Here is a 109,345-nt window from a genome sequence, read left to right on the forward strand (position 1 = left end):
GTCCGCCGCCAGATACCGAACAGCCGACCCCGAGAACCGGTCATCCGTCTCATCGGACGGCTACCGAAGAAAACAGGCTGACGAAAGGAGTGGTTGTTACCTGTTACGGCGACTCCACGCGAGTCGACTCGTTATCGGAACAGTTCGAGGATCGTCAGCGTCTCGAAGGGGAACGACTCGTCGGCGACGGCTGCCGCGCTGAACCCTTCTTCGCCCGCTCGCTCGACGACCGTCTCGACGCCGGTGAGACTGCTCACCAGCAGGAACACCACCCCGTCCGGTGTGAGTACGCGGCCGACCGTCTCGAGGAACGGCTCGATCACCGCTCGCCCGTCCTCGCCGCCCGAGAGCGCGCGCTCCATCCAGTCGTCCCACTCGTGATCCGGATCCGTCGGCAGGTACGGCGGGTTGAAGACGACGACGTCGAAGCTCTCGTCGGCGAACGGCGAGACGAGGTCCGCGCGGACCGCCTCGAGGCCGCGCTCCCTGGCCTGGGCCACCGCGTGCGGGTTGACGTCGGCGGCGACGACGCGGGCGGCTGTCTCGGAGGCCATTCGCTCCGCGACGTAGCCCGATCCGGTACCGACCTCGAGGACGGTTTCGGGCTGGGAGAGCCGGTCACAGGCGGTGTCGGCGAGCAGCCGGGAGTCTTCGGCGGGCTGGTAGACGTCGGTTTCCAGCCCGCGGCGGTCTGCGAGATCCATCTACTCGTCCTCCGGCGTCGCTTCGGACATTTCCCTGTCGGTTTCGCTCGAGTCGGCCGACTCCGTTTCGCTCGAGTCGATCGTTTCCGAGTCGGCATTCGACGCCCCGCCGTCGCGGATCCGGAGGCCGTCGGTCTCCGCCCTGCCCGAGAGTTCGCGCTGGGGATAGGGAATCTTGATCGCCGAATCGTCGAAGGCGGCCTTGATCTCCCGGATCGCCGCAGTCCGGGCCTTCGTCCGGCGACGAGCACTCGGTTTGTCGATCCAGAACCGCACGCCCAGCAGGATGGCGGAGTCGCCGAACTCCTTGGTCACGGTCTGTGGCGACGGAACGGACATCACCTCCTCGAGGTCTTCGACGCACTCGAGTGCGAGCGCCGACGCCGCCTCGAGATCCGTCTCGTAGTCGACCCCGACGTCGATCTCGACGCGCAGTCGCCCCTTCCGCGAGCGGTTGGTGACGACACTCGAGCCGACGACGTCGTTCGGGATCACGATGTACTCCCCGTCGAACGACTGAACCCGGGTGTTGAACACCGAGATGTCGGTAACGATCCCCTCCTCCTCTTCGACTTCGATCCAGTCGCCGATCTCGAACGGCCGGGAGAACATCAGGACGAAACCGGCGAGTATCGCACCCAGCGTCTGTCTGGCGGCCATCCCCAGGACGATCCCGAGGAAGCCGGCCCCGACGAGCAGCCCGCCGAGGTCGTCGATCCAGACGCCGAGAATGACGAACAGGGCGACGAACCAGATCAGCACCTGCGAGAGTCGGTGGGAGATCTCGCGCTGGTGGTCGGTTACCGCGGAGGCGGAACTCAGTACGTCGTGGAGCACCCGTTGGACGACCCGGGTAACGATGTACGTGCTCAGGAGGATGACGAACGAGAATATCGCTCGAGCGACGACTTCCCCGCCGAGGTCGTAGTCGGCGTACAGCGACCGTATCTCGCCCGTCTGCCCCCAGACGCCGAGGATAACCGCGAGGGAGAAAAACGCCGTCGTGAGCAGTCCGATCGTCGTCACGAGATCGGCGTATAGCGGGCGCGTGCGTTCGTTGAGCCAGCGCTGTGCGTCCCGGTAGGAAAGCGCCGCGAGCAACAGTATGCCGACGGCCGCGATCGTGATCGCCAGTCGCTGGTTCGTCGTCGGGAACTGCTCGGCCAGCCAGTCGAGCCCCGTCAGTGCCTCGTACATCGGAATCGGTTTCGTTCGTCAGTGACTCTCGACTCGAGCACCCTGTACTTCTCGGTCTCTGGCCGTCGTCCACACGGACCGAGTCCGGTCTCGAGGCGGAAACGGTCCGTCTCAGACGTCTGCCGGTCGACCGACCTCGGCAGCCAACTGCGCCAGCGCGGCGAACTCCGCCGGGGTGACGGCGCCGGCCCGTCGTCGAAGCAGGTCCTCGTCAGCCGCCTCGACGACGGCGTCCGGTTCCTCGAGCCCCGAGATGTGGGCCGTGTTTCGGATCGCGTTGCGCATCGTCTTCCGACGCTGGGTGAACAGCGCCTTGACGAACCGGAGGAAGAACGCCTCGTCATCGACCTCGTAGTCGGGTTCTCGCGGGACGGCCCGGACGACCGCACTCCGGACCGCCGGCGGCGGCGAGAACGCCTCCTTCGGGATCGACTCGACGATCTCGACCTCCGCGTAGTGCTGGGTCGACACCGAGAGCCGGCCGTACTCTGAGGTGCCCGCTTGGGCGACCATTCGATCCGCGAACTCCTGTTGAAACATCAACACGAGCGGGCGCTTTTCGGGAAGCAAGCGAAAGGTGATCTCGCTCGAGACGCCGTAGGGAAGGTTCGAGACGGAGGCCGTAAAGTCGGGGAGGTCGACCTCGAGGGCGTCCCCTTCGGTCACCGTCAGCCGACCGTCGCGGATCTCCTCGGCGAACTCCTCGCGGAGGAAGTCGGCGAGAACGGGATCTCGCTCGACGACCGTGACGTGCTCGCCGACCGCGAGCAGCCGGTCGGTCAGCGCGCCCGTTCCGCCGCCGATCTCGAGCAGGTGGCTCGTGTCGGCGTCGATCTCTTCCAGGTACGTCGGGAGCCGGTCGAGCACCCGATCGTCGACCAGAAAGTGTTGATCGCGGTCCGGATCGCCCCGCACGCCGGCGCGGGCGATCAGTCCGTCTGGATCTCTCATTGGGGCGGGTTCGTCCGCGAGGGGTGTAAACGCACCGTCTCTGTACGCTCGACGACCTCGGTCGACCCGGCGCTACGCCTGCTGGCTCTGTCGGCCGACGAAGGTCCGGTACTTCAGGTCGTCGTCCCGAAGCTCCTCCAGAATTCGCTTGACGAGCACCTCGTCGGGGTCGTGCAGCCCCGAAACGCGCTCTTCGAGTTCCTCGAAGCTCTCGAAGGGCTTGCGTTTCCGCTCGTCGAGGATGCCGTTTCGGAGCTTCTTGCCGATCCCCGGCAACAGATTGAGCTGATGCAGCCGAAGCGTGATCGGCTGGGCCTCGTTGTAGAAGTCGACGAAGCGCTCCTCGTCCTCTTCGACCAGGTCGCTGACGACGTACTCGAGTTCCGACTGCGCGCCCGAGGTGAGGTCCTCGTACTCGACGGTGTGACAGTCGTCGACGACGTCCCACTCGGAGGCGGGTTCGACGACGACGCGGTTGCCGATCGTGACGCGCTCGTCGGGATCGAAGGCGACCTCGTAGAGCTGGAAGTCCTCGAGACCGAGGGCGTAGCCGGCAGGGGATTTCTGATACTGCGGTCGGCCGTCGTCCGACAGCCCGTGGGGCAAGTAATCCAGCACGACCGCGCGGCGAACAGTCGTCTCGTTGTCGGCGTCGCTCATTGTTTCTGGGTACGACCACGGCGTACTTAAAGAGTCGGCCCGCTCTCAGACGTACTGCGAGATAACGTTCAGGATCTCGTCGAGTTCGTCGCCCGACAGCGTGTAGCGCTGCTGGGCGTACACCGATCGAAGTTCGTCACGGTCCTGGGGGAGGAGGTTCGCGATCTTGTACGCCGTGGGTTCGTCGACCTTCTCGAGCTCCTGAAGGTCGTCGACGAGCTGCTGTGCGTCCTCCGGGGGAAGGACGGTAAACCGGTTGACGTGCTCGATCGCACGGGCGAGTTCGTAACGCAGCTCGCGCTCTTCGTCGACTGCGCGTTCTGCCTCGATGTCGGCGAGCAGCTCCTTCGTCTCCGAGACCGTCAGGAACTCCTCGTCGACGATCTCTTTGAAGATCGTCATCCTACTGGTCCAGGTTCGATTTCTCGTTCTGGCCGCGCAGGTGGGCTGCGGTCACGATCAGCGTCTTCTCCTTGCCGCGGTCGCTGATCTGGACTTTGAACGCGTCACCCTGCTTCCCGACGACTTCGCCGGTCTGGCCGTCGAATCGCGGGTGGTAGCGCCCCTTCGGAACGCTCGGGTCGATCTTGAGGTGAACTTTCTGTCCGACGTTGTACTCCTGAATCGCGCGCTGCGGTGGGGAAGTCCCGCGGTCTCGAGGGCTGTTCGCGAGCTTTCTGCGGGTTCCCTGGCGAGGTCCGTTCGAGTTCGGCATAGTCGTACGACGCAGTTGTTCGGTGACGGTTATAAAACGCACGTCTTGTGTCTCCGAACGCTCGTCACTGCAGCCGTGCTTTCGACGGCGAAAGAAGACAAACATAACCTACCTCCACACCATCGCCCCACGTATGGACGACCCAGACCGCGAGCACCGGATCGAGACCCGCTCGATCCACGCCGGCCAGGAACCCGACGAGGAGACGGGCGCGCTGATGACCCCCATCCACGCCAACTCGACCTACGAGCAGGACGCCCCTGGCGAGCACCGGGGCTACGAGTACTCGAGGACCGGCAACCCCACCCGGACCGATCTCGAGGCGAACCTCGCCTCCCTCGAGAACGCGGAGTACGGCCGCTGTTTCTCGAGCGGGATGGGGTCGATCAACACCGTCTGTAACCTGCTCGAGTCCGGCGACCACGTCGTCACGGGCAACGACGTCTACGGCGGCACCCACCGCATCTTCACCCAGGTGTACGAGCAGTACGAGATCGAGTTCACGTTCGTCGATATGACCGACCTCGGGGCGATCGAGGCGGCGTTCCAGGAGAACACGGAACTGCTCTGGCTCGAGACGCCCACCAACCCGCTCATGTCGATCGTCGACATCGAGGGTGCAGCGGAGATCGCGCACGCGAACGACGCGATCTGCGCCATCGACAACACCTTCGCGACGCCGTACCTCCAGCGACCGCTGGATCTCGGTGCCGACGTCGTGAGCCACTCGCTCACCAAGTACCTCGGCGGCCACTCCGACGTGGTCGGCGGCGCCCTGCTGACCAACGACGAGGAACTGGACGAGCGCTTCGGCTTCTACCAGAACGCCGTGGGCGCGACGCCGGGCCCCTTCGACAGCTTCCTCGTCCTTCGGGGAACCAAGACCCTTCCCGTCCGAATGGATCGCCACTGCGAGAACGCCCGCACGATCGCGGCCTGGCTCGAGGACCACCCCGACGTCGAGCGGGTGTACTACCCCGGCCTCGAGTCCCACCCCGGCCACGAGATCGCGGCCGAGCAGATGGACGACTTCGGCGGGATGCTCAGCTTCGAACTCGACGGCACGCTCGAGCAGGCGAGCGACGTCGTCTCGAACACCGAGGTGTTCACCTTAGCGGAGAGTCTGGGCGGCGTCGAGAGCCTGATCGAACAGCCTGCGCCGATGACCCACGCCGCGATCCCCCGCGAGGAGCGCATCGAGGCGGGGCTCACGGACAGCCTCATTCGGGTGAGCGTCGGCATCGAACACCAGGAGGATCTGATCGGCGACCTCGAGCGGGCGATCGACGCGGCGCTCTCGTAATTCGGTCGATCTTTTTCGGACTCCGTCGATATCCAGTGAGAACTGCACGAGAGCCGACACCCGTAGCTACGTGATGAGTGAACGTCGTGAAAACTGTCGACGGTTTAGATCCGGCCGACGTTCTCGACGCCGACGCTTTCGACGCCCTCGACCTCCGAAAACGTCTCTTCGACGCCCTCCGTTCCGCCGGAGCCGTCGGGAACGATCACGGTCGGGTAGAGTGCGACGAGGCCGAACGCGACGTCCTCGCGCTCGACGCCGTTGATCTTCGCTCCCTCAGGCAGGGAGCTCTCGAGGCGTTCCTGAAGTTCGTCGAGGTCGACTTCGGGACTCTGCGGCATGACCTTGATTTTGGCGGCTACTTTTCCCATGGTTATGGACCGGTGAATCCGCAGTCGGGACACTCGTAGAGGTTGCTCTGCTTGCGGCATTTCGCACAGCGGTAGATCTGCTTGCCACACTCCGGGCACTTGAACGCGGCCGCGTTCGTCCCTGCGATGTTGATCCCACAGGAGACGCAGGAACGCGCGTCGTGGTCGTCCGTCGTACTCATACACCCACGTTCCGCCCGGGCGCTTTTAACCGTTGTCTTTCCACAGTCGCCAGTGAGTGGGTCTCGCACACTCCCTCCCGCCGAGTGTTTCGTTCGGCCACAGACCGACGGCGGCTGATCGTGAGCGACCGCTCGAGGCGTTACTCGTCGATCAGCGACGGTCGTCGTCGAGATCGATCCCCCGCTCCTCGGCGAGTTCGTTCGCTCGCTCCTCGATCCGGTCGAGTGCTCGGCTCTGTCCGGGCTGGCCGTATACCTCGTCGAGGATCGGTTCTCCGGTACCCGACACCCGCTCTGCTTCCGACTCCGATGCTGGCGAACTGCACTCCGACGGATCGCTCGAGCCCTCGGCCGATGCTCTCCGGCCGGTCAGTCGCCCGAGTAGTCGTCGAATGCGTGTGATCATCCGTGGCAGGTGGGTATCGTGTCGATTCTTGCATAAATTTTGTCATTATCTAGTTACATGAGCATCAGTGGACCGATCAGTACGCCCATCAGATGGACCCGGCGAGCGCGCAATCGGACGGGGACCATTCCGATGGCGGCGGCGACGGCGAAGACGCCGATCCCGACGGGACCGGTGAACAGGTACGAGAGGACGAACAGGAGTCCCAGAACGACGGCCGAAATCTTCCAGTAGGCCATCCCCCCGACGAGTTCGAGATAACGGTCACCGACGACGATCACGAGCACGAAGCCGAGAATTCCGGCGAGCACGACGCTCGAGACGAGAATCGGTAGCTCGAGGGGGGCGTTCGCGCTCTCGAAGGCGACCATCACGCCGGTTCTGGGCTGGCCGATGGCGACGAGCGCGAACAACGCGAAGATCGTATTAGCCGTGTCGACCCCGCTCGTGGCCACGATGTAGCTCCGGTCGGAGGGACCGAGGGAGCCGGTCGGGATGAACACCAGCACGGCGACGGCGGCGATCGCCGCCGAGATACCGGGAATGTAGCCGACGACGGCGCCCGCGAGTGCTCCCGCGATCGCCGTCGCCGCCAGCAGCGGTCGGGACATCCTGATCGCACCGCCTTTCTGGGGCGGGACGCCGCCGCCGCGGATGGCGTCGATCAGCACGGGTGCACCGAACAGGCCCGCGAACAGCGGCGCGAGCATCCCCCCGGCCTCGAGCGGCGCGTCGGGGTCGAGATCGAGCGTGAGAAAGCCGAGGGCGGCGGCGAGACAAAACGAGAGGAAGCCAGCGAACCGGCGCTCCCAGGTGTACTCCGAGACCACCAGCCCGAGCACGACCAGCGCCAGGACGAGCGGGAGGTTCGATCTGATCGTCGGGTAGACCGCCGTCACGCCCCACGTAATAGGGATCGCCAGGGGGACCGCCGCGAGGACGGCGAGGATGCTCCCCAGCGCCGAGAGACGGAGCGCTTCGTGGCCACGACCCTCGAGCACCATCCGGTGGCCCGGCAGCGCGGTGACGGCCATCTCGGCGTCGGGGACTCCCAGCGCCATCGCCGGGACGGCGTTCAGAAAGGTGTGGACGACGCCCGCCGAGAGCATCGCGATCCCGACGAACAGCGGCGGCCCGGGAACCGCGGGGGCGACACCCGCGAGCAGGAAGGCGAAGTTGTTCGCGTGGAGCCCGGGGATCAACCCGCTGAACGAGCCGAGGGCCGCTCCGGCGAGCACCCACGCGAGAAGCTGCAGGGAAAACGCGGGGTCGGCGACGACCTCGAGGGCGGAGACGACCATCGAGGGGTCTGGCCGCCCCATCCGACTTCAACGTCCGCACGACGAGCGAGCCCCGACCGAGAAAACGCGGTCGCTCCGGGGACAGCGCCAAAAGAACGGAAGATGTGTCGAAATCGTCGCGTCGCGACTCAGCCGAAGAGTTCGCCGAGGCCCTCGCCGCCGGCGTCGTCGTCCTCGTCCTCTTCGTCGTCGTCCGTCGTGTCCGGGACGTCGCTGGTTTCTTCGGCTTCCTCGCCCTCGTCGTCACCGCCCGCGGCTGCACCGCCAGCGGCTGCACCGCCAGCGGCGGGGACGGCGGCGGCCTCGGAGACTGCCTCGTCGATGTCGACGTCCTCGAGTGCGGCGACGAGCGCCTTCACACGTGACTCTTCGACGTCGACACCGGCGGCCTCGAGGACGCCGGTCAGGTTGTCTTCGTTGATCTCTTCGTCCGTCTCGTTCAGGATGAGTGCTGCGTAAACGTATTCCATTGTTGTGTACCTCGATTATCCGAACATCGCACCGAGACCGTCCGCGCCGGCGTCCTCGTCGTCATCGTCGTCGTCATCATCGGCTGCGTCGGCTGCGTCGGCGTCGTCGGCCTCGTCTTCGTCAGTCGATTCGTCCGCGTCGGGCTCGGCTGCGGGGGCAGCGGGGGCCTCGACGCCCTGGAGTTCCTCCGGGAGTGCCTCCTCGTCGTCGATCTGGGCGGCGAGCGCGCGAAGCTGCGCGTCGGCCCTGCTGACGAGGTCGGGCATGAGCTCTTCGTCTTCGATGGCGGCCTGCAGGCCGAGGCTCTTGGCCTCGCCCGTGGCCTTCGCGATGAGCGTCGGCATCGTCGCCGCGGTCGGGAAGCTCGCGTTGACGGCGAGGTTCCGGGCGCGGGCGGCGGCCGTCGCCACGTCGCTCTCGTAGGCCTCGACGTCGATGTCGAGGTCCTCGGGGTCGAAGAGGACGCCCTCGGAGTACACCGCGCGAAGGTCGAGTCCGACCTCCTTGGGCTCGATTCCGAGTTCGTTGAGGACGTTCGCCAGATCCTGGGAGACTTCCTCGCCGGCGTCTAACACCTGCGAGTCCTCCATGACCTGAATCGAGCCGTCCTCGATCCGGGCGTTGGCACCGACCTGCTGGAGTTCGCCGACGAACGGCCCCGGATCGACGCCCGTGTCCCCTTCCGGGATCACGATGTCGTTGGGGGCGATCTCGCCCGCACCGATCGGAGCCGGCGTCTTCGACGCCTCGAGCTCCTTGTACAGCGCGAACGGGTTGTCGTTCGTGGCGATGATGCCGACCTGTCCGGCGACCTCGTCGACGAGGTCGTCGAGGCCGGCGTCCTCGAGCGCACGAACCTGCAGCGTGTTGCGGCTCACGCGCAGGCGAGCGATGTCGTGAAGCTCGCGGCGCATGTCCTGGAGCTGCTTGCTCGGGATGCCGGTGATGCCGACGATGCCGATGCTCTCGTACTCCTCGATGAGAGTTTCGAGCTCGTCGACCTCCTCTTTCTTCCACTGGGGAAGGTTCTCGGTCTTGCGTTCGGCTTCGGCGCTCATCTCAGGCCACCTCCACGGACGGGCCCATCGTCGTCTTCACGTAGACGGAGTCGATGTTCTGTGGCCCTTTTTCCAGGTCCGCGTGCAGGCGACGAAGGATGACGTCGATGTTGTCGGAGATCTCCTCCGCGCTCATGTCCTCGGCGCCGACGCGCGTGTGGAACGTACGCCGGTCGCGCGAGCGGACCTGCACGGTGTTTTTGAGTCGATTGACAGTCTCGACGACGTCGTCGTCGGGACTGAGGGGGTCCGGCATCTTCCCCCGGGGACCGAGTATGGTACCCAGGTGCCGGGCGATATCTTGCATCATCGCCTCCTCAGCGATGAAGAAGTCCGTCTCGTCTGCGAGGTCTTTGGCCTCGTCGTCGTCCAGATCGGCCACGTCACTGCTCGAGAGAACCTGGTCCGCGACCTCTTCGGCGCGAACTCCGGTTTCTCCCTCCGCAATGACGACAATCTGTGTCTCCTGGCCGGTTCCGGACGGCAGGACGACGGACTCGTCGACACGGTTCGACGGTTCGTTGAGGTCTAGATCGCGCAGGTTGATCGCGAGGTCCACCGTCTCGGTAAAGTTCCGTTCGGGTGCGTCCTCGAGTGCGCGAGTGACCGCTGTTTCGATTTCCGAATCTGCCATCGTTCACCTCCGTAGTACGCAGGTAGCGCCGGGCGACGTCACCTGATCCGATCGAGTACGATCGGGGTTCCGTTCGTCCGACGGAAGCTCCTACGGGTTAGTGAAACAGGCATCCGCCTGTCTCCTTTGAACGGAGTGTCATGGCGAACTTAAACCCGTCGAAGCCGTCGCTCGTGTGCGAGTCCGTTCCTCGGTCGGACTGTCGCAGTTCGGAGCGAGTCAGTGCCGGGCCTCCGATAGTAGTTGTTGAAACGGTTTACACCCGGTCACAGCTGAGCGGCCAGCCTCGTCGCGGAGGCCGAGGCTGGCCGCTGATGATCGTGGCCGGGTGTGCAATGACTTTCAACGCCTACTATAGTCGTCACTCCGTTCGCAGGAACATTCCCCTGGATGCGGGAGCGACCGGCTCGAATCCCCACCGTTCGTAAAAGCCGTCGACGTCGGCGATCAGGTTAACGTACGCACCCGGAGGCGCGTCGCGCTCGATGAACGCCATGAGTCGGTCCATGATCTCGCTGCCGAGCCCCCGCCCCTGGTGGGTCGATTCTACGACCATGTCCCCGATCTGGTAGACGCAGCCCCCATCGCCGATGACCCGTCCCATGCCGACCGTCTCGCCGTCTCGAGTGACGGTGATCGCGTACAGCGAGCCCTCGAGGCCGCGTTCGACTGCCCGTCGGCCCCGCGGCTCCATCCCGGCGGCCGCACGGAGCGCGAGAAACTCGTCGGCGGTTGGCACCCGCTCGTGGAACTCGTAGTCGGTCGGGTCGGTCACAGAACGGTCTTTCGCGGCTACCGTCTCAGCAGTTACGGTTCACGTCGAGAGAGCCACTCGCGGGCGCGACGAACGTTACCGCTCGGGCAGCGGTTCCTCGTCGTCGCCGCGCATCCATTCGAGTTCGAACTCGATGCTTCGCTCGACGCCGTCGTCCTCCGGCTCGTCTTCGATTTCGACCTCAAACTCGACCGTTCCCGGTGGGTTGACGACGACGGTATCCCCGCCGACGTCGAATTCGATCTCGTCGTCGCCACGGAGGTTTTCGGCGAACGCCTCGAGGTGGTCTGCAATCTCGTCTCGGCTCAGGTCCTGTTCGTACTCGAGTTCGGTTTCCTCGGAGTCTTCGGACATGCGCTCGACCGTACACCGTACGGTTCCCTAAAGCTATACCCGGAAACAGACGGTCCATTCCGTCCGCCAACCACCGAGTCCGTTAGAATAACCGAACGCGATTCCTGACCGAAATATACTTTTAGGAGAAGTTCTATTGTTCCATCATGCGGCCAATAGAGTTATATCAGATGGTTTCGGGTCCGGCGCATCCGCCGACGACCCCCGAGGGGATGCTCGAGAGCTATCAGGGTCTGTCAACCCCCGAAACGATGGTCGTCCACGCCCTCGTGACGCTTGTACTCGGCACGCTCGTCCTCGGGTTGGTTCCCGGATACGGGACCCGGACGCTCGAAACCGCTCGCCGGAGTCCGATCATTTCACTGTGCGTCGGCGTCCCCGGGGCCGTCGTTCTCACCGGACTGTTCGCCACGGGACTGATGATCAGCGGGACGAACCTCGGGGTCTTCTTCGGGATGCCGCTCGTCGTGATTACGGTGACGCTATTGCCCGCCTGGACCGCACTCGGCTACGTCACAGTCGGTGCGGTACTCGCACAGCGCCTCGGAGCGGACGCGCTCTGGGCGTGGGTTCTCGTCGGCGCACTCCTCTGTGGCCTTCTCACGGCAATTCCCGCACTGCTGACCGCGGTTAGCGCCCTCGCAGCCGCGATCGGCGTCGGTGCCGGTGCTCGCGTCCTGGTCAGTCACGGCGGGGTCGGCCACCGCGAGGAGCGGGTCGTCCCGCCCGCAGAGAAAGTCTGATCGGACCCTCATCCCCGCTGCAACGCAGGACGACGGACCGAAGCCTATGTTGGCTGCACAACTGCTTTACCGCGGTCCGTCGATGAACGGTGTATGACCGCGTTCGGGCGACGACTCGAGACCTCGTCACTGACGCCGCTTCACTGGGTGGCAATCGGACTCGCGCTGCTGAGTGCGGCGATCCACCTCGTTCTCGGAGTCGGGTTCCTCCCGCATCCGATGGGTGTCGGGTTTCTCCTCGCGACCGCCGGGTTCCTCGGCGGCGTCGCGCTCGTCCTGTTCGACGTTCGTCGCCGTCTGCTGTACCTGCTCGGAATCCCGTTCACCGGCGGCCAGATCGTTCTCTGGTATCTGCTGGCTCGCCCCGCGTCACTCGCCGACGTGTCGGTCGCGGCGGGCACCGACAAGATCGCACAGGTGTTGCTGATCGTCGCGCTCGGCGTCCTCTATCGTCGTGACTCGTAGCGGACCCGGTCGCCTGCCCGCCGCCAACGCTCCGTTGCAGCCGAGCTCGCTAACCCGCGCCCGCGGTGCACTCGTCGCGTGGGGACAGCGACGGCTCGGCGGGCCGGTCAGACGACGGGTGCCGATAGACCGCTGTCGTCGCCTCCACCGCCTGCGACGACGGCTCGCCCCGCACAGATACACCGACGCCGACCCCTTTACCGTCGTCGCCGTCGACCCGACCGCCATCGATCGGAGCATCCTCGAGACGGTGCCCTGGTATCCCCAGTGGGGGCGCGTTCAGGGCGGGGACTGGGATCGACGGAGCGAGTCGTTCGCCGATCGCCCCGTCCCACGGGCGATCAGGGCCCACTACGAGGACGACGTTCCCTGGACTGAGACGCCGCTCCCGGCACACTTCACCGAACAGCTCCGACGCTTCGGTGCGGCCTGGGGGCACACCTCGTTCGACGGCTTCGAGCGTCGATGCACCCGGATCGAGGAGTTGTACCGTTCGATACGACGCCACGGTTACCGACGCCAGTCGGAACTCGCGGCTCTCGGAGATTCCACCGCCGTTCCGATCTTCGACGAGATCACCGTCGACGTCGCCCGCGACGGAACGCTGTGCTGGCGTTCCTACGGCCAGCACCGCCTGGCCATCGCGCGCGTTCTCGGCCTCGAGCGGGTGCCTGTCGTGATCCAGCGGCGCCACCGGCGGTGGCAAAGGGTTCGGGATGCCGTGGGCCGGAGCGGCCGCGTGTCGCGGCCGGTTTCCGCCCAGGTCGCGTGGGAACCGCCGGAGACACACCCGGATCTCCGGGAGCTACTCGAGGGTAACACCGGTGAGCGGCGGTGAACTCCGGGGACGGCGGATCGACGGAGTCATCAGCCGTCTCGGAGTCGTCGTCCGCGATGGTCGCCGAACGAGCCCACCACGGGTACGCCGACGCCGGGACGGAGGGGGCCGAGCGGAGTCGGTGGCAGCGATGGCTCGCTGCATCGGTACCCGTAATCGCCGTCGCCGGCGGCGCCGTGGCGCTCGGACCGATGCGATCCGGAACTCTCGAGTCAGGATTTGCCATCGTAGTCTGTGGTCTTCTGGTGGTACAGTTGGGCTGGGTTCGGTGGCAACTTGCGATCGCCGACCGGAACGCGGGCTATCAGCCGCTGACCGCCGCCACGATCACGACGCTCTGTCGAGCCGGCCTGCTGGCGGTACTCGGGGGATTTCTCGTCCTCGAGCGACCCACGGGAAGTGCCGCCTGGCTTCCGCCCGCCCTCTTCGCCGGCGTCGCCGCCCTCGACGCGGTCGACGGTGCTCTCGCGCGTGCGCGGACATCGGTCACCCGCCTCGGGGCGCGCCTCGACGTCGGCGTCGACTCGATCGCCGTGTTCGTCGGCGCTGCGCTCGCGGTGAGCTACGGTACCGCGCCGGCGTTCTACCTGACCGTCGGACTCGCACGTCCGCTGTTCGTTCTCGGCATCTGGGTTCGCAAACGGCGCCAGCGCCCGGTTCGGCCGCTCGACGACAGTCGAATTCGTCGACCGGCCGGGGCGCTCCAGTTGGTCGTGATCCCCCTCGCGCTGGCACCGCTTCTCGAGCCTGCTCACTACCGCCTCCTGCTATCCATCGCGATGGTACCGCTCGTGGCGAGTTTCGTCCGCGATTGGCTGGTTGCCAGTGACCGATGGTGACAGACGTTCGTGAGTGTGTGACAAATACTCAAGTACGTCGCTGTGGTCGAACTCACCAGTGAGGCTTCAAGCCACGCACCCGTTCGCGCGATCGTCCAGCCACTCGGCCAGGGGAAATCGCCGCTGCTGTTCGACTCGCACACCCCCTACGACACCGGCAGTGAGGCGGACGAAAACGGCCTCGAGAGTCCCCAGTCCTCCCGAGAGACGATGAAACGCTCGCTGTACTTCACCGGGCCGGCGGACGTCGAGATCAGATCCGAACCGCGACCGACGCCGGCGGCCGACGAGGTCGCCGTCGAGTCGACGGTTTCGGCGATCAGCGCAGGGACCGAAGGGCTGCTCTATCGCGGCGACGCTCCTGGCACGTTACCCGCAGACGAGACGATCGACGCCCTCGAGGGTGATCTCACCTACCCCCTGCAGTACGGCTACGCCACGGTCGGCCGGGTGACGGATATCGGCGGCGATGTCGACGCCCGATGGCTGGATCGTCGGGTGTTCGCCTACGTTCCCCACCAGAGTTTTTTCGTCACGAACCCGACGACGCTTCATCCGGTTCCGGAGGACTGCGACGTGTCGACGGCTGCGCTGCTCGCGACCGCCGAAACCGCTGTTACGCTGGTGCTCGACGGCTCACCGACGATCGGCGCCCGCGTCGTCGTCTTCGGCCAGGGGATCGTCGGGTTACTCACCACCGCGTTGCTCGCCGACTTCCCCCTCGAGTCGCTGCACACGGTCGATCGCTACGAGCGCCGTCGCCGCTGTTCGGAGCGTCTCGGGGCGGATCGCGCTCTCGACCCGGGAACCGGGGACGACGAACGCGGACTCGCGGCCGAGCCGAATGCGGATCTCACCTACGAGCTGTCGGGCAATCCGGTTGCGCTCGACGACGCGATAGCGGCGACCGGCTACGACGGTCAGGTCGTCGTCGGCTCGTGGTACGGAACGAAACGGGCGGACGTCGACCTCGGCGGCCGCTTTCACCGCGACCGGATTTCGATCGAGAGTTCACAGGTGAGCACGATCGCTCCCGAACATCGGGGCCGATGGTCCCGAAAACGCCGCCATCGGCTCGCCTGGGAGCTGCTTACGGATCTCGACTGCTCGTCACTCCTCACTCACGAACTGCCCATCGACCGCGCCGCAGACGCCTACGAACTACTCGAGAAACGACCCGACGAAGCGATCCAGGTGCTCTTGCGGTACGACTGAGCACCCGGTCTTCGCCGGTAATAGCGCTTTCAGCCGACCAACAGAAACACCAGCTATGTACGCAGTCTCCGTTACCCGAACGTTCGTCGCCCAGCACACCCTCACAGTCCCCGACCCCGGACCGGAGGGCGAACTCCACTCCCACCAGTTCACGGTCACCGTCACGTTTCGCGGGCCCGAACTCGGGGCGTACGGCTACCTCGTCGACATCGACGCCGTCACCGACGCCCTCGAGGCGACAGTCGCGGCGTTTCGCGACGAGACGCTGAACGACCTGCCCCCGTTCGAGGGAATTAACCCCAGCGTCGAGCGCCTCGCCGTCGCCGTCGGCGACCGCCTGCTCGACCGCCTCGACCCCGAGACGGCGACGGCACTCGAGGTCGCCATCGACGAGGACGACACCGCCCGCGTGAGCCACGAGCGGGTACTGTGAGATGCGGATCGGGTTCGTCGTCTACGGGAGTCTCGAGGAGGTCTCGGGCGGGTTCCGGTACGACCGGAAGCTCGTCGAACACCTCCGGGAGGCGGGCGACACCGTCGAAGTGATCGCGTTGCCGTGGCCGAAAGACGACGGTCGGTCGGTGGCTGCAGCGTCCGCGGCGGGTGGAACCCGACTCGAGCGTCCCGTCGACGTACTGCTCCAGGACGAACTCTGTCACCCCACGCTGTGGCGGCAGAATCCTCGTCTCGAGCGGCCGGGAAAAATCGTCTCGCTGGTTCACATGCTTCGAACTGACCCCCAGTGGAATCCGGGTGTAGGGGAGCGAGCGGCCAGGATTGAGCGCCAGTATCTCGACTCCGTCGACGCGGTGGTCTGTACCAGCGAGGACACTCGTCACCGCGTCGGACAACTGCTGGAGACGCCGAAACCCGCCGTGGTCGCAGCGCCCGCGGGTCGCCACGAGGGACCGCGGTTCGGGCCGGACGACGTTACGGCTCGTGCACGAGAGGGGGCGCTTCGACTGGTGTTCGTCGGCAGCGTCGTTCCCCGAAAGGGGCTCCACACGCTTCTGGAGGCGCTCGGTACTTTCGAAAACGGAGAGGAGAGTGGAGACGCCGACCTCGAGTGGCGCCTGACCGTCCTCGGGACGCTCACGGCGGACCGGTCGTATGCCGAGCGAGTGCGAGAGCGAGCGGACGAAGTCGGAATCGACGATCGAATCGAGTTCGCGGGACAGGTTCCCGACTCGGACCTGCGCGCGACGCTCGAGCGAGCACACGTCCTCGCGGTTCCCTCGCGCTACGAGAGCTTCGGGATGGCGTATCTCGAGGCGATGGAGTGCGGCGTGGTGCCGATCGCGACGACGGTGGGCGGCCCGCGAGAGTTCATCAATCACGGGAACGACGGGGTGCTCGTCTCGCCCGGAGATCGAGACGCGCTGGCTCGAGCCGTCGAAACGCTCGCGACCGACCGCGACCGACTCGCGGCGATGGGGCGGGCCGCACTCGAGGCGTCCACCGCACACCCCGACTGGGAAACGTCGATGGCCCGTGTTCGTCACTTTCTCCGGGCGGTCGTCGACGATCGATCACTTGAAGCGTTCGGGACGACGGAGACGACGGGAGATGCGGGCGGGGTCGAACACGACGGCGGAGCAGGACACGACGACGGAGTGGGTGAGTCGCTACGATGATCGACTCGTTCCAGTCGTACCTGCTGGCGAAGCGGTCAGTCGACGACCGGGCGCTGAACCGGCGCGTCCTCTCTCGGTTCGAGGCGGCGCTCGCGGACGCGAGCGAGAGCGGAGACTCGAGGGACGACCCGGCGCAGCTTCTCGAAGTCGGAGCCGGCGTCGGGACGATGATCCCGCGACTCGCCGACCAGGGGTGTCTGCCACCGGGGACGGTCTACCGGGCCGTCGACATCGCCGAGCACAATATCGAATGCGCGGCCGGTTCGGTACCGGACTGGCTCGAGGAGGCGGGGTTTTCGGTCGACCGCGACGGTGATCGGATCGTCGCGATCGACCGCATCGAGGGGCGAAATCGGACTGACGGACGGTCGCGCCGTCTCGAGGTCGTCCTCGAGGTCGGCGATGCGCTAGCACTCGAGCCAGCGGAAGGATCGTCAGATGGAGTCCCATCACAAAGAGTGGATGCCGTGATCGCCGCCGCGTTTCTGGATCTCATGGAGCTTGTTCCGGCACTCGAGTCGCTACGGACGCTGCTGCGGCCGGGCGGAGTGCTGTACGCGCCGCTCACTTACGACGGGATCACGTCGTTCACGCCGGCACACCCCCTCGACACTCGGGTCGAGTCGCTGTACAACGGCCACATGGACGACGTTCGCGACCGGCCCGGAAGCAGCCGCGCCGGGCGCGACCTCCTGGCGGCGCTTCCGGGTGCCGGCTACGAACCCCTCGCGGCGGGCGGGGCCGACTGGGTGGTTCTCCCCCGGGACCGATCGTATCGCCACCAAGAGGACGTCTTTCTCGAGTACGTACTCGAGACCATTGCGGGTGCGCTCGCCGACTACGAACTGGCGTCCGACGATCCGGTGTACACCGACTGGCTCGAGACGAGACGCGGCCAGCACGCCGCGGGCGAACTGGGGTTCGTCGGGCACCATCTCGACGTGCTCGCGAGACGGACCGGCGAGGATCGGTGTCCCGGTAGCGGGGAGCTGTAGGTGGCGATCGCTGCATCGACGTGCTGCCGGCTCGGTCGATGAAGGAAGAGTCGATACGAACGGTCTGCCGACTACGAGCGGAGTTCGAAGAGAATCCCCTCAGAGATCGCTCGGCGGTTATTCTGCGAGTGCGTCGTCGTACTCGCCGGCGTCGACCTTCGCCTTGAACTCCCGGGCGTCGACACCCTCGATGGTGACGCCCATCGATGCGCAGGTGCCAACGACCTCTTTGGCGGCGTTCTGGGTGTCGTAGGCGAGCAGGTCGGGGTGTTTCTGCTCGGCGATTTTCTTCACCTGGTCGATCGAGAGGTCGGCGACGAACTCCTTCTGGGGTTCGCCGCTACCGGTGTCGAAGCCGGCTTCGTCTTTGACCAGCGCCGCTGTTGGGGGAACGCCGACGTCGATGGTGTAGGAGCCGTCGTCGTCGTAGTCGACGGTAACGGGGACTTCGGTGCCGTCGAATGCGGCGGTCTGGTCGTTGATGTCGGAGACGACCGCCTGGACGTCGACGGGAGTCGGGCCAAGCTCGGGGCCAAGCGGCGGGCCGGGGTTGGCCTGGCCGCCGGGGACGAGCACTTCGATAGTTCCAGCCATATCTCACAGAACCCGCGCGCGAGTTTTAAGGGTTGCTTTTTCGGGCAGTCGGACGTTTCGAGGGGTGCAACCCTCGGACGTTACGAGACGTTCGCATCCCGCCACTCCGCGAACGACTCGAGGACGTGATCCTCGTCGAACCGTTCGATACACGGAACGTCGTGCGGATGGATCTCCCGGACACGGTCGACGAGGTCGGGGTACGTCTCGGCGGTCGTCTTCGCGAGGAGAAGCGCTTCCTCGTCGCGGTGAATCTCGCCCTCCCACCGGTAGACCGACTTCGTCGGGAGCCGGTTGACGCAGGCGGCGAGTCGTTCCTCGAGAAGCGCTTCCGCGATGTCGGCGGCGGCCTCGGGTGGTGTCGTGATGTACGCTGTGGGCATGGCTCGAGCGGGAGTAAGTGGTCGCGGCTCAAAGTATCCTCGACCGCGACAACTGCTCTGGCGGTCGTACCGCGGTCGGGTCGCTGGATCTGCTCCCCCACCCCACTGTGTCGAGTGTTTCTGTTTGGGAGAGGGGTGGGGAACGAATCGGTTTGTGATGCGGGGAGCAACGACTGGTTCGGGGTGTCCCACCCCACTGTGTCGAGTGTTTCTGCGATACACGGTGGTGTCCGTAGCGGGACCGGATATGACGCAGCGCGAACGGGGTATTCGAGTTGCAGAATCGAATACCAGGTTCACCTAACGGCAATCAAACGGTAGGTCTGCCATCGAACGGCAGGTTTTCCGTGTGAACTCACCTCGAGCGGTCGTGTCGACGGTCGCCTCGAGCGGTTGTGTAGCCGAGCGGTTGTGTAGCGGTGATAGGGAAGATTATGTAGCGGTAATGGGGAACAATATCGTCACCGCTCGGGGTCTCGTTTCGAAGGTCCGCCAGAATCCGATCAGTGGAGGCCGCGCTGCTTCGCCGCCCTGACCGCTTCAACCGAGAGATCGACGTCGTCGAGGTCGTCGACCACGTCCAGCGCCAACTCGAGCGTGACGTCGAGGTCGTACTCGTAGTACTGTCCGCCCGATCGGCCGTGGTTGCGGGTGTGTCGCTTCAGAATCCCTTGCATCGCGAGATCGGCGAGATGATCGTGCATCCGCCGCCGGACCAGCGGTTTGGTTCCGAACCGTTCTGCGATATCGGAGTACTGCGGGTAGATCTCACGGACTCGAGCCGGCGTTTCGTCCTCGATCGCGAGGCTGAGCGCCGCGGCGAGCGAGAGGTGGCCGTGACGGGTGAGTTCCATCATCCCCTGTCGGATCTGGCCGCGTTCTAAGGCCTGTTGGGCGTCTCGAACGTGCGTTTCGGTAATCGTCGTTTCGTCGACCGATCGGGTGATGTCGCCAGCCTTGTAGAGGAGGTCGAGCGCCTGGCGCGCGCTGCCGGTGTCCTGGGCGGCGAGGGCTGCACACAGCGAGAGAACGTTGACCCCGTAGGCCGCATCGTACAGCGCGTTGCCCGCTCGTTGCTCGAGAATCGCCTGGAGTTCACCCGCGGTGTACGGCGGGAAGTGAACCTCCTCCTCGCAGAGCGTGTCTTTGACCTTCGGAGAAAGACTGTCGTGAAAACTGAGATCGTTGCTGATGCCGATGATGCCGGGCTTGACGTCCGAGAGGTAGCCGTTCGCTCGCGCCCGCGGGAGCTCATAGAGGATGCCGTCGTCGTTACCGATGTGGTCGATCTCGTCGAGAACGATGAGAACCGTGCCGCCGATCGACTCGAGTTCGTCGTACAGCATGTCGAAGATCGTCTGCCGGGGGTAGCCCGTGGTGCTGATCTGCTTGCCCGGTGGTCGGAGTTCGTTGACCAGATTCGCTGCGACCTGGTAGGATGAGGAGAGATTGTTGCAGTTCAGCCAGACGACAGTGAGTTCGACGTCGTCGTAGGCGTCGACGTCACGCTCGAGGTGAGAGAGAAGATACCGTGTGACAGCGGTTTTTCCAACACCAGCTTTCCCGTACAAAAAAAGGTTCCGTGGCTGTGCACCGTTGATTACGGGCTGGAGAGTGGCCATGTAGGCGTCGATCTCCTCGTCACGCTCCTGGATGGACTCGGGCTGGTAGTCCTCTCGCAGGACGTCCTCGTCGGAGAAGATCGACGTGTCCCGGTCGAAGAGCGGCATGTACTACACTCGTACGTCAGCAATATATAAAACCACCGTGTCTTGTGTGTCGTGTGTTCCGATATGTTCGGTGTACACCACCCCACTGTGTCGAGTGTAACTGCCGACCGAACTACCGTTCGAGGAAGTCCCCACCCTGTGCGTAATGGTGTTTCGGTTTGAGACCGACCGTAACTAATGGTGACTTACAACGGATTTCGAGTCTTTCCTGATATTATTGACTATCAGAATATGATGGATGCGTGGGATACCTGAGATGGACGGGAGGAGACGGATAGAAAAAGATGGCCGACGGGACCGCTCATCGGACAACAGTTGCTAGATCGGTGCACAGCAGATGTTCGGCTGCAGAACCACCGCTTTCCAGCCACAGAATAATAAGTTCGCGGCCACAGAACGATGGTTAGGATCGTCACTGGATGTCCATATCCAATTGATGAACGGGAATCGGTCCAGTTCAATCGTCACCGCCCGTACCAGTCGGCTCACCCGTATCCGAGACGATGTGTCTTCGCGCGCATCCAGGACGATCCGGTGCCAACCGCTCGAGACGGCGTGAACGGGGGACGCCCTACAAACCTAGCGGCTCCCGATTAACCAGACTGTACATTCTCCCCGAACACTCGACACAGTGGGGTGGGAGGGTCCATCGTTCCCCCATCGCTTCGGCGTAACAACACTCGACACAGTGGGGTGGGTTGGTCCGCATACCGAAACCCGGAACCGACGGCTGAACACTCGACACCGTGGGGTGGGACGGATTCGAAAAAAACACGCACCGATCTACGGTTGGCACAATCGCCCGATGGCGAACGGTTCGAGTTATTCTGATTTATCGAGTGGGTTGAACGTCCCGTTGATATCCCACTCGTGTATGCAGTGCGGGTTTCCGGTCTGGCGCTCGCCGCCCTCTCGAGCGAGTTGCCACGCGTCGAGGCTATCGTCCCACTGTTCGGTTCGTCCACATCGTTCGCAGATCCGGGTAGTTGGTTTGTGAAGTCGAACGCTCATTGCCGGGTATGTGAACCACACACATATAATGGTGTTCCCGACCGGCAAACACTGCCACGTCGGCCGGCATTGAACCGCCTCAGTACCGATACGGGGCGATCGAAACCGCTGTCGTCGTACCGGAAACCGCTGCCGTCGGATCGGTGTCGATCAGTAGACGGCGTCTCGGATCTCCGGGTCGAGTCGGTCGAACGACTCGAGATACTCACGCCGTTCCCGTCGGAGTACTGTGGCCGCCTCGTCGTAGTCGTCGACGTGATCGGGAACCGCGTACTCCTCGATGTCCAGTCCGGGGACGGACGCGGGGACCGTCAGCCCTGTCTGCTCATCGTCGGTCCACTCGATGGTCCCTCGGGCGGTTTCGGTCAGGATCGTCACGGACTCTCTGACGCCGATATCCTTCGACTCGTTGCCGAGGTAGCCGGTGTTGATGACGTAACAGTCGACGTCGAGCGTCGAGATCAGGTCGCGAAACGCGTTCCCCTCTTCGCCTTCCGACCCGACGATGAACGGGTTCGTCCCGACGACGCGGATCGACTCGCCGGCGCGTTCGGGGTCGCCGGCGCTCGTTTCGATCGACTCGCCGAGCATGAACGCGACGGCGGCCTGTTCGTCGTCGAGTCGCGCTACCGGTGGCATCAGCGGATTCCGGGTGATAAAGAAGACCTGATCGACCCGGTCCAGGTCGATCTCGCGGTCCGCACTCTTGAGTTGGTCGCGCTGGATGATCGCCCGGGAGTTGGCGGTGTGGCGGTCCGAATCGAAGTCGACGGTCCCGTCGTCGGCGACGTCGACGTTCTCGAGGATCGCCGAGTCGTCGGTCGCCGCGCGGTAGAGACCGGGCTGTTCGTCCTCGTCGAGACCGATCGTCTTGATGAACAACCCTTGTCCCTCGCTGCCGGCGACGGAGCCGTCTGGCAGCAGCGCACAGACGTCGTCCTGGAGCATCACCGCGTCCTCGGGCTCCTCGAGCCAGCAGCCGTGAGAGGTAAGCGTCGATTTCCCCGTCGCGGAGAGACCCATGAATAGCTGGCCGACGATCCGCATCTCGTCGTCACCGTCGCGGACGCGGACGCGTTTGCTACCGGCGTGTAGTCCGAGACCGCCTCGCTCTTTGATCCGGTACATGAACAGTCGGAGGAACGACTTCTTCGCCTCGCCGGTGTAGTCGCTACCGAGGACGGCGGTGAAGCCGTCGTCGGGGAGGATGCGAATCGCGGTTTCGTCGGCACCGGGAAGCTGGACCGTATACAGGTCCGGTTCCCGTCCGTCGGTCGGCTCGAACAGGTTCGCCCACGCGAGGGCGATCCGGGCGTACTCGACTGGGACGAACAGCCGACAGCAGAACGTCGCATCGGGATGGCGCCCCATCAGCCGGTCGACGCAGATCAGTTCCCGCTCGAGGGTCGCATCGACTGCCTCGTCAACGACTGTATAATCGTCGGGACCGAACATGTCGTCGACGTCGTTTTTCGTCCGATCGGCGCTGCGCGACCGAAACTCGCTCGTGTACGAGGGCGATCCGAACTCGGTTTCGGTTTCGTCGGGGGCCGCGAGCGCGCGCAGTTCCTCGAGGGAGGGATTGTATCTGACGTTCGATGCGCTCTCTGGATCGGGAAGCCGGCGGACCGGTGAGGGGGGCTCCGTCCCGGTTTCGGACATATGGTGAATCCACCACCACCCTGATACATAAACCCAAATGATCCTGTCCAAGGCGTGTGCCGGCTTAGCCTCTGCCCTACCGATGTATGGTGGTTCGTAAACGATTCGGTGCCACTCCTTAACGGATAAACCGGCCGAAATAGAGTACTCGGATCGTAGATAATTAGAGATGTTTACTCGAGGAAGAGCGAAGATTTACCCACTGCTCGGATCAGGTTTACGTACAGGCACATCACCGCACCCAGGCAAGTATTGCCAACCGACAGAGCAAAGGGTCGGCCCACAGACCCCACGGACGAGCCATGATCAAGTTCGTTAACGTACTGGTCCGGGAAGAGGGGATGAGCCACGAGGAGTTCGTCGAGCGCTGGACGGGTGACCATGCCGACCTGGCAGCGGAGCTTCCGAACCTCCGGAAATACACGACGTCGGTACCTGTTGATCCCAACAAATCGAACCACGACGGCATCGTGGAACTGTATTTCGAGGACATGGCCGACCTCGGCGCTGCGTTCGAATCCGAAGCCGGTCAGGCCGTCCAGGACGACGCCGCCGAGTTCGTCGACATGGAACGCAGCGAACAGCTGATCGTTGAAGAGACGGTGCAGTTGGACGAAACGGCATGAGCGACGAACACGACGCACCTGAGCAGCGGGACGCGACCACCGATGGTGCACAGAGAGACGACCGGACGACGGCCGACCGCATCCTCGAGAGCATCGAATCCCTCGGGGTCGAGTACATCTTCGGCTATCCGGGCGGTCGTGCGATCGAACTGTTCGAGTCCGTCGGCCACGGCGACACCGACGTTTCCGTCGTCCGTCCGCGCGACGAACGGGAGGCGAGCGTGATGGCCGAAGCGTACGGTCGGATGACCGGTTCACCGGCAGTGCTCGCGGGTCAGGGGCCCTGGATCGGTAGCCTCGGCGCGATCGGACAGATGGAGGCGCGGCTGGGCTCTTCACCCATGGTCGTCCTCACCGAGGCCTCCGAGCGCGGGGATTACTCGACGCTCGCGCCCTACCAGCAGTCTCGCGGGGATTACGGCGGGCTGTCGCTCCCGAAGATCCTCGACGGGATCACCAAGGAGTGGTGGTTCCCCCGCTCGCCGACCGAAACGGTTCGCAGCGTCCAGCTGGCGTTCAAGCACGCGACCGCCGGCCGCAACGGCCCGTGTGCGGTGATCCTCGACGGGGACGCCGTCACCGATCCGTTCCCCGAAGAGTCGACCCCGGCAGTCTGGGACGACGAGCGCCAGGTTCGAAACTGGGAATCGAGGCCCACGGAGCGCGACCTCGAGACCGCCCACGATGCCCTCGTCAGCGCCGACCGTCCCGTGATTCTCGCGGGCAACGGCGTTCACGCCGCCGAGGCCTACGACGAACTCGAGGCGGTCGCCGCCGCCTACGACGCGGTCGTCGCGACCTCCTACCTCGGGAAGTCGACGATTCCCGAAACCCACGAGCGCGCCGCCGGGGTCATCGGTTCGTTCGGCCACGAGGGTGCGAACCGCGTCGTCAGCGAGGCCGACGTCCTGCTGGTCGTCGGCTGTCGGCTGAACCCGATGGATTCGAACTGGCAGGCCGAGTCGTTCATCCGCCCCGACGAGCAGACGATCCTTCACGCCGACGTCGACTCGAGAAACGCCGGCTGGGTCTATCCCGCGGACGTGGGCCTGATCGGTGACGCCCGCGAAACGCTCGCCGCGCTCGTCGACGCTGCCGACGAGTCAGGCGACGAGACCGACGGGGCGGAAAACAGCGGCGGCGAAAGCGACTGGGCGCTCGAGCGCGCCGCCACCGCCCGCGAAGACTTCGCGGTTCCCGAGTGCGAGTCCGACGACGTTCCGATCAAACCCCAGCGGGTGTGCAAGGCGGTCGAAGCCGTCCTCGACGAGAACACCGTCGTCACTGCCGACTCGGGGAACAACCGCTTCTGGCTGCTCAACTACCTCCAGACCCGCGAAACCGGAAGCTACTACGGCAGCGGCGGCGTCGGCGCGATGGGGTGGGCCGCTCCCGCGGCCGTCACCGCTGCCCTCCTCGGCAACGACGCGATCTGCGTCGCCGGCGACGGCGGCTTCGCCATGACGATGACGGCGCTCGAGACGGCCGTCGACTGCGGCGTCGCGCCCGCCTTCGTCGTGTTGAACGACACCTCGCTGGGGATGGTTCGCCAGATGGACGAGGGGATGCCGGGCACGGAGTTCCACGACACCGACTTCGTCGGCGTCGCACAGGCCTTCGGCGGCGACGGCGTGCGGGTCGACGATCCTGACGACCTCGAGGGAGCTATCCGAGACGCCAAGTCGGCGACCGTCCCGACGGTCGTCGACGTCCGCATCGACCGCGAGGAGGACATGGCTGACCAACTGTCCTCGTCGTTCTACGACGAGGTCGGCGGACTCCACGAGTGATTCCGGGAGCCCCCTCGCTTCCGCGAAACGGTTTCCGTAACCGGCGAGGTCCGTGAAACAGTTCCGATATCCGAAACGTTGTTGCCGGTTCGCGCTGAACGTCGACCGATGATTACCCGACGTCGGCTGCTCGAGGGTGGCGCGATCGGCTCCGCGGTCGGTCTGAGCGGCTGTCTCGAGGCGCTCGTCCCAGCCGGTTTCGGGAAACGAAGCTCCGGAGATCCCGATTCGAAGAGCTCCGAAAACGGGAGTGAAAAAACCGACTCACCGGCCCATCCGGCGACCGATATCGAGGTTCGGGGGCTCTCCGAGTCCGATCTCCAGGCTCGAGGAGTCGCCGACGCCACCGTCGAGGGGGGACACCCGCTGTCGTGGCTCGATGGCTGGAACCTCGACGCGGCGAGTGCCTCTCCTGCTGCGGTCGTACAGATCGGGCGAGGCGACGACCACCACTGGGTCGTCGTTCTGACGGACACCGAAGAACCGCGAGAGACGCGAGTCGCGGTTCGAACGGCGGCAGGTACCCGTATTTACAGGGCGCCGATTTCCCTCTCCCGCTCTACGTACGCCGCGATTCGGTTCGAGCGGCCGGGACGGTACTGGATCGATTTCGGCAATCGCTTCGGAAGGGGTGGCGTCGACGTCGACGAGGATCGAATCGACTGCAATCTGTCGGTACAGGGTGTACGGCTGCGATCCAACGGCGAAGTCGACGAGAAAACCGTTTCGACACTGATGGGGTGTCAGTATTCTGGCACCGAACTCGTGAACTAACGAGGGCTCTTTTACCCTCGACCGCGACGGTGAGTCTGATGCCCCAGCTCGAGTCGATACTGGTCCACCCCATCAAGTCGCTCGACGCCACGGCGGTCGACGCCGCGACGATCGGTGAGAATGGCGGTCTCGAGTGGGATCGACGCTACGCGATCCTCGACGAGAACGGCGAGTACGTCAACGGCAAGCGCGAACAGCGAATTCACCACCTGCGAGCCGCGTTCGGCCTCGAGCGGGAAACCGTGACGCTCGGGGCGGCGGAGGCGTCCGCCGCTCGCTCGGCTGCACCGCCGGAGCGAACGTTTCACCTCGACGTCGACCGAGACGCCCTCGAGTCGTACCTCGCCGAGTTTTTCGAGTACCCCGTCTCGATCGTCCGCGACGACGAGGGCGGATTTCCCGACGACACGGACGCCGCGGGGCCGACGGTCATCTCGAGCGAAACGCTTGCGGCCGTCGCCGACTGGTTCGACGGGATCGACGCCGATGAGATGCGCAGACGGCTCCGACCGAACCTCGTGATCGACGCGCCCGCTTTCTGGGAGGATCGGCTGTACGACGAACCCGGACGGTCCGTCCCGTTCGAAATCGGCGAGGCCACGCTTCACGGAGTCAGCCCCTGCCAGCGCTGTGTCGTCCCGACCAGGGATCCGAAGACAGGTGAGCCGACGGCGGGCTTCCGCGAGCGGTTCGTCGAGCGCCGCGAGGCGACCCTCGCGGAGTGGGCGAACGACGCCTGGTTCGACCACTACTTCCGGTTGATGGTCAACACCCGCGTTCCGTCGTCCGTCTGGGGAGCGCGCCTCGAGGCGGGCGACGCGCTGTCGGTCGACGAGCCGATTCCCGATTCGACGGACTGACCGCCGCGAGATCCCTCGAATCCCCGGATCGATCCTGGACCTGAGAACTACCCGATCGTCTGCGTCTCCGCGTCGAGTGCTGTCGCCGTGTAGTAGGCCGTTTCCGGTGGAACGATCATCTCGAGGTCGACCGCTCGCTGCTCGTCGGCCTCGAACGGGAGTTCGTCGGTGGCGACCTCCTCGAGTCGACTTCCCGACTCGTCGTAGAAGGCGACGGCGAGGATCACCTGGCGGGACGTTTCGCCGTTGACGACCGTCGCGACGAGTTCGACGGTTTCGCCGCGGACCGCCCGGATCTCGGTCTCCCGGTCGGTTTCGGTTCGGACGGTGGCGTCGATTACCGCGAGATCCTCGTCGGTATCCGAGACGGTTTCACGGTAGAGCCGAAGCCGGTTGCGGATCGCCTCGAGGCGACGGGCGTGTTCGCCCGCGACCTGCTCCTGAGCGCGCAACAACAGGCTTTCGGCGTCGTCGAGCAGCGAGGCCTGCGTCGTGGCCTCGCGTACATCGAGCGTGGCGATGTCCTCGCGGGCCTGTTCGATGGCGACCGCCGGATCGCCGCCGACGTCGGACTGGATCGCGGCGAGGTCGTCGTCGACGCGGAGCACTGCCGGGAGCGTAGCTGTGGAGTTCGACATGGCGCGGGCGAACGTTCAACGAACGCCGGGGTGAACGTTGACCTTGCGACAATCTGTGGCGGGTTTCGGGATGGTTCTCGTCGCGCAGTTCAGGAACGTTTTTCCCGTCGTGCAGGGACGTTCGTGATAATGTCTGCAGAGAACGCCACGGTACTCGTCACCGGCGGGACGGGATTCATCGGGTCCTACGTCGCCGAGGAGCTACTCGAGCACGGCCACGACGTCGTCGCCTACGACCTCTCGACCGATCCGCGAATCCTCGAGAAACTCGGCGTCGCGGACGACGTCGAGATCCGACGCGGCGACGTCTCGGATTCGACGGACGTGATCCGGGCGGTTCGCGAGACGGGGGCGACCCACATCGTCCATCTCGCGGCGCTGCTCACGACGACCGCCCGGGAGAACCCGCGAGCGGCCCAGCAGGTCAACATCGAGGGGACGAACAACGTCTTCGAGGCCGCGCGCATTCTCGACGACCAGGTCGAGCGCGTGGCGTGGGCCTCTTCGGCGGCCGTCTACGCACCCCCGAAAAACTACCCCGGAAACGACGGGTGGGTCACTGAGGATGACCTCGTCTACCCCGACACGCTTTACGGCGCGACCAAGGAGTACAACGAACACCAGGCGCGGGTGTACTACGAGGACCACGACGTCTCCCACGTCGCCTTGCGGCCGACGGTCGCCTACGGCCCCTACCGTGAAACCGGCGGCTCGGCGTTCCTCGCGAACATCATCGAAAAACCCGCCCTCGGCGAGCCGTTCTCGGTCGAGTACGGTGACCAGGTGATCGACTGGCAGTACGTCCGCGACATCGCCCAGGCGTTCCGCAAGGCGGCGTTCGCCCCCGACGTCAGACTCTCCCGGCGCGTCTACAACGTCCGCGGCACCGTCGCGACGATCCGCGAGGCGGCCGAAACCGTCGAAAAAATCGTTCCGGGTGCAGAAATCGACGTCAGCGACGAAGGGGAACTGCCGTGGACGCAGAAACTCGAGATGACCGCCGCGAAGGACGATCTGAACTACGAACCCGAGTACGGACTCGAGGAAGGCTTCCGGGAGTACATCGACGTCCTTCGACACGAGGCGGGACTGGAACCGCTGTAAGCGGACTCGTTCGCACGGCGAGCGGCTGTTCGAGCTCTCGGACGGGCGCGGACGGACGTCTCACCGTCGCTAATTTTCAGTTCTGGTATTCGGGACCAAACCTCCAAGACAGCTGCCCGTCTCCTCGCGGCCATGCACTACGGCCTCGACATTGCGGCCGGGCGGATTCGGCTGGCACACGCGGGTGCCGACGGCGCCGGCGACCTCGCGGTGACGGACGTACCGCCGGTCGTCTGTCCCCTCGAGACGGAACTCGAGTCGGCCCCGATCGCGCTCGCCGAACAGCATTCGATCGAACACGACGGCACCACCTACGTTCTCGGCGAGGATGCCGAACGGATCGCGGACGCCGTTGGCGCGCCGCTCGAGCCCCTGTTCGTCGACGGAATGCCGGCGAACGGCGAGTACGTGGAGCCGGCGCTTTCGGCGCTCGTCGACGGGCTCCTGGCCGACTGTGACCGGGTCGATTCCGGCTCGGAGGCTGCTCGGCTCTGCTACACCACCCCCGGAGAGGCTGTCGGCGCGACCGATTCGACCGCCCAGCGGGCGCTCCGCGAGGACGGACCGTTCGCAACGGACCGTCTCCCAGTTTCGGCTGCCGCCGTGGAGTCGACGCCGATCACTGCCGGATTCGCCGTCGTCTACGACCAGCTCGCCGAGGACAAACACACCGGTCTCGGTATCTGCATCGGGGAACAGTTGACCAGCGTCTCGCTGTCGTACTACGGCGTTCCCGCGCTCGCGTTCTCGCTGCCGAAAGGTCGCGAGTGGCTGATCGCCGCCGCGGCCGACGAAATCGGTCACGACCCGATGTCGGTCGCCGCCGCACTCGAGTCGTTCAGGCTCGATCCCGACGCCGCAACCGGCGAGATCGAGAGCGCGCTGGCGGGGGCGTTCGACGCACTCGCCGTCGACCTGGCGGCCGCCATCACCGAAGAGGCCGACGAGAGCGATCTGCAGCCGGGGCTCGCCGTTCCCGTCGCCGTCGCGGGCAGCGGGACCGTCGAGGGCGTCGAGTACCTGCTCGGTGGTCGGTTCGACGGGAGCGATCTCCCGGTGTCGATTCGGGGGGTGCGGCTCGCGGCCGATCCCGAGACGTGCGCCGCTCGAGGCGCGCTCGCGGCCGCGGCCGACGGCGTGGACGGGTTCGAAGCGGTCACCTGGTCGGCGCCCGACGCGGAGGCCGATCCCGGAGCGACGCTGTCGTTCTCCGAAGCGAAGGTCGACGAGCCAGCCACGAGTGACGACGCGGCCAGAGCCGACGACGCGATCGACCAGCTGTTCGACCGGCTGGCGAACAGGGACGACGAAATCGACGATCTCAACGCCGAGATCGAGCAGCTATCCGAAACGCTTGCCTCCGTCGAGGAACACACCGCCGGAGAGATCGACGACCTGGAGGCCAGTCTCCAGGCAGTTGCGGGCGACATCGACGCGCTCGAGGCGGCGGACGATCGGACGCGAGCGGCCGTCACCGACCTCGAGGACGATCTGGGGTCGGTTACGGAGCACGTCGAGGCCTTCGAAGCCGACCTCGAGACAGCCCGCGAGACGGTGTCGGTCACCGAAGACGCCCTCGCGGATCTCCGCGCCGCACACGAACGACTGGCCGAGGAAAGCGCGAGCGCAGCCGACTGTGACCGACTCGAGACGGCCCTCGAAGCGCTCGAGGAGCGGCTCGCGGCCGACGCCGCCCGCATCGACGACGTCGCCGACCGCCTGGAGGACCAGGAGGCCCACGTCGGCGACGTATCCGATCAGCTCGAGGCCCTGTCGGCGGAGACGGATACTCGAGTCGAGACGCTGGACAGTCGAGTCGACGCGCTGTCGGCTGAGACGGACGCCAGAATCGATGACGTGGCGGCGAGCGTTACGGAAACGGAGTCAGCACTCGAGTCACAGCTCGACTCCGACGTCGACGGTCTTCGAGACGAGATATCGACGCTCGAGACGGCGGTCGAGGGCCTCGACGATGCGGTCGACGACCGGCTGGACGCGACCGAGTCGCGCCTCGAGCACACGACAACGGAGCGCGCCGAGGAGGTAGAAACGCTCGTCTCCGAGGTGGAGACGCGCGTTGATCGTGATATCGACGACCTCGAAGGAGAGATCGACGACGCACGCGACGACCTCGAAACCGTCGGCGAGACGGCCGATACCGCTCTCGAGACCGCCGACACCGTCGGAACTGACCTCGAGGCGGTTCGCGACCGGGTCGTCGAACTGGAAGCCGACACCGCGAGCGTCCGCGACGAACTCGACGAACTGCGAGCCGAGTGCGTCGCTGCACACGACGCGTTCTCCGACGAGTACGACGACCGACTCGAGGCGGCCGAGACGACGGCCGCCGACGCACGGGAGTCTCTCGCTGCCGATCTCGAGGCGTTGGCAGACCGATCCGCCGATCTCGAGGCGGAGACGGCCGCGCTGGACCAAACGACCGAGGATCTCGGCGCGCTGACGGCGACAGTCGAGGCTGACGTGGCATCGCTCAGAGCCGATCACGAGTCGGCCGCCGAAACGACGGCGACCGTCCGGGAGACGGTGGCTGACGCGACCGATCGGCTCGACGACCTCGAAACGAGCGCCGAGCGCATCGCCGATCTCTCCGGTCGAATCACGGCGGTAGAACGGGTCGGTGACGATGTGAAAGCGGTCCAGCAGGACGTCACGGCGCTCGAGGACGAGACGGCCGCGATCGCGGAGCGAACCGCGGAGGCCGAACGGGAACTCGAAACGCAGACGATCGACTCCGAGCGAGTAGACCGGCTCGAGTCGCGGGTCGACGAGGTAGCCGAGCGATGCGACGAACTTCGCGAAACCCCGTACGCGTCGACCGACTCGGTCACGGCCCTCGAGGAAACGGTGGCTGCTCTTGCGGAAACCTCCGAGGAGACCCAGGCGTCGGTCGACGCGACGACCGATCGCATCGACGCCGTTTCGGACCGGCTCGACGCCGTCGAATCTGTCGATCTCGAGTCGCGGTGGGATCGGCTCGACGCCCTCGAGACGCAGTACGATAGCATCGAGACGCAGTGTGAGAGCCTCGAGTCTCGCGTCGAAGCGGCCGCGGATCGCCCCGAGTTCGAAGCGGCACTCGAGCGGGCGACCGAGACGGCCGAGGCAGCGGACGGGCGGGTCGACCGCCTCGAGGAACGGTTCGCGGAACGGCTCGCGGAACTCGAGGACGCTGAAAACGGGCGAGAGCCGGACCGAGAGGAACTCGTCGAACTGCGTGCGGAGCTCGACGCGGTGCGGGCGGAGACGGCCGCGGATACGGGTCTTGTGGCTCCAGCGCTGGCCGGCGGCGGGGCCGCTGGTGTCGTTGCGGGCGGCGTCGCCGCGGCGTCGGCCGGCGGGCAGTTCGCTCCCGCTGCCGTGCTGCTCGGCGTGGTGCTGCTGGTCGTCGCCGGCTGGCTGGCTCGTCCGTAGCCGGTCGCCAGGTTACTTCTCGAGGATGCCGTCGTCTTTCACGTTCGGCGAGCCGACGACCAGAACTTTGCTTTCCTCGACGGCGCGGAGCTGTCGCCAGGACTCCGGCGGCACGACGAGGCAGTCGTGCTGTCGAAGCTCGACGACGTCGCGTTCGTCCTCGTGTTCGATGGTCACGTCGACGGTTCCCTCGAGGACGACGTACAGCTCCTCCTGCTCGCGCTGGCGGTGGTAGGCGTTCTCCTCGCCCTTCTCGTACTCCCAGATGCTGGGACGCATCTGATCCGGTCTGAGTTCGACGCCAACCGGATACAGCGTCGGCGCCTCGTCCTCGAGTTCGTGCGGCTCGATCTCGCTGCGTGTGGCTAGCGAGTACATGTGCTGGGGTTCGACGGTCACCATCAAAAGCTCACACCCGGCAGCAGCATCCCTGGACTCGCTCCACTCTGCTCCCGTGGGCGTTAGCCCTCCGAATCGTCGAACACCCAGAGGACGGTGCTTAGCGCCGTCGCGCCGCCGATCGAAACGGCGAGGAGGCCGAACGCGGGTCCGAAGCCGACCGTTTCGGAGAGGTAGCCGACGAGCGCGGGTGAGATCGCGCCAGCACCCATCAGCATCGTTCTGACGATGCCCAGACCGCCGCCGGAAATATCGGTCGGAACCGCCGACATCAGGTACGACCCCCTGACCGGCCGAAAACCGTGAGAGCCGAGACCGACTGCGACGAGCGCGCCGCCGAGTGCGAGCGCGGAGCCGGTCCCGGTGAGCGAGACAAGTCCGACCATCCCGACGGTCGCACCGCCGAGGGCGACGACGATAACCGGCAGCGTGCCGATTCGATCGCTCACCTCGCCCGTGACGAGTTGAACGAGGCTCACGGCGAACAGCGCGCTGTACAGCAGGCTCGCGGTCGTCGCCTCGAGGCCGCCCTCCTCGATCAGATACAGCGGCGCGAAGGCGACGACGCCGTTGTAGGTGAACGAGAAGAGGACCGTCACGAGCACGAAGACGGCAAACCGCCACTCCCGGAACAGGTCGGCGTAGCGCCGGAGATCTCCGCTGTCGGTCGCAGTCGAGTCGGTGCCGGCGTCGGGTTCGTCGGGTAGTCGGTCCGGAACCCGGAGGACGAATGCGGCGCCGAGGGCGAGGCCGACGGCGCCGGCGACGAGGAAGATCAGCCGCCAGCTGACACCGAGCGCGAACGAGACGCCGGCGACGGCGATCACCGCGGCGGGTGCGACGACGCCGCCGAACGCGCCGAAGGTGTCGAGAACCCCGAGCGCCCGCCCGGTTCTCGAGGGGTACACCCGGGCCAGTAGCCGGACGGCGACGGTCTTGTGGGCGCCGGTGCCGGCGCCCATCAGCACCATCGCGAGGACGAGGACGGCGAACGACGAGTCGACCGTCAGCGAGAGCGCCGCGAGGGCGGCGGCGACGACGCCGGCCGTGATGACCGTCACCGAGCCCAGGCGGTCGGCGAGGACGCCAGAGGGGAACTGCATCGCCGCGTAGACGAGCATGAAGGCCGTAAAGGCGAAACCGAGAACGGTATTCGAGACGCCGTAGGTGTCCTGGAACGGACCGAACAGCGGCGGAAAGGCGTACCGGAGGAACTTCGCGAGAAACCAGATCGCCGCGGTCAGCAGGAGGACGTCGAAGGTAGCGAGGCGGCGGAACTGTGTCGACATCGAGGGTTCGTCCGATGCAACGGCGGTCCGGAACCGAGTATCCTCCGATTGCGGCAGCGTCTCACCGGATTCGGTGGTCGCTCTCGAAGTTACTGCACTCGAGAAAAACGGGCCTGGAGCCTGAGCCGGTCGCCTCGAGGTTCAGCCTGTCGTCTGGGAGTACTCCTCGACCCACTCCTTGAGGGTGATCCCCATCGTCGCCTGGGTGATGGCGTTCGAACTGGCGGAGTTGGCGCTCTTGACGAGTTCGGCCTCGAGGGTGCGCGTCGGAACTTCGCCCAGGAAGTGGGGGATCGCCCGCTGCACAGCGAGCGGGCAGCCGACCTCGTGGGCCAGCGCGTACCCCGAGATGGAGTGGGGGATCTCTTCGCTCGCGTAAGTCGGATCGGGGTCGACCAGCTCCTCGTCGACGAAGTCGACGTACTCGTAGCATTTGCCCACGTCGTGGAGCAAACAGGCTGCGACGATGGTGTCGAGATCGGGGTCGGCCCCGTGGAACTCCCGCTGGACGGCAGCGGACTCGAGGGCCACTTTCGTCACCCCGCGGACGTGTTCGACGTTGTCGACCTCGTGGATGTTCCAGGCGTACGGGATGTCGTGGACGTCCTGCCAGCCGCCGCGCTCTAAGGCGAGCACCCACGCCTCGACGACCCGCTCGCGCAGGTCCGAATCGTCGATCTCCTCGAGTTCGGGAAACGCCTCCCGAACCTGCTCGTCGTAGTCCGGACCGGTGTCGCTCATGGCGGCTACTCCCCGGTGCGGTCGACCTGCAGGGTTTCCTCGCCGATGAACCGCGGGCGCTCGTCGATCGCGAGGAAGTTATCGACGTCCTCGCGGGCCTCCTTGGCTTTCCCGCGGTCGGGATCGTAGTCCCGCGACCCCTCGCTCCCGAGGGCGTCGTACAGCGCCTCGAGGTCCTCGAAGTAGAGTTCGGCGACGCCGTCGAACTCGCTGTTCTCGGGATCGGTGGGGAGGACGGTGGCGTAGCGCACCACGCCCTCGATCTCGCGGGCGATCGGGGTGTGATTGTTCTGCCAGTGATCGATGAACTCCTCGTGGCTCATTCCCTCCTGGCGGACGAGGAACGCCGAGTGCTTGTACAGCCCCGTCGTGTCGCCGTCGGTTTCGTCCTTCTGGACGATCTCCTCCCCGATCAGCCGCGGGCGCTCCTCGACCGCGAGGAAGTTGTCGACGTCCTCGCGGGCTTTCGCGGCGACCTCCTTCGTCGGATCGTAGTCCCGCGAGCCGGGGCTTCCCAGCGCGTCGTGGAGGTCCTCGAGGCTTTCGAAGTAGAGCTCCGCGAGGCCGTCGAATTCGGCGTGTTCCGGCTCGGTGGGAATCACCGTCTGGTAACGAACCACGCCCTCGATATCGCGGGCGATCGGGGTGTGATTGTTCTGCCAGTAGTCGACAAACTCCTCGTGGCTCATTCCGTCCTGGCGGACGAGACAGGCGACGTGCTTGTACATGCGTGCTGAGCAATGCCGTGTCCCACTAAAAAAGGTGAGGAACCGCCGTCGGCTGGCAGTTCGCCGCGTCGGTCGGCGGTCGTCGCCCCGGCGCGTGTCGGTGGTTTTCATAAGGAACGTTCGTGAAGGGGGAAGTATGTACGAGCGAAGCTTCATGGAGGGAACGCGGGGCACCCAGGCGGTCGATTGGGAGGAGCGCATCGACGTCAGGCGCCTGCGCGAGGAGCGCAAGGAGCGCGTCCTCGAGCGCCTGCAGGAGACAGATCTGGGCTCAATGCTGCTCGTCTCGGACCCCAACATCCGGTACGTTACCGGGCTGGCGATGACCGGCGGGAGCGGGGCGGACCACTACACGCTGCTCACGGAGGAAGGCGATGTCGTCCACTGGGACACCGCCGATCACGCGAGCAACCAGCGGTTCAACTGCCCGTGGTTGCAGGACATCCGCTACGCCTGCCCCGGCCTCGGCAACGTGCCGCGCGCGTCCGGGCGCGATTCCGCCCGCCAGTTCCTGAAGGGGAAGATGGCCGAGACGGTCGTCACGGCGCTCGAGGAGTACGGCGTCGCGGACGAGAAGATGGGCATCGATGTCGGCAACGCGGGCCTGGTCGGCGCGTTCGAAGAGCGCGGTATCGAGGTCGATTCCGAAACCGTGCACGCGGTGATGGAGGACGCCCGGAAGATCAAGACGCGCGACGAGATCGAGTGTCTCCGACAGGTCGCGGCGATCTGCGAGGCCGGCTTCCAGCGGATCAAAAACGCCGCCGAACCCGGCATGCGTGAGTCGGAGGTCTGGGGGCAGGCGGTCGACGAACTCTGGAGCCAGGGTGCGTTCGTCGGCGGCGGCTACCTCACCTCCGGGCCGAACACGTGGCCGAAACACCAGGCGAACACCACCGACCGGGCGATCCGTCCGAACGATCTCGTCTACGCCGACATGTACAACATCGGCTACCTGGGCTACCGCTCGTGTTACTACCGCACGTTCTCGATGGGCGAACCCACGGAGGCCCAGAAAGACGCCTACGAGATCGCTCGGGACAATCTCTACGACGTGCTCGAGAAGATCAAGCCGGGGGCGACGACTGACGAGATTGCAGAGGCCTTCCCCGATATGGAGGGCGAACACGCCGACTTCTACGACGCCGACGAACACTGGCAGATGACGACCAACCACTGGGCGCACGGGCTGGGCCTGCAGCTCTACGAGGTGCCGCTGATCTGGCGCGGTCTCTCGCCCGATCACCCGATCGAGATCGAGGAGGGGATGACGATGGCCGTCGAGACCCAGGAGCCCGCCGAGCGCCAGGGCGTCCGCGTCGAGGAGATGGTCGTCGTCCGCGAGAACGGCGTCGAGATCCTGAGCCAGTGGCCGGTCGAGGAGATCACGCGAATCGATTACTGAGGCGTGAACGGCCAATAGCGGGAACAGTCTCGTTGAGACGTCGCCGGTTTTCCGCCGACCCTGCCAGTGCCACCACCAGAGCGAACGCCTCGAGGGTCGTGTTCTCCCGACATGGACGACTCCAACACAGACGGTTTCGACCCGGAAACGGCGGAACAGCGCGACGTCGGACGCGAACTGATCGACGGCCCGAACGGGTTCGGCACGGCAGCCGGTCACCTCTACCGCGGCGAGATGGATCGGACCGTCTCCTGGCGCGAGCGCCTCGATCAAACGACGAACTGGGCGGTGACGATTATGGCGGCGATTCTCACATTCGCGTTCGCGAGCGAGCAGAACCCGCACTACATCCTCCTCATCGGCGTCCTGCTGGTGTGGGTATTCCTCGGCATCGAGACGCGCCGGTACCTCGGTTACGACGTCTGGCGGTCGCGGGTTCGGGTCTTACAGGAGAACCTGTTCTCGATGGTGCTCGACCCGTCCCAGGGCGTCGAACGGGAGGACTGGCGACGGAAGCTGAGTGAGGACTACCGGCACCCGACGACGAAGATGTCGCTGATGGTCGCGCTCGCGCACCGACTTCGGCACGTCTACTTCCCGCTAATGGCTATCCTGCTCGTCGCGTGGGCGGTTCGCATCACTGCCTTCGACCGCGACCAGTCGCCGATCGAGTCGGCCGCGATCGGCGCGATCCCCGGCGAGATCGTGATCGGAACCGTCGCTGTAGCGGTTCTCGGAACCCTCGCGGTGACGTTCTGGCCGCGGTTCCGCGACGCCCGCTCGGGTGGGGAGTTCGAGGGAGTGGACGCCGAGTGGAAGTAGTGAACCGACTCGCAAACCCGTCGACGGATCGCGGAGCGAACCGACAGGTACGTCACGGACCGTCACGAAGCTGACCAACGAGTCGCGAATGGATACGACACGGCTTCGCCCCCTCTACCTGTTCGGAATCGTCCTCAACGTGGTCGCCCTGGCGTACGCGCTGTGGACCGGCGCGTTCCTGTACGCCACCGCGTTCGTATTCGTAATCGTCTACCTGGCGTTTCGCTACCGGATGATTTCGGGAGAACCGGGACGCGAGTAACCGTCCCGGAAGCGCGGTGTTCGAAAAGCGAGCCGATCACTCGCGCTCGAGTCGATACCAGTGTTCGTTTGGCTTCATCAGGAACTCGACGGGCTTCGGCGCCGTGAAGTTCGTGCGACCGAGATCGGTCACGGTCCAACCGGGGAAGTCCGCCTCGAGTTCCTCGCGAGTCGCTCCCCGCGGTAGTGGCCCCCGCCGCCCGGGTTCCCAGGCGAGCAGGAGGATCGTCGCGTCGGACCCGGCGACCGCGTCCACCTCCCGAGCCATCGCCTCGCGCTGCTCGCGGGTCAACCCGTGGTAGGTTCCCGTGTCAAGGACGAGACGGTATCCGGGATCGATGCCCGCCCCGCGGAGGTTCGTCACGTCGCCGTAAACGAGATCCACCTCGACGCCCGCCTCGTCGATCCGGTCTCGAGCGCGATCCAGCGCCTTCTCGACGATGTCGATACCCGTGACCTGCCAACCCCGTTTCGCCAGTTCGGTCCCCCAGATCCCGCTGCCGGTGCCGACGTCGAGCGCTCGTCCGTAGGGTGGTTCTCGACCCGCCTCCTCCTCGTCGAACAGCCGGCTGATCGATTCGACGAACGCCGGGGTTTCGATCGCGCTCTCCCACGGATGGAATCCCACCGCGTACGCCAGCCGGTAGTTCATCGCCGCCACCTCCGCCGGTAGCCGGTTCCGGTGCGACGGATCGCCCGGAGGCGGCCCGGCGAGTCAGTCCGCCGTGTTCGTGTCCGTGCCATCGTTCCCTCCGATGTAGCGCCGGGTGCTACGTATCACGTCTCCCGCACGATCTCACAGCGAGCGCCAGTTGTCACTACGGCGCGAATCAAGATACTTGTTACCACTCGACAAACGGTGCGCGCGACTCGAGATGGCCCGGATGTGGAAACGACTTTGCCCCCGTCGCGGCAATAGTTGCGCCATGCAACTCGGCACTGGGCTGTTCACGTGTCAGCGACGGCCGACCGACGACCGGTCGATGACCGAGATCTACGACGAGATGCTCACACTGGGGCGAGCAATCGAAGACGCCGGCCTCGACAGCGCCTGGGTGTCGGAACACCACTTCGCCGAGGACGGTTACCTCTCGGGGACGATGCCCGCACTCGGTGCGCTGGCCGCCGAAACCGACGAGATCGAACTCGGAACCTGTATCGCCCTGGCCCCGCTGTACGACGGGGTGCGGCTGGCCGAGGACGCCGCGACCGTGGATCTCGTTTCGGGCGGGCGGCTCACCCTGGGACTCGCCATCGGCTCGAACCCCCGCGAGTTCGACGCCTTCGGCGTGCCGCGCGACGAGCGCGTCGACCGCCTCGCCGATCAGGTCGATCTGGTGCGAGCCGCGTGGTCTGACGGCCCGCTCGAGTACGACGCCCAGTTCCACGACGTTTCACCCGACGCCTCCGTGACGCCGAAACCCGACTCCGAGATCCCGATCATGCTCGGCGGTGCCGCGAAACCGGCCGTCCGTCGGGCCGCTCGCACGGCCGACGCGTGGTGCGCACCGTCGTCGCTGTCCGTGGGCGGACTGAAAAAACGCGTCGACGACATTCGGACCGTCCGAGAGGAGGAGGGTATCGACGGCGAGTTCCAGATCTACGTGCTCCAGCACGGCTTCGTCGCCGACTCCCGCGAGGAGGCCTGGGAGGCGATGAAGGACGGCTACCTCTACATTCAGCGCCGGTACGCCGAGATTTTCTCCGGCGAGGAGGTGCCGGAGCTCTCCGCGGAGCGCAAACAGGAACTCAAGGAGCAGGCCATCTTCGGCACCCCCGAGCAGGTGATCGAGGGACTCGAACCCTACCGGGAAGCCCTCGGCGACGATATCCACTTCATTTTCCGCACCTACCACCCCGGGATCGGCACCGACGCGATGACGGAGTGTATCGAGCGCCTCGGGGACGAGGTCGCCCCGGAGGTGCGGTGATGGGCTTTCACACCTACCCGATCGACCGCGCGGACGCGCTCGAGGACCCCTCCAGATACCGGTACTGCTCGCGCGAGGAACTCCTCGGGATGCTGGCCCTCGAGTCCGACGCGGTCGTGGCGGACCTGGGATCGGGAACCGGCTTCTACGCCGACGACGTCGCCCCGTTTGCGGGAACGCTGTACGCGGTCGACGTTCAAGAGGCGATGCACGAGAAGTACCGCGAGAAGGGCCTCCCCGAGAACGTCGAACCCGTGACTGCCGGCATCGAGTCGCTGCCGTTCCCCGACGACGGCCTCGACGCCGCCTACTCGACGATGACTCACCACGAGTACGCCAGCGAGGCGGCGTTCGCGGAACTCGCACGCGTGATCCGCTCCGGCGGTCGGCTCGTCACCGTCGACTGGTCGGCCGACGGCACCGGCGAGGACGGCCCGCCCACCGACGAACGGTTCGGTCTCGAGGCGGCTACCGCCGACCTCGAGGCGGCCGGATTCGAGATCCTCGAGGCCAGGAACCGTCCCGAGACCCTCACCATCGTCGCCAAACGATAGCGACGAGAGCTTTATAATTGCTGCGTGCTAACAACCCCCATGAATCGGTTCGACCCGTACGTTCCGGTGGGTTCGTACTACGAGTGCCTGCAGTGTGGATTCCGAGCGACGGCAGCGCGCACGCCGGGATCGTGTCCCCGCTGTGACGGTCCGGTGAAGAACCTGGGTCACGCCCAGGAATGACTCGGGATTGGGAGCAGGCGCCGTTTAGCTGAAATCGGGGAGGTCCTCCGGCGGCTCGTACTCGGCCTCCCAGTCGATGTATTCTTCCTTCAAAACGACCGAAACGATCTGGCCGAACTCGGTGAGTTCGGCGTTGATCGCGGAGACCGTTCCCCACGAGTCGAGTTCGGGATGATACTCGCGCTCGCGCCAGTCCTCGGAAATGCCGGGAGCGTGGTAGCCCACCCGGTCGGCGAAGTCGTCCCAGAAGAAGTCGAAGTCGGCGAAGAGACCGAGGTCGCGGGCGATGGCGTACTCCTCGTCGGTGAGATCGGTGTCGTCGGCCCACTCGAGGAACGCCTCCTCCCACGCGCCGTCCTCGAGGAACCCCTGTAACTCCTCGCGGCGGTAGTCGACGTCCGTCTCGTTGCCGGTCCCGATCGTGGCGTCCTCGTACTCGTTGGGATCGACGAACGACAGTTCCGGCGGTGCGGGCGGGTCGACATCGAGTGACATGGGCCGACGTAGGCGGGGTTTGCGGATAAGAATTCCTCCCCGACCCGAACGCTCAACCGCCCGGCGCTCCTTCTCTCCGCTAATGACCGATACCCGCTACCAGGCGGCGATTCTCGACGTCGACGGCACGATCGTTCGTGGCGATGCGTTGCTTCCCGGCGCGACCGACGGCCTTCGGTCGCTCGAGGAGGCGGACGTCTCGCGACTGCTCTTCTCGAACAATCCCACCCGCGGGGCGGCCCACTACGGCGAGAAACTGGCGGCTCACGGGATCGACGTCGAACCGCGAGACGTGCTCACGTCGGCGACCGTGACGGCGACCTACCTCGCCGAGAACCATGCCGACGAGCGGGTCTACCTCGTCGGCGAGGATCGGCTCCGACGGATCCTCGAGGAGGCCGGCCTCTCCGTTACGACCGAGCCGACGGCCGCGGAGGTGGTCGTCGGCTCGATCGACCGCGACCTCGAGTTCGGCACGCTCACCGAGGCGCTCGCGGCTCTCGAACGCGACGCCCCCTTCTACGGCACCGACCCCGACGTGACGATTCCGACCGACGGGGGCTCGATCCCCGGTTCGGGAGCGATCCTCGCCGCGATGGAGGCGGTCGGCGGTCGGCAGGTCGACGCGATCCTCGGCAAACCCTCCCCGGTGGCTGCCGAGGCGGCGCTCGGCCGACTCGAAACCCCGCCTCGGGAGACGCTCGTCGTCGGCGACCGCCTCGACACCGACATCAGACTCGGCGCGGACGCGGGGATGGACACCGCCGTCGTGCTGACCGGCGTGACGACGCGGGCTGCCGTCGAGGACAGCGACATTACACCAGATTACGTCCTCGAGTCGCTGGGCGACGTGGGCGACCTCCTCGCGTAGCAGCGGGTGTGGTAACACGCCACTGGCCACCGCCAGCTACTTTTTATCGCCGCGAGAGCCCCGACCATGCAGGAGTTCGTCACCCCGCCGCCGCTCGAGCGCGGCGACCGCATCGCCGTGATCGCGCCCGCCTCGAACTCCGCGGTCGAGTGCCCGCACGTCTACGAACTCGGCCTCGAGCGCCTGCGGGACGCGTTCGACCTCGAGCCGGTCGAGTATCCCACCGTCGGCCGGGACGCCGACTACCTCTACGGCCACCCCGAGGAGCGGGCGGCCGACGTGATGGACGCCTTCGCGGATCCCGAGATCCGGGGCGTGATCGCCGTCATCGGGGGCAACGACCAGATCCGGATACTGGACCACCTCGAGCCCGACGCCCTCCGGGAGAACCCGACGCGGTTCTACGGCTACAGCGACAACACGAACCTCACACTCTACCTCTGGAAGCTCGGTATCGTCTCCTTCTACGGTCCGTGCGTTCTGACGGAACTCGCGATGGACGGCGCGATGTTCGACCACACTGTCGAGTACACGGAACGGGCGTTCTTCGCCGACTCATTCGGCGAGCTTCGACCCGCCGAGCGGTTCACGGACGAGCCGGGCGACTGGGCGGACCCCGACTCGCTCGAGGAGCCACGAACGACGGAACAAAACCCCGGCTGGTCGTGGTCCGGCGGCGCCGACTCCGGCGCGGGACGGGTCTGGGGCGGCTGCCTGGAAATCCTCGACCAGCAGTTCCTCGCAGGTCGGTATCTGCCCGACGAAAACGACCTCGAGGGTGCCGTCCTTGCCCTCGAGACGAGCGAGGAGGTCCCCGACCCCGAGTGGGTCGCCGGCGTCCTCAGAGCGCTCGGCGAGCGGGGGCTGCTCGAGCGGTTTTCGGGGGTGCTCGTGGGTCGGCCGGCCGCGCGCTCGCACCGCGAGGATCGCGAACCGGAGTGGCGCGACCGGTATCGAAACCGCCAGCGCGAGGTAATTTCGAGCGTCTTCGCGGAGTATAACCCGGACGCGCCGGTCGTCCAGAACGTCGACTTCGGTCACACCTGGCCCACGACGCCGATTCCGATCGGCGGGCGGGTCGAACTCGACCCGCGGGCGGAACGGATCCGGTTCGACTAACGTGACGGTTCCGGTCGTCCGCGTTCGCCCCCTCGAACCGTGGCGGCCGCTCGTCCGACTGCACTCACGTTTCTCACCTCGTACGGAGTAGTGGCGAGTCCGTCCTGCTCGTCGGCGTATTGCGTTTCAACTCGCTAGCACGACTATCTCGCTGGATAACCGAACCCGAACGTTCGTCACTGCTCGGCTCACCCCCCGCCGGCCGCAGCGGTAGTCTCCGATCCCGCACTCGAGTCTGCGGAACGGAACCGACTCGCCGAATGCGAGAGGAAGACGGTTTCGCGAGTGTCCGAAACCGACGGACTGCTCCGGCCCTGACGCGGCTCACAGAAACTCTTCCCGTGGCGGGGAGAACACGTCGATAACGGTGCCGGACTCGAGGACCTCGTAGCTGTGTTCGACGGTTCCGGGAATCGAGTAGCTGTCACCGGCTTCGATGGTTTCGTCGCGGTCGCCGAACCGAAGTCGGTAGCGACCCGAGACGACGTAGCCGCTCTGCTCGCTCTCGTGACTGTGGGCCGGCACGTCGTTTCCCTCCTCGAAGTGCATCTTCGTTACCATCGACTCCTCCCCGACCGCGAGCACGTCGAAGCTCACGCCCTGGAACTCGCCCTGACTCGCGTCCTCCGCTCTGACTATGGACCCCGTCATGCGATCGAATTCAACGATCGTCTACAGCATATGCGTTTCTGATGGTGTTCGACCGCTTCTTCTCGATAGAAATGAATATTCCCACACGACTTCGGCGGAGCCGGTTTCCTACCGACCGTCGTCCTCGTTCGCCAGCGCCTCCTCGCGGAGCCGGCGCCCCTCTTCGGTGCTCACCGTCAGCTCTGGCACCGTCGTCGGCTGGCGATCCTCGTCGATAGCGACGAAGACGAAGTAGGACTCGGTCGTCTTCTCGCGCTCGCGGGTCCGCAGGTCCTCGCGGTAGGTTCGCAGGCGGACCTTGACGCTCGAGCGCCCCGCCTCGTAGACGTAGGATTCGATGAAGGCGGTGTCGCCGACGGGGATCGGCCGTTCGAAGTTCATCTGGTCGACGCGGGCGGTGACGCAGGTTTCTCCGGAAAAGCGCATCGCCGACATCGCACCGATCTCGTCCATCCACTTCATGACGTTGCCCCCGTGGGCGGTCTCGAGCATGTTCGCGTGGTTGGGCTGGACCATCTCGCGGTTCTCGATGAACGTCTCCATCAGGTCGGTCATCGCCGGAGATTACGAGAGGGCGGCAATCAGTCTTCTCACACACCGCTGGACGGGGAGTCGTGAACGGTGTCGGCGAATCCGACACCCCCTCTATGCTTCGATACTGGTAAAAGCCGGGAACGTGTTGAGCCGATAATGAGTGATGCAGGTGACGCGAGCGTTCCGGAGCCGCCCGATCCGCCGGAGCGCGAGCGCGGTTCAGTCACCGTTCTCGGCACGGCACACGTCTCCCAGGCGAGCGTCGAGGAGGTCAACGAAACTATCGAGGCAGAACGCCCGGACGTCGTCGCCGTCGAACTCGACGAGGGACGCTATCGGCAGATGCAAGGCGGCGCGCCGGAGGACATCGAGGCTCGAGACCTCCTGAGCGGGAATACGGTGTTCCAGTTCCTGGCGTACTGGATGCTCTCGTACGTTCAGTCGCGGCTGGGCGAGAAGTTCGACATCGAACCCGGCGCGGACATGAAAGCGGCGATCGAAACCGCCCAGGCCAACGGTCACGGGGTCGCCCTGGTCGACCGGGACATCCAGGTGACGATGCAACGCTTCTGGGCGCGCCTCTCGTTCTCCGAGAAGCTGAAGATGGTCGGCGGACTCGCCCTCGGCGTGACCGATCCACGGACGATTTCCGTCGGATTCGGCGCCGCAGCCGGCCTGTTCGTCGGCCTCGTTTTCGCAGCCTTCCTCGCACCGCTGCTGGGCCTCGGCGAACTGCTCACGTTCGGGATCACTGACCCGGCGACGCTCCAGTACGTCGGCGCAGTCGGCTACGGTGCCGTCGGCGGGCTGTTTATCGGACTGCTCTTTTTGCCCTCCTTCGAGACGCCAGAGAAGTACTCCGGCGGACTCGTTAACGGGTTTACGCTACGGGTTGCCTTCGGCGCCCTCCTGGGGATCGGGGGCGCTCTCGCTCTCGTCGCGACGGAAACCTTCCTCGGACCGCTGTCGGTGGCGACCTTCGAGAACGCCGGCGCGCTCTCGATTCGCGGGCTGGTCGGCGTACTCGCTGGGGTCGGAATCGGGGCGACGCTCGGCTTCCTGTTCGGCTCCATCGTCGACGCGGTCACCGAGGACGTCGACGACTTAGACGAGATCGATATCGAGGAGATGACCGACGGCGACGTCGTCGCCGCCATGATGGAGGAGTTCCGGCGGTTCAGTCCCCGGGGGGCCAACGCCCTGATCGACGAACGGGACGCCTACATCGCCCACAAGGTCCACACGCTGCGCGAACAGGGGTACAACGTCCTCGCGGTCGTCGGCGCCGGTCACAAAGCCGGCATCGACGCCTACCTCGAGAACCCAGAGACGCTGCCGCCGCTCGAGTCGATCACCGGGACCGACTCCGGCCGGCGGTTCTCGCCGCTGAAGATCTTCGGCTACCTCGTCATGGTCGGCTTCATCGGCTTCTTCTTCCTGCTGATCATGGCCGGGGTGCAGAACACCTTCCTGTTACAGCTGTTCGCCGCCTGGTTCCTGTTCAACGGGATCTTCGCGTTCACCCTCGCCCGGCTGGCGGGCGCTCGCTGGACCAGCGCGGGCGTCGGCGGCGCCGTCGCCTGGCTCACCAGCATCAACCCGCTGCTCGCGCCGGGCTGGTTCGCCGGCTACGTCGAACTCAAACACCGGCCGGTCAACGTCGGCGACATCCAGTCGCTGAACGAGATCATCGGCGATACCGAACGACCTCTCGGTGACGCGCTCGAGGAGATGTTCAACGTCCCGCTCTTTCGACTCATTATGATCGTCGCGCTGACGAACGTCGGCAGCATGATCGCGACGCTGCTGTTCCCGCTCGTGGTCCTGCCGTGGCTGGCGACCGACATCGGCGGCGTCGACGCCCTGATGGGCGAACTGATCCGGGGCGCACAGATGAGCCTGGAGCAGCTCCTCGAGTTGATCCGATGAGCTACCGAACGCAGTCCCAGCAGGGGTCGCCCCTCGAGTTCAGCAACCGCGAACTGTTCGATCTCGCCGTCGCCTGGATCGCGCTGAGCGTCGCCTTTGCGCTGTTTCTCGATCCGCCGGCCGGGGGGCAGTTCGACCTCGAAGGATTTCTCGTCCTGACGGGGCTGAGTTTCGTCACCGTGGGGATCGCCTTCCTGTTGCACGAACTCGCCCACAAGGTGGTCGCGATCCGCTTTGGGCAGGTCGCGGAGTTCCGCGCCGACTACGGGATGCTGTTTCTGGCGATCATGAGCGCGCTCGTCGGTTTCCTCTTCGCCGCCCCCGGCGCGGTCTACCACCGCGGCCGGATCACCTACCGGGAGAACGGCCTGATCGCGCTGGCGGGGCCGCTGACCAACCACGCGCTCGCGCTGCTGTTCCTCCCGATCATGTTCGCCCCATCGGTGCTGGGGGTCGACGTCGCGCTGGTCGAGCAGATCGGCCACATGGGCGTGCTGATAAACCTCTTCCTGGCCGCGTTCAACATGATCCCGTTCGGGCCGCTCGACGGCAAATCCGTCTGGCAGTGGCACAAGGGCGTCTTCGTCCTCGTCTTCGTGCCGAGCGTGGCCGTCCTCGCCGGTTTCGTGGTGCTGTTCGGTCTCTGGTGAACCGCGCGGCGTATCGCGAACCGAGCGACCGACGGCCGTTCACGACTCCTCGTTTCGTCGCCCGGCATCGTCTTCGAGGTCGTAGTACTCGCGCCGGAAGAACGATCGCAGGGCGGCTTTCGTCCCGGAGTAGACGGCCAGCCAGAGAACGCAAAACAGCAGGACTGCACCGATTAGGAACTCGATCATGTCCCGAACGTGATCTGACCGTCGCAAAATTCTGTCGGTCCGAGCGGCCATCCGTTTGGACGACCCCCGGCCGACCTCGAGTCCGACTGCCCGCGGCGGACCGGTGTTCTTTTGCCGGCCCCACGAGGTCGTTCAGGCATGACCGACGGAGACGACGAGGAACTCACCTACGCCGGAACCGGCGTCGACATCGAGGCCAGCGAGGACGCCACGGCCGCGCTGCTCGAGGCGTTCGGCTCCGATCTCACCACGGAGTACGCCGGCTTACTCGACATCGGGGATCGCTACCTCGCGCTGGCGACCGACGGGGTTGGCACGAAACTGATGGTCGCGGAGGCGCTCGCGGACTTCTCGACCATCGGTATCGACTGCATCGCGATGAACGCGAACGACCTCGTCGCCGCCGGCGTCGAACCGGTCGCGTTCGTTGACTACCTCGCGATCGACGAGCCCGACGACCGGCTCACGAACGAAATCGGCCAGGGGCTCGCGGTGGGCCTCGAGCGGGCCGACCTCACCCTCCTCGGGGGTGAGACGGCCGTGATGCCCGAAGTCATCAACGGCTTCGACCTCGCGGGGACCTGCGCCGGGCTGGCGGGGAAGGACGAAGTGCTCGAGGGCGAGGCCCAGGCCGGCGATGCACTTGTCGGGTTCGCCTCGAACGGGATTCACTCGAACGGGCTCACGCTGGCCCGCGAGGCGGTGACTCGAGACCACGAGTACACCGACGAGTTCCCGCTCGACCCCGAGGTGACGATCGGCGAGGAGCTGCTGCGGCCGACCCGGATTTACACGGGGCTGCTGGAGTCGATGCGCGAGTACGACGTGCACGCGGCCGCCCACGTCACCGGTGGCGGCTGGACGAACCTCTCGCGGATGGGTGAGCGACGCTACGTGATCGACGACCCGCTCCCCGCGCAGCCGATCTTCGAGTTTGTCCAGGAGGAGGGGTCGGTCTCGGACGAGGAGATGTACCGGACGTTCAACATGGGAACCGGGTTCGTCCTCGCACTGCCGGAGGCGGACGCCGAGTCGCTCGTCGCAGAGACCGACGGCCGCGTCATCGGCCGCGTCGAGAAGGGCGACTCCGTGGAGATTCACGACCTGTCCCTGTCCTGAACGGGATCGGGTTCAGGAACGCGATCGGAACCGGAGGCAGCTACCGCTCGATACGAACGTACTCGATCGAGTGCGGTACTGACTGGGCGTCTGAGTCTCGTAAAATGTGACGTCATCCACGGTCGCCGCCAGGCGACGGTGAAATCGGATTAGTTGCGGACGACGTTCGTCGCGCGGGGACCCTTGGGGGCCTGTTCGATATCGAATTCGATCTCTGTGCCTTCTTCGAGGTCCGGACCGCCAACGTCCTCCATGTGGAAGAATACGTCATCGTCCGCGTCGTCCGTCGAAATGAAACCGTAGCCGCCTGTGTCGTTGAAGAAATCAACTTTACCGTTTGCCATTACGAACAAATGTAGAGGGAGTGCAGGGATAACGCTTGCGAGGGTCGTGGTACCACGACCACGGTCGTCACGACGCGATTCTCGAGTCTCCCATCACCGCTCTCGAGCCACCCACGTTCACTCGAGCGCCGCCCGCCGCACCGCCTCGTACTCCTCGTCGCTGTAGGCGACGAAGCGAACGTCCGAGAGCGACGACGGTTCGTACTCTTCGACCGTCTCGCCGATGATCGCCGCACCCTCCTCGAGGTCGAACCCAGCGACGCCGCAGCCGAGCGCCGGCAGGACGAGCGACTCGCAACCACGTTCGTCGGCCGCCTCGAGGGCGTTCCGGGTCGCGTCACGGATGCTCTCGGCGGTGGCGTGCCCGTCGCCGTCGTGGGGCATCGCCGCGGCGTGGATCACGTACTCTGCCTCGAGGTCGTAGGCGTCGGTGACGGCCGCGTCGCCGAGGTCGACCGGCCCCATCGCCGTCGCCTCCTCGTTGAGTTCGTCGCCGGCGGCGCGCCTGAGCGCGCCCGCGACGCCCGATCCCATTCGCAGGCTCGTTCCGGCGGCATTGACCAGCGCGTCGGCCTCCTGGGCTGCGATGTCTCCGTGGATCACGTCGAACTCCATACCCCCGGTACCACGGCTTCGGTACTGAATGCTGGGTCGAATCCCACCCGAACGATCGGAGACGGCGTCGACCCCGCCACTCACCCGCGAAACGGAACGAACGTGGCCCATGCAGGTGTGTCGTTTACCGAGACTCGAGCCGAACGTTCGGCAATGGATATCCCGACCGATCGGCTACTGATAATGATCGTCGCGGCGACCGGCTTCTCCGTGCTGCTCGGGGGTTGGGCCGCCGCGCTCGTCCGCGCCGAGGCGACGGGAATCGAGGAAACCGCCATCCGAGTCGGTCTGGGGGCGCTCTTCTTGATCGCGATGATCGGTGCCTGGTATCTTTTCGCTGAAGTCGATGAAGAGCAAAGCGAAGCCTGATCGCTCTCGGTGTGCGGAGGGCGACAGAAACCGGTAGAGCGTGAGAATCGGGCCGCAGTTAGAGGATGATGCTCTTCTTGCGCATCATCTCGTGGATCGAGGCGTCGAGGCCCTCGCGGCCGATACCCGAATCCTTGTTGCCGCCGAAGGGGACGTCGCCGAGGCCGTGGGATGGCGCGCCGTTGATGCGGACCGCGCCGGCGTCGACGCGGTCGGCGACCTCCATCGCGCGGTTGTAGTCGGTGGTGAACACCGCGGCGTCGAGCGCGAGATCCGAGCCGTTCGCGATTCGAATCGCCTCCTCGCGGTCCTCGAAGGTCGTGACGACGGCGACGGGGCCGAACTGCTCCTCGTCGACGATTCGAGCGTCGTGGGGGACGTTCGCGAGCAACGTCGGCTCGAAGAACTGGCTGGCGAGTTCCTCGGGCACGCCCTCGGGGGCGTGGCGCTCGCCACCCCGAACGAGGTCCGCGCCCTTCTCGACGGCGTCCTCGACGAGTTCTTCGACCCAGTCGGCCTGGTCTTCGCTGATGAGCGGGCCGAAGGCGGTCTCCTCGTCGAAGAGGTCGCCGGCCTGCCAGGTTCGCATCTCGTCGTCGATCCGGTCGACCAGCTCGTCGTGTACGGACTCGTGGGCGAGCACGCGCGAGATCGCCGAGCAGCGCTGGCCGGCGTACTTGAGCGAGCCCTTGGTACACGCGCCGGCGACCTCCTCGAGGTTCGCGTCGTCGAAGACGATCGCGGGGGCGTTGCCGCCCAGTTCCATGTGCAGGTTGACCATGCCGCTCTCGCGGGCGACGTGCTTGCCGGCGCCCGAGGAGCCGGTCATCGCGATGGCGTTGACGCGGTCGTCGCTCGAGAGCACGTCACCGATCTCACTCGCGCTGCCGGGGACGAAGTTGAACGCGCCGTCCGGGATGCCGTCGACGTCGGCGATGACGTCGGCGAGGATCGCCGCCGAGATCGGCGTGTTGCTCGCGGGCTTGAGCAGCACGCTGTTGCCCGCGGCGAGCGCGGGAGCGACCTGGAGCGCGGTCGTCGCCAGCGGGTAGTTGTACGGCGTGATGCAGACCACCGCACCGATCGGCTCGTGTTTGACGATGGCGTTCCACCCCTCGTGGCCCTCGGTCGAGCCCTCGCGGAACTCGCCCTTGCTGACGATGTTGCGGGCCTCCTCGGCCGCCCGATCGAAGCGCTCGGCCGCGGAGCCGACCTCGCCGCGGGCCGAGGAGATCGGTTTGCCAGCCTCGCGGACGATGATCTCCGCTAGTTCTTCCTCGCGCTCGCGAAGCCCCTCGGCGATCTCTTCACACCACTTCGCGCGCTCGACGACGGTCGTCTGGCGCAGTTCGGGCTTGATCTCGTGGGCGGCCGCGAGCGCCGTCCGGGCGTGCTCTGGACCCGCTGCCGCGACGGCCGCGAAGATACCGCCATCGGCGAGATCCGTCACCGACAGGCTGTTTTCGGTCTCGAGCCACTCGCCGTCGATGTAAATCCGTTCTCTCCGCTGTGCGATGCTGGTTGACATACACGGGGCTACGGGCGCCTCACTGAAAATATTTACTCAAGGGTGAAAAAACAGGGTGGCGAGATCAACTGTTCTCCGAACTGACGACTCGAGTAGTGGCTCTGCTGTCCGGCGAAACGACATCTATGAAAATAATCTTTGCGAAAAGAGAACAAAAATTCTGTGCCGGGAAACATTTAAGAGGAACGGCGGTGTAGCGACTAGCGAGATGAGTACTCAGAAAACCGTCCGTCAGCAGGCAGACACCGTCGAGGAGAACCGGCTCCGACTCGATCGAGAGAAGGCCGAACAGATCGTCGACGCGCTGAACTCCGAACTCGCGAACGCCTACGTACTCTACCACCAGCTGAAAAAGCACCACTGGGTGGTCGAGGGAGCGGAGTTCCGCGACCTGCACCTCTTCTTTGAGGAAGCGTACGAACACATCGAAGAAGGCGCTGACGTCATCGCAGAGCGCGCTCAGGCGCTCGGCGGCGTCCCCGTCTCCGGGCCGTCGAACCTGGAAGAGCGCGCAACGGTCGAGTTCGAGGGTGAGGACGTCTACGACATCCGGACCATGATGGACAACGACCTCGAGATGTACGGCGACATCATCGAGTCGATGCGCGACAGCATCGAACTCGCGAACAACCTCGGCGACTACGCGACCGCCGAAATCCTGCGCGAGAACCTCGTGATCATCGAGGAGGACGCCCACCACATCGAACACTACCTCGAGGACGAAACGCTCGTGCTCGAAGAAGCGACGCACTGAGCAAGGAAGGCGGCAGTATTCGGGCGGTATTTTTCGTACGCGAAGACCAGAGCCGGCTCAGGGCTCGAGGTCGACCGTGACGTCGGTCGCGATCCAGCCGTCGGTATTATTCCGTTCGGTGAACACGACCTTGCCGGGGCTCGTCTCGTGGCTGGTCACGAGCGAGTCCGTCCGCTCGCGATCGTCGACCGACTGTTCGTTCTCTTTCCTGGCGGGAACGTCCATCGAATGATCTTAGGCGGGCCTAAAACTAAAAAGATGTTGGTTCCGCGCACCCCCCCGGCGACCTGTTTCACCGGGGTCCGGACGCTCAAGGTGGCTCGCTCCCCGAGTTGCGGTATGGACTCTGCTCTCGAGAACGGAGCGATCCCGACCGAAGCGTACGCCGAGTACGCGACAATCACCGAGGTAACGCTCTCGCCGAACGGCGAACTCGCCGCGTTCGTCGCGCAGGAGTTCGACCTGGCGGAAGACGAAACGCACCGCTCGGTGTTCGTCGTTCCAACTGGCGGAACCGACGACCCACACCGGCTCACCCGCGCCAGCGGGGCGCACTCGCCGCGGTTCAGCCCCGACGGCTCGAGACTGGGGGTGCTCGCTACTCGAGAGGAGGATCTCGGGCTCACGCTCTCCGGAACCAGAGACGGGGAACCCGAGACGAACGGCGAATCCGACTCGAGCGACGACGGCGACCCCGACGACTCCGATTCGAGCGACGAACCGAAAACGCAACTGTGGACGTTCGCCCTCGAGTACGGCGGCGACGCCCGGCAGGTGACGACCTTCGAGGAGGGGGTCGACGACTTCGACTGGGCGCCCGACGGCGAGCGGGTCGTCGTCGCTGCCCGCGACCCGACCGACGACCAGCGAGCGTACCTCGAGCAGCGAGAGGAGGGCGGCCCGATCGAAACCGAGCGCCTCCAGCACAAGTACGACGGGAGCGGCTGGCTCGATACCGTCCGTACCTACCTGTTCGTCGTCGACTGTGAGAGCCGCGAGACCCGCAAACTCGAGGACGCTCACGACGGCGGCGGCCTGGTCGCCCACCGGGGCGGCCTCCAGCCGCGGTGGTCTCCAGACGGCGGGCGGATCGCGTTCTGCTCGAACCGGACCGACGAACCCGACGACACCTACGTGACGGATCTGTACGCAATCTCGCCGGACGGGACCGGTCTCGAGCGGGTGACCGATTCGACGCTTTCGGCCTCGAGTCCGGTCTGGTCGCCGGACGGCGACCGCCTCTCGTTCGTCGGCAGCGACCCGGACAACTGGTACAATCCCCCGGAAGCGTACGTTTCCGACCTCGAGACGTACTGGTCGGTGACGGGCGACCTCGACCGGACGATCGCCCGCAGCGGCGCCCCCCGGTGGCTGAACGGCGAGACGCTGGTGATCCCGGTCGGCGACGAGGGGTGGACGCGTCTCGTTTGCGCCGCAGCCGACGGCGGTGCCGAGCGAGTTTTCGACGCACAGGGCCGGGACCGGGCGCTCGCCGGACTCGATCACGCCGCCGGAACGCTCGCCGTCGTCCTCGATCGGTCGGACGAGGGGATCGACCTCTTCGCCCTGAAAGCCGACGACCTCGAGTCCGACGAGCCGGCGCTCACCCGCCTCACCGCGCTCAACGAGACCGAACTCGAGCGCTGGGAAACGCCGACCTGCCGGCGACTGCGCTACGAGAGTGACGACGGCACGGGGATCGAGGCGATGCTTCACGCGCCGGCCTCGTTCGACCCTCACGAGCCGGATCCGCGGCCGGTGATCCTCTCGATCCACGGGGGGCCGATGGCGTACGACGAACCCGGCTTCGAGTTCTCCACCGCGTACTGGACGAGTCGCGGCTACCTCGTCCTCGAGCCGAACTACCGCGGCAGCACCTCGTACGGCCGAGCGTTCTGCGAGACGCTGGACGGCGTCTGGAACGGTGGGGAGGTCGCGGACGTCCTCGCAGGTGTCGACGAACTCGTCGACCGGGGGTGGGCCGATCCCGACAGACTGTTCTGCACCGGCTTCTCTCAGGGCGGGATCCTCACCGGCTACGCCGTCACCCGGAGCGACCGCTTCGCCGCCGCAGCCGCCGAACACGGCGTCTACGACATGTACTCGGCGTTCGGCACCGACGACTGTCACGTCTGGTGGGAAAACGACTTCGGACTCCCGTGGGAGAACCCCGAGGTTTACGACGAAATCTCGAGCATCGACGACGCTGCGGCGATCGACACCCCTTTGCTGCTCACCGCCGGCGGCGAGGACTGGCGCTGTGCGCCCTCCCAGGCCGAACAGCTCTACGTGAGCGTCAGAAAGCGCGGCGTGCCCGCTCGCCTGGTCGTTTACCCCGACGAACACCACGCGATCGCCAACCCCGAGCGTGCGATCCACCGGCTCGAGGAACTCACCGGCTGGTTCGAGCGGTTCGATCCGGCGGCCGAGACGGACTCGGAGTAGGGAGAACGAGCAGAACAGAAAAGACGATTCGAGATTACTCGAGATCGAAGCGATCGAGACTCATCACTTTGTCCCACGTATCGACGAAGTCACGCACGAACTTCTCCTCGGCGTCGTCGGAGGCGTAGACGTCGGCGATGGCGCGAAGCCGGGCGTTCGACCCGAAGACGAGGTCGAAGCGGGTCGCTCGCCACTCGACGTCGCCCGTCTCGCGGTCGCGTACCTCGTAGATCGCCTGGGCGTCCTCTGGTGCCTCCCATCCCATGATATCCTGGGACTCCTCTGAACTCTCCCACTCGTAGTCCATATCGAGCAGGTTGACGAAGAAGTCGTTGGTCAGCGTTCCCGGCCGATCGGTGAAGACGCCGAGATCCGAGTCGTTGTAGTTCGCGTCGAGTGCGCGCATGCCGCCGACCAGCACCGTCATCTCGGGGGCCGTCAGATCGAGGAGGTCGGCCTTGTCGACCAGCAACTCCTCGGCCGGCTCCTCGTGGCCGTTTCCGAGGTAGTTCCGGAACCCGTCGACCTCAGGCTCGAGCACCTCGAAGGAGTCGACGTCTGTCTGTTCCTGCGAGGCCTCGGTCCGACCCGGTTCGAACGGAACCTCAACGTCGTAGCCGGCGTCGGCCGCCGCCTGCTCGACGGCCGCGTTGCCGCCCAGCACGATCAGGTCGGCGAGTGAGACGCGCACGTCGTCGGACCGCGAGCCGTTGAACTCCTCTTGAATTCTCTCGAGCGTCGAGAGAACGCTCGCTAGCTCGTCGGGCTCGTTGACTTCCCAGCTCTTCTGGGGCTCGAGGCGGATGCGGGCACCGTTTGCGCCGCCGCGCTTGTCGCTGTCGCGGTAGGTCGACGCTGCCGCCCAGGCAGTTTTGACCAGCTGAGAAACGGAGAGCTCCGAGTCGAGCAGCTCCGCTTTGAGGTCGGCGGTCTCCTCCTCGCCGATCAGGTCGTGGTCGACGTTGGGGAGTGGATCCTGCCAGAGCATCTCCTCGTCGGGAACCTCCGGGCCGAGCAGTCGGGACGGCGGACCCATGTCGCGGTGAATGAGCTTGTACCACGCCTTCGCGAAGGCGTCCTGGAACTCCCGGGGGTCCTCCCGGAATCGCTCGATGATCTCGCGGTACTCCGGATCCCGTTTCAGGGCGACGTCCGTCGTCAGCATCATCACGTCCTCCTTCTCGGAGGAGTCCTCGGTGCCCGGTGCGACGCCGTCGAGGGCGCCGTCTTTCGCGGTCCACTGCACCGCACCGCCGGGACCCGTCTCGGGCTCCCACTCGTGGTCGAGCAGATTGTCGAGGTAGCTCGTGTCCCACATCGTCGGCGTGGCGCTCCACGGGCCTTCGATCCCGCTGGTGATCGTGTCGGCCCCTTTGCCGGAGCCGTGGCTGCTCTCCCAGCCGAAGCCCTGTTGCTCGATCGGTGCCGCCTCGGGCTCTGGACCGACGTGGTCGTCGGGATTGGCGGCGCCGTGGACCTTCCCGAAGGTGTGGCCGCCAGCGATGAGCGCGGCGGTCTCCTCGTCGTTCATCGCCATCTCGCCGAACGACTCGCGGATTCGTTCCGCGGACCACTCCGGATCGGGGTTCCCGTCCGGTCCCTCCGGGTTCACGTAGATGAGCCCCATCACGGTTGCGGCAAGTCCGCCCTCGAGTGCGTCCTCCTCGTCGAAGCGCTCGGAGGCTTCCCACTCGTCTTCGGGACCCCAGTCGACGGCTTCGTCGGGTTCGTAGGCGTCCTCGCGTCCGCCGGCGAAGCCGAACGTCTCGAATCCCATCGACTCGAGGGCGACGTTTCCGGACAGGACGAGCAGGTCGGCCCACGAGAGGCTGCGGCCGTACTTCTGTTTGACCGGCCAGAGCAGTCGGCGCGCCTTGTCCAGGTTCGCGTTGTCCGGCCAGCTGTTGAGGGGCGCAAAGCGCTGGGTGCCACCCGCGGCACCGCCGCGGCCGTCGCTGGTACGGTAGGTACCGGCGCTGTGCCACGCCATTCGAATCATCAACGGCCCGTAGTGACCGTAATCGGCCGGCCACCACTCCTGGGACGTCGTCAATACGTCCTCGATGTCCGCCTTCACCTCCTCGAGGTCGAGCTTCTGGAACTCCTCGGCGTAGTCGAACTCCTCGCCCATCGGATCGGCCTGGCGGGCGTTCTGGTCGAGAATCTGTAAGTTCAACTGATTCGGCCACCACTCCTGGTTGGACCTGGTCATCGTCGGATCGTTACTGCTTTCGCATATTAAGAGTACCTACTTCGCTAAGGAACTATTCTCCTCTGGCAAAACAATCTTTTCTATTTGCGAAAACTTCGCGCAATAGATCCCCGCCGTATACGCGGCACGAACGCTGGCGTCCATCGCGTACGAGGAACTCGTGGCTCCGTTCTGATCGTGTTCTCACGGAGTGGTGTCCCTTCGATGATCGGAAGGGCGAAGAACTAACACCATCAGCCGCCCAGTTGCCGACGATGACGGACGTGCTGGTCGCCGGCGAGACGCTGATCGACTTCCTGCCGGAGCGGCCCGGCCCGCTATCCGAGGTCGAGGGGTTCGAACGCCGCCCCGGTGGCGCGCCCGCGAACGTCGCCGTCGCCCTCTCCCGGCTCGAGACCCCGCCGCTGTTCTGGACCCGCGTCGGCGACGATCCGTTCGGCCGCTTTCTCGAGGAGACCCTCATCTCGGAGAACGTCCCCGACCGCTTCCTCGAGCGCGACCCGGACGCACAGACCACCCTCGCGTTCGTGACCCACGACGAGCGCGGCGACCGAACCTTCTCGTTCTACCGCGAGGACACCGCAGACACCCGACTCGAGCCGGGAACGGTCGGCGACGAGGTGCTGGAATCGCTCTCGTGGGTCCACGCGGGGGGCGTTTCGCTCGCCAGCGGCACCTCGAGGGAGGCGACGCTCGACCTGCTCGGACGGGCCGCCGAGAACGAGTGTACCGTCTCGTTCGACCCGAACGCCCGGCCGGAGCTGTGGCCCGACGGGCGGACGTTCCGGGAGGTCTGCCGGGAAACTCTCGAGTTCGTCGACGTCTGCAAGGCGACGCTCGAGGAACTCGAGACGCTCGGCTTCACGGGTGACTCCCCCCGCGAGATCGCGCAGGATGTCCTCGAGACGGCCGGTCCCCACACCGTTCTCGTCACCCGGGGGAGCGAGGGGGCGATTGCGGTCGGGAGCGAGGGCTCACCGTGGCCGGGAACTGCAGACCACCGCGGCTACGACGTCGACGTGGTCGACACGACCGGCGCGGGGGACGCCTTCGTCGCCGGGTCGATCCTCGCCCTGCAGGAGGGGCGGGGGCTCGAGGACGCGCTGTCGTTCGCGAGCGCCGTCGCGGCGACGGCGACGACCGGCGCGGGAGCGATGACGGCGCTCCCGTCGCGGGAGGCGGTCGACGCCTTCCTCGCGGATCGCCGGTAGTTTCCCTGTCGCCACACCTCGTGCAAGCAGATTCATTATCGGCCGCCTCCGCGTGTATCCACTATGAGTTCCGAGGACCGATCAGTGGTATCGACCGCCAGGCAGGTCGTCGCGGGGATCCAGGAGAAGAACGTCCCGTTCATGGCGGCGAGCATCGCCTATCAGGCGTTCGTTTCGCTCATTCCGTTGCTCGTCCTCGTGTTCTTTCTCGTCACGATCGTCGGCGACGAACAGCTCGCGGCGCAGGTCGCGGACATTACGGAGGGCGTTCTCCCCGAGAGCGGTCAGCAGCTGCTCGAGGAGTCGATCGCTGACTCCGCGGCGACGACCGGGACGTCGATCATCGGACTGGTGATCCTGCTGTGGGGGTCGCTGAAGATCTTCCGCGGGCTCGACACCGCGTTCTCCGAGATCTACGACTCGGCGAGCGAGAGCTCCTTTCTGGGGGATCTCCGCGACGCCCTCATCGTGTTCGGCGCGCTCGGACTCGCCGTGCTCGCGGCGGGGACCGCCACCGTCGCGTTCGCGTTCCTCCCTGACGTGCCGTTTCTCGGGCTCATCAACCCGCTGTTGCTCGTCGTCGGGTTCACGATCGCGTTCTACCCGATGTACTACTTCTTCCCGAACGTCGAGGTGACGCTCCGGGAGGTCCTTCCGGGCGTCCTCGTCGCCGCCGTCGGCTGGGCCGCGCTCCAGGCGCTGTTTCAGGTGTACGTCGCCATCGCCGCCGGTTCCGAATCCGCCGACGCGATCGGTGCCATCCTGCTGCTCCTGACGTGGCTCTACTTCGGTGGCCTGCTGTTGCTCGCCGGCGCGGTCGTCAACGCCACCACCTCGGGTCGACTCGTTCTCGAAGGAGACCTCGAGTCGGTCCCTCCGCGACAGGTCACCCGCGAGCGCGAACTCGAGCAGGTCGCCGAGCAGCGCGATCGGATCGCTCGCGAGCGTGATCAACTCAGAAACGACCTCGAGGCCCAGCGCACGCGCCGAAACCGACTCGAGAGCCGCACCGACCAGCTCGCGACGGCGGTGCATCGGCTCGAACGCGAGAACGAGGAACTGCGGCGCGAGCTCGAGTACCTGGAGGAGCCGCCGTGGCGCCAGGCGCTGTCGACCGTGCTGCGCCGGGTGGAGACGCTGAAAATCGGAACCGTCAGCGAGTCTCGTGACTCGTAACCGGTGGCGACCGCTCGGAGTCGGGAGACCTTTGTGCGTTGCCGGCACACTCGGGAGTGTGTCACATCCGGCTCGAGCGGCCCGCCGCCGAATCCAGTCCGATCACGTGGCCGTGCTCGACGGAATCGACTACTGTGCCGACAAGGTTACCGACCCGTGGAAGCGCTCGCAGGTACCGGAGCGCGAACGGGTCGTCGGCCCCCTCGAGTCACACCTCGAGTCGACGGGGCTGCTCGCGAAGTTGCCCCTCGTCCTCGCCGACGCCGTGGAGGCGACGGGCCACGAGCTATCGGCGCCGCCGGTCGCCGCCCCGCCGTACGTCGCGATCACGAGCCGCGGCCCGATTCTGCGCGCGACGATCGACCCCGGACGGCTGGTGATCCGCTTCGAGACGTTCGACGTCGTCCGCGAGCCTCACTGCGGCTATCGACGGCTCGACGGTGTTCGACTGGCGGTTTGTCTCGAGCGTTGAGGATCACCACCTTTTCTACGGCTGCCAGCATGGTTCCGACCGATGCACCCGCGCGCAGAGAGCTTCAGTGAGGCCGCTCGAGAGAGCTACGGGTTCGAACCCGCCGTCGAGGAGTTTCCGGAGGGGACGAAGACGGCGGCCGACGCCGCGGCGGCGGTCGGCTGCGACGTCGCACAGATCGCGAGTTCGCTCGCGTTCGACGTCGACGGCGACCTCGTGGTGTCGGTGACCAGCGGTGCGAACCGCGTCAGCGAGGCCGCCCTCGCTACATACTTCGGGACCGATCCCGACGCCGTCTCGATGGCCGATGCCGACCGTATCAAAGGGGAACTCGGCTGGTCGATCGGCGGCGTACCGCCGTTCTGTCACGATCGGGCGGTACCCGTCGTGATGGACGAGACGTTGCTCGAGTTCGACACGGTCTGGGCGGCCGCGGGCACGCCGGAGGCGGTGTTTCCGATCGATCCCGAGACGCTGCGTTCGTTCGCGGACGCGGAGCCGATCGACGTTCTCGGCTGAGTCGATCGGTCGGTTATCCGTGGGTCCGATCCGTGGAAACGCAACGACTGAGCGACACTCCCGGGTGCTCCGATTGGAGAGAATCGTCGATCGCTCCCGGCGGCCGACCCCTATCCGAGGTACTCCTCGAGGAACTCGTCGACGATACCGAAGCTGCGGATCTTCTGCTGGATATCGGAGGAGCCGTGGCCTTCCGCCCCGAGTTCGTGGTAGGCGTACTCCTCTCCCTCGGTCCACCCCTTCGTCTCGAGGGCGTCTCGGAACAGCCGGGCCTGCGAGATCGGACACCGCGGGTCGTTGACCCCGTGGACGATACAGATCGGCGCCTCGATGTTCTCGACGTGGGTGAGCGGGCTCCGCTCGCGGTAGAAGTCGGCGTTCTCCCCGGGGTCACCGAGCTGTTGCTCGAGGGTCGTCTTGAAGTGGGGCATCGACTCCTCGTAGAGGGCGAGCAGGTCCGTGATGCCGACGCGAGCGACGCCGGCCGACCAGATCTCCGGATACGAAACGAGCTGCCAGAAGGCGCTGTAGCCGCCGTAGGAGCCGCCCATCACGGCGACGTCCTGGATCCCCTCCCGGTCGGCGAGCCAGCGGCCCGCGTTGGCGACGTCGGCCTGCTCGCCGCCGCCCCAGTCGCCCCGGACCATGTTCTTGAACTCGCGGCCGCGACCGACCGAGCCGCGGTAGTTCGGCTGGAGGACGGTGTACCCTCGGCTGACCAGGAACTGCACGTACGGGCTGAACCACCGCCGGGACTGGCCGTGCGGGCCGCCGTGGACGTGGACGATTCCCGTCGTCGACGACTCCGCCGGCTCGTACAGCAGTGCGCCGATCTCGAGTTCGTCCCGCGACTCGAAGGTGACGTACTCGCAGTCGACGAAGGAGTCGGGGTCGAGTCCGCCGTACTCGGCGTCGATCAGCACCTCACTCTTGTCGCTCGGTAGATCGTACGCGAGCAGCCGCTTTCGCTGGCTCGAGGTCTGTTGGCTGACGAGCACCGACTCCTCGTCGAGGAACGGATTGCCGCCGCCCATCGAGCCCGGATAGCTCGCGACGCCCTCGGGGAGGTCGAGTTCGGTCGCCGACCCGTCCGCGGGGTCGTATCGGATCGGCACGACCGCAGCCCGGCGGGTGCGAAGCGCGAGGAAGCCGCTCCCGTCCGGGCTGAACTCGACGGGCGACTCCTCGGCGTCGCCGCCGTACCACGTGACCTCGTCGCTCTCGAGGTCGTACACCCCACAGCGCGTGAGGTCTTCGGAGTTGTCCGAGACGAGCAGCCGATCGCCGTCAGGGTGCCAGGCCGCGGGTCGGGCCTCGGCGCCGTGGTCGCCGATTTCGAGGTTCCGCGCGTTCGAGCCGTCCGCGCCGGCGACGTAGACGTCCTGGTTGTCGAGGTCGTCGGACTCGTTGGTCGCGTAGGCGACCCGCTCGCCGTCGGGGCTGACGACGCCACTCCGGGCGGGTTGCTCGTAGGCGGTAAGCTGATCGAAATCGCCGGTTTCGCAGTCGTGGCGATAGAGATTGAGCTGGTCGCGGGCGTCGCTCGCGTAGTAGAGGTACCGGCCGTCCGGACCGACGTCGGAGAGCACGCACTGGCCGTCGCGGCTGACGACCCGTTCGACGTTCCCTTCGAGGTCGATCGAGAAAATATCGTTCTGCTCGTCGCCGCCCTCGTCGCGGTGGAAGAAGAGGCGGTCGCCGTCGGGATGCCAGCGGATCGGGTATCGAACAGCTCGCGGGACCTCGCCGTCGCTGAGCCGTGTTCGCTCGTCGGTCTCGCGGTCGAGCACGTAGAGCTCGTTTCGACCCGTCCCGTCGTAGTAGAAGGCGATCCGGTCGCCGTCCGGGGAAGCCACCGGCGCGCGAACCTCCGGGAGACTCGCCAGCGTCTCGAGCGTTTCGTCGGCTTCGACTGTCGCGTCCGTCATGTCACCACGTCTGTATCGATTCGAAATAAGTATACTGGCGCCTGGCTCCGTGGCTCCAGAGCGTTGTCCGAGCGGTCGCGCGCTCTCGTGGCGCCGGTAGTAGCGGTCGAATTTCGGAACATCTGGGGGTAGCTCACTCATTAACAATATCGTCAGCTTGATTACTAACTACCCACAAAATCCGGGTAGTGTCTGATAATGACTGCTGATCCACGCACCACGACCCGCCGTTCGCTGCTCGCCACGTCCGGCTCCCTGTCGGTCCTCGCACTCGCCGGCTGTCTCGGCGACGACGATGACGAGGAAGGGGAGGGTGGCGACGACCACGCCGATGATCATGATGACGACCACGATGACCATGATCATGACGATGACCACGATGACCACGACCACGACGACGATCATGACGACCACGATCACGACGATGACCACGATGACCACGACCACGACGACGGGATCAGTGAGTTCGATATCATCGACCGCGATACCGACGAGGTAACGGCGTACATCCACGGGGACCACTGGCACGACGAACTCCCCGAGGTCCCGGTCGGCGATCACATCTCGCTGGGCGCACACGTCAAGGACGAAGACGGCGAGGAGATCCCGCTCGGCGACGAGTACACACTCACCGTCGAAGTCGCGGAGGGTGCCCAGGAGATCGTCGAAACCGAATCCCACGGCGATCACGTCCACATCACCGGCGAAGAAGCGGGGATGACCGAAGTCGTCTTCCAGCTCTGGCACGGCGACCACTCCGATTACGACACGCCGCCGATCACCGTCGAAGTCGTCGAAGAGTAGCCCACCCTCGCTTTCCCCGCCACTGGGGCGTTGTTAACGACGCCCCGTCACGCGCCACGATTTATTAAGAACCCCACCCCACATAATAACGTTTTTACCCGCGTAGTGGCATCCTCCGGTATGGATCTGATACGCCGTTCGGTGCTACGGCGCGGAGGCGCTGCCGTCGCGCTCGGCACGCTCGCCGGCTGTCTCAGCGAGCCCGGAGACGACGGCGACGGCGACGGAGGCGGCGAATCGCGCGAGGGGTACGCCGCCTTCTTCGCTCTCTGGGACTGGGCCGAGCAGGTCGGCAGTGACGTTTTCGAGTTCGAGAACCCCGTCGAAGCCGGGGAGATGGGGCACGGCTGGGAGCCCGACGCCGACATCGCCCGAGAGATCGCAGGCACGGAGGTCTTCGTCTTCCTCGACACCCCCGAGTTCGCCTGGGCACAGGACATCGCCGCCCAGCTCGAGTCCGATTACGACGACGTCGCCGTCATCGACGCGATGGTGGGACTCGACGACCAGCTGCTCGCCTGGGATGCGGGGTCGCCCGAAGAGTGGGAGCCCGACCACGACCACGAGTTCGATCCCGACGACCTCGACATCTACGATGGCGGACTGATCAACCAGCGAACGGGCGAGCTGGCGGCCGACTGGCACGACGATCACTGGCACGGCGGCCTCCCGGAGATTCCGCTCGAGGGCGAACTCTCGCTCGCCGCGGCGTTCGAGGACGACGAGGGACGCGTGGTCCCCGTCGGGAAAGACGAGCAGTTTCAGCTCGACGCGGCGGTCGCGGACGGCGCCCAGGAAGGACTCCTCTCGATCGAGTCCGACGGCGACTCGGTCCGGCTTTCCGGCGAGGAAACCGGTCGAACGCAGCTCGTCTTCGAACTCCGCAGTGACGGCGAGGTCGTCTGGGACACGAGCAACGACCTCATCGCCGCCGCGGTCGTCGAGGAGCCCGAGGAGGGCGGCGAGGAGTTTGCCGACCCCCACGTCTGGGTCGACCCTGTTCTCGCCATGGAGATAGTCGACACGATCGCCGACGGACTCGCCGAGATCGTTCCCGACGACGCGGAGACACTCGAGGAGAACGCCGCTGCGTACAGAGACCGGCTGGCCGACGTCGACGAGCAGTTCGAAGCGCTCACCGACGATGCGGAGCGCGACATCGCGATTTTCGCCGGTCACGACTCCTTCCAGTACCTCGAGCACCGGTACGGCTTCGAGTTGCACTCGCCGGTCGGCGTCTCGCCGAACGACTCGCCGAGCCAGGAGGATATCGCGGGGACGATCGATCTGGTCGAAGAATACGGAATCGACACGATCCTTTACGATCCCTTCGAGACGCCCGACCCCGACAACGACGTTCCGGCGCTGGCCGAAACGATCGTCGAGAACAGCAGTGCGAGCGACGTCGCGCCGCTCACCCCCGCGGAAGGGACGACCGCCGAGTGGGCCGAAAACGAGTGGGGCTGGGTCGAACAGATGGAGGAAGTGACCATCCCCTCGCTCGCACAGGCGCTCGGTGCGGCGGAATGACCGCCTTGCGAGCGTCCAATCCCGCTCCGGACAGCGGTCAGTCGGTTCGAGCGACAATGGAAGAATTAAACGCGTCCGCGGCAGAGTTCGGAGTGAGATACCCGTGACGTCGGTCGTCGACCTCAAGCACGTTACCTTCGCCTACGGCGAGCAGGTCGCCGTCAGAGACGTCTCGCTGTCGATCGAAGCGGGCGAGTTCCTCGGGCTGATCGGGCCGAACGGCTCGGGGAAGACGACGCTGCTCCACCTGATGCTCGGGCTCCAGTCGCCCGACAGCGGCTCGATCAGGCTGTTCGACGAGCCGATCGACACCTTCGCCGAAGGCGAGCGGATCGGCTACGTCTCCCAGCAGGCGACCAACCGCGGCGGCTCGATGCCCGTTACGGTGCGAGAGGCAGTCACGATGGGACGGTTCGCTCGCGCCGGCCACGCCCAACTCTCGGAGGCCGACAGGGCGGCCGTCGAGGACGCCCTCGAGACCGTCGAGATCACCAACCTGGCCGATCGGCGGATCAATCAGCTCTCCGGGGGCCAGCGCCAGCGAGCCTACATCGCCCGCGCGCTCGCCTCCGAGGCCGATCTGCTCGCCCTGGACGAGCCGACCGTCGGCGTCGACGCCGAGTCCAGGGACGCGTTCTACCGGCTGCTCGAATCGCTCAACCAGTCGGGAATCACGATCATCCTCATCGAGCACGACATCGGCGTCGTCACGGATCGTGCAAACCGCATCGCCTGCATCAACACCGAACTGTTCCACCACGGCGACACCGAATCGTTCGTCGAGAGCGACGCCTTAGAGGAAGCCTACGGCGCGACCGGCCAGGTCGTCCACCACGATCACTGATGAGCGTACTGACCGAACCCGGACGACGACTCGAGGGCGCGCTGACGCCCGAGCGGCGCCGCCGCCTCGAGGTGGGGCTGATCGTCCTGATCGGCACACTCGCGTTCGTCATGATCGGCTTCCTCGTCGTCGACTGGCTCCGGGAGTATCCGCTCACCGGCGGCCTGTACGAACAGTTCATGATCGCGGGCATGTGGATGGACCACTACCTTGGAACGAACGTCTTCTCGCATCCGTTCATGTGGCGGTCGCTGGCGACCGGCGTCCTCATCGGCGTCGTCGCCCCGCTCGTCGGCACCTACCTGGTTCATCGTCAGATGGCGCTGATCGGCGAGACGCTCGCGCACACGGCGTTTGCGGGAGTCGCCGTCGGCCTGGTCGTTATCGCGATCACCGGCTGGGAGGGGTCGTTGCTGCTCGTCGCCCTCGTCGTCGGCATCCTGGGTGCCCTCGGCGTGCAGTGGCTCGCCGAGCGGACGAACGCCTACGGTGACGTCCCGATCGCGATCATGCTCAGCGGCAGCTTCGCCGTCGGCACGCTCATCATCAGCTACAGCCGTGGGATGATGTCCGTCGCGATCGATATCGAGGGCTTTCTCTTCGGCAGTATCGCCGTCGTCACCGTCGAGGGCGCCCGGATGATGGCGATCCTCAGCGTGGTCGTGGTCGCCATCGTCGCGCTCACGTACAAACAGCTCCTGTTCATCACCTTCGACGAGCAGGCGGCGCGGGTCGCCAGACTCAACGTCACGTTCTACAACACCCTGCTGGTCGTGATGACGGCCGTGGTCGTCGTCGGCGCGATGCAGGTGCTGGGGGTGATCCTCGTCGCCGCGATGCTCGTCGTCCCCGTCGCCGCCGCCTCCCAGGTCGCCCACAGCTTCCGCGAGACGCTCTACCTCTCGATCATCGTCGGACAGCTGTCGGTGCTCGGCGGCTTCGCGTTCTCGATCCACCAGAGCCTGCCCGCCGGCGGCTCGATCGTCGTCGTCGCGATCGGCTTCTACCTGCTCGCGATCGCCGCCTCGAGCCGGTCTGTGGCCGCGCTCTCGACGCACTGATTGCCTGTCGAGACCGCCGACTTCCTGAGGTCGGGTTCACTTTTAACTCCCTCCTCGGTGAATCCGAAGCCGATGGGCAGGTTACAGGAGCTGTTCGCACCCGAGTCAGTCGCCGTCGTCGGTGCAACCGACCGCGAGGGTGCGGTCGGCCGCGCGATCCTCGAGAACCTCCAGGCGGACTTCGAGGGGGAGGTCGTCCCGGTCAATCCCAACCGTGAGACGGTACTGGGACTCGAGTGCTACCCCGACCTCGAGAGTGCACCGTCGGTCGATCTCTCGGTCATCGTCGTCCCGCCGTCGATCGTGCTCGAAGCGATCCGCGAGACCGCCGAAGCCGGCGTCGAGAACGTCGTCGTCATCACCGCTGGCTTCTCCGAAACCGGCGGTGAGGGCGCAACGCGCGAGCGGGAACTGCGCGAGATCGCCGCCGAGTACGACCTCAATCTCGTCGGCCCCAACAGCCTGGGCGTGATGAACACCGGCGTCGGTCTGAACGCGACGTTCGGCCCGGAGAACGCCATCGAGGGCTCGATCTCGTTTATGAGCCAGTCAGGTGCGTTCATCACGGCCGTCCTCGACTGGGCGAACGAGCAGGGAATCGGCTTCCGCGACGTCGTCTCGCTGGGCAACAAAGCCGTCCTCGACGAAACCGACTTCGTCCGCGAGTGGGGCGAGAGCCCGGAGACGGACGTCGTCATCGGCTACCTCGAGGGGATCGACGACGGTTCCGCGTTCGTCGAGACGGCTCGAGAGGTCACCGACGAGACGCCGGTCGTCCTCGTCAAGTCCGGCCGCACCGACGCGGGTGCCAAAGCCGCGTCCTCGCACACGGGGGCGATCGCCGGAACCGAGCGAGCCTACGAGGCGGGCCTCGAGCAGGCGGGCGTCCTCAGAGCGCAGTCCGTTCAGGAACTGTTCGACTACGCACGTGCCCTCTCGGGGTTGCCGGCGCCCGAGTCGAACGGCGTCGCCGTCGTCACCAACGCGGGCGGTCCCGGCGTGCTCACCACCGACGCCGTCGGCGACTCGAGCCTCGAGATGGCCTCCTTTACCGAGGAGACGATCGACGCGCTCGAGGAGGCAATGCCGGAGGAGGCGAACGTCTACAATCCGATCGACGTCATCGGCGACGCGAACTTAGAACGCTTCGACGAGGCGCTCGACATCGCGCTGGGCGATCCGAACGTCGGGGCCGCGGTCGTCGTGAGCGCGCCGACGGCGGTACTCCGGTACGACGAACTCGCGGAGGCGGTGATCGGTCGCCACACCGAACACGAGAAGCCGGTCGTCACCTGTCTCATGGGCGGCGACCGCGCTCGCGCCGCCGAGACCGGACTGCGGGAGTTCGGCATTCCGAACTACTTCGATCCCGCGCGGGCGGTGTCGGGGCTGGACGCGCTCGCCCGGTACCGGGCCATCCGTAACCGGCGCGTCGACGAGCCGGCGACGTTCGACGTCGACCGCGAACGCGCCCGGTCGGTGCTCGAGCGAGCAGAGGGCCGGACGGACAACCGCCTGGGCGTCGAGGCGATGGAGCTTCTCGACGCGTACGGCATCCCGACGCCAACGGGCGAGATCGTCGACGATCCGGACGAGGCCGTCTCGGTCGCCGAGTCGATCGACGGGGACGTCGTGTTGAAGATCGTCAGCCCGGACATCTCCCACAAGTCCGACATCGGCGGCGTCAAAGTCGGCGTGAGCGACGAGGCGGTGGCCGATGCCTACGAGGACGTCGTCGCTCGCGCCCGTAACTACCAGCCGGACGCGACGATCCTCGGCGTCCAGGTCCAGGAGATGCTGGACCTCGAGGAGTCGACTGAGACGATCGTCGGCGTCAACCGGGACCCGCAGTTCGGCCCGCTCTTGCTGTTCGGCCTCGGCGGCATCTTCGTCGAAATCCTCGAGGACACGTCGGTCCGCGTCGCCCCGATCGGGGAGAGGGCGGCCCGCGAGATGGTCGACGAGATTCGGGCCGCCCCGCTGTTGCGCGGCGCTCGCGGGCGCGATCCGGCGGATCTCGAGGCGATCGTCGAGACGATCCAGCGCCTGTCACAGCTCGTCACCGACTTTCCGGCGATCCTCGAACTCGACGTGAATCCGCTCGTGGCGGGGCCCGACGGCGTACAGGCGATCGACCTCAGACTGACCGTTGACACGGAGAAGCTATCGCAATGACAACCGAAACAGACACACTACTCATCAGTTCACTTCACGAGAGCACCGGGAAAACGGCCGTCGCACTCGCACTCGCCCGCCTCGCGAGCGAGAGTGGGGAAACGGTCGGCTACATGAAACCGAAGGGGACGCGCCTGCAAAGCAACGTCGGCAAGACCCTGGACGAAGATCCGCTGCTCGCCCGCGAGGTGCTCGACCTCGAGGCGGAGATGCACGATCTGGAGCCCGTCGTCTACTCGCCGACGTTCATCGAGCAGGCGATTCGCGGGCGCGAAGATCCGGACGAACTCCGAGAACGTATTCAGGAGGCGTTCGCGACGCTTTCCGCTGACACAGACAGAATGATCCTCGAGGGTGGCGGCCACCTCGATCTCGGCGGAATCGTCGATCTCACCGACGCCGACGTCGCCGATCTGGTCGACGCCCGGGTCGTACTGATCGCCCCCTACGAGTCGCCGGGAGACGTCGACGACGTCCTCGCGGCACGGCGAACCCTCGGCGACCGCTTCGCCGGCGTTCTCTTCAACAACGTCTCGAATGCCGCTTACGACCAGCTTGAAACCGACGTCGTTCCGTTCCTCGAGGGGCGGGATATTTCCGTCTACGGCGTTCTCCCTCGAGAACGAACGCTCGCTGGGGTTACGGTCGCGACCCTCGCCGACGAACTCGGGGCGACCCTCCTCGTCGACGAGGGGACCGACGCCTACGTCGAGCGGTTTTCGGTGGGAGCGATGGGGGCCGACAGCGCACTCCGTCACTTCCGGCGGACGAAAGACGCCGCAGTCATCACGGGCGGTGACCGCTCGGAGATCCACACGGCGGCACTCGAGGCTCCGGGTGTTCGGTGCCTGATCCTCACCGGCGGCCACCGACCCTCGGGTGCGATCGTCGGACAGGCGACCGAGAAGGGCGTTCCGATCCTGGCGGTGCAAACGGATACGCTCACCACCGTCGAACGGGCCGAGGACGTCGTGCGAAGCGGTCGGACGCGTGACGAACGAACCGTCGAGGAGATGCAGACCCTCCTCTCAGAGCACGCGAACGTCGATGCGATCGGATCCCGGTGACGCGGCGGCGATCGATCACGCGCTCGTCGGACGCTCGCTTCGCTCTCGATCGGTGAGAATCGGGGACGGACCGATCCGGGTGTTCGGTCCGCCGAGCGGCAATTTTGTCAGAGGCATCCGGTCTGCCTTTCGAAAGGCACCCCGGCACTCTACGGTTTATTCCTCAGTGGTATAGCCTCATTCTCCGATCCACCCCTCAGGATACTATTTCAATTATGTATGTGTTACGCCTATTTATAAACTCATACGGGTGGGATTCGGTAGACACTCCACCGATTACGGCTCCAGAACGCCGCCTCAATACCAGATTTACGGCCTCGCCTCAACCCGTGGTCTTGTCCGAGACGGGAGGTTTAAATACCTACCCTGCTGGTCGGTCGTCTCACCGCGATAAACCGGCGCGTATCGTAGCGGGGGCTGACGGCGAACGCATCTGACCAAGAATTAAGAGTCCACCGCGCATGGGCCTCGGTATGGACGACACCACCCAGGAGATAACGTCCCTCGTCGGACGTGAGGTGTACTCGAACAACGGAGTCTTCGTCGGGGACGTCGAGGATCTTCGGTTGAACGTCGACGGCGAGGCCGTGACGGGGCTCGCACTCGGGAACCTCAATACGGAACTGTTCGCCGAGGAAGCCAGGAGCGCCAGGGGAGTCATTATTCCGTACCGGTGGGTGCGCGCGGTCGGGGACGTGATTCTCGTCAACGACGTTGTCGAACGGTTTCGCGACGCCGACGAGGAAGAAGAGGTCGTTGCCTAACTTCCGTTCGAGCCCTCTGTCCCCTCGACGCCCATCGCATCGAACAACGTCCGCTTGACCGCCTCTTCGGTCAACTCGAGCAGCGTTTCCCGCGTATCCTCCGAGATTTCGATCCCCGTGAAGATGCCGAGCGGAATCTCCGCGCTCGCCTGCGTCGAGTGGCCGGCCGTCTCGCCGATCTCGCCGTAGGCGTCGTCGAGCACCTTTCCGATGTTCATCCGGATGTCCTTCGAGCGCGCGGCGAGGAAGATCGTCTCCTCGGCGATGCCGAAGACGGCCGTCGTCGTCACGCCCTCCAGGTTGAGCAGGTGACTCGCCGCCTGTGTGAGCGCCTCGCGGTCGCGGACGAAGCCGGCGTTCGAGACGAGGTGGCTTCCCTGGACGTCGCGGTTAGCGATCGCCTCGGCGAGCACATCGAGGGTTTCGGGGGACATCGACGGCGACTCGACCTGCTCCAGCGTGTCGTGGTTCGCGAAGGGGTACAGGTAGGCGGCGGCAGTCAGGTCCGCGGGCGTGGTATCGCGCTTGAAGTCGAGGGTTTCGGCGCGGATGCCGTAGAGAAGGGCGGTCGCGACCGCTTCGGAGACGCTCATGTCGAACTCCTGGGTGTACTTCGTCATGATCGTCGACGTCGAGGACATGTTCGGCCGAATGTCGACGAAAGAGGGGTCGTACTCGTCGTCGGGTTCGTGGTGGTCGATCACGATGTCGACGTCGAGGTTAATCTCGCTCGCGGCGGCGTGGTCGACGTGGGCGACCGTGTCGTACACCGAGTGGTCTTCGATGTCGTTCCACTGCAGGAGCTCGATTCCCAGGAGATTGACGAACGCCCGGTTCTCCTGGTGACCGATGTCACCCAGATAGACGATGTCGGAGTCGACACCGAGGTGGGCCGCGATCGCCTGCAGGGCCGCGGCGCTGGCGATCGAATCCGGGTCCGGACTGTTCTGGGTGACGATCGCCAGCCGGTCGGTCGTCTCCTCGAGAATGTCGGCGAGCTTTGCGGCGTTGTACTCGAGTTCGCCCGACTCGAGGGCCCGCAGGGCGGAGTCGGCGATCACCGAAGAGGGGTTGATCACGATGTCTGCGCCCAGTTCGGAGAGTTCGTCGCCGGAGACGGGATCGCTCGCGCGGGCGACGACGAACTGGTCGTCGTCCACTGATCGAATGTGCTCGACCGCACGCTTGTTCGATTCGACGTCCGACGCGAGAATGAGGACGACGCTTCGATCCGCGATCAGTTCCGCGGTTTCGGGTTCACGGATATCTGCGGTCCGCGCGTCGAGGTCCTGATCGCGAAGCGACTCGACGCGGTTCTCGTCTTTGTCGATGATCAGCACGTCCTTTCCCTGCCCGACCAGTTCCTCGGCGACGGCGTAGCCGACGCTCCCACAGCCCAGAATAGCGTAGTCGGATGTCGACGAGATGGTGACCCCCGTACTCATGTACACTCTGGTCGGACTCACCGTACTTAACGCTCCCGAAGACTGTGACGTTCTGGGACGGATGTCCACTACTCACACGCCGCCAACCAAGCAAAACCTATTTTACCGCACACCCGAAAGTCGAGGATACAGGGCCGGTAGCTCAGTTAGGCAGAGCGTCTGACTCTTAATCAGACGGTCGCGTGTTCAAATCGCGCCCGGCCCGTGCAACGAACTGGTGAGCGCAGCGAACCAGTGAGTGAACCGGACGGAAGCGATTTGAACTAGACCGAGGTTCTGCGCCTCGCGCAGGTTCTCGGGCGTAGTTCACAATCGCGCCCGGCCCCTTTTGCCCCGGAACAAGCCACCTGAAACGCCTCGAGCACCGTTACACGCGTCGGATAGTTTCCGCCTCAACACACGTCCATCTCAACGCATTCGACGATCCGAACAACAGGTACAAGTCACGCGTCTGTCACCCATATGCATGCACATTCGTCGACTCCCCGCGGACGAGGCGGCCGTTCGTCGCTATCTCGAGACCCTGTGGCTCCCCTACAACCGGGAACTCGAGGCGCTCGTTGACGACTTCGCGCTCGCTGAGGACGTCGACATCATCGAGGAAGAACTCGAGTATCGACTCGAGCGCCTCGAAACCGAGAGCTATCGCACGTGGATCGCCGTCGCCGGCTCTCACGACGGAGACTCGATCGCTGCTGGCGGGGGTGAGTTCGTCGGCTTCATCGGTACCGAAAGAGACGAATCACCAAGCGTTTTCGACCGGCCCGATCGTCTTTTCGTCTGTGACATTTACGTCCGTGAGTCCTATCGCGGCACCGGTCTGGCTCGCGAGTTGATCGAGCATGTCAGAACACGGGCGCGTGAGAACGACTGTGGCGAACTCGCGCTCGAAGTCGACGTCGACAACGATCGTGCGATCGCGTTCTACGAAAAACTCGGTTTCGAGCCGATCCAGCAGACACTGGTGCTCGACGTAGCAGGTTCTTGACTCTGCTGTCGAAGCCACATTTGACACTGGCATCGCGAAAGCCGTTCTTCGACAGCAAGTCGGACCGCCGTGACCCCCCTCGAGCCCGCGATACCCACGGCTCCCTCGAGTTGGGATGAGAACCCCACTCATTCCACCGTGTCAGAGACTCTCGCACATGTCAACGATCGCGGGACTGTTTCATCGGCTTCGAACGACACGCAAAGAGACACTCGATCGCGACTCACTCGAGAAAAATACTGTTTTTCGACACTGTTCTCGAGGTAAATTCTCCCGGAGAAACCGCCCGACTGCATCGGTTTTGAAGAGTGTTGAACAGAATAAACGGTGACTAACACGATGGGATCATAGATCATCTCATCCTAATTCCATCTTACCAACCAAATCGATGACTCGAGGCCTGTAAATCGGGAAACCGGCCGAGAAACGGTCTGAAATCGTTCTATACGGTCGGGAGGCGTTCAATGCTTTATTACTGATTCGGGATAAGGAGGAAGTGAGACAATGAGCACGACACAGACCATCTCCGACGACGCGGCTGCGGGACAGACCGGTGACCATAGTGAGTCACAGACGGTCGACCTCGACAAAGACGACATCTTCCACATCCTGCAGACGCGCCGTCGCCGGGACGCCCTGCGTTACCTGCAGGGGGCCGACGAGCCGGTTCGCATGCGCGATCTCGCAGAGCAGGTCGCGGCCTGGGAGAACGAGACGACGGTCGAACAGTTGAGTTCGGACGAGCGCCAGCGCGTGTACATCTCGCTGTACCAATCACACCTGCCGAAACTCGATGAGGAGGGGATTATCAACTACAACCAGAGCCGGGGGATCGTCGAGCGCACGTCCGCGGCCGATCAGTTCGACCCCTACCTCGAGCCGACCGACACCGAGACGGCTGAGTCGGATGCGGAGACGACGACCAACGTGAGCAGCTACTACTTCGGCGCGGCGTTCGTGAGCACGCTGCTGCTGCTCGCCTCTGCGACGGGACTCTCGGCGCTGGCAGGAATCACGCTCGGCGCGGTTATTCTCGCGCTGTTCGTCAGCGTCACCGTCGCACAGCGCTTCCGGAACTGAGATTTTACCGGGATCTCGAGTCGGCGGGAGCTCGGGTTCCTGTTTCTTCGCGGTTGTTTTCGACGCCCCCGAGCGACGGTGCTGGGGACGGCTGAGGCGACACCCCGCTGTGGGCCGAGGATACAACAGTTAAGGTTCGCGCGACAGACCGCTGAGCTATGCACGTCGAATCCGACGACGGAGTGCTGGCGGTGACGTTCGACCGGCCGGGCGTGATGAACGCGTTCTCGACCGATGCGGCCGAGGAACTGGCCGAGACGATCGCGACCGCCTCGCCGGACGATCATCACGCGGTCGTCCTCACGGGAGAGGGGGCGGCGTTCAGCGCCGGCGGCGACATCCAGGCGATGGCCGAGCGAACCGAAGGGCCGCAGGCGGCCTACGAGCGGGTCTGCGAGACGTTCGGCCGCGTCGTCGAGGAGATGCTCGAGTGTCCGGTACCGATCGTGGCGAAGGTAAACGGCGACGCCGTCGGTGCGGGGCTCGCGATCGCCGCGCTGTCGGATTTCGCGTACGCAACGGAGGATGCACGGTTTTCCTGTGCGTTCGTCCGGGTCGGACTGATTCCCGACACCGGGGGGACCTTCCTCTTGCCCCAACTCGTCGGGCTTCGCACCGCGAAACAGCTCGCGTTCACCGGCGAGTTCTTCTCCGCTGCGGAGGCAGCTGACTACGACCTGATCAACGAAGCCGTTCCGTCCGAGGACCTCGAAGAACGGGTCACGGAGACGGTCGACCGACTCGGTCGTCGCCCCACGCGAACGATCGGGCTGATGAAACAGGCGATGCACGAGAACCTGGGCCGACACTGGTCGGAGTCGCTCGATTACGAGAACCTGTTACAGGTTCAAGCGTACTCCTCGGACGCCCACGAGGAAGGGGTGAACGCGTTTCTCGAGGGACGCCAACCGGAGTTCGAGTAACGCGGGCGGCGTTTTCCGGGGTTTCGGTGACGTGCATCTGCAAGCACCACTGGCTTACTCGGGTTCGTGGTGGGTCCGAGTGCAATGTCCGCTCAATTCAGCGACGACGACATCGGAAAGTCGGTCGTCAACGCAAACGGTGACGAGGTCGGGATCGTCGCGGCAGTCGAACACGGAACCGCACACGTCGAACCCGACCCAGGTATCACAGACACGATCAAAGCGAAACTCGGCTGGGAGGGGACGGGCGAGGAAGCCTACCCCCTCCAGGAGCAGGCCGTCTCTCGGGTCACGGACGACGAGATCAGACTCGAGAGTGACCTCTCGGGCGTCGGATCGTCTCGCACCGACACCGGCCGGTCGACGGGAACGGCTACCGGTGGGACGACGGGAGATCGCGATACCGGAATGCGCGACGATGACGACGACCTGATCGGTGACGACGATGACAGTCTGATCGGTGACGACGACGATCACCGAAGTCGTCGCGATCGAGACGACGACGACGACATCCTGTAGACGCACCCGTTGGCGTCCCACCCCCTTCACCGTGCGTGGTGAACTCGAGGCGGACGGGGTTTACGCCGTGCTCGTCGACTTTTTAAGGCCGAACTCACAGCCCGAGGAACGACTCCGCGTTCTCCCAGAGGAGTTTTCTTTGTAGCTCCTCGCTGAACTCGAGGTCGGCGAACTGCTCGAGCCACGGTTTCGGCTCGAGCATCGGGTAGTCGGTGCCGAACATGACCTTGTCCTTGAGGAGGGTCTTCGCGTAGTGGAGCACCTGCTCGTCGATGTACCTGGGCATCCAGCCGGAGAGGTCCATGTAGACGTTCCCCTTCTGCTGGCAGATGGCGAGCTGTTCTCTCTCCCAGGGGAACGCGGGGTGGGCGATGAGGATCTGGAGGTCGGGGAAGTTCGCCGCGACGTCGTCGATCAGCATCGGGTTGCCGTACTTGATTTTGAGTCCGCGACCGCCGGGAGCACACGCGCCGAGCGTCGAGTTGCCGCCGTGGAAGACGACGGGAACCTCGAGTTCCTCGATGGTCGCCCACAGCGCTTCGTGTTCGGGGTCGGAGGGGTCGAATCCCTGAGCGATCTGCTGGAACTTGAACCCGGAGAGATCGAGGTCCTCGACGCAGCGTCGCGCCTCTTCGGCACAGTCCTCTTTGAGCGGGTCGACGGAGCCGAACCCGATGAAGAAGTCGGAATACTCGTCTCGAACCTCCGCGACGTAGTCGTTGGGAACCGGCGGGTTCCCCGTATTCGTCTCGGCGTCCCACCCGAGCAAGACGGCCCGGCCGACCCCCACTTCGTGGTACTCCTCGATCATGTTCTCGTACGTGTCAGTTTCGAGGTCAGACCCGAAGCGGTCGGCGGCGTCGCGCATCATCTCGCCGCCCGCGTCGTGCAGGAACTCGCTCGTCGGCTGGTGGGCGTGGGTGTCGATCGCCCGCGGTCCGTCAGCGGCCTCGAGCGCAGTCGGCAGTGACATGGTTCGAGGTGCGACGGGAAGCGTAAAAACGCCGCCGCTTTCCGTACACGGTTTCACCGGCCGGCCGCGGCTCGCTCACATGTAGCTGCGATCCACGGGGTAGTCGCGGCCGCCGGGGGCCTCCTCCTGTAGGGCGTTCATGCGATCCGCGAGGGTTTCGTAGTACTCGGCTAGCTGATCGGACTGTTCGCGGAGTTCGCGCTCGTCGACGTCGATCCCGTACAGTCGCTCTGTGGCGTCGACGAGCAACAGCGCGGCCTCGAGGTCCGGTCCCGGTGGATGAATCGGTGTGACGAGCGCACCCGCGGGTGGTGCCTCACCGTTGAGGCTCCGGGCCATCAGCTCTCCGACGATGCCGTCGAGGACGCCGCCGGTAAGCCCGTCGTACTCCGCGTCGACGAGCCGACGCTCCTGAAACGGTTCGGTGGCGACGGTGAACACCCTGTGCTCGTCCTCGCCGTGTGGGAACGCGACCCCATAGGGGATCGCAATTTCGTCGATACCGGCCGTCTCCGCCCACTCGAGAACGGAGTCGACGAACGAGGCGGCGGCCCACACCGGGACGAACAGTTCGCCGACGAGCAACGCCAGGGGCGTCTCCGGAACATCGTAGATTCGGGTGTGATTGCGCGGCTCGCCGTCCGCAAACGGCGTGATCGCCGGCAGGCCATCGGGCGCGACGTGGCCGATCTCCTCACACTCGAGGTGTCGGACCAGGTAGTCGGTCGCGGTGACGCCGGCGAAGCCGGGGTTCGAAAGGCCGAGGACGAGCACCGAACAGTCGCGGTCGTCAGGACAGGCAACGTCGAAGGAAGTCCGAGCGGACATAGACGTAGTACGACCGACTCGCTCAAAAAGCCGCGTGGCCGACCGATCGGTTTTCGGGTTAGCCGACCGTTCAGGTCTGGCGCTCGCGGACCGTCAACACGGGAATATCGGACATTCTGACGACCTTTTCGGTGACGCTGCCCAGCAGGTACCGATCGATCCCCGTCCGCCCGCGCGTTCCCATGACGATCATGTCGATCCCGTGATCGTCGGCGTACTCGAGGATTTTCTCGTGCGGTGTTCCCCGGACCACGTCGGTCACGACCGCCTCGAGTTCCGCCGCCTGTGCCCGCTCTGCGACGTCAGTTACGATCCGGTCGCCGCTGGTTTCGAACTCCTCGACGATCGTTCCCGTTTCGACGTCGTTGGCGAAGACGGTCGCATCGATTACGTAGAGCACGTGCAACGATGCGCCGTATCGCGTCGCGAGATCGATGGCGTTCTCCAGCGCGCGATCGGTCGTCGTGGAGCCGTCCGTCGGGAGGAGGATGCGCTCGTACATAGTCGACCGTTCGTCGTGGATACGCAAAAGCGATGCGTGTATCGTTCACACACAGCAGTTGAGTGGCAGAAACAACCCCGAAGACACCCTCGTTCGGTAGGTGGCTACGAACTCGGCTCGCCGTGCGAGACTCCCTCCCGCTCGTCGGCGTCCATCCGTCGAAGCGCCGCACGGGCGTTGCTCGCGTCGTAGCCGAAGAACACCTCGTTGCCGTACGCACCCGCTACCTCGGCGGCGTGAATCAGGTTGTCGATGTCGACGTTCACCGCGTACAGTTCGATGCTGAACGGCGTCTCGAGGGCGCTCTCGAATCCCTTCGCGATCGTCTCGAGCCAGTAGGTCGTCCCGTAGGCGGTGTCGTACAGCGGGACGACGAACTCGTCGACGTGGGGTTCGAGGGCCTCGAGGTCGATGCCAGCCCGTTCGTAGAGATGGCCGGGGTAGGGGTCGGGATAGAGCGTCATGTACACCCGGCCCGGAATGCGGTCGGTCGCCGCCTCGAGGAAGTCGGTGATCACGCTCGCCCGCCAGGCGTACCAGTCGTCGTACGCACTCTCCTCGAAGTCGCGCTCACAGAAACCGCAGTGACAGTACTCCGGGCGGGGGAAGCCGATATCGTCGAGGCGGACGTCCTCGTTGGCCTCGACGCAGTCGTCGATGATCTCGAACAGCCCCTCGCGGTACTCCTTTCGGGAGGGGCAGATGTAGGCCCAGTCGAAGTATTTCCGGTCGCGAGTCGCCGGCCGACCCATATCGTCGACGGGGACGAGCGACGGGTCGGCGTCGGCGGCCGCGTTGTCGCCGAAGCAAGAAACCATATTCACGGCGTCGGGAATCGGATCGGCGGCTCTGCCGGTGACGTCTTTGACCTCGTAAAACCCGCGGTCGAACTCCCCCCACCCCACCTCCGCTTCGTTTCGCGTGACCACGCCGTACATACGAGAGGGTAGGGACTCGAGGGAGTAAGGCGTTCGGAAGTCGGCTACTCGACCGGTTCGTACTCGACTTCGACCTCGGAGGGACCGCTGAGGAAGAGCTTCCAGATGACGACGATTGCGACCAGTGCGACCAGAATTTTTATCGAACGCGACATGTGCACGCGGAGAATCGGCTGGAGGTCACTTAGATATTCTGTCTTGCTAACTATACGTCGGGCGGCAGTCGACCGTGACCGCCGGGTCGGTGCCGCCGGACGACCGCTCAGCCGTCGATGAGGGCGGCGATCTCCTCGCGAACGATCGTCTCGCAGTAGGCACAGCGAACGCCGTCCGCGAGCACCTCGAAGGCCGAGGTGACGGGTTCGCCGCCGGTCGTGATACAGTTCGCGTTCGGACACGTGAGCACTCCCGTGACCTCCTCGGGCCGTTCGACGCGGTGTTTCTCGACGACGTCGTAGTCGCGAACGATGTTGATCGTGGCGTCGGGAGCGATCAACGAGAGCACGTCGACTTCGTCCTGGCTCAGTTCGCGCCCTTCGACTTTCACGACGTCCTTGCGTGCGAGGCGATCGGAGGGAACGTTCATCCCGATGGAGATCTGTTCGCCCTCGCTGCCGTCGATCCCGAGGATCGTGAGGACGTTCAGCGCCTGCCCGCCGTGGACGTGGTCGATGACGGTTCCGTTCCGAATCTTGCTTACGAGGAGTTCGTGAGCGTCGTCGTTCGTCATTTCGTCTCACCCAGGAGGAGGTCGAGCAGCGCCATCCGGACCGGCACGCCGTTGTGGGCCTGTTCGAAGTACGCCGCGTGGTCGGTCGCGTCGACGTCGGGGGCGATTTCGTCGACGCGCGGCAGCGGGTGCATCACCGTTAGCTCGTCGCTCGCCGCCTCGAGCGCCGCGGCGTCGATCTGGTACTCGCCGGCGATCTGCTGGTACTCGTTTTCGTCCGGGAACCGCTCGCGCTGGATCCGGGTGACGTAGAGCACGTCGAGGGAGGGAAGGATCGCCTCGAGGTCTTCGTGCTCGCGGACCGAGGCGCCCTCCTGGTGGAGGTCGTACACCACTTCGCGCGGAAGCTGCAGGCTCTCGGGGCTGATGAAGTGCTGACGGGCGTCGAACTTCGTCAGTGCGTAGGCCAGTGAGTGGACCGTCCGACCGTACTTCAGATCGCCCATGATCCCGATCGTCAGATCGTCGAGACCGGCGTTCTCTCGGATCGTGTACAGATCGAGGAGGGTCTGGGACGGGTGGTGACCGGCCCCGTCGCCGGCGTTGATCAGCGGCACGTCGACGAACTCGCTCGCCATCGTCGCCGATCCCTGCTTTGGGTGGCGCAAGACGAGCGCGTCGGCGTACCCTTCGATGACCCGCACCGTGTCGGCGAGGCTCTCTCCCTTCTTGACGCTCGAGGATTCGACCGAGCCCATGTCGACGACGTCGCCGCCGAGGCGCTTCATCGCCGTCTCGAAGCTCATCTTCGTCCGCGTGCTCGGCTCGAAAAAGAGGAGGCCGAGCAGCGTCCCGGCGTGGCGGTCGGCGACGCCGCCCGGATCGGCGTCGATCTCGGCGGCACGGTCGAGAACCCCCTCGATATCCGCCCGCGAGAGTTGTTTGCTCGTGATGAGATGGTCGTGGCGCATCCGTTCGATACGGCTCCCCGTTGCCCCTTGAATCTCACCATTCGATGGCCGACGTTTTCGCGCGGTCCACTCGGTTCCCGGTCGGGTTTCGACGGCGATCGTTCTCGAATGGATGGTAGTAACCGATCGACATCCGATAACACAAAGAGTTATACAGCCGGTCGGGAAAATCATGGTACCTGTATGGTTGGTCGGCTACAGACCGGAATTAACGTACTCGACCGCAAACTCGACGGTGGGTTACCGCCGGGGTGTGTGGTCGCCTACACCGCCGATCCGGCCAGCCAGTCCGAACTCCTGCTGTACGAACTCACGGCCGCCCGCGGCACGCTGTATCTCTCGACGGAACGATCGGAGGCGCTCGTCCGTCACGCGATCGACTCCTCGCAGACGCGATCGGGGAGTCCGACGGTACGACACGTCGCCAGCGAGAATCCGCTCGCGGACGCGAACCGGCTCACCAGCGCGGTCCCCGAGGGAGCGAACCTGATCATCGACACGATGAACGTCCTCGAGCAGGCCGAATCGGCGGCGTACGTCGACTTTCTCAATCAGCTCAAAGGACACATGATCGATACGGGAAGTATCGCCGTCTTACACTGCCTCAAGGGCGCTACGGAGCCTCCGAACCGGTACCGGACGGAACACCTCGCCGACGCCGTCTTCGACCTCCGGACGACGATCGAGGGCTCCGAGATCGAAAACCAGCTCTCGATTCCGAAGTTCCGCGGCGGCGGCGCGCCGACCGAGACGATCAAACTGCAGCTCTCCGAACAGGTCGAGATCGATACGAGCCGCGATATCGCCTGAGTTGCGACTCGGCGGCTGTTTTCTGCCGTTGCAACCGGCAACCGTACACTTACTGAGCGTGGGCTGACACACGTCAAAAGCCCCTGGTGGACGCCGTACCCGACGTGAACGAGTGCGGACGCGCCGCTCACTCGAGTCGGTCGCGCGTTGCAGTTAGAAGCGGGGGAGTCGACTACTCTTCGTCGGCGCCTTCGAGTTCGTCGACGATCTCGTCGGCGTCGATGTCGGCGTCCTCGAGCGCGTCTTCGATGTCCTCGCCGCCAGCGCCGCCCATACCGCCCATACCGCCCATCATGCCGGGCATGCCCATGCCGCCCATACCGTCGATGACCTCCTGGACGATGACACGGTCGACGTCGACCTTCTCCATCAGATCCTGGGCGATCTGCTGCTTCGAGAACATCCACTGCTGGTTCATCGTCAGCTGCGGGGTCGCCTCGATGTACAGCGTCTCCTTCTCGACGGTCTGGGTCTCGAACTCGGGTTCTGCGTCCTCGTCCTCATCGTCGTCGGACTCGACCTCGACCTCCTCTTCGACCTCGTCGGTCTCGATCCACATCTCAGGCTCGACGTCGAGGTACATGCCGAACAGGCCGGCCGCGCGCTCCTCGCGGTCGTCGACCTCCTCGAGAATCTCGAACTCGTACTCGACGTCCTCACCCGCCAGCGGGTGGTTGAAGTCGACGCGGGCGCGACTGCCCAGGATCGTGATGATGCTCCCGTGTTGCTGGTCGACCTGAACGTGAGCGCCGGGGTAGCGGTCGTCTTCGGGAATCTTCTCCGCGCTGATCGTCTCGACGGCTTCGGGATCGTACTCGCCGAAGGCCTCGGCTGCGGGAATCGTCACGGAGCCGGTAACGCCGGCCTCGCTTCCGATGATCTCGTCTTCGACCTCCTCGAAGATGTGTCCCTCGCCGAGGACGATGATGCGCGGTTCGAACTCGCGGTCCTGGTCGTCGACGCCCTCCTCTTCGGCGACGTCGGGGTCGGTCGTGTCGACCAGCTGGTCGTCCTCGACGGTGCGTGCGGTGTAGTCGATCCTGACGAAGTCGCCGGACTGGAGTCCGTCGGCTGCGTCTTCGACTTCCTCATCGGCGTCGTCGGCCTGCTCTTCGAGCTCGGCCTCCTGATCCTCGGTCATACAGTGAACGTCCCGCCGTCTACATTTAAGGACGACGTTTTGGCTCGAGCACCGATCGAGAAACGACCGTTTTTCCGGCGGCCGCGCGTGTCCCCCCGTATGTACGAAGTCGAACTGAAGGTTCCCGCCGATCTCGCGGCGGTTCGCGACCGCCTCGAGGCCCTCGAGGCCCGGCCGGTCGGAACCGTCGTGCAGGTCGATACCTACTACGACGCACCGCATCGGTCGTTTCCCGAGACGGACGAGGCGCTCCGGATCCGCCGGGAGTCCGCCGCGGAGGGCGACGAGTCCGAGACGCGGCTCACCTACAAGGGTCCGCTCGTCGACGACGCCTCGAAGACTCGCGAGGAGGCGGAGACGGGGGCCGACGACCACGAGGCCCTCGAGACGATTCTCACGAATCTGGGGTTCGATCCCGCCGCCACGGTCCGAAAGGAACGCTCGCGGTTCGCGATCGAGGGCTACACGGTCACCCTCGATTCCGTCGACGGCGTCGGCGAGTTCGTCGAGGTCGAAACCGACGCGACGGAGGCGGAACTCGAGGACGCCCGCAACGGCGCCTACGACGTCCTCGAGCGACTGGGGCTCGATCCGGAGGACCAGATTCGAACGTCGTATCTCGAGTTGTCGCTCGAGGATTGAGCGGCTCGAAATAACTGTGGGGCATTATCGCATCGAGCCGTGTTTTCGCAAGTTATAGAACGGCCGGTGGGGAAATCAGAGCAATGACAGACCGCAATATTCGCGTCGAGCCGATCGATCGACGCGCCGTGGAGGATCAGGAAGTCGAAATCGTCGAGCGAAAGGGGATCGGGCACCCCGATTCGATCTGTGACGGGATCGCAGAGAGCGTCGCGGGGGCGCTGGCCCGCGCGTACCTCGACCGCGTCGGCAAGGTGCTCCACTTCAACACCGACGAGACTCAGCTGGTCGCCGGCGAGGCTGCGCCGGCCTTCGGCGGCGGCGAGGTCGTCGATCCGATCTACGTGCTCATCGTCGGCCGGGCGACCAAACACTACGAGGGCCAGACGATCCCGACGGAGGCGATCGCGGTGCGCGCCGCCCGCGACTACCTCGAGTCGGAGCTTCCCCAGCTCGAGTTCGGCACCGATATCATCGTCGACGTCAAGCTCGGCGAGGGCAGCGGCGACCTCCAGGACGTCTTCGGCGAAGACGAGATTACGGTCCCGATGGCGAACGACACGAGTTTCGGCGTCGGCCACGCGCCGCTGTCAGAGACCGAGGAGATCGTCCGCAACGCCGAGCGCCGTCTCAACGGCGAGTTCGCCGCCGAGAACCCCTACCTGGGTACCGACGTGAAGATCATGGGCAAACGCGAGGGCGATCGGATCGACGTCACCGTCGCCGCGGCGATGGTCGACGAGCACGTCGAAAACATGGACGCCTACGTCGACGCAGTCGAATCGGTTCGCGAGTTCGTTACCGATGTCGCCGGTGAGTACACCGACCGCGACGTGAACGTCCACGTCAACACCGCCGACGACGTCGACTCGGGGTCGATCTACCTCACCGTGACCGGAACTTCCGCCGAACAGGGTGACGACGGCTCCGTCGGGCGGGGTAACCGCGCGAACGGGCTCATCACACCGAACCGCTCGATGTCGATGGAGGCGACGAGCGGCAAGAACCCGGTCAACCACATCGGCAAGATCTACAACCTCCTCTCGACGCAGATCGCAGAGGAGGTCGTCGCGAACGTCGAGGGCATCCGTGACCTCCGCGTTCGACTCCTGAGCCAGATCGGCCGACCGATCGACCAGCCCCACGTCGCCGACGTCCACGTCGTCACCGCCGAGGGCGTCTCGCTGGCCGACGTCGAAACCGAGACCGAAGCGATCGTCGACGACCAGCTCGCGAACGTCACCGAGATCACCCGCAGCGTCATCGACGGCGAGCTCACCACCTTCTGAGCCGCGACGCCGGCTCGACCCCCGTACCGGCACGATTGGGGGATGTTCGGAATAGTCAAGAGCGATCGATGAGAATCGTATTACGAATCGAAATGGATTTCGGAGCGATCGCCAGTGACTAACAACGAGCCGAGTCCCCGGAGCATCGTCCTCGCCGTCGTCGCGAGTACGTTCTTCGTCGGCTTCGGCGGCGGCGTCATCTTTCCGATCCTGCCCAACCTCGGCGAGGTGCTCGGCATCTCGGCGTTCATGGTCGGGCTGATCCTGGCAGCCAACCGGTGGACCAGGCTGGTCGCGAACGCGCCCGCCGGGGTGCTCGTCGACCGGATCGGGACCCGCAAACCGTTCGTCATCGGGCTGGCGATCGAGGGCGTGGCGACGTTCGGCTACGTCATCGCGATGCTGTTTCCGGACGCCGCCGAGTTCTGGTTCCTGCTCGCGCGACTCCTGTGGGGGCTCGGTAGCGCCCTCGTCTTCGCGACGGCGTACACGATTACCGCAGACGTCAGCGAGGCCGACTCCCGCGGGACGAGCATGGGGATCGTCCGTGCCGGCATCACCTTCGGCTTCCCCGCGGGACTCGTTCTCGGCGGGATCACGAGCGAGATCTACGGCAACACCGCGGCGTTCGTCCTCGCGGCCGCCTTCGCCGGTTTCGCGAGTATCATCGCCTACTTCATCGTCCCCGAAACGCACGTCGAAGAGCACGACGAGTCGGTCAAACCGTGGGATCTGGAACTCACGATCCCCGCCGTCACCGTCGGCCTCGTCAACTTCGGGCTCTACTTCGCCTACGTCGGCGTGCTGTTCTCGACGCTCGTGCTCTATCTCCAGGTCGAGGGGCTCACCATCTCGACGGAGATCCTCGGCTACCCCGTCGCGTTCGAAGAGCAGGGGACCTCCGGGATGTTGATGGCCGTCACGGTCCTCGCGGGAGCGATCTTCACCATCTCCGGCGGCGTGATGAGCGATACGGTGGGGGCTCGAGTCCCCGTCCTCGTCGGCTTTCTCGTCCTGAACAGCCTCGGCTTTTTCGTCCTCGTGCTCGCGCCGTCGTTCTGGATCGTCGTGTTCGGTTGCATCCTGATCGGGGCCGGCCAGGGCGGCGTCGGCGGCCCGCTCACTGCCCTGCTCGCCGACCTCACGCCCGAAGATCGGATGGGGCGGGCGATGGGGACGAACAACGTCCTCGGCGACGTCGGCGGCGGCCTCGGCCCGCTGATCTCGCTGCCGCTGGCCGAAACGATCGGCTTCGAGATCATGTACGCCGTCAGCGCCGTCATCGCCATCGCAGCGGGGACGGTACTCGTCGTCGGCGTCTACGCCCACACCGGCAGCGTGAGCCCGACCGTCGACGAGTCGATCATCTAAGTTCTCGAGCGGTCGGTCTTTCACCGGGGCGAATACTGCGCTCAGTGGCAGACGGCAGCGACCTGGCGTTAGCGGAGGGGGATAGTCGCTCACGCGGGTGTCACTCTCCGTGCGATCCGGTCAACCCGTACTTCGATGTGAGGGAGACGGCGTCTCCTCGGCGGCTGTCAGCCAAAAACCACTTAACACGCATCGAAGTAGTCGGGTATCATGAATCGCCGGGAGTCGCTGCTAGTGATCGGGTCGACGACCCTGCTCGCAGGGTGTGCTGATCGGCTGACGTCGGCCACTGGCTCTGAAGAGCCACCCGAAGCAGCGACCAGGGACCTTCGGATCGACGGTACCGACTGCGTCGACGAACCGCAACACACTGCGACTGCATCGTTCGCGGAAACGGAACCCGAACTCGCGATCGAGGGGACCGTGGCGACGTACAAACCGTGTCTTCGACTGGCAGTCGACGTCAAAGACGGCGCTGGCGAACCCGACCGAAACGTCGACGACGTGCGAATCGACGTAATGGTACAGTCTCCCGAAGAGTCGGAGGACTGTGATCGATGTCCGTCGGAGATCGAGTACTCCGGGCGCGTCACCTTCGATGCGGTTCCCGAGTCTGTCGACATCTTTCACCACGACACGGGCGAGAACGAGTTCGTTGGGCCAGTCGACTCCATCTGACACCAGCCGTCGGAGAGCGATCCACCCATCTCGAGTATCGCTGAATCGAGGCGCGTACAGCCGCGCACCGTCGGTTGACGACACTGACCTGCCGGTCGCCGAGCGGTCGCTGGCCTCGAGACAGCGACCCACTCGACGTCATCGCTCTCTCCGGCCTCGTAACCCCCTTATATCCCGGACCATCTATCCCCCCTCATGCACCCGCCGGGAGCCGACGTCGTCCTCATCCGCCAGGGAGACGTCAGCACGAAGAGCAACACGGTCAGACGTTACATGGCCGACTTCCTCCTCGAGAACACGGAGGCCGTCCTCGACGATCGCGGGGTCCCCGGCGAGGTCGAACCCGGCTGGGACCGCCCGCTGATCCACACGGACGAAGCGCACGTGGATGCGGCCGCAGCCGCGGCGTCGGACGTCTTCGGAATCGTCTCGACCAGTCCGGCGGTCGCGGTGTCGACCGAACTCGAGGCGATCTGCGACACCCTCGCCGAAACCGCCCGTGAACAGTACGAGGGTGGGACGTTCGCCGTCGACGCCCGCCGGGCCGACAAGCGACTCCCGTTCACGAGCGAGGACGTGGCTCGCGAGGGCGGGAGCGCCATCTGGAACGCCGCCGAGGACGAGGGGATCGACCCCGAAGTCGACCTCGACGACCCCGATCTCACGTTCGGCGTCGAACTCCGGGAGGACGCGGCCTACGTCTTCGTCGAGCGCCTCGAGGGTCCCGGCGGGCTCCCGCTTGGCTCTCAGGCCCCCATGATCGCGCTCGTCAGCGGGGGAATCGACTCTCCCGTGGCCGCCTACGAGCTGATGAAACGCGGCTCGCCCGTGATCCCCGTCTACGTCGATCTCGGGGACTACGGCGGCCCGGATCACGAGGCGCGCGCGATCGAAACCGTCCGGTCGCTCTCGCGCTACGCCCCCAACTTCGACATGCGGACCTACCGCGCTCCCGGCGGCGACACCATCGCCCTGCTGGCCGAAACGATGGAGGAGGGGCGGATGCTCTCGCTGCGGCGCTTTTTCTACCGCATCGCCGAACGAATCGCCGAGGAGACGGGCGCGAGCGGTATCGTCACCGGCGAGGCGATCGGACAGAAGTCGAGCCAGACGGCCCAGAACGTCGGCGTCACGAGCCGGGTTACGGATCTCCCGATCCACCGCCCGCTGTTGACCCGCGATAAGCAGGAGATCGTCGCCCAGGCCCGCGAGATCGGTACGTTCACCGACTCGACGATCGACGCCGGCTGCAACCGGATCGCCCCCGACCGGGCGGAGACCAACGCCCGCCTCGAGCCGCTGCTCACCGCCGAACCGGACGACCTGCTCGAGCGCGCCGACGCGGCGGCGAAACGGGCGACGCTAGTCGAGCCCCGGCCCCGGTAACCGCGAGAACAGCCATCGACCGCACCGTCGAAAGCCGAAACCCACATTATCGCGACACTCCCATCATCGTACAGTGACCCGCGTCTGTCTCGTCGGCGCTCCCGAGGTAAACCTCCAGTACGAACTGCTCTCGCGGGAGACCTCTCGCGAGGCCCTCGCGACGTACGATCTAACGCGCCCCTTCGAGAACTCGCTGGCGGTGCGGACGGTTAGCGTCGGGGCAGCCGTCTCGCTGCTAAACGACCTCGACTGGTACCTCGTGCGGTTCGTCGAGGACGTTCTCATTCAGGAACCGAGCGTCTCCGGGACGGAGTGGCTCTCTCGAGGGCTCGCGGAGGCGTTTCGAAACGGCGACGCCGAACCCGCCGAGACGGGAGAATTCTGTAAGGTGTACGGACTCGAGTCGACCGAGTCGGAGGTCCCGACCGGCGACGAGGCGGGAGCCAGCGCGACGACGGTGACAGCACCCCGGCTAGTCGAACCGCTGTACGTCCGACGAACGGGAGACGACGTCCCTAACTACGACCTCCGTGACGTCGAGGAGACGCTCGTCGTCCGACTCACCGAAGCGGAGTTCTCGCCGTGACCGGCGGCACCGGCGCGACGACAGTCGACGGCTGTCGAATCGCCTACCGGCGGGCGGGGACCGACGGCCCGCCGGTCGTCCTCTTGCACGGCGGCGGTATCGACGACGCGACGCTCTCCTGGCGACACGCGATCGATCCGCTCGCCGACGAGTTCAGGGTGTACGCTCCCGACTGGCCCGGCTACGGCGACAGTGAGGACGGCCTCCCGCACTCGGTCCCGAGCTACGTCGCCGTCCTCGAGTCGTTTCTCGACGGGGTCGGCCTCGAGCACGCGTCACTGGTGGGAATCTCGATGGGCGGGGCGGCGGCCCTCGGGCTGGCACTCGAGGCCCCCGACAGGGTCGACCGACTGGGGCTGGTCGCCAGCTACGGCCTCGGTCCGCGTATTCCGGCCGGATCGTTCTGGCGGGCCGCGGCGTTCGTCCCGGGTGCGAACCCCGTCGGCTGGTCGATGCTCGGCCTGTCGACGGAGACGACGCGCCTCGGCCTGAATTCGATCGTCGCCGATGCGGACGAACTCGACGACGCGTTCGTAGCGGGCGTCCGGTCGCGAGCGCGCCAGCCCCGGACGGGGATCGCCTTCGAGGCGTTCCAGCAACGCGAACTCGCCGCGGACGGCACGGCCCGAACGGACTTCAGCGACGATCTGGAGTCGCTTTCGATGCCGACGCTACTCGTCCACGGGGCGGCGGACCCGCTGTTTCCGGTCGACTGGTCCCGACGCGCGGCCGCGCGGGTTCCGGCGGCACGCCTCGAGGTGGTCGAGGACTGCGGCCACTGGGTTCCCCGGGAGCGACCCGAACGGTTCAACGAGATATTGCGACGCTTTCTCACGGGGTGATTTCCGAGCGACGGATCGCAAATCGATGCAACGGTCCGAAACGGTCGACAACAGTTGGCGTCAGTCGAACAGGCCGGTCGAGAGATAGCGCTCGCCGCTGTCCCAGAAGACGGTGACGACCAGCGGGCAGTCGTCGAACGCGGGGTCACCGCCGTCGGTTTCCGTGATCGCTGCCGTGGTTTCGAAGGCGTCCGGAACCTCGGGGCAGTTCAGTTCCGGTTCGGCGAGGCGGTCGGCGACCGCCTGCGAAACGAGGCTCGTCGCACCGCTCGACTGGCCCACGAGGATCCCCTCCTCCCGGGCGAGTCGGCGACACTCCGCCTCTGCGTCCTCGAGCGCGACGGTTTGTACGTCGTCGATCAGTTCGGTGTCGAGGTTGTCGCTGACGAAACCGGGGCCCATTCCCTGGAACTCGTCTGTGCCTGCTTTACCCGTCGAGAGGACGGGATTTCGCGCCGGCTCGACGGCGATAATCTCCATCTCGGGGAACTCTTCGCGGAGCCGACGACCGACGCCCGAAAGCGTTCCGCCGGTGCCGACGCCGGCGACGAAGGCGTCGACCTGCCGCTCGCCGACCTGGTCGACGATCTCTTCGCCGGTCGTCCGGTAGTGTGCCTCGGGGTTCGCCGAGTTCTCGAACTGACCGAGCTGGACGGCGCCCTCGGCTTCGATCTCGTCTGCGCGCTCGCGGGCGGCCTCCATGTTCCCCTCGACGAGTTCGAGGTCGGCGCCGTAGGCGGCCATGATCCGACGCCGTTCTTCGGACTTCGAGGCCGGCATGACGATCGTGAGATCGTATCTCCGCGCCGCACAGACGAGTGCGAGGCCGATTCCGGTGTTGCCGCTCGTCGGCTCGACGATCCGGTCGCCGGGTTCGAGGGTACCGTCGCGTTCGGCGGCGCGAACCATCGCCAGTGCGGGCCGGTCCTTGGCAGAGCCGCCGGGGTTGAACGACTCGACTTTGGCAGCGATCGTCGCTCCCTCCGGCGAGTTCACCCGGACCAGCGGCGAGCCGATGGTGTCCAGGATGCTCCCCTTCATTGCTCGAGGGTTGGGAGCGGAGACGTAAACGCCTGCTGGACCTCGGCAGGACGTGCCGGTGGTCGGTCGTCGGTCGTCCCCGGTTCGCCGATCGGGTGTCGATACTCGCTCACGATCGATCGTCGTCTCCAGCGTGTATGACTATCAAGGGCGTATCTCCGGCGCGAAACGGCTTATGCGGCCCATAATAACGTGGTCTCGGGGCTATTGTCTCTCTGTATCCCTACCGTACACGGATCCACACGACACACCACCACCACCACCATCTTGTCACCGTCCATCCGGTCGGTGGGGATCACCGTTACTGCCGCTTTTTCGCGCTGCGACACGTCGATAGCGCTGTTTGGATACATCGGCCGCCTCCAAACAGTATAAATCGACCGCGCCGCAACGCCTGGGTATGAGTCTCGAGACGATGCGTCCGAACCCGACCTGGGACGCTCCCTCCTACGAGGACACCGTCGACACACTCGCGGCCTACCGCGACGAACTCCGCTACACAATCTGGGGCGGCGACTGGTGCAAGGACTGCCGCTCCCTGTTGCCCGACTTCGGTGCGGCCCTCGAGGCCGCCGAGATCCCCGACGACCGGATCGAGGAGATTCCCGTCGACCAGGAGAAGCAGGGGCCGAAGGTCGAGGAGTACGATATCGAGTACATTCCGACGATCGTCGTCGAGGACGACGAGGGCAACGAGGTCGCCAGGTTCGTCGAGAGCGAGCCCCTGCCGCCGGCGATCCACCTCGGCGAGGAGATCGAGGCGGCGCTCGAGTCGGCGTAGACCGTCAAGGGGGGAGTCGGGTGGTAGCGGCGTTCACCGTTCGGTTTCACGGCCGGGATTGGGACGCCCCCTCCCGGCGGCAACCGCCGCCTCGATACCCGTGAACAGCCCGTGGACGGCAAGAGAGAGGCCGGCGACGGCCACCGCACTGACGATCAACCACACCGTCAGGATCATCGTATCGGTTGCGAAATAGTACCCTGTATACGCGACCGACAGACCAGACACCACCTTCGCGGTGGACAGTTCGTACCCCATGTCATCTGATCCTGGCGATAAGCAGTAAACCTTCTTATGTTTTCGAAGGTTCTCGACGATATCAGTCAGGCACTGGTTCGTTCCCCGAGCCACTCGAGCGCCTCCTCGACTTCATGAACCGGCGGCGAGCACGTCCGATTCCGGCAGACGTAGAGCGTCGGTTCGCCCTCGCGGGCCTCCCGGCCCGCCCAGATCGGCGGCGCGGAGTCGAGATCTAGCTCGGCGAGCCAGGGCTCGAGTTCCGCTTCCGTCGGCGGTCGCGGCGCGAACAGCCGGTCAGGCTGATAGCGTTCGCCGAAGGCCGTCCGCCACTCCCGCGGCATCGACTCCGCGGCCACTGTCACCTCGAGGGGCCCCGTCTCGAGGCGGTCGGCGGCGAGACAGAGCGAGGTGTGCTGGAGCGGGTTCGCCTCGAGTCGGTTCGCGTGGGTCTCGAGGACGGATTCGACGATTCCCTCGAAGTCGTCTTCGATGAACGGATCGAGCGCGAGCAGGGTCTCTGCCGCGACGCCCATCGAGGACGGCGTCGAACTGTCGTCGAGTTCCTGGGGCCGAGTCACCAGCGACTCGCCGCTCTCGGGGGTGAAGTACAGCGTTTCCTGCGCCGGGTCCCAGAACTCCGCCTCGATGACGCGGGCGAGTTCGAGGGCAAAGACGAGGTGGGAAACGTCGCCGGTCGCCTGATAGCAGTCGAAGGCTCCGCGGGCGAGGAAGGCGTAGTCCTCGAGGTACCCCCGAATCGCCACGTTCCCACCGTAAGACTCAGTCTCACGAGCCTCCGAGCGTGGCTCGGAGACATCCTTGTACCGCCGCGAAAGCCGCGACTCGCCGTCGTCCCAGAGGCGGTCGCGGACGAACTCGAGGGCGTCCACCGCGGCGTTCGCGTGGGCGTCCTCGTCCAGCACGATGGCGGCCTCAGCGAACGCCGAGATCATCAGCCCGTTCCAGCCCGCGAGCACCTTTTCGTCCCTCTTGGGCCGCGGTCGGTCCTCCCGAACTTCGAACAGTCGCTCGCGGGCGGTCTCGAGTCGCTCTTCGACCTCGCCCTCCTCGAGACCGAACTCATCGGCGAGTTCCGGAATCGATGCGTCGAGATTCGGCTGATTCCGCCCCTCGAAGTTGCCCGACTCGGTGATGTCGTAGCGCGCACAGAACAGTTCGGCGTTTGTCTCGTCCTCGAGTGCGTCCCGCACTTCCTCGGGGGTCCAGACGAAGAAGGCGCCCTCCTCGCGCTCGCCGGTTTCGGGGTCTGCGCTCTGGGCGTCCAGTGTGCTGAAGAAACCGCCCTCCTCGTGAGTCAGTTCGCGGGAGACGAACTCGAGGGTCTCCTCGACAGTCGTCGCGTAGCGCTCCTCGCCGGTGAGCTGGTAGCCCGAAAGCAGCGCGCGCGGGATCTCGGCGTTGTCGTACAGCATCTTCTCGAAGTGGGGCACCGTCCAGTCGCGGTCGACGCAGTACCTGTGGAAGCCGCCTCCAACGTGGTCGTAGAGGCCGCCGTCGACCATCGCGTCCAGGCCCTCCTCGAGCACCTCGCGGTAGGCCTCCCGGCCCGTCCGCTGGTAGGCTCGCCCGAGCAGGTGGAGCCGCGCAGGCTGGGGAAACTTCGGCCCGTCGGTGCCGAAACCGCCGTACTCCCGATCCGCGCTCCGGAGGGCGGCCTCGGCGGCCGATTCCAGCACTTCGCCCGTCGGCGGTTCGGGGGCCCCCACCGTGTCGGGTGTTTCCTCGAGGCGATCCCGCGCGGCCGCGGTCCACTGCTCGGCCCGGTTCTCGACCTCCTCGCGGTCGTTCTCCCAGGAGTTTCGGATGTTCTCGAGAATATCGAGAAAGCCGGGCATCCCTTGCTTCGAGCGCTTCGGGAAGTAGGTCCCGACGTAGAACGGTTTGCCTTGGGGGGTCAGCCACGTCGAAAGGGGCCAGCCGCCCCGCCCCGTGACGAGCTGGCAGACGGTCATGTAGATGCTGTCGACGTCCGGGCGCTCCTCCCGGTCGACCTTGATCGGGACGAAGTGTTCGTTCAGCACGTCGGCGACCTCCTCGTCGGCGAAGCTCTCCTCCTCCATGACGTGACACCAGTGACACGCCGAGTAGCCGATCGAGAGGAAGATCGGCTTGTCGTGTTCGCGGGCGGCCTCGAGCGCCGCCTCGTCCCAGGGTTGCCAGTTGACCGGGTTGTCCGCGTGCTGGCGCAGGTAGGGACTCTGTTCGTCCTCGAGACGGTTCCTGGCGATGGGATCGCTCGCGGTCATAGGCGCGTCTACGGCCGGGCAGTGTAAAAGGGCGGTGAGGGTGCCTCGAGTCGACCCGCTGTCGGTAGGTGGCGCCTTCAGGGAGTGGGATTAGTGTGCTGACCAAAACCGTTATCGCCGTTCCCACCGAAAGTGGGAACATGGCCAAAGTGGATTCGAAGGGGCGAATCGTCCTCCCGCAGGAGGTGCGGGAGCGTCTCGGCATTACCCCCGGTACGGAAGTCGAAATCCGTGAAGAAGACGGGAGAGCGGTCGTCGAACCCGAAGACGACCCCGGCTTGATTATCGACCGGATGGAACAACTCATTGCGGAAACGTCCTCGGAGCGAGGTGAAACGACGCCGCTCGAGGGAGGAACCGACCCAGTCGCCCGGAAACACAGAGACGCCGTGCGGAGGGGAGCGGAGAGAAACGGCGATGAGTGACGCCGGTGGTCCGTATCTTTTCGACGTTGGTGTGATCGCCCTTGCACACACCGAGGCTCCCGCTCGAGATGCTGCGCTCTCGTACGTCCGGGATGCGATCGCCGGCAACATCGAGGCCGTCGTTCCGTATCCCGCGCTGTATGGGGCACACATCGTTCTCACGACCTACTACGGGCGTTCGAACGCGGACGCGTCCCGTCTGCTACAGAATTTCATGGACGCAAAGCGAATCCGGTGGTACGACGGAATGCCTGAAGACGTCGTTCGAGGTGGGTTCACTCGAGCCAGTGCGGCAAACGTCGACGGGTGGGACGGATACTATGCGCAGGTCGCGGTCGACGAAGGGGTGAATACCGTGTTGACGATCGACGACGACTTCGAACGATTCGATTCGTTCGCGACCGAAGTCATCCTTTCACCCGCCGAGTTTCGCGAACTGGACCGGTTTCTCGGAAACTGATCTCCCTCGTGGTAACTGAAGAAGCCGCCGTATCAACTACTGACGAACCCGAAGGGACGAATGTTCGGTACAGGCGGTGCAGGTAATGCTGCGGAAGAGCATCCAGCGCTGCACCCGCGAGCGACCAGCGGGAGCGAGCGGCCTTTTTAGCGTAGATTTTTGCAAGCGGTTCGAGCGACCGTAGGGAGCGAGGACCCGCAGTAAAAAGGTACGTTTGCAGGCCTCTCTTTCGGGTATTTCCGCGTTTCAACGGTGAAATAAAACGACTACCGGTTGCGTCTCTGTCCAGCAAACTCCCCTAAAGAATAGTCGCTCGAGAACCATCACTGTCGGACTCTACACACAGCTCATCGGTCTTACATCGATAAAAATCAAAACGGCCTGTTTCACTTCCCCTTACTCGGTCAGCAGCCGACGGAGCACGAGGTGGAGCACGCCACCGTTCTCGATATACTCGACCGCTGCGGGGGTGCCGACCTGGGCGGTCACGCCGAACTCCGTGACCTCGCCGTCTTCATCCTCGGCGACGACCGTGAGTTCAGCGTTGGGCTCGAGGCCCTCCTCCAGACCCCGAATCTCGAACACTTCGCTGCCGTCGAGGCCGAGTTCCTTCCAGCCCTCAGCCTCTTTGAACTGCAGGGGGAGGACACCCATGCCGATGAGGTTGTCCCGATAGATTCGCTCGTAGCTCTGACCGATCGTCGCGCGGATACCGAGCAGGTCGGTCCCCTTCGCGGCCCAGTCGCGACTCGAGCCGGTGCCGAGTTCCACGCCGGCCATCACGATCAGCGGGGTGTCATCCTCGCGGTAGCGTTCGGACGCCTCGAACACCGTCGTCTCTTCGTCAGTGGGGTGGTGAACCGTGTAGCCACCCTCCTTGCCGTCGAGCATCTCGTTTTCGATGCGGACGTTCGCGAACGTGCCCCGCATCATGACCTCGTGATTCCCGCGGCGGGAGCCGTAGGTGTTGAACTCGTACGGTTCGACGCCCTGGGCGGCGAGCCATCGGCCCGCCGGCAGGGCCTCGCTAAACGGCCCCGCGGGGCTGATGTGGTCCGTGGTGACGGTGTCGCCGAGAGTCATGAGACAGCGCGCGTTCGCGATGTCCTCCACGCCGGGTTCCTCGAGCGGGAAGTCCTTGAAAAAGGGCGGCTCGCGGATGTAGGTGGACTCCTCGTCCCACTCGTAGACGTCACCGGTGGGTGCGGCGAGGTCCTCCCAGCGCTCGTCGCCCTCGAAGACGCTGGCGTACTTCTCCTCGAACAGTTCGGAAGAGACGCTGTCGTGGATCGTCTGGCGCACTTCTTCGGGGTCCGGCCAGACGTCCTCGAGGTAGACCTCCTCGCCCGCGTCGTTGGTGCCGATGGGCTCGGTCTCGAGGTCGATGTCCATCTTCCCGGCGAGGCCGTAGGCGACGACGAGCGGCGGGCTGGCGAGGTAGTTCGCGCGGATCTTCGGGTGGATGCGCGCCTCGAAGTTGCGGTTGCCCGAGAGAACGCTGGTCGTCCAGAGGTCGTGCTCGTCGATGGCGGCCTCGATGGGATCCGCGAGCGGGCCGGCGTTGCCGATGCAGGTCGTACAGCCGTAACCGACGACGTGGTAGCCCAGTTCCTCGAGGTCGTCGAGCAGGTCAGCCTGTTTCAGATACTCCGTGACGACCTTGCTGCCCGGCGCGAGCGAGGTCTTGACGTACTCCGGTACCTCGAGGCCCTGCTCCGCGGCGTTGCGTGCCAGGAGGCCCGCGGCGACCATCACGGAGGGGTTCGAGGTGTTCGTGCAGGACGTGATCGCGCTCACGAGTACCGAGCCGTGGCCGATCTCGACCTCGGTGCCGTCCTCGAGTTCGACGGGAACTTTGTCGCCGAGGCCGGGCTGTTCCTTCGAGACGAGGCCGCCGTCGCTCTCGGCGGCACCCGAGTCGATTACACCTTCCTCCTCGAGCAGCGTCGGGAAGTGCTCGTCTAAGTCGCCCATCGGGATGCGGGCGTGGGGCTTCTTGTGCCCCGCGAGGCTGGGTTCGACGGTGCCGAGGTCGAACTCGACCTCCTCGGTGAACTCGGGGTCGTGGTCGCCGAAGAGGCCCTGGGCCTCGAGATACTCGCGGACGAGGTCGATGTGGTCGTCCTCGCGACCAGTGAGTTCGAGGTAGTCCAGCGTGGCCTCGTCGACGGGGAACATACTGATGGTCGAGCCCTGCTCGGGCGCCATGTTGGCGATGGTCGCCCGATCAGCAACGGAAAGCTGGGAGACGCCGGGGCCGTAGAACTCGACGAACTTGTCGACGACGCCCACCTGGCGGAGCTTTTCCGTAATGTGGAGCACGAGGTCGGTCGCGGTCGCGCCCTCCGGCAGTTCGTCGGTGAGTTTGACGCCGACGACCTCGGGGAGGGTCATCGTGATCGGCTGGCCGAGCAGCGCGGCCTCGGCCTCGATGCCGCCGACCCCCCAGCCGACGACGCCGATGCCGCCGATCATCGGGGTGTGGCTGTCCGTGCCGACGAGGGTGTCGGGCAGGAGCCACTGCTCACCGTCCTCTTCGCGGGCGTGGACGACCCGCCCGAGGTGCTCGAGGTTGACCTGGTGGACGATCCCGGTTCCCGGCGGAACCACGTTGAACCCATCAAAGGCCTGCTGGGCCCACTTGATCGCGCGGTAGCGCTCCTCGTTGCGCTCGTACTCGAGTTCGACGTTCTGCTCGTAGGCGTCCTCGCTGCCGAAGTAGTCGACCTGCACGCTGTGATCGATCACGAGGTCGCAGGGGACTTCGGGCTCGACAATCGTCGGGTCCTCGCCGGCGCGGTCGGCGGCCGACCGAAGCGCGGCCAGGTCGACGACTGCCGGGACGCCGGTCAGGTCCTGCAGCACCACGCGGGACGGCTGGAAGGGAACCTCCACGTCCGGTACGTCCGGGTCCCAGGAGGCCGCGTTCTTCACGTCCTGCGCCGAGATCGTCTCGCCGTCCGCGTTCCGCAGGACCGCCTCGAGAAGAATCCGAACGCTCACGGGCAGTGTCTCGAGGTCGCAGAGTCCCTGTTCCTCGAGGACCGTGAGGTCCGCCATCTTGTACGTCTCGCCGTCGTGTTCGAACTCCCGGATCGCCTCCGAGAACTCATCAATTGCCATATGTATGAATCGAACCGGGGGGATTTGAACCCCTCGAGAACGCCTCGAAGCGGGAATATTGCCGGGAACCGTGCGATCCAGTGTCGGGGGTGTGAGACGCTACGGCGGTCGGACGTACTCGAGGAACGCGAACCCATCGCGTTCGTCTCGAGAGGCCTCCTTCCAGCTATCGCCGGTCCGGTTCCACTTCGGAAAGCGCGTGTCGCCCTCGGGGCTGTCGTGTACCTCTGTCACGATCAGCCGGTCCATCCCCGGTAGGAACTGTTCGTACACCGTGGCGCCGCCCGCGACGAACGCCCGGTCCGCCCCGCCGTGACGTTCCGCAGCCGCCGTTTCGGCTGCTTCGAGGGCTTCTTCGAGTCCGCTCGCCACCACGACGCGCCCGTCGTCGGGGGTCTCGAGGTCCCGACTCGTCAACACGACCGTCGTTCGCCCCGGGAGCGGTTCGCCCAGCGCCTCGAGGATTCCCTCGTAGGTCACCCGGCCCATGATCACCGGGTGGTCCATCGTCTGCGCTTTGAAGTGCGCCAGGTCCTCGGGGATGTGCCAGGGCATCCCGCCGTCGTTTCCGATCACGCCGTTCTCTGCGACGGCGACGATGCCGACGAGTTCGAGGTCTGTCTCGAGGCTCATTCTGCGACCGAGAACCGCAGGCCATCGTGGGAGTCGTAGCCGGTGAGGGAAACGTCCTCGGCGCCGAATTCGTCGAGCGTCGTTTCGGCGAGATTCAGCGTCGGGCGCTCCTTCGGCTCTCTCGAGAGTTGCTCGAGCAAACCGGGAACGTGATCGAACCGCTCCTCGCCGTCGGCCTCGGCGGGGGCGGTCGACTCGAGCCACTCGCGAACCTCGAGGTACGCTGCGGGTTCGGTCTCGTCGACACCAGCGAGCCGCTCCTGCAGCGTCCCGAGGTTGTCGGCGTACCACTCACCGCGGGCGCCGCGGCCGCAGTAGACGTGGGCGTCGACGACGGTGTGGGCGAAGCTGCCGGGCTCGAGGTCGACCTGCTGGGCGACGAGCTTCGTCAGCAGCGCGTAAGCGGCGATGTTGAAGGGAATACCGAGCGCCACGTCGCCCGAGCGCTGGGTGAGGTGGCAGTTCAGCCGGTCGCCCTGAACGTTGAAGACGAACGAGTAGTGACAGGGCGGCAGCGTCGAGACCGCGGCGTTGGCGGGATGCCAGGCGTTGACGACGAGCCGGCGGGAGTTCGGCGAGTCCGAAAGCGTGTCGATCACGTACTGTAGCTGGTCGAAGGTGAGCGAGCCGTCGTCCTCCTCGGTGACCCACTGGTGGGCGGCGTCGGGCCAGGACTCGCCTTCGAGTCTCCCATCTCCGGCTCCTTCGCCTTCCCCCGCGGGAACCGGATACCGACGCCAGAACCGGCCGTAGGCGGTGTCGAGGCGCCCCTCCTCGTCGGCCCAGGCGTTCCAGATTTTGGTCTCCTCGCGGAGGTCGCGGATGTGCTCGTCGCCCGAGAGGTACCACTCGAGTTCGTGGAGCATGGAGTTCCAGCGGTAGCCGTCCATCTTCTTCGTGGTGAGCAGCGGGAACCCCTTTCCGAGGTCGATCTCGTAGTGTTGGCTGAACGACGAGATCGTGTCCACCCCCGTCCGGTTCGGCTTGTACGCGCCCACAGAGAGCACGTCGTCGACGAGCTCGAGGTACTGTCGCATTAGCCTGAGTTCGGTGAAGCAGGGTTATAATAGCCACTGAAGTTTCGGAGTCGGCTCGACACGCTTCCTGCGGATTGTGGAACTGCGGACACTGATAGCCTCGACGGAGCCAACGACGAATGCCGAGCACACTCACAACCGCCACTGCACACCGCAAATACTCGCGCGGGGCGCACCCGCGCCCCGCACTCGAGGATGGTCGCCGCCACTCCACCCCGGCGACGCGCGGTCGTCCTCGGCGCACCCGCCGGGCGCGCCTCGAGACTGCGTCGCCGCTACCCCGCAGCAGTGAGTGGGCCGAGGGAGAACGGATACCGGTCCAGGGCTCGACGTACTCGAGACCGAACCGGTCGAAAAGGAACGACCAGCCGTCGAGCGTCGCACCGCGCTCACGCCGACCGAAAGGCGATCAGCGCGGCGGCGCCGACGAGAAGGGCCAGTCCAGCCCCGACGAGAAACGTCACCGACCAGCCGACGCGAACGACGAGCAGGCTGGTCGCCGTCCCGCCGAACACGCCGCCCCAGAGCTTCGCCGTGAGCATTAGGCCGTAGTTCTCGGAGGCGTACGTCTGCCCGTAGCGCCGGTTGACGATCCCCGGAAGGATGCTGAACGCGGGGCTCCGAAAGAACATCACGAGTCCGACGAAGGCGACGAAGACCCATCCGAGCTCGAGGGCGCCGGCCGCGACGATGCCGATGACGGCAACCCCGGAGAGAAAGAGGGAGCCGGCGACCGTTCGCTCCGGGCCGATCCTGTCGGCCGTGGCTCCGCCCGCGAACACCCCCACCCCCTGTCCGAGCGCGACGATCGCCGCCGCCGCGGTCGCCTGTGCCGACGTGAACCCGAGCTGGCCCGCGTAGGTGACGACCTTCTCGAGCACCATGAGCCCCACCCCGTTGACCGCGACGAAGACGGCGTACAGCAGCCAGAACTCGCGCGTCCGCAGCATCTCGCGCCAGGCGATAGCCGGCTCCGATTCGGCGGCCCCGCTCCCGACGGGTCTCGTCCCGCCGTCGCCCGCCGTCTCCGACGCTCCCTCCCCGGGACCCGGATCCCTGAGGACGAACGCGGCGACCAGCGACGCGGCTCCCGCGGCGGCGGCGAGCACCAGCATCGTCGCAGCGAAGTCGGCGTTGACGCTCCGTCGAAGCACCGGGATCAGCACGAAACTCGTCAGGCTGAAGGACATGCTCACCACGCCGGTCGTCATCCCTCGCCTGGTCCGAAACCACTCCGCGGGCGTGTTGATCGCCACGTTGTACGCGATGCCGACGCCGGCCCCGCCGATCCCGAACCAGAGGTACAGTTCGGGAACGGACGGGACCAGTGCGGCGCCCGCGTAGCCGACGACGACGAAGAGGGTCGCGACGAGCATCGGCACTCGCGGTCCCAGCCGATCTCGGACCCATCCGGACGGAAACGCCGCGAGCGTCTGCATCACGACCAGTACGGTGAAGACGGTCCCGATCGCGACGCTCGAGGCGCCCGACTCGGCGGCGAGCGGGTCCCGAAGCACCGGCCAGGCGAACTGGTACGTCCCGGCGAGACCGGTGGCGAGCGCCGCGGCGACGACGAACCGCCACCGGTATCGGGACCCTCTCTCGGACATGCACCCAGCGTACGCCGAGCGAGGTGAAAGTAACGGGGGGCCGACGCGACTGGGGTCTCGAGTTTGCGCTTACGAAAGCCGCCCGAGTGCGAGCGCGACCGTCTGCAATCGTCGGCCCCCGGGCTCCACGACCGACTGCCGGTCACCGGTATCCACGAACGCGGATACTTCTCGCCCAGTCAAAGGATAACACTTACAGATTCGTGCGTTCCGCTATCGACCATGCCAGAGACCGTACTCCTGATCGGCGGCGGCGGCCGCGAGCACGCCATCGCCCGCGCCCTGGAGGATAGCGAGGCAGACCTGCACGCCTGCGCCGGCAACCGAAACCCAGGCATCGCGCGGCTGGCGACTGGGTTCGAGACGCTCGAGACGACCGATCCCGAGGCGGTCGTCGCCTACGCCGAGGAGGTCGGCGCGACCATCGCCGTCGTCGGCCCCGAGGCACCGCTGGCGGCGGGGGTCGCGGACGCCCTCGAGGAGGCCAGCGTCTACGCCTTCGGCCCCAAACAGGCAGATGCCAGGATCGAGACGGACAAGGCGTTTCAGCGCCAGTTCATGGCCGACAACGCGATTCCGGGCTGTCCGGACTTCGAGACGTTCGAGGACATGGACGCGGCGTGTGAGTTCGTCGACGAGTACGACGGCGACCTCGCGATCAAGCCCGCTGGCCTCACCGGCGGGAAGGGCGTGAAGGTCATCGGCGACCAGGTCACCCCTGAGGAGGGCACGGAGTACATCCGCGACTCCGACTACGACCGGATCGTCCTCGAGGAGCGGCTGATCGGCGAGGAGTTCACGATCCAGGCGCTCGTCGCCAACGGCTCGTTCGTAACCGCGCCTGCGGTCCAGGATCACAAGCGCGCCTACGAGGGCGACGAGGGGCCGAACACCGGCGGAATGGGGTCCTACAGCGACGCGAGCTTCGAACTGCCGTTCATGACCCGCGAGGACTACACCGATGCCGTCGGCATCATCGAGGCCACCGTCGAGGCGCTCGAGGACTACAGAGGGATTCTCTACGGCCAGTTCATGCTGACGGCGGAGGGTCCAAAAGTGATCGAGTTCAACGCCCGCTTCGGCGACCCCGAGGCGATGAACACGCTGCCGGTGCTCGAGACCGACTTCCTCGACGTGCTCGTCGCCGCCCGCGACGGCGGACCGGTGCCCGAACTCGAGTTCGCCGAGCAAGCGACGGTCTGTAAGTACGCAGTGCCGGAGGGGTACCCGACGGATCCAAAAGCGGGTGCGAAAGTGCAGGTGGACGAGGAGAGTGCCGGAGAGGCGCTGCTCTACTACGCCAGCGTAGACGAGCGAGAGGACGGGATCTATACAACGACCTCGCGGTCGTTCGCCGTCGTCGGGATCGCGGACACCATCCCCGAGGCCGAAGAAATCGCCGAGGACGCTCTCGCGGTCGCGGGAGAGGAGGGGCTGCACATGCGACACGACATCGGGAAGGCGGAGCTGGTCCAGCAGCGGATCGACCACGTCGACTCGCTTCGGTCCGACTAGTCCCCTCAGTCCGGGCTGATTCCAATCAGCGTGAGCCGGAGTGTGATCACGAGTGTCTCCGACTCGCCGGCACGGTCGTAGTCGGCGATGAGATGGGTTCCGAACTCGCCGCGAGCGGTCGTTTCCCTGTCGTACTCGAATTCGTACGCGCTCGAGACCGTTTCGCCGGGAGCCAGCATCGAACCCATCGCGTTGACCCGCTCGAGCGACAGCGTCTCTGCGGCTGTGTCGTCGTTCTCGCTGAATTCGTCGAGCGCGAGCGAGGCGTCGGGCGGAAACGGGGGCTCCTCGAACGCGAGTTCGTCGTCGGTCGCGTTCGTCACCTCGAGTTCGACCTCGCCGCGTTCCCCGTGGTCGACGAGGCCGCTTCGGTCGATGGCAGTGACCTCGAGGTCGTCCGAACCCGTGGTCGCGTCCGCCTCGACGCGGACCGAGCCGGGGCCAGCGTTGTCGGTCCCGAACGCACTCGCACAGCCCGCCACCGAAACCAGTGCGCAAGCCGAGAGTAGGGAGCGCCGCTTCATGGCATCTGTTGGTAGTTTGGCATCAAGTAGCTACTCCAGGCTCAAAGAACCGTTGTAGTTTCTGTAAATCTCCTCGAAGTTAGTCCGGGGCTCGAGGCCACAGGCGACCCACGAACTGCCCTCGACGGCGCTGACGTCGTGTCGACTACCGTCGCCTGCTCCGGGAGGCCGTTACGTCGAGCCCCGGGCTGTAGTAGTACACCGGGTTCACGTCGGGAACCGCGAACCGTTCCGCCCGCAGCAGGGTGTTCTCCGCAACCGTTGCCTCGGCGGGGTATAACGTCCAGGGGTCGTGCTCGACGCCCGTGTATCGGAGGTCTCCGTCGGGAGCCTCGGTGTAGAACCGGTAGCGTTCGACGAGAAATCGCGCCAGCGAATCGTCGGGTGCGGAAAACGGCTCTCCGACGGGTCGGTAGGTCGCCCTGTATCTGGCGGGTCGCGCGCCGGGGTGGCGTCGACGGCTCGCAAACTGGACCTCGCCGTCCCGCGTCGAAAGCGAGATCCGGGCGTAGTAGTACGGCAGGTGGTGGACGAGTCGCGCAGCGAGCACGCTCGAGACCCCCTGGGCGTCGAGGCTGAAGAAGTACACCGCCGGTTCGCCCTCGTAGCTGACGTAGGTCCGAACGTTGATCTCGGGAAGTCGGATCCCCGCCCATCGGGGCAGGCCCCGTGGCCGGACGGCGACGTTGGTAAACGGGATTACCGAGAGCCATCCCGCTCCGTCGTGTGTGTCGAGGGAGAGCGACTCGGGGAGGTGGCCCTCGAGAATCGCGGGATCGACCGGCCAGTTCTCGAACAGCAGGTGCCGCCATCCCATCTCGAGCGGGACCATACAGAACCAACGGGCGGTGGCTGGAAGTGGGTTCCGCTCCGTCGAACAACGGGGTCTGCGATCGACCGCGTCGGTCGTGTAGTTTCTTGTAGGACTCCCACCAATCACCGGACAGTGACCGACGACGCCGACTCGAGACACGACCGCGTGACCGCTCACCCGACGCCCGGTCGGGCGAACTCGCTCGCCCACTGGCCGGACGCGAAACACCCATTTCGCGTCGCGATCAACTACGTCGTCGTCTGGCTGATCCGCATCTCCCCCAGTCTGCGGCTCAAGCGCCTGTTACTGCGCCGGCTCGGCGCGACCGTCGGCGAGGGGGTTTCGTGGGGGCTCGAGGCCACGCCCGACGTCTTCTGGCCGGAACTCGTCACCCTCGAGGATCACGCTATCGTCGGCTACGACGCGACGATTCTGTGCCACGAGTTCCTCCAGGAAGAGTACCGCACCGGCGAGGTCGTCGTCGGCGAGCGGGCGATGATCGGTGCGGGCGCGATCATCCTCCCCGGGGTCGAGATCGGCACGGGTGCGAGTGTCGCGGCGAACTCGCTCGTGACGCGGGACGTGCCGCCGGGAGAAACCGTCGCGGGGGTGCCCGCCGAGCCGATGGGCACCGCCTCGAGCGACGGCGAGGAGTCGTCCTGAGCGTCCGTCGCCTCGAGTCAGAGCCCGAGAGAAGCGAGAAGTCCGGGCGTCGCCGCTGCGAGGGCGAACATGATCCCGGCGAGCGCGAGTTGCATCCCTGCGCTCCGGCGGAGCCTGGCTCCGCGCTCCTCGAAGTCTCCCCCGACGAGTACCAGTTGGCTGTCGTCGGTCCCCCGGATGGCTGGTCCGTCGTCCGTTTCGACCACGGCTCCCTGCACCGCGATCTCCTCGCCCTCGCAGATCGCCGTCTCCTGGTAGCGATCCGGCGTGAGCGTCTTCCGGCCGAAACTGATCGAGACCTCGAGTCCGCTCAGCAGCCCGCCGTCGCCGATGAGGCCCACTCGCTCGAGTAGCTTCGTCAGCGGATCGGGGTCGCCGAGACGAGTCTCTGTTTTCGGCTCGCCGAGGTGGACGGTCGGTGCGTCGAAGGGGTCGAAAAGGGTCACATCGGGAACCAGCTGCTCGTCATCGACCCGGACGTAGCGCCCCCCGTGGAGAACGCTGAACTCGCCGACGGCCAGTCCGCCATCGTCGGTTCGCCAGCCGGTACTCCGGTTTCGGGTTCCACCCGTCTTCACCTTGCGTCGGACGCGCCAGGCGACGAGCGCGGCCGCGTCGGGGCTCTCGGACGCCTCCGCCGGCCGTTCTCGAGGCGGCGTCGCCGGCTCAGTCACGTCGATCGGACCGTGGATCGTCGTCTCGCCCTCGGTTCGACCACCGGGATCGATGTCCGCGGCGGCCGAGGTTATCGCCCGATACTGGCTGTAGTACCGGTGGGTCTGATACAGCGCGCCGACCCCGGTCAGACCGAACAACAGCGGGAGAAACGATTCCATACTCGAGAACATGGTCGCGGGGTGATAAATTTGCCAGATGTGACGGCTACAGTAGGCCGCCGAGCACCGACAGCCCCGTCACTGAGACGACCGTAATCACGACGGTCCAGAGGGCGATGCTCGCGGTCATCCAGCCGAGCGTCGACCGCCCGCGTGCGCCCAGGCCGAGCGCGAGCATCGCGGCGAGGTGGACGCCTGTCACCACGGGTGCGAGCAGCGCCAGACCGGGGAGGCCGTAGGCGTTCCAGATCCGTTTCGCCCGCTGACGGCGCTTCGACGGCCCCTCCTCGTCGCTCCGTCGGGACTCGAGCCAGGCCGAGAGTCGCCCGTGGGCGAGAACGATGCCATAAATCGGCAGGACGTTGCCGGCGAAGGCGACGGCCCCCACCAGTACCGGATCGAGACCGAGTGCGACGCCGATGGGGATCACCACCAGAATTTCGAGCAACGGCGTCGCGGCGAGTGCGAAGATGAGGAGATACTGCCAGGGACCGCTCGCGGTGTCGAGCCACTCGCGTGCCTGACTCTCGAAGGCCAGGGCTCCGGTTGCCGACTCGAGGCCTCCGCTGGCTGCGGTGAAAAGCGAATGGGTCGCGGACGCATCAACGACGAGCGGATCCATCAGAACGGGTTTCGTCGGCGAGCGATTGAGTCGTTCGATTTGGGTCCTTACAGCGACGACCAGGCCTTCCGCGCGCGGTTCCAGGAGGTGAGGTCGGCGATCCAGCGGGCGGCGATGAACTTCTTCAGGTTCTTTGCCGGGACGCCCCCGAACGTGTCGACGGGCAGCATCTGGACGTTGTGGGCAACGGCCTTCTCGCCGACGGAGACGACGGTTCCCTTGTCTTCGAACTCCCAGATCCGAAGCGGGCGGTTCTCGATGGCCCGCGAGATGTTCTCACCGGCGACTTCGGCGGCCTGCCAGGCGGCCTGGGCGGTCGGTGGTGCGGGCTGGCTCCCCTGGTCGATGATGGCCGAGTCGCCGATGGCGAAGACGCGCTCGTCGCTGGTCTGGAAGTTCGCGCCGGCGTTGACGCGGTTGTGCTCTTTCTCGAGGTCGGCTTCCCCCATCGCGTCGCGGCCGGTGATGCCGCCGGTCCAGACGAAGACGTCGTACTCGAGGGGGTCGCCCTCGTCGAAGTGGATGGTGCCGTCCTCGGCCTCGGTGATCGGGTCGTCGGTGTGGATGGTGACGCCGGCCTCCTCGAGCAGGTCGCGCAGGGCTTGCTGGATCTCGGGGTCGTTACCCGGGAAGATCTCGTCGAGCGCCTCGACGAGGTGGATGTCGAGGGGTGCGCGGTGTTTGTCGCGGAACTCGGCGATCTCGCCGGCGGACTGGATACCAGAGAGACCGGCGCCGCCGATGACGATCTGTGCAGGCTCGCCGCGGGTCGCCTCCTGACTCGCAGCGTTGATCTGGTCGTGGATCTCGAGTGCGTCGTCGAGGCTCTTCAGAGTCTGTGAGTGCTCCTCGAGGCCGGGGATGCCGTAGTAGGCGGTCTGGCTGCCGAGGCAGACGAGGACGTAGTCGTACTCGACGTCCTCGCTGTCGGCGAGTTCGACGACCTGTTCGTCGACGTCGACGTTCGTAACGCTGTCCTGGATGAACTGCGTCGTGGGATCGGCGATGTCGTGAACGGGGATAGTGATATCCGAACGGACGTTCGGGTCTCGGATCACGCGGTGGGACTCGTGAAGAACGAGGTGGTAGTCGGTATCAGAAACCCAGGTGAGTCTCGTGGTGCTGTCGAGTTCCGATTGGAGCTTCGAAATCGCGCCGGCACCCGCATAACCAGCGCCGAGAACGACGACATTCTCAGTCATACTGCACTCTGGGAAACACTCCGATACAAAGGTGTTGAAACCGTCACCGCCGTGTGTACAGGTCTCATGCGGCAGGTTCTGCCGGATGGCGTCGGTGTTACAGGATCCGTTTACCGAACGCACTCGAGGACAGTTCGGCGGCCAGCGTCCCAGTCTCGTTCTGCTCGTCGAGGATCGGGTTCACCTCGACGACGTCCATCGATCGGAGGACGCCGTGGCGATTGTCGTACTCGGAGATCGTCTCGAGGGCGGAGTGGGCTTCTCGATACGTCGCCCCGCCTCGGACGGGAGTCCCGACACCGGGTGCCGCCTTGGGGTCGAGCCAGTCGAGGTCGAGACTGACGTGAATGCCGTCGGTGTCGCTAGTGGCGACCTCGATCGCGTCCTCGACGACGGCCGTGATCCCGCGTTCGTCGATATCGGACATGGTGAACGCGGTCGCCTCGCTCTCTCGAATCGCCTCGCGCTCCCGGTCGTCGATGCTGCGCAGGCCGACGTAGACGACGGATTCCTCGCGAATCCGGGGGGCCTTCGCCCACTCTAACTCCCCGAACAGTCCTTTCCCGAGGACCGCGGCGAGGGGCATCCCGTGGACGTTTCCGCTGGGCGAGGTTTCGGGCGTGTTGAGGTCCGCGTGGGCGTCGAACCAGATCACGCCGAGGTCCGCTTCCTGGGCGGCGCCGCCCATCGTCCCGATCGAGATCGAGTGATCGCCACCGAGAACGAGCGGAAACACGCCGTCCGCCAGCGCCTCTGCGACCTGTGACTCGAGACGCGAACAGACGTCCTCGATCTCGTTCAGGAACTTCGCGTTGCCCGTCCGCGGCGGGTTGGCATCGGGATCTCGCTCTTCGGCCCGCGGGATCAGGAGGTCCCCGGTGTCGACGCAGTCGACGCCGGCGTCCTCGAGTCCGTCGGCCAGTCCCCCGTATCTGATCGCGGACGGCCCCATGTCAACGCCGCGTCTGTTCGCCCCGTAGTCCATCGGCGCACCGATAATTCGCACGGTTCGGCCCATACGGTTCCGTTCGGGAGCGGGCGTTTAGTTCGTAGCGGTTCCGATGCGGGAAAGCCGACGACAGATTTAGGGTTAGACGGCCCTAATTTGATTACGATGATGCTGAGCGACGTGATGGAAGATTACCTGAAGGTGATCTATCAGCTTCAGCGCGGCCGCGAGGACCGGATCAAGACCTCCGAAATCGCCGACGAACTCGACGTCACGTCGCCGACGGTCACCAGCATGCTCGAGAAACTCGAGGAACGGGGGCTGGTCGACCGCGAGAAGTACCGCGGGGTTACACTCACCGACGAGGGGGAGACGGTCGCGCTCGAAGTCGTCCGCCACCACCGACTGCTCGAGGCCTACCTCACCGAACACTTAGATTACGACTGGTCGGAGGTCCACGAGGAGGCCGACCGCCTCGAACATCACATCAGCGAGGACTTCGAGAAACGCGTCGCGGCCGCTCTCGACGATCCGAACGTCGACCCCCACGGCTCACCGATCCCGAGTGCGGATCTCGAGGCACCGACGCCGGCCGGGGACTCCGTCACGGAGTTCGACGAGGGGGAGACGGTGGTCGTCGAGGAGGTTGCCGACCACGATCCGGAAGTGCTCTCCTATCTTGCGGACCATGGCATCGAACCCGGCGTCGAACTCGAAATTCTCGAAATCGCTCCGTTCGGAATGATCACGGCTCGTGCCGCCGGTCACGACGACCCGATCTCCCTGCCGGAGGACGTCGCCCGCCACGTCCGAGTAGTGGTACCGGCCGGCATCGAACAGTAACGAGCCCCGACGCGTTACGTGTCTACCGACATTCATTAGCGTAGACTCAGTCTAAATATCGATGGGGAACATATATTATTAGCCGCGTCTAAACATTGGCGTATGAAGAACGCAATCGAGTTGCGAACTCGAGGTGGTGTCGTTGTCACGTCGCGATAGGATCGCCGACTCCGTACCGACCTGGATACTTGCAATCGCCCCGATCGTTATTCTCGGTGCTGTTTCCGGACTGCTCTATCTAACCTCACCCTTCGGCGACATCGAGTCGATGGCCGGAGCGAGCACCCTTGAAATCCTGTGGATGCTCACGATCATCGGCGCGATCGCGGGCATCGTCCCGGTCGTGATCGGAATGCTCTGGTTCCCGTTCATTCGAGCGCTCGACCACCGCTACCTGCACGCCTTTCTGGCGCTCTCCGCGGGGGTACTCGCGTTCATCGCCTTCGAGATGACCGAGGAGGTCTTCGAGCACGGCGCCGAGATCGGACCCGTGGCCGTGGGTGGAATCGAACTCGCCGGACTGATCGTCGCCGCCGGACTCGCGACCGCGGGCGTCGGCGGCACGTTCGCCGTGATGTACGCGGTCAGCGAGTGGCGACAGCGAAAAATGGCCAGCGCCGAAAAGAGCGGCCTGACGATCGCCTACCTCGTCGCGGTCGCACTCGGCTTACACAGCATCGGCGAGGGACTCGCGATCGGCGTCGCGTTCATCGACGGCCAGGGCACGCTCGTCATGCTGCTCGTCGTCGGCTTCGTCATGCACAACGTGATGGAGGGGCCGACGATCGTCGCCGCGGTCGCCCGCGAACACTCGGTTCCACCGCTGCGTCACTTTGCGCTAATGGGCGTCATCGCCGGCGGCCCGGTGATCCTCGGCGGCTGGGTCGGTAGCCTCGCGAACTCGTCGGTGCTCGCGGTGCTGTTCTACGCCGTCGCCGTGGGGGCAATCTTGCAGGTGCTCATCGAACTCGTCGACCTGATCAAGTTCGACGCCGAGGCCGTGGTCACCCGGCTGAACGCCGCCACGTTCATCGTCGGCGTCGCACTGATGTTCGTCCTCGAGGACGTGATCGTC

At 65.5% G+C, this 109,345-nt stretch carries 117 protein-coding genes and 1 tRNA gene (2 of these 118 only partly in view); 60 read left to right on the forward strand and 58 right to left on the reverse strand.

What is annotated here, in order from left to right; genetic code table 11:
- From AC6I6S_RS00555 to AC6I6S_RS00585, 7 genes are all read right to left on the reverse strand, one after another.
- Positions 1-44, reverse strand: partial view of an MATE family efflux transporter gene (locus tag AC6I6S_RS00555; RefSeq protein WP_497947765.1) — the 5' end (the start) only. Its footprint begins 1,333 nt before the window's first position; only the first 44 of its 1,377 coding nucleotides appear in the window; its start codon is at positions 42-44; the stop codon falls past the left edge of the window.
- An 87-nt stretch (positions 45-131) separates the two neighbouring features.
- Positions 132-704: a HemK2/MTQ2 family protein methyltransferase gene (locus AC6I6S_RS00560; protein WP_497947766.1), complete on the reverse strand. Its 573-nt coding sequence runs from the start codon at positions 702-704 to the stop codon at positions 132-134.
- Entirely contained in the window at positions 705-1,901 is a 1,197-nt protein-coding gene (locus tag AC6I6S_RS00565; protein WP_497947767.1) for a mechanosensitive ion channel family protein, read from the reverse strand.
- 111 nt (positions 1,902-2,012) lie between these two features.
- Positions 2,013-2,852 carry a 16S ribosomal RNA methyltransferase A gene (locus tag AC6I6S_RS00570; RefSeq protein WP_497947768.1) on the reverse strand — a complete coding sequence of 280 codons (840 nt, stop codon included), beginning with the start codon at positions 2,850-2,852 and terminating at the stop codon, positions 2,013-2,015.
- Between the two features lie 72 nt (positions 2,853-2,924).
- Positions 2,925-3,512 (reverse strand): DUF655 domain-containing protein, encoded by a 588-nt coding sequence (locus AC6I6S_RS00575; protein ID WP_497947769.1) that lies wholly within the window; start codon positions 3,510-3,512, stop codon positions 2,925-2,927.
- A gap of 45 nt (positions 3,513-3,557) precedes the next feature.
- The gene (locus tag AC6I6S_RS00580; RefSeq protein ID WP_497947770.1) at positions 3,558-3,914 is read right to left on the reverse strand and encodes an RNA polymerase Rpb4 family protein; all 357 of its coding nucleotides are present in this window, start codon (positions 3,912-3,914) and stop codon (positions 3,558-3,560) included.
- Between the two features lies 1 nt (position 3,915).
- Entirely contained in the window at positions 3,916-4,227 is a 312-nt protein-coding gene (locus AC6I6S_RS00585) for a 50S ribosomal protein L21e (protein ID WP_497947771.1), read from the reverse strand.
- A 133-nt stretch (positions 4,228-4,360) separates the two neighbouring features.
- On the opposite strand from AC6I6S_RS00585, the gene AC6I6S_RS00590 reads away from it, so the two are divergent.
- Complete coding sequence (locus tag AC6I6S_RS00590; protein ID WP_497947772.1) at positions 4,361-5,530, forward strand: cystathionine gamma-synthase; 1,170 nt, start codon at positions 4,361-4,363, stop codon at positions 5,528-5,530.
- A 104-nt stretch (positions 5,531-5,634) separates the two neighbouring features.
- Here AC6I6S_RS00590 and AC6I6S_RS00595 read toward each other — a convergent pair whose 3' ends face one another.
- The 9 genes from AC6I6S_RS00595 to AC6I6S_RS00635 all read right to left on the reverse strand — a co-directional run bounded on the left by AC6I6S_RS00595 (position 5,635) and on the right by AC6I6S_RS00635 (position 11,082).
- Entirely contained in the window at positions 5,635-5,901 is a 267-nt protein-coding gene (locus AC6I6S_RS00595; protein ID WP_497947773.1) for an elongation factor 1-beta, read from the reverse strand.
- 2 nt (positions 5,902-5,903) lie between these two features.
- A complete protein-coding gene (locus tag AC6I6S_RS00600) occupies positions 5,904-6,083 on the reverse strand; it encodes an HVO_2753 family zinc finger protein (RefSeq protein ID WP_497947774.1) in 180 nt (59 codons plus the stop codon).
- A 151-nt stretch (positions 6,084-6,234) separates the two neighbouring features.
- A complete protein-coding gene (locus AC6I6S_RS00605; RefSeq protein ID WP_497947775.1) occupies positions 6,235-6,372 on the reverse strand; it encodes a hypothetical protein in 138 nt (45 codons plus the stop codon).
- 170 nt (positions 6,373-6,542) lie between these two features.
- Positions 6,543-7,790, reverse strand: coding sequence for a tripartite tricarboxylate transporter permease (locus tag AC6I6S_RS00610; RefSeq protein WP_497949275.1), 1,248 nt, complete (start codon positions 7,788-7,790; stop codon positions 6,543-6,545).
- A gap of 128 nt (positions 7,791-7,918) precedes the next feature.
- A complete protein-coding gene (rpl12p, locus tag AC6I6S_RS00615; RefSeq protein ID WP_497947776.1) occupies positions 7,919-8,260 on the reverse strand; it encodes a 50S ribosomal protein P1 in 342 nt (113 codons plus the stop codon).
- Positions 8,261-8,275: 15 nt separating this feature from the next.
- The gene (locus AC6I6S_RS00620) at positions 8,276-9,319 is read right to left on the reverse strand and encodes a 50S ribosomal protein L10 (protein WP_497947777.1); all 1,044 of its coding nucleotides are present in this window, start codon (positions 9,317-9,319) and stop codon (positions 8,276-8,278) included.
- A gap of 1 nt (position 9,320) precedes the next feature.
- A complete protein-coding gene (locus tag AC6I6S_RS00625; protein WP_497947778.1) occupies positions 9,321-9,953 on the reverse strand; it encodes a 50S ribosomal protein L1 in 633 nt (210 codons plus the stop codon).
- 361 nt (positions 9,954-10,314) lie between these two features.
- Positions 10,315-10,728, reverse strand: a complete 414-nt coding sequence (locus AC6I6S_RS00630) for a GNAT family N-acetyltransferase (RefSeq protein WP_497947779.1) — start codon at positions 10,726-10,728, stop codon at positions 10,315-10,317.
- Between the two features lie 75 nt (positions 10,729-10,803).
- A complete protein-coding gene (locus tag AC6I6S_RS00635) occupies positions 10,804-11,082 on the reverse strand; it encodes an amphi-Trp domain-containing protein (protein WP_497947781.1) in 279 nt (92 codons plus the stop codon).
- Positions 11,083-11,252: 170 nt separating this feature from the next.
- Here AC6I6S_RS00635 and AC6I6S_RS00640 point away from each other — a divergent pair, with 170 nt between their 5' ends.
- From AC6I6S_RS00640 to AC6I6S_RS00675, 8 genes are all read left to right on the forward strand, one after another.
- Entirely contained in the window at positions 11,253-11,825 is a 573-nt protein-coding gene (locus tag AC6I6S_RS00640; protein ID WP_497947782.1) for a DUF8173 domain-containing protein, read from the forward strand.
- A gap of 93 nt (positions 11,826-11,918) precedes the next feature.
- On the forward strand, positions 11,919-12,290 hold the full coding sequence (locus AC6I6S_RS00645; RefSeq protein WP_497947783.1) for a DUF7475 family protein: 372 nt from the start codon (positions 11,919-11,921) through the stop codon (positions 12,288-12,290).
- Positions 12,280-13,128 (forward strand): ParB N-terminal domain-containing protein, encoded by an 849-nt coding sequence (locus tag AC6I6S_RS00650; RefSeq protein WP_497947784.1) that lies wholly within the window; start codon positions 12,280-12,282, stop codon positions 13,126-13,128. The genes AC6I6S_RS00645 and AC6I6S_RS00650 overlap by 11 nt, the downstream gene beginning before the upstream one ends.
- A 56-nt stretch (positions 13,129-13,184) precedes the next feature.
- Positions 13,185-13,967, forward strand: a complete 783-nt coding sequence (locus tag AC6I6S_RS00655) for a CDP-alcohol phosphatidyltransferase family protein (RefSeq protein WP_497947785.1) — start codon at positions 13,185-13,187, stop codon at positions 13,965-13,967.
- A gap of 210 nt (positions 13,968-14,177) precedes the next feature.
- Positions 14,178-15,182 carry a zinc-dependent alcohol dehydrogenase gene (locus AC6I6S_RS00660; RefSeq protein ID WP_497949277.1) on the forward strand — a complete coding sequence of 335 codons (1,005 nt, stop codon included), beginning with the start codon at positions 14,178-14,180 and terminating at the stop codon, positions 15,180-15,182.
- Positions 15,183-15,237: 55 nt separating this feature from the next.
- On the forward strand, positions 15,238-15,615 hold the full coding sequence (locus tag AC6I6S_RS00665) for a 6-pyruvoyl trahydropterin synthase family protein (protein WP_497947787.1): 378 nt from the start codon (positions 15,238-15,240) through the stop codon (positions 15,613-15,615).
- 1 nt (position 15,616) lies between these two features.
- Positions 15,617-16,816, forward strand: a complete 1,200-nt coding sequence (locus AC6I6S_RS00670) for a glycosyltransferase family 4 protein (RefSeq protein WP_497947788.1) — start codon at positions 15,617-15,619, stop codon at positions 16,814-16,816.
- On the forward strand, positions 16,813-17,811 hold the full coding sequence (locus tag AC6I6S_RS00675; RefSeq protein ID WP_497947789.1) for a class I SAM-dependent methyltransferase: 999 nt from the start codon (positions 16,813-16,815) through the stop codon (positions 17,809-17,811). Before AC6I6S_RS00670 ends, AC6I6S_RS00675 begins: the two co-directional genes overlap by 4 nt.
- A gap of 117 nt (positions 17,812-17,928) precedes the next feature.
- Here the strand turns inward: AC6I6S_RS00675 and AC6I6S_RS00680 are convergent, their stop codons facing one another.
- The 5 genes from AC6I6S_RS00680 to AC6I6S_RS00700 all read right to left on the reverse strand — a co-directional run bounded on the left by AC6I6S_RS00680 (position 17,929) and on the right by AC6I6S_RS00700 (position 23,191).
- A complete protein-coding gene (locus AC6I6S_RS00680; RefSeq protein ID WP_497947791.1) occupies positions 17,929-18,405 on the reverse strand; it encodes a 50S ribosomal protein L11 in 477 nt (158 codons plus the stop codon).
- A gap of 80 nt (positions 18,406-18,485) precedes the next feature.
- Positions 18,486-18,788, reverse strand: coding sequence for a divalent-cation tolerance protein CutA (gene cutA, locus AC6I6S_RS00685; RefSeq protein ID WP_497947792.1), 303 nt, complete (start codon positions 18,786-18,788; stop codon positions 18,486-18,488).
- Positions 18,789-19,291: 503 nt separating this feature from the next.
- Positions 19,292-20,518 carry an orc1/cdc6 family replication initiation protein gene (locus AC6I6S_RS00690; RefSeq protein WP_497947793.1) on the reverse strand — a complete coding sequence of 409 codons (1,227 nt, stop codon included), beginning with the start codon at positions 20,516-20,518 and terminating at the stop codon, positions 19,292-19,294.
- 822 nt (positions 20,519-21,340) lie between these two features.
- Positions 21,341-21,529, reverse strand: coding sequence for an HEWD family protein (locus tag AC6I6S_RS00695; RefSeq protein ID WP_497947794.1), 189 nt, complete (start codon positions 21,527-21,529; stop codon positions 21,341-21,343).
- A gap of 150 nt (positions 21,530-21,679) precedes the next feature.
- Positions 21,680-23,191, reverse strand: coding sequence for a phosphoenolpyruvate carboxykinase (ATP) (locus AC6I6S_RS00700; protein WP_497947795.1), 1,512 nt, complete (start codon positions 23,189-23,191; stop codon positions 21,680-21,682).
- 302 nt (positions 23,192-23,493) lie between these two features.
- On the opposite strand from AC6I6S_RS00700, the gene AC6I6S_RS00705 reads away from it, so the two are divergent.
- The 4 genes from AC6I6S_RS00705 (at position 23,494) to AC6I6S_RS00720 (ending at position 27,241) form a co-directional block, all read left to right on the forward strand.
- Positions 23,494-23,817: an EthD domain-containing protein gene (locus AC6I6S_RS00705; RefSeq protein ID WP_497947796.1), complete on the forward strand. Its 324-nt coding sequence runs from the start codon at positions 23,494-23,496 to the stop codon at positions 23,815-23,817.
- Positions 23,814-25,607, forward strand: coding sequence for a thiamine pyrophosphate-binding protein (locus AC6I6S_RS00710; RefSeq protein ID WP_497947797.1), 1,794 nt, complete (start codon positions 23,814-23,816; stop codon positions 25,605-25,607). Before AC6I6S_RS00705 ends, AC6I6S_RS00710 begins: the two co-directional genes overlap by 4 nt.
- A 108-nt stretch (positions 25,608-25,715) precedes the next feature.
- Positions 25,716-26,381 (forward strand): hypothetical protein, encoded by a 666-nt coding sequence (locus tag AC6I6S_RS00715; RefSeq protein WP_497947798.1) that lies wholly within the window; start codon positions 25,716-25,718, stop codon positions 26,379-26,381.
- Between the two features lie 38 nt (positions 26,382-26,419).
- Complete coding sequence (locus AC6I6S_RS00720; RefSeq protein WP_497947799.1) at positions 26,420-27,241, forward strand: MOSC domain-containing protein; 822 nt, start codon at positions 26,420-26,422, stop codon at positions 27,239-27,241.
- 47 nt (positions 27,242-27,288) lie between these two features.
- Here the strand turns inward: AC6I6S_RS00720 and AC6I6S_RS00725 are convergent, their stop codons facing one another.
- On the reverse strand, positions 27,289-27,879 hold the full coding sequence (locus AC6I6S_RS00725; protein ID WP_497947800.1) for a hypothetical protein: 591 nt from the start codon (positions 27,877-27,879) through the stop codon (positions 27,289-27,291).
- Positions 27,880-28,008: 129 nt separating this feature from the next.
- Here AC6I6S_RS00725 and AC6I6S_RS00730 point away from each other — a divergent pair, with 129 nt between their 5' ends.
- Entirely contained in the window at positions 28,009-28,983 is a 975-nt protein-coding gene (locus tag AC6I6S_RS00730) for an NAD-dependent epimerase/dehydratase family protein (RefSeq protein WP_497947801.1), read from the forward strand.
- Between the two features lie 132 nt (positions 28,984-29,115).
- The gene (locus AC6I6S_RS00735) at positions 29,116-32,415 is read left to right on the forward strand and encodes a disk-shape morphogenesis protein volactin (RefSeq protein ID WP_497947803.1); all 3,300 of its coding nucleotides are present in this window, start codon (positions 29,116-29,118) and stop codon (positions 32,413-32,415) included.
- Between the two features lie 12 nt (positions 32,416-32,427).
- Here AC6I6S_RS00735 and AC6I6S_RS00740 read toward each other — a convergent pair whose 3' ends face one another.
- From AC6I6S_RS00740 to AC6I6S_RS00755, 4 genes are all read right to left on the reverse strand, one after another.
- A complete protein-coding gene (locus AC6I6S_RS00740) occupies positions 32,428-32,793 on the reverse strand; it encodes a cupin domain-containing protein (protein WP_497949278.1) in 366 nt (121 codons plus the stop codon).
- A gap of 83 nt (positions 32,794-32,876) precedes the next feature.
- Positions 32,877-34,103: an MFS transporter gene (locus AC6I6S_RS00745; RefSeq protein ID WP_497947804.1), complete on the reverse strand. Its 1,227-nt coding sequence runs from the start codon at positions 34,101-34,103 to the stop codon at positions 32,877-32,879.
- A 141-nt stretch (positions 34,104-34,244) separates the two neighbouring features.
- Positions 34,245-34,844, reverse strand: coding sequence for an HD domain-containing protein (locus AC6I6S_RS00750; RefSeq protein WP_497947805.1), 600 nt, complete (start codon positions 34,842-34,844; stop codon positions 34,245-34,247).
- 5 nt (positions 34,845-34,849) lie between these two features.
- Positions 34,850-35,572, reverse strand: coding sequence for an EthD domain-containing protein (locus AC6I6S_RS00755; RefSeq protein ID WP_497947806.1), 723 nt, complete (start codon positions 35,570-35,572; stop codon positions 34,850-34,852).
- Positions 35,573-35,708: 136 nt separating this feature from the next.
- Between AC6I6S_RS00755 and AC6I6S_RS00760 the strand changes: the two genes are divergently transcribed.
- The 3 genes from AC6I6S_RS00760 to AC6I6S_RS00770 all read left to right on the forward strand — a co-directional run bounded on the left by AC6I6S_RS00760 (position 35,709) and on the right by AC6I6S_RS00770 (position 38,061).
- Entirely contained in the window at positions 35,709-36,977 is a 1,269-nt protein-coding gene (locus AC6I6S_RS00760) for a M24 family metallopeptidase (RefSeq protein WP_497947807.1), read from the forward strand.
- Positions 36,978-37,088: 111 nt separating this feature from the next.
- Entirely contained in the window at positions 37,089-37,799 is a 711-nt protein-coding gene (locus AC6I6S_RS00765; protein ID WP_497947808.1) for a DUF2270 domain-containing protein, read from the forward strand.
- An 88-nt stretch (positions 37,800-37,887) separates the two neighbouring features.
- Positions 37,888-38,061, forward strand: coding sequence for a hypothetical protein (locus AC6I6S_RS00770; protein WP_497947809.1), 174 nt, complete (start codon positions 37,888-37,890; stop codon positions 38,059-38,061).
- A 36-nt stretch (positions 38,062-38,097) separates the two neighbouring features.
- Here the strand turns inward: AC6I6S_RS00770 and AC6I6S_RS00775 are convergent, their stop codons facing one another.
- A complete protein-coding gene (locus AC6I6S_RS00775) occupies positions 38,098-38,712 on the reverse strand; it encodes a class I SAM-dependent methyltransferase (RefSeq protein WP_497947810.1) in 615 nt (204 codons plus the stop codon).
- Positions 38,713-38,986: 274 nt separating this feature from the next.
- Between AC6I6S_RS00775 and AC6I6S_RS00780 the strand changes: the two genes are divergently transcribed.
- From AC6I6S_RS00780 to AC6I6S_RS00790, 3 genes are read left to right on the forward strand one after another with little or no spacing between them, the layout of a single operon-like run.
- The gene (locus AC6I6S_RS00780) at positions 38,987-39,991 is read left to right on the forward strand and encodes an LLM class flavin-dependent oxidoreductase (RefSeq protein ID WP_497947811.1); all 1,005 of its coding nucleotides are present in this window, start codon (positions 38,987-38,989) and stop codon (positions 39,989-39,991) included.
- On the forward strand, positions 39,991-40,545 hold the full coding sequence (locus AC6I6S_RS00785; RefSeq protein WP_497947812.1) for a class I SAM-dependent methyltransferase: 555 nt from the start codon (positions 39,991-39,993) through the stop codon (positions 40,543-40,545). The genes AC6I6S_RS00780 and AC6I6S_RS00785 overlap by 1 nt, the downstream gene beginning before the upstream one ends.
- Positions 40,546-40,584: 39 nt before the next feature.
- Entirely contained in the window at positions 40,585-40,728 is a 144-nt protein-coding gene (locus tag AC6I6S_RS00790; protein ID WP_497947813.1) for a rubrerythrin-like domain-containing protein, read from the forward strand.
- Between the two features lie 24 nt (positions 40,729-40,752).
- On the opposite strand, the gene AC6I6S_RS00795 is transcribed toward AC6I6S_RS00790, so the two are convergent.
- A complete protein-coding gene (locus AC6I6S_RS00795) occupies positions 40,753-41,223 on the reverse strand; it encodes a DUF7992 family protein (RefSeq protein WP_497947814.1) in 471 nt (156 codons plus the stop codon).
- Between the two features lie 82 nt (positions 41,224-41,305).
- Between AC6I6S_RS00795 and AC6I6S_RS00800 the strand changes: the two genes are divergently transcribed.
- Both AC6I6S_RS00800 and AC6I6S_RS00805 read left to right on the forward strand, forming a co-directional pair.
- Positions 41,306-42,094, forward strand: coding sequence for an HAD-IIA family hydrolase (locus tag AC6I6S_RS00800; RefSeq protein ID WP_497947815.1), 789 nt, complete (start codon positions 41,306-41,308; stop codon positions 42,092-42,094).
- A gap of 66 nt (positions 42,095-42,160) precedes the next feature.
- The gene (locus AC6I6S_RS00805; protein ID WP_497947816.1) at positions 42,161-43,213 is read left to right on the forward strand and encodes a S66 family peptidase; all 1,053 of its coding nucleotides are present in this window, start codon (positions 42,161-42,163) and stop codon (positions 43,211-43,213) included.
- 324 nt (positions 43,214-43,537) lie between these two features.
- Here AC6I6S_RS00805 and AC6I6S_RS00810 read toward each other — a convergent pair whose 3' ends face one another.
- Complete coding sequence (locus tag AC6I6S_RS00810) at positions 43,538-43,864, reverse strand: cupin domain-containing protein (protein ID WP_497947817.1); 327 nt, start codon at positions 43,862-43,864, stop codon at positions 43,538-43,540.
- A 108-nt stretch (positions 43,865-43,972) separates the two neighbouring features.
- Positions 43,973-44,419 carry an acyl-CoA thioesterase gene (locus AC6I6S_RS00815; protein WP_497947818.1) on the reverse strand — a complete coding sequence of 149 codons (447 nt, stop codon included), beginning with the start codon at positions 44,417-44,419 and terminating at the stop codon, positions 43,973-43,975.
- A gap of 135 nt (positions 44,420-44,554) precedes the next feature.
- On the opposite strand from AC6I6S_RS00815, the gene AC6I6S_RS00820 reads away from it, so the two are divergent.
- Positions 44,555-46,327 carry a TraB/GumN family protein gene (locus AC6I6S_RS00820; protein WP_497947819.1) on the forward strand — a complete coding sequence of 591 codons (1,773 nt, stop codon included), beginning with the start codon at positions 44,555-44,557 and terminating at the stop codon, positions 46,325-46,327.
- Positions 46,324-46,977: a zinc metalloprotease gene (locus AC6I6S_RS00825; protein WP_497947820.1), complete on the forward strand. Its 654-nt coding sequence runs from the start codon at positions 46,324-46,326 to the stop codon at positions 46,975-46,977. The genes AC6I6S_RS00820 and AC6I6S_RS00825 overlap by 4 nt, the downstream gene beginning before the upstream one ends.
- A gap of 39 nt (positions 46,978-47,016) precedes the next feature.
- On the opposite strand, the gene AC6I6S_RS00830 is transcribed toward AC6I6S_RS00825, so the two are convergent.
- Positions 47,017-47,166: a hypothetical protein gene (locus tag AC6I6S_RS00830; protein ID WP_497947821.1), complete on the reverse strand. Its 150-nt coding sequence runs from the start codon at positions 47,164-47,166 to the stop codon at positions 47,017-47,019.
- 138 nt (positions 47,167-47,304) lie between these two features.
- Here AC6I6S_RS00830 and purM point away from each other — a divergent pair, with 138 nt between their 5' ends.
- Positions 47,305-48,285: a phosphoribosylformylglycinamidine cyclo-ligase gene (purM, locus tag AC6I6S_RS00835; protein ID WP_497947822.1), complete on the forward strand. Its 981-nt coding sequence runs from the start codon at positions 47,305-47,307 to the stop codon at positions 48,283-48,285.
- Positions 48,286-48,434: 149 nt separating this feature from the next.
- Here the strand turns inward: purM and AC6I6S_RS00840 are convergent, their stop codons facing one another.
- Entirely contained in the window at positions 48,435-48,629 is a 195-nt protein-coding gene (locus AC6I6S_RS00840; protein ID WP_263019051.1) for a cold-shock protein, read from the reverse strand.
- A 117-nt stretch (positions 48,630-48,746) separates the two neighbouring features.
- Positions 48,747-49,244, reverse strand: a complete 498-nt coding sequence (locus AC6I6S_RS00845; protein WP_497947823.1) for a macro domain-containing protein — start codon at positions 49,242-49,244, stop codon at positions 48,747-48,749.
- Between the two features lie 153 nt (positions 49,245-49,397).
- On the opposite strand from AC6I6S_RS00845, the gene AC6I6S_RS00850 reads away from it, so the two are divergent.
- Positions 49,398-49,613: a hypothetical protein gene (locus AC6I6S_RS00850; protein WP_497947824.1), complete on the forward strand. Its 216-nt coding sequence runs from the start codon at positions 49,398-49,400 to the stop codon at positions 49,611-49,613.
- A gap of 58 nt (positions 49,614-49,671) precedes the next feature.
- On the opposite strand, the gene AC6I6S_RS00855 is transcribed toward AC6I6S_RS00850, so the two are convergent.
- Entirely contained in the window at positions 49,672-51,141 is a 1,470-nt protein-coding gene (locus AC6I6S_RS00855) for an aldehyde dehydrogenase family protein (RefSeq protein ID WP_497947825.1), read from the reverse strand.
- 208 nt (positions 51,142-51,349) lie between these two features.
- Here AC6I6S_RS00855 and dpsA point away from each other — a divergent pair, with 208 nt between their 5' ends.
- A complete protein-coding gene (gene dpsA / locus AC6I6S_RS00860; protein ID WP_497947826.1) occupies positions 51,350-51,895 on the forward strand; it encodes a DNA starvation/stationary phase protection protein DpsA in 546 nt (181 codons plus the stop codon).
- A gap of 57 nt (positions 51,896-51,952) precedes the next feature.
- Here the strand turns inward: dpsA and AC6I6S_RS00865 are convergent, their stop codons facing one another.
- Positions 51,953-52,120 (reverse strand): hypothetical protein, encoded by a 168-nt coding sequence (locus AC6I6S_RS00865; protein ID WP_497947827.1) that lies wholly within the window; start codon positions 52,118-52,120, stop codon positions 51,953-51,955.
- A 114-nt stretch (positions 52,121-52,234) separates the two neighbouring features.
- On the opposite strand from AC6I6S_RS00865, the gene AC6I6S_RS00870 reads away from it, so the two are divergent.
- A complete protein-coding gene (locus AC6I6S_RS00870) occupies positions 52,235-54,340 on the forward strand; it encodes a S9 family peptidase (protein ID WP_497947828.1) in 2,106 nt (701 codons plus the stop codon).
- Between the two features lie 34 nt (positions 54,341-54,374).
- Here the strand turns inward: AC6I6S_RS00870 and katG are convergent, their stop codons facing one another.
- Positions 54,375-56,552: a catalase/peroxidase HPI gene (katG, locus tag AC6I6S_RS00875; protein WP_497947829.1), complete on the reverse strand. Its 2,178-nt coding sequence runs from the start codon at positions 56,550-56,552 to the stop codon at positions 54,375-54,377.
- Between the two features lie 254 nt (positions 56,553-56,806).
- On the opposite strand from katG, the gene AC6I6S_RS00880 reads away from it, so the two are divergent.
- From AC6I6S_RS00880 to AC6I6S_RS00895, 4 genes are all read left to right on the forward strand, one after another.
- Positions 56,807-57,763, forward strand: coding sequence for a carbohydrate kinase family protein (locus AC6I6S_RS00880; RefSeq protein ID WP_497947830.1), 957 nt, complete (start codon positions 56,807-56,809; stop codon positions 57,761-57,763).
- A gap of 63 nt (positions 57,764-57,826) precedes the next feature.
- Positions 57,827-58,939 (forward strand): YihY/virulence factor BrkB family protein, encoded by a 1,113-nt coding sequence (locus tag AC6I6S_RS00885; RefSeq protein ID WP_497947831.1) that lies wholly within the window; start codon positions 57,827-57,829, stop codon positions 58,937-58,939.
- Positions 58,940-58,997: 58 nt separating this feature from the next.
- Positions 58,998-59,411, forward strand: coding sequence for a DUF7988 family protein (locus tag AC6I6S_RS00890; RefSeq protein ID WP_497947832.1), 414 nt, complete (start codon positions 58,998-59,000; stop codon positions 59,409-59,411).
- Between the two features lie 42 nt (positions 59,412-59,453).
- Entirely contained in the window at positions 59,454-59,930 is a 477-nt protein-coding gene (locus AC6I6S_RS00895; protein ID WP_497947833.1) for a YbaK/EbsC family protein, read from the forward strand.
- A gap of 110 nt (positions 59,931-60,040) precedes the next feature.
- Here the strand turns inward: AC6I6S_RS00895 and AC6I6S_RS00900 are convergent, their stop codons facing one another.
- Positions 60,041-61,858, reverse strand: coding sequence for a S9 family peptidase (locus tag AC6I6S_RS00900; protein ID WP_497947834.1), 1,818 nt, complete (start codon positions 61,856-61,858; stop codon positions 60,041-60,043).
- A 198-nt stretch (positions 61,859-62,056) separates the two neighbouring features.
- Here AC6I6S_RS00900 and AC6I6S_RS00905 point away from each other — a divergent pair, with 198 nt between their 5' ends.
- From AC6I6S_RS00905 to AC6I6S_RS00935, 7 genes are all read left to right on the forward strand, one after another.
- Positions 62,057-62,662, forward strand: a complete 606-nt coding sequence (locus AC6I6S_RS00905) for a hypothetical protein (RefSeq protein WP_497947835.1) — start codon at positions 62,057-62,059, stop codon at positions 62,660-62,662.
- 120 nt (positions 62,663-62,782) lie between these two features.
- The gene (locus tag AC6I6S_RS00910; protein WP_497947836.1) at positions 62,783-64,192 is read left to right on the forward strand and encodes a metal ABC transporter solute-binding protein, Zn/Mn family; all 1,410 of its coding nucleotides are present in this window, start codon (positions 62,783-62,785) and stop codon (positions 64,190-64,192) included.
- A gap of 103 nt (positions 64,193-64,295) precedes the next feature.
- A complete protein-coding gene (locus tag AC6I6S_RS00915; RefSeq protein WP_497947837.1) occupies positions 64,296-65,036 on the forward strand; it encodes a metal ABC transporter ATP-binding protein in 741 nt (246 codons plus the stop codon).
- Complete coding sequence (locus AC6I6S_RS00920) at positions 65,036-66,097, forward strand: metal ABC transporter permease (protein WP_497947838.1); 1,062 nt, start codon at positions 65,036-65,038, stop codon at positions 66,095-66,097. The genes AC6I6S_RS00915 and AC6I6S_RS00920 overlap by 1 nt, the downstream gene beginning before the upstream one ends.
- A 72-nt stretch (positions 66,098-66,169) precedes the next feature.
- The gene (locus AC6I6S_RS00925; RefSeq protein WP_497947839.1) at positions 66,170-68,272 is read left to right on the forward strand and encodes an acetate--CoA ligase family protein; all 2,103 of its coding nucleotides are present in this window, start codon (positions 66,170-66,172) and stop codon (positions 68,270-68,272) included.
- Positions 68,269-69,339 carry a phosphotransacetylase family protein gene (locus AC6I6S_RS00930; RefSeq protein WP_497947840.1) on the forward strand — a complete coding sequence of 357 codons (1,071 nt, stop codon included), beginning with the start codon at positions 68,269-68,271 and terminating at the stop codon, positions 69,337-69,339. Before AC6I6S_RS00925 ends, AC6I6S_RS00930 begins: the two co-directional genes overlap by 4 nt.
- Positions 69,340-69,812: 473 nt before the next feature.
- Positions 69,813-70,103, forward strand: a complete 291-nt coding sequence (locus tag AC6I6S_RS00935) for a PRC-barrel domain-containing protein (protein ID WP_497947841.1) — start codon at positions 69,813-69,815, stop codon at positions 70,101-70,103.
- Here the strand turns inward: AC6I6S_RS00935 and AC6I6S_RS00940 are convergent.
- The gene (locus AC6I6S_RS00940; protein ID WP_497947842.1) at positions 70,100-71,548 is read right to left on the reverse strand and encodes a DHH family phosphoesterase; all 1,449 of its coding nucleotides are present in this window, start codon (positions 71,546-71,548) and stop codon (positions 70,100-70,102) included. The two genes, AC6I6S_RS00935 and AC6I6S_RS00940, sit on opposite strands and share 4 nt — an antisense overlap.
- 131 nt (positions 71,549-71,679) lie before the next feature.
- On the opposite strand from AC6I6S_RS00940, the gene AC6I6S_RS00945 reads away from it, so the two are divergent.
- The 5 genes from AC6I6S_RS00945 to AC6I6S_RS00965 all read left to right on the forward strand — a co-directional run bounded on the left by AC6I6S_RS00945 (position 71,680) and on the right by AC6I6S_RS00965 (position 75,058).
- Positions 71,680-71,753: transfer RNA gene (locus AC6I6S_RS00945), tRNA-Lys, on the forward strand.
- A 261-nt stretch (positions 71,754-72,014) separates the two neighbouring features.
- Positions 72,015-72,536, forward strand: coding sequence for a GNAT family N-acetyltransferase (locus tag AC6I6S_RS00950; RefSeq protein ID WP_497947843.1), 522 nt, complete (start codon positions 72,015-72,017; stop codon positions 72,534-72,536).
- Positions 72,537-73,040: 504 nt separating this feature from the next.
- Complete coding sequence (locus tag AC6I6S_RS00955) at positions 73,041-73,616, forward strand: DUF7344 domain-containing protein (RefSeq protein WP_497947844.1); 576 nt, start codon at positions 73,041-73,043, stop codon at positions 73,614-73,616.
- A gap of 158 nt (positions 73,617-73,774) precedes the next feature.
- On the forward strand, positions 73,775-74,539 hold the full coding sequence (locus tag AC6I6S_RS00960) for an enoyl-CoA hydratase/isomerase family protein (RefSeq protein ID WP_497947845.1): 765 nt from the start codon (positions 73,775-73,777) through the stop codon (positions 74,537-74,539).
- Between the two features lie 84 nt (positions 74,540-74,623).
- On the forward strand, positions 74,624-75,058 hold the full coding sequence (locus AC6I6S_RS00965) for a DUF8593 domain-containing protein (RefSeq protein WP_497947846.1): 435 nt from the start codon (positions 74,624-74,626) through the stop codon (positions 75,056-75,058).
- A gap of 94 nt (positions 75,059-75,152) precedes the next feature.
- Here the strand turns inward: AC6I6S_RS00965 and AC6I6S_RS00970 are convergent, their stop codons facing one another.
- From AC6I6S_RS00970 to pyrB, 6 genes are all read right to left on the reverse strand, one after another.
- Positions 75,153-76,031 (reverse strand): amidohydrolase family protein, encoded by an 879-nt coding sequence (locus AC6I6S_RS00970; RefSeq protein ID WP_497947847.1) that lies wholly within the window; start codon positions 76,029-76,031, stop codon positions 75,153-75,155.
- 75 nt (positions 76,032-76,106) lie between these two features.
- Positions 76,107-76,859 carry a proteasome assembly chaperone family protein gene (locus AC6I6S_RS00975; protein ID WP_497947848.1) on the reverse strand — a complete coding sequence of 251 codons (753 nt, stop codon included), beginning with the start codon at positions 76,857-76,859 and terminating at the stop codon, positions 76,107-76,109.
- A 70-nt stretch (positions 76,860-76,929) separates the two neighbouring features.
- The gene (locus tag AC6I6S_RS00980) at positions 76,930-77,361 is read right to left on the reverse strand and encodes a universal stress protein (RefSeq protein ID WP_497947849.1); all 432 of its coding nucleotides are present in this window, start codon (positions 77,359-77,361) and stop codon (positions 76,930-76,932) included.
- Between the two features lie 104 nt (positions 77,362-77,465).
- Entirely contained in the window at positions 77,466-78,299 is an 834-nt protein-coding gene (locus AC6I6S_RS00985; RefSeq protein WP_497947850.1) for a hypothetical protein, read from the reverse strand.
- A gap of 262 nt (positions 78,300-78,561) precedes the next feature.
- Positions 78,562-79,029 (reverse strand): aspartate carbamoyltransferase regulatory subunit, encoded by a 468-nt coding sequence (pyrI, locus tag AC6I6S_RS00990; protein ID WP_497947851.1) that lies wholly within the window; start codon positions 79,027-79,029, stop codon positions 78,562-78,564.
- Positions 79,026-79,940: an aspartate carbamoyltransferase gene (pyrB, locus tag AC6I6S_RS00995; protein ID WP_497947852.1), complete on the reverse strand. Its 915-nt coding sequence runs from the start codon at positions 79,938-79,940 to the stop codon at positions 79,026-79,028. The genes pyrI and pyrB overlap by 4 nt, the downstream gene beginning before the upstream one ends.
- Before the next feature lie 183 nt (positions 79,941-80,123).
- Here pyrB and AC6I6S_RS01000 point away from each other — a divergent pair, with 183 nt between their 5' ends.
- Positions 80,124-80,750 carry an RAD55 family ATPase gene (locus AC6I6S_RS01000; protein ID WP_497947853.1) on the forward strand — a complete coding sequence of 209 codons (627 nt, stop codon included), beginning with the start codon at positions 80,124-80,126 and terminating at the stop codon, positions 80,748-80,750.
- A 172-nt stretch (positions 80,751-80,922) separates the two neighbouring features.
- Here AC6I6S_RS01000 and AC6I6S_RS01005 read toward each other — a convergent pair whose 3' ends face one another.
- On the reverse strand, positions 80,923-81,891 hold the full coding sequence (locus AC6I6S_RS01005; protein WP_497947854.1) for an FKBP-type peptidyl-prolyl cis-trans isomerase: 969 nt from the start codon (positions 81,889-81,891) through the stop codon (positions 80,923-80,925).
- A 99-nt stretch (positions 81,892-81,990) separates the two neighbouring features.
- Here AC6I6S_RS01005 and cyaB point away from each other — a divergent pair, with 99 nt between their 5' ends.
- The 7 genes from cyaB (at position 81,991) to AC6I6S_RS01040 (ending at position 88,685) form a co-directional block, all read left to right on the forward strand.
- Positions 81,991-82,533 (forward strand): class IV adenylate cyclase, encoded by a 543-nt coding sequence (gene cyaB, locus AC6I6S_RS01010; protein ID WP_497947855.1) that lies wholly within the window; start codon positions 81,991-81,993, stop codon positions 82,531-82,533.
- An 83-nt stretch (positions 82,534-82,616) separates the two neighbouring features.
- The gene (locus AC6I6S_RS01015; RefSeq protein WP_497947856.1) at positions 82,617-83,822 is read left to right on the forward strand and encodes a methionine adenosyltransferase; all 1,206 of its coding nucleotides are present in this window, start codon (positions 82,617-82,619) and stop codon (positions 83,820-83,822) included.
- Positions 83,823-83,936: 114 nt separating this feature from the next.
- Positions 83,937-85,193, forward strand: a complete 1,257-nt coding sequence (locus AC6I6S_RS01020) for an MFS transporter (protein ID WP_497947857.1) — start codon at positions 83,937-83,939, stop codon at positions 85,191-85,193.
- Positions 85,194-85,403: 210 nt separating this feature from the next.
- Positions 85,404-85,871: a hypothetical protein gene (locus AC6I6S_RS01025; protein WP_497947858.1), complete on the forward strand. Its 468-nt coding sequence runs from the start codon at positions 85,404-85,406 to the stop codon at positions 85,869-85,871.
- A gap of 195 nt (positions 85,872-86,066) precedes the next feature.
- The gene (locus tag AC6I6S_RS01030; RefSeq protein ID WP_497947859.1) at positions 86,067-87,257 is read left to right on the forward strand and encodes a tRNA sulfurtransferase; all 1,191 of its coding nucleotides are present in this window, start codon (positions 86,067-86,069) and stop codon (positions 87,255-87,257) included.
- A gap of 73 nt (positions 87,258-87,330) precedes the next feature.
- Complete coding sequence (locus AC6I6S_RS01035) at positions 87,331-87,843, forward strand: DUF5804 family protein (RefSeq protein ID WP_497947860.1); 513 nt, start codon at positions 87,331-87,333, stop codon at positions 87,841-87,843.
- Positions 87,840-88,685 (forward strand): alpha/beta fold hydrolase, encoded by an 846-nt coding sequence (locus AC6I6S_RS01040; RefSeq protein ID WP_497947861.1) that lies wholly within the window; start codon positions 87,840-87,842, stop codon positions 88,683-88,685. The genes AC6I6S_RS01035 and AC6I6S_RS01040 overlap by 4 nt, the downstream gene beginning before the upstream one ends.
- 60 nt (positions 88,686-88,745) lie before the next feature.
- Here the strand turns inward: AC6I6S_RS01040 and AC6I6S_RS01045 are convergent, their stop codons facing one another.
- The gene (locus AC6I6S_RS01045) at positions 88,746-89,726 is read right to left on the reverse strand and encodes a PLP-dependent cysteine synthase family protein (protein ID WP_497947862.1); all 981 of its coding nucleotides are present in this window, start codon (positions 89,724-89,726) and stop codon (positions 88,746-88,748) included.
- Positions 89,727-90,126: 400 nt separating this feature from the next.
- On the opposite strand from AC6I6S_RS01045, the gene AC6I6S_RS01050 reads away from it, so the two are divergent.
- Positions 90,127-90,507, forward strand: coding sequence for a TlpA family protein disulfide reductase (locus AC6I6S_RS01050; protein ID WP_497947863.1), 381 nt, complete (start codon positions 90,127-90,129; stop codon positions 90,505-90,507).
- Positions 90,508-90,540: 33 nt separating this feature from the next.
- On the opposite strand, the gene AC6I6S_RS01055 is transcribed toward AC6I6S_RS01050, so the two are convergent.
- Both AC6I6S_RS01055 and AC6I6S_RS01060 read right to left on the reverse strand, forming a co-directional pair.
- A complete protein-coding gene (locus tag AC6I6S_RS01055; RefSeq protein ID WP_497947864.1) occupies positions 90,541-90,765 on the reverse strand; it encodes a hypothetical protein in 225 nt (74 codons plus the stop codon).
- 65 nt (positions 90,766-90,830) lie between these two features.
- On the reverse strand, positions 90,831-93,014 hold the full coding sequence (locus AC6I6S_RS01060) for a thioredoxin domain-containing protein (protein ID WP_497947865.1): 2,184 nt from the start codon (positions 93,012-93,014) through the stop codon (positions 90,831-90,833).
- A gap of 140 nt (positions 93,015-93,154) precedes the next feature.
- Here AC6I6S_RS01060 and AC6I6S_RS01065 point away from each other — a divergent pair, with 140 nt between their 5' ends.
- Both AC6I6S_RS01065 and AC6I6S_RS01070 read left to right on the forward strand, forming a co-directional pair.
- Positions 93,155-93,439: an AbrB/MazE/SpoVT family DNA-binding domain-containing protein gene (locus tag AC6I6S_RS01065; protein ID WP_497947866.1), complete on the forward strand. Its 285-nt coding sequence runs from the start codon at positions 93,155-93,157 to the stop codon at positions 93,437-93,439.
- Positions 93,432-93,899 carry a type II toxin-antitoxin system VapC family toxin gene (locus AC6I6S_RS01070; protein ID WP_497947867.1) on the forward strand — a complete coding sequence of 156 codons (468 nt, stop codon included), beginning with the start codon at positions 93,432-93,434 and terminating at the stop codon, positions 93,897-93,899. Before AC6I6S_RS01065 ends, AC6I6S_RS01070 begins: the two co-directional genes overlap by 8 nt.
- 396 nt (positions 93,900-94,295) lie before the next feature.
- Here AC6I6S_RS01070 and acnA read toward each other — a convergent pair whose 3' ends face one another.
- The 4 genes from acnA to AC6I6S_RS01090 form a co-directional block, all read right to left on the reverse strand.
- Positions 94,296-97,022, reverse strand: coding sequence for an aconitate hydratase AcnA (gene acnA / locus AC6I6S_RS01075; RefSeq protein ID WP_497947868.1), 2,727 nt, complete (start codon positions 97,020-97,022; stop codon positions 94,296-94,298).
- A gap of 99 nt (positions 97,023-97,121) precedes the next feature.
- Complete coding sequence (locus AC6I6S_RS01080) at positions 97,122-97,655, reverse strand: dihydrofolate reductase (RefSeq protein ID WP_497947869.1); 534 nt, start codon at positions 97,653-97,655, stop codon at positions 97,122-97,124.
- Positions 97,652-98,692 carry a thymidylate synthase gene (thyA, locus tag AC6I6S_RS01085; RefSeq protein ID WP_497947870.1) on the reverse strand — a complete coding sequence of 347 codons (1,041 nt, stop codon included), beginning with the start codon at positions 98,690-98,692 and terminating at the stop codon, positions 97,652-97,654. Before thyA ends, AC6I6S_RS01080 begins: the two co-directional genes overlap by 4 nt.
- A 389-nt stretch (positions 98,693-99,081) precedes the next feature.
- Positions 99,082-100,302, reverse strand: a complete 1,221-nt coding sequence (locus tag AC6I6S_RS01090) for an MFS transporter (protein WP_497947871.1) — start codon at positions 100,300-100,302, stop codon at positions 99,082-99,084.
- 222 nt (positions 100,303-100,524) lie between these two features.
- Between AC6I6S_RS01090 and purD the strand changes: the two genes are divergently transcribed.
- Positions 100,525-101,817, forward strand: a complete 1,293-nt coding sequence (purD, locus tag AC6I6S_RS01095; protein WP_497947872.1) for a phosphoribosylamine--glycine ligase — start codon at positions 100,525-100,527, stop codon at positions 101,815-101,817.
- 5 nt (positions 101,818-101,822) lie between these two features.
- Here purD and AC6I6S_RS01100 read toward each other — a convergent pair whose 3' ends face one another.
- Both AC6I6S_RS01100 and AC6I6S_RS01105 read right to left on the reverse strand, forming a co-directional pair.
- Entirely contained in the window at positions 101,823-102,341 is a 519-nt protein-coding gene (locus AC6I6S_RS01100; RefSeq protein ID WP_497947873.1) for a hypothetical protein, read from the reverse strand.
- A gap of 145 nt (positions 102,342-102,486) precedes the next feature.
- Positions 102,487-103,173, reverse strand: coding sequence for a YqjF family protein (locus AC6I6S_RS01105; RefSeq protein WP_497947874.1), 687 nt, complete (start codon positions 103,171-103,173; stop codon positions 102,487-102,489).
- A gap of 114 nt (positions 103,174-103,287) precedes the next feature.
- Between AC6I6S_RS01105 and AC6I6S_RS01110 the strand changes: the two genes are divergently transcribed.
- Positions 103,288-103,818, forward strand: a complete 531-nt coding sequence (locus tag AC6I6S_RS01110) for an acyltransferase (RefSeq protein ID WP_497947875.1) — start codon at positions 103,288-103,290, stop codon at positions 103,816-103,818.
- A gap of 17 nt (positions 103,819-103,835) precedes the next feature.
- Here AC6I6S_RS01110 and AC6I6S_RS01115 read toward each other — a convergent pair whose 3' ends face one another.
- The 4 genes from AC6I6S_RS01115 to rocF all read right to left on the reverse strand — a co-directional run bounded on the left by AC6I6S_RS01115 (position 103,836) and on the right by rocF (position 107,496).
- Positions 103,836-104,654, reverse strand: coding sequence for a hypothetical protein (locus tag AC6I6S_RS01115; RefSeq protein ID WP_497947876.1), 819 nt, complete (start codon positions 104,652-104,654; stop codon positions 103,836-103,838).
- A 46-nt stretch (positions 104,655-104,700) separates the two neighbouring features.
- Positions 104,701-105,276 carry a small multi-drug export protein gene (locus AC6I6S_RS01120; protein ID WP_497947877.1) on the reverse strand — a complete coding sequence of 192 codons (576 nt, stop codon included), beginning with the start codon at positions 105,274-105,276 and terminating at the stop codon, positions 104,701-104,703.
- 47 nt (positions 105,277-105,323) lie between these two features.
- Positions 105,324-106,478, reverse strand: coding sequence for an NAD(P)/FAD-dependent oxidoreductase (locus AC6I6S_RS01125; RefSeq protein WP_497947878.1), 1,155 nt, complete (start codon positions 106,476-106,478; stop codon positions 105,324-105,326).
- Between the two features lie 97 nt (positions 106,479-106,575).
- Positions 106,576-107,496 carry an arginase gene (rocF, locus tag AC6I6S_RS01130; protein WP_497947879.1) on the reverse strand — a complete coding sequence of 307 codons (921 nt, stop codon included), beginning with the start codon at positions 107,494-107,496 and terminating at the stop codon, positions 106,576-106,578.
- A 96-nt stretch (positions 107,497-107,592) separates the two neighbouring features.
- On the opposite strand from rocF, the gene AC6I6S_RS01135 reads away from it, so the two are divergent.
- Positions 107,593-108,270, forward strand: coding sequence for a metal-dependent transcriptional regulator (locus tag AC6I6S_RS01135; protein ID WP_497947880.1), 678 nt, complete (start codon positions 107,593-107,595; stop codon positions 108,268-108,270).
- Positions 108,271-108,412: 142 nt separating this feature from the next.
- Positions 108,413-109,345, forward strand: partial view of a ZIP family metal transporter gene (locus AC6I6S_RS01140; RefSeq protein ID WP_497947881.1) — the 5' portion only. 24 nt of this gene lie beyond the right edge of the window; 933 of the gene's 957 nt are visible here — the first part of the coding sequence; its start codon is at positions 108,413-108,415; its stop codon lies beyond the right edge, outside the window.

This window comes from Natrononativus sp. DTA114, from assembly GCF_059736515.1.

What these genes read in the sequence shown, in the direction of transcription:
- katG (WP_497947829.1), bottom strand. Translation starts at nt 56,552, where the DNA reads ATGACCAGGTCCAACCAGGAGTGGTGGCCGAATCAGTTGAACTTACAG.
- AC6I6S_RS01125 (WP_497947878.1), bottom strand. Translation starts at nt 106,478, where the DNA reads ATGACTGAGAATGTCGTCGTTCTCGGCGCTGGTTATGCGGGTGCCGGC.
- AC6I6S_RS00620 (WP_497947777.1), bottom strand. Translation starts at nt 9,319, where the DNA reads ATGAGCGCCGAAGCCGAACGCAAGACCGAGAACCTTCCCCAGTGGAAG.
- AC6I6S_RS00715 (WP_497947798.1), top strand. Translation starts at nt 25,716, where the DNA reads ATGATTACCCGACGTCGGCTGCTCGAGGGTGGCGCGATCGGCTCCGCG.
- AC6I6S_RS00765 (WP_497947808.1), top strand. Translation starts at nt 37,089, where the DNA reads ATGGACGACTCCAACACAGACGGTTTCGACCCGGAAACGGCGGAACAG.
- AC6I6S_RS00785 (WP_497947812.1), top strand. Translation starts at nt 39,991, where the DNA reads ATGGGCTTTCACACCTACCCGATCGACCGCGCGGACGCGCTCGAGGAC.
- dpsA (WP_497947826.1), top strand. Translation starts at nt 51,350, where the DNA reads ATGAGTACTCAGAAAACCGTCCGTCAGCAGGCAGACACCGTCGAGGAG.
- AC6I6S_RS00840 (WP_263019051.1), bottom strand. Translation starts at nt 48,629, where the DNA reads ATGGCAAACGGTAAAGTTGATTTCTTCAACGACACAGGCGGCTACGGT.
- rpl12p (WP_497947776.1), bottom strand. Translation starts at nt 8,260, where the DNA reads ATGGAATACGTTTACGCAGCACTCATCCTGAACGAGACGGACGAAGAG.
- AC6I6S_RS00675 (WP_497947789.1), top strand. Translation starts at nt 16,813, where the DNA reads ATGATCGACTCGTTCCAGTCGTACCTGCTGGCGAAGCGGTCAGTCGAC.
- cutA (WP_497947792.1), bottom strand. Translation starts at nt 18,788, where the DNA reads ATGCCCACAGCGTACATCACGACACCACCCGAGGCCGCCGCCGACATC.
- AC6I6S_RS01105 (WP_497947874.1), bottom strand. Translation starts at nt 103,173, where the DNA reads ATGGTCCCGCTCGAGATGGGATGGCGGCACCTGCTGTTCGAGAACTGG.
- AC6I6S_RS00645 (WP_497947783.1), top strand. Translation starts at nt 11,919, where the DNA reads ATGACCGCGTTCGGGCGACGACTCGAGACCTCGTCACTGACGCCGCTT.
- AC6I6S_RS00920 (WP_497947838.1), top strand. Translation starts at nt 65,036, where the DNA reads ATGAGCGTACTGACCGAACCCGGACGACGACTCGAGGGCGCGCTGACG.
- AC6I6S_RS01065 (WP_497947866.1), top strand. Translation starts at nt 93,155, where the DNA reads ATGGCCAAAGTGGATTCGAAGGGGCGAATCGTCCTCCCGCAGGAGGTG.
- AC6I6S_RS00900 (WP_497947834.1), bottom strand. Translation starts at nt 61,858, where the DNA reads ATGACGGACGCGACAGTCGAAGCCGACGAAACGCTCGAGACGCTGGCG.
- AC6I6S_RS00640 (WP_497947782.1), top strand. Translation starts at nt 11,253, where the DNA reads ATGGTTTCGGGTCCGGCGCATCCGCCGACGACCCCCGAGGGGATGCTC.
- AC6I6S_RS00695 (WP_497947794.1), bottom strand. Translation starts at nt 21,529, where the DNA reads ATGAGCGTTCGACTTCACAAACCAACTACCCGGATCTGCGAACGATGT.
- AC6I6S_RS00570 (WP_497947768.1), bottom strand. Translation starts at nt 2,852, where the DNA reads ATGAGAGATCCAGACGGACTGATCGCCCGCGCCGGCGTGCGGGGCGAT.
- AC6I6S_RS00775 (WP_497947810.1), bottom strand. Translation starts at nt 38,712, where the DNA reads ATGAACTACCGGCTGGCGTACGCGGTGGGATTCCATCCGTGGGAGAGC.
- AC6I6S_RS00575 (WP_497947769.1), bottom strand. Translation starts at nt 3,512, where the DNA reads ATGAGCGACGCCGACAACGAGACGACTGTTCGCCGCGCGGTCGTGCTG.
- AC6I6S_RS00690 (WP_497947793.1), bottom strand. Translation starts at nt 20,518, where the DNA reads ATGCCGCTCTTCGACCGGGACACGTCGATCTTCTCCGACGAGGACGTC.
- AC6I6S_RS00935 (WP_497947841.1), top strand. Translation starts at nt 69,813, where the DNA reads ATGGACGACACCACCCAGGAGATAACGTCCCTCGTCGGACGTGAGGTG.
- AC6I6S_RS00850 (WP_497947824.1), top strand. Translation starts at nt 49,398, where the DNA reads ATGGATATCCCGACCGATCGGCTACTGATAATGATCGTCGCGGCGACC.
- purD (WP_497947872.1), top strand. Translation starts at nt 100,525, where the DNA reads ATGCCAGAGACCGTACTCCTGATCGGCGGCGGCGGCCGCGAGCACGCC.
- AC6I6S_RS01005 (WP_497947854.1), bottom strand. Translation starts at nt 81,891, where the DNA reads ATGACCGAGGATCAGGAGGCCGAGCTCGAAGAGCAGGCCGACGACGCC.
- AC6I6S_RS00710 (WP_497947797.1), top strand. Translation starts at nt 23,814, where the DNA reads ATGAGCGACGAACACGACGCACCTGAGCAGCGGGACGCGACCACCGAT.
- AC6I6S_RS00965 (WP_497947846.1), top strand. Translation starts at nt 74,624, where the DNA reads ATGTCCGCTCAATTCAGCGACGACGACATCGGAAAGTCGGTCGTCAAC.
- AC6I6S_RS00925 (WP_497947839.1), top strand. Translation starts at nt 66,170, where the DNA reads ATGGGCAGGTTACAGGAGCTGTTCGCACCCGAGTCAGTCGCCGTCGTC.
- AC6I6S_RS00770 (WP_497947809.1), top strand. Translation starts at nt 37,888, where the DNA reads ATGGATACGACACGGCTTCGCCCCCTCTACCTGTTCGGAATCGTCCTC.
- pyrI (WP_497947851.1), bottom strand. Translation starts at nt 79,029, where the DNA reads ATGACGAACGACGACGCTCACGAACTCCTCGTAAGCAAGATTCGGAAC.
- AC6I6S_RS01050 (WP_497947863.1), top strand. Translation starts at nt 90,127, where the DNA reads ATGAGTCTCGAGACGATGCGTCCGAACCCGACCTGGGACGCTCCCTCC.
- AC6I6S_RS00590 (WP_497947772.1), top strand. Translation starts at nt 4,361, where the DNA reads ATGGACGACCCAGACCGCGAGCACCGGATCGAGACCCGCTCGATCCAC.
- AC6I6S_RS01060 (WP_497947865.1), bottom strand. Translation starts at nt 93,014, where the DNA reads ATGACCGCGAGCGATCCCATCGCCAGGAACCGTCTCGAGGACGAACAG.
- AC6I6S_RS00725 (WP_497947800.1), bottom strand. Translation starts at nt 27,879, where the DNA reads ATGTCGAACTCCACAGCTACGCTCCCGGCAGTGCTCCGCGTCGACGAC.
- AC6I6S_RS00740 (WP_497949278.1), bottom strand. Translation starts at nt 32,793, where the DNA reads ATGTACTCGCTAGCCACACGCAGCGAGATCGAGCCGCACGAACTCGAG.
- AC6I6S_RS00745 (WP_497947804.1), bottom strand. Translation starts at nt 34,103, where the DNA reads ATGTCGACACAGTTCCGCCGCCTCGCTACCTTCGACGTCCTCCTGCTG.
- AC6I6S_RS00975 (WP_497947848.1), bottom strand. Translation starts at nt 76,859, where the DNA reads ATGTCCGCTCGGACTTCCTTCGACGTTGCCTGTCCTGACGACCGCGAC.
- AC6I6S_RS00625 (WP_497947778.1), bottom strand. Translation starts at nt 9,953, where the DNA reads ATGGCAGATTCGGAAATCGAAACAGCGGTCACTCGCGCACTCGAGGAC.
- AC6I6S_RS00960 (WP_497947845.1), top strand. Translation starts at nt 73,775, where the DNA reads ATGCACGTCGAATCCGACGACGGAGTGCTGGCGGTGACGTTCGACCGG.
- AC6I6S_RS01100 (WP_497947873.1), bottom strand. Translation starts at nt 102,341, where the DNA reads ATGAAGCGGCGCTCCCTACTCTCGGCTTGCGCACTGGTTTCGGTGGCG.
- AC6I6S_RS01080 (WP_497947869.1), bottom strand. Translation starts at nt 97,655, where the DNA reads ATGAGCCTCGAGACAGACCTCGAACTCGTCGGCATCGTCGCCGTCGCA.
- AC6I6S_RS01120 (WP_497947877.1), bottom strand. Translation starts at nt 105,276, where the DNA reads ATGGATCCGCTCGTCGTTGATGCGTCCGCGACCCATTCGCTTTTCACC.
- AC6I6S_RS00910 (WP_497947836.1), top strand. Translation starts at nt 62,783, where the DNA reads ATGGATCTGATACGCCGTTCGGTGCTACGGCGCGGAGGCGCTGCCGTC.
- AC6I6S_RS00870 (WP_497947828.1), top strand. Translation starts at nt 52,235, where the DNA reads ATGGACTCTGCTCTCGAGAACGGAGCGATCCCGACCGAAGCGTACGCC.
- AC6I6S_RS00655 (WP_497947785.1), top strand. Translation starts at nt 13,185, where the DNA reads ATGGTCGCCGAACGAGCCCACCACGGGTACGCCGACGCCGGGACGGAG.
- AC6I6S_RS00635 (WP_497947781.1), bottom strand. Translation starts at nt 11,082, where the DNA reads ATGTCCGAAGACTCCGAGGAAACCGAACTCGAGTACGAACAGGACCTG.
- AC6I6S_RS00610 (WP_497949275.1), bottom strand. Translation starts at nt 7,790, where the DNA reads ATGGTCGTCTCCGCCCTCGAGGTCGTCGCCGACCCCGCGTTTTCCCTG.
- AC6I6S_RS01000 (WP_497947853.1), top strand. Translation starts at nt 80,124, where the DNA reads ATGGTTGGTCGGCTACAGACCGGAATTAACGTACTCGACCGCAAACTC.
- AC6I6S_RS00705 (WP_497947796.1), top strand. Translation starts at nt 23,494, where the DNA reads ATGATCAAGTTCGTTAACGTACTGGTCCGGGAAGAGGGGATGAGCCAC.
- AC6I6S_RS00845 (WP_497947823.1), bottom strand. Translation starts at nt 49,244, where the DNA reads ATGGAGTTCGACGTGATCCACGGAGACATCGCAGCCCAGGAGGCCGAC.
- AC6I6S_RS00800 (WP_497947815.1), top strand. Translation starts at nt 41,306, where the DNA reads ATGACCGATACCCGCTACCAGGCGGCGATTCTCGACGTCGACGGCACG.
- AC6I6S_RS00930 (WP_497947840.1), top strand. Translation starts at nt 68,269, where the DNA reads ATGACAACCGAAACAGACACACTACTCATCAGTTCACTTCACGAGAGC.
- AC6I6S_RS01025 (WP_497947858.1), top strand. Translation starts at nt 85,404, where the DNA reads ATGAATCGCCGGGAGTCGCTGCTAGTGATCGGGTCGACGACCCTGCTC.
- AC6I6S_RS00885 (WP_497947831.1), top strand. Translation starts at nt 57,827, where the DNA reads ATGAGTTCCGAGGACCGATCAGTGGTATCGACCGCCAGGCAGGTCGTC.
- AC6I6S_RS00660 (WP_497949277.1), top strand. Translation starts at nt 14,178, where the DNA reads ATGAAACGCTCGCTGTACTTCACCGGGCCGGCGGACGTCGAGATCAGA.
- AC6I6S_RS00895 (WP_497947833.1), top strand. Translation starts at nt 59,454, where the DNA reads ATGCACCCGCGCGCAGAGAGCTTCAGTGAGGCCGCTCGAGAGAGCTAC.
- AC6I6S_RS00670 (WP_497947788.1), top strand. Translation starts at nt 15,617, where the DNA reads ATGCGGATCGGGTTCGTCGTCTACGGGAGTCTCGAGGAGGTCTCGGGC.
- AC6I6S_RS00820 (WP_497947819.1), top strand. Translation starts at nt 44,555, where the DNA reads ATGAGTGATGCAGGTGACGCGAGCGTTCCGGAGCCGCCCGATCCGCCG.
- pyrB (WP_497947852.1), bottom strand. Translation starts at nt 79,940, where the DNA reads ATGCGCCACGACCATCTCATCACGAGCAAACAACTCTCGCGGGCGGAT.
- AC6I6S_RS00565 (WP_497947767.1), bottom strand. Translation starts at nt 1,901, where the DNA reads ATGTACGAGGCACTGACGGGGCTCGACTGGCTGGCCGAGCAGTTCCCG.
- AC6I6S_RS01030 (WP_497947859.1), top strand. Translation starts at nt 86,067, where the DNA reads ATGCACCCGCCGGGAGCCGACGTCGTCCTCATCCGCCAGGGAGACGTC.
- AC6I6S_RS00855 (WP_497947825.1), bottom strand. Translation starts at nt 51,141, where the DNA reads ATGTCAACCAGCATCGCACAGCGGAGAGAACGGATTTACATCGACGGC.
- AC6I6S_RS01045 (WP_497947862.1), bottom strand. Translation starts at nt 89,726, where the DNA reads ATGAAGGGGAGCATCCTGGACACCATCGGCTCGCCGCTGGTCCGGGTG.
- AC6I6S_RS00780 (WP_497947811.1), top strand. Translation starts at nt 38,987, where the DNA reads ATGCAACTCGGCACTGGGCTGTTCACGTGTCAGCGACGGCCGACCGAC.
- AC6I6S_RS00865 (WP_497947827.1), bottom strand. Translation starts at nt 52,120, where the DNA reads ATGGACGTTCCCGCCAGGAAAGAGAACGAACAGTCGGTCGACGATCGC.
- AC6I6S_RS01090 (WP_497947871.1), bottom strand. Translation starts at nt 100,302, where the DNA reads ATGTCCGAGAGAGGGTCCCGATACCGGTGGCGGTTCGTCGTCGCCGCG.
- AC6I6S_RS01015 (WP_497947856.1), top strand. Translation starts at nt 82,617, where the DNA reads ATGACAGACCGCAATATTCGCGTCGAGCCGATCGATCGACGCGCCGTG.
- AC6I6S_RS00755 (WP_497947806.1), bottom strand. Translation starts at nt 35,572, where the DNA reads ATGTACAAGCACGTCGCCTGTCTCGTCCGCCAGGACGGAATGAGCCAC.
- AC6I6S_RS00825 (WP_497947820.1), top strand. Translation starts at nt 46,324, where the DNA reads ATGAGCTACCGAACGCAGTCCCAGCAGGGGTCGCCCCTCGAGTTCAGC.
- AC6I6S_RS00880 (WP_497947830.1), top strand. Translation starts at nt 56,807, where the DNA reads ATGACGGACGTGCTGGTCGCCGGCGAGACGCTGATCGACTTCCTGCCG.
- AC6I6S_RS00600 (WP_497947774.1), bottom strand. Translation starts at nt 6,083, where the DNA reads ATGAGTACGACGGACGACCACGACGCGCGTTCCTGCGTCTCCTGTGGG.
- AC6I6S_RS00905 (WP_497947835.1), top strand. Translation starts at nt 62,057, where the DNA reads ATGACTGCTGATCCACGCACCACGACCCGCCGTTCGCTGCTCGCCACG.
- AC6I6S_RS00985 (WP_497947850.1), bottom strand. Translation starts at nt 78,299, where the DNA reads ATGTACGGCGTGGTCACGCGAAACGAAGCGGAGGTGGGGTGGGGGGAG.
- AC6I6S_RS00665 (WP_497947787.1), top strand. Translation starts at nt 15,238, where the DNA reads ATGTACGCAGTCTCCGTTACCCGAACGTTCGTCGCCCAGCACACCCTC.
- AC6I6S_RS00560 (WP_497947766.1), bottom strand. Translation starts at nt 704, where the DNA reads ATGGATCTCGCAGACCGCCGCGGGCTGGAAACCGACGTCTACCAGCCC.
- AC6I6S_RS00805 (WP_497947816.1), top strand. Translation starts at nt 42,161, where the DNA reads ATGCAGGAGTTCGTCACCCCGCCGCCGCTCGAGCGCGGCGACCGCATC.
- AC6I6S_RS00940 (WP_497947842.1), bottom strand. Translation starts at nt 71,548, where the DNA reads ATGAGTACGGGGGTCACCATCTCGTCGACATCCGACTACGCTATTCTG.
- AC6I6S_RS01070 (WP_497947867.1), top strand. Translation starts at nt 93,432, where the DNA reads ATGAGTGACGCCGGTGGTCCGTATCTTTTCGACGTTGGTGTGATCGCC.
- AC6I6S_RS01115 (WP_497947876.1), bottom strand. Translation starts at nt 104,654, where the DNA reads ATGGAATCGTTTCTCCCGCTGTTGTTCGGTCTGACCGGGGTCGGCGCG.
- AC6I6S_RS00810 (WP_497947817.1), bottom strand. Translation starts at nt 43,864, where the DNA reads ATGACGGGGTCCATAGTCAGAGCGGAGGACGCGAGTCAGGGCGAGTTC.
- AC6I6S_RS00680 (WP_497947791.1), bottom strand. Translation starts at nt 18,405, where the DNA reads ATGGCTGGAACTATCGAAGTGCTCGTCCCCGGCGGCCAGGCCAACCCC.
- AC6I6S_RS00980 (WP_497947849.1), bottom strand. Translation starts at nt 77,361, where the DNA reads ATGTACGAGCGCATCCTCCTCCCGACGGACGGCTCCACGACGACCGAT.
- AC6I6S_RS00750 (WP_497947805.1), bottom strand. Translation starts at nt 34,844, where the DNA reads ATGAGCGACACCGGTCCGGACTACGACGAGCAGGTTCGGGAGGCGTTT.
- AC6I6S_RS00795 (WP_497947814.1), bottom strand. Translation starts at nt 41,223, where the DNA reads ATGTCACTCGATGTCGACCCGCCCGCACCGCCGGAACTGTCGTTCGTC.
- AC6I6S_RS00720 (WP_497947799.1), top strand. Translation starts at nt 26,420, where the DNA reads ATGCCCCAGCTCGAGTCGATACTGGTCCACCCCATCAAGTCGCTCGAC.
- AC6I6S_RS00730 (WP_497947801.1), top strand. Translation starts at nt 28,009, where the DNA reads ATGTCTGCAGAGAACGCCACGGTACTCGTCACCGGCGGGACGGGATTC.
- AC6I6S_RS00970 (WP_497947847.1), bottom strand. Translation starts at nt 76,031, where the DNA reads ATGTCACTGCCGACTGCGCTCGAGGCCGCTGACGGACCGCGGGCGATC.
- AC6I6S_RS00790 (WP_497947813.1), top strand. Translation starts at nt 40,585, where the DNA reads ATGAATCGGTTCGACCCGTACGTTCCGGTGGGTTCGTACTACGAGTGC.
- thyA (WP_497947870.1), bottom strand. Translation starts at nt 98,692, where the DNA reads ATGCGACAGTACCTCGAGCTCGTCGACGACGTGCTCTCTGTGGGCGCG.
- AC6I6S_RS01055 (WP_497947864.1), bottom strand. Translation starts at nt 90,765, where the DNA reads ATGGGGTACGAACTGTCCACCGCGAAGGTGGTGTCTGGTCTGTCGGTC.
- AC6I6S_RS00735 (WP_497947803.1), top strand. Translation starts at nt 29,116, where the DNA reads ATGCACTACGGCCTCGACATTGCGGCCGGGCGGATTCGGCTGGCACAC.
- AC6I6S_RS00760 (WP_497947807.1), top strand. Translation starts at nt 35,709, where the DNA reads ATGTACGAGCGAAGCTTCATGGAGGGAACGCGGGGCACCCAGGCGGTC.
- AC6I6S_RS00595 (WP_497947773.1), bottom strand. Translation starts at nt 5,901, where the DNA reads ATGGGAAAAGTAGCCGCCAAAATCAAGGTCATGCCGCAGAGTCCCGAA.
- rocF (WP_497947879.1), bottom strand. Translation starts at nt 107,496, where the DNA reads ATGGGCCGAACCGTGCGAATTATCGGTGCGCCGATGGACTACGGGGCG.
- AC6I6S_RS00580 (WP_497947770.1), bottom strand. Translation starts at nt 3,914, where the DNA reads ATGACGATCTTCAAAGAGATCGTCGACGAGGAGTTCCTGACGGTCTCG.
- AC6I6S_RS01135 (WP_497947880.1), top strand. Translation starts at nt 107,593, where the DNA reads ATGATGCTGAGCGACGTGATGGAAGATTACCTGAAGGTGATCTATCAG.
- acnA (WP_497947868.1), bottom strand. Translation starts at nt 97,022, where the DNA reads ATGGCAATTGATGAGTTCTCGGAGGCGATCCGGGAGTTCGAACACGAC.
- AC6I6S_RS00830 (WP_497947821.1), bottom strand. Translation starts at nt 47,166, where the DNA reads ATGATCGAGTTCCTAATCGGTGCAGTCCTGCTGTTTTGCGTTCTCTGG.
- AC6I6S_RS00815 (WP_497947818.1), bottom strand. Translation starts at nt 44,419, where the DNA reads ATGACCGACCTGATGGAGACGTTCATCGAGAACCGCGAGATGGTCCAG.
- AC6I6S_RS00700 (WP_497947795.1), bottom strand. Translation starts at nt 23,191, where the DNA reads ATGTCCGAAACCGGGACGGAGCCCCCCTCACCGGTCCGCCGGCTTCCC.
- cyaB (WP_497947855.1), top strand. Translation starts at nt 81,991, where the DNA reads ATGTACGAAGTCGAACTGAAGGTTCCCGCCGATCTCGCGGCGGTTCGC.
- AC6I6S_RS00950 (WP_497947843.1), top strand. Translation starts at nt 72,015, where the DNA reads ATGCACATTCGTCGACTCCCCGCGGACGAGGCGGCCGTTCGTCGCTAT.
- AC6I6S_RS00585 (WP_497947771.1), bottom strand. Translation starts at nt 4,227, where the DNA reads ATGCCGAACTCGAACGGACCTCGCCAGGGAACCCGCAGAAAGCTCGCG.
- purM (WP_497947822.1), top strand. Translation starts at nt 47,305, where the DNA reads ATGACCGACGGAGACGACGAGGAACTCACCTACGCCGGAACCGGCGTC.
- AC6I6S_RS00955 (WP_497947844.1), top strand. Translation starts at nt 73,041, where the DNA reads ATGAGCACGACACAGACCATCTCCGACGACGCGGCTGCGGGACAGACC.